Source organism: Burkholderia sola (assembly GCF_905400185.1).
In the GTDB taxonomy this organism is placed as follows: domain Bacteria; phylum Pseudomonadota; class Gammaproteobacteria; order Burkholderiales; family Burkholderiaceae; genus Burkholderia; species Burkholderia sola.
In genome coordinates this window covers 2796684-2909586 of record NZ_FR989675.1, presented here as the reverse complement: position 1 = coordinate 2909586, position 112903 = coordinate 2796684, and the positions used below count along the sequence as shown (strand labels likewise).

Annotated in this window: 109 protein-coding genes and 1 pseudogene (2 of these 110 only partly in view); 55 read left to right on the top strand and 55 right to left on the bottom strand. The window is 67.2% G+C overall.

Annotated features, from left to right (window positions below; translation table 11 throughout):
* The 3 genes from kynA to kynB all read right to left on the bottom strand — a co-directional run.
* On the bottom strand, positions 1 to 418 hold the start of the coding sequence (kynA, locus tag KR541_RS13440; protein WP_050017015.1) for a tryptophan 2,3-dioxygenase. Its footprint begins 518 nt before the window's first position; 418 of the gene's 936 nt are visible here — the first part of the coding sequence; its start codon is at positions 416 to 418; the stop codon falls past the left edge of the window.
* 90 nt (positions 419 to 508) lie between these two features.
* On the bottom strand, positions 509 to 1762 hold the full coding sequence (gene kynU, locus KR541_RS13435) for a kynureninase (protein WP_373452494.1): 1254 nt from the start codon (positions 1760 to 1762) through the stop codon (positions 509 to 511).
* Positions 1763 to 1789: 27 nt separating this feature from the next.
* Positions 1790 to 2431 (bottom strand): arylformamidase, encoded by a 642-nt coding sequence (kynB, locus tag KR541_RS13430; RefSeq protein WP_050017019.1) that lies wholly within the window; start codon positions 2429 to 2431, stop codon positions 1790 to 1792.
* A gap of 129 nt (positions 2432 to 2560) precedes the next feature.
* On the opposite strand from kynB, the gene KR541_RS13425 reads away from it, so the two are divergent.
* Positions 2561 to 3061, top strand: coding sequence for an Lrp/AsnC family transcriptional regulator (locus KR541_RS13425; RefSeq protein ID WP_006477992.1), 501 nt, complete (start codon positions 2561 to 2563; stop codon positions 3059 to 3061).
* On the opposite strand, the gene KR541_RS13420 is transcribed toward KR541_RS13425, so the two are convergent.
* From KR541_RS13420 to KR541_RS13410, 3 genes are all read right to left on the bottom strand, one after another.
* Complete coding sequence (locus KR541_RS13420; protein ID WP_050017021.1) at positions 3048 to 3557, bottom strand: flavin reductase family protein; 510 nt, start codon at positions 3555 to 3557, stop codon at positions 3048 to 3050. The genes KR541_RS13425 and KR541_RS13420 overlap by 14 nt on opposite strands.
* A 279-nt stretch (positions 3558 to 3836) precedes the next feature.
* Positions 3837 to 4502: a hypothetical protein gene (locus KR541_RS13415; RefSeq protein WP_050017023.1), complete on the bottom strand. Its 666-nt coding sequence runs from the start codon at positions 4500 to 4502 to the stop codon at positions 3837 to 3839.
* Positions 4499 to 5905, bottom strand: a complete 1407-nt coding sequence (locus KR541_RS13410) for a selenium-binding protein SBP56-related protein (protein WP_050017025.1) — start codon at positions 5903 to 5905, stop codon at positions 4499 to 4501. Before KR541_RS13410 ends, KR541_RS13415 begins: the two co-directional genes overlap by 4 nt.
* 591 nt (positions 5906 to 6496) lie before the next feature.
* On the opposite strand from KR541_RS13410, the gene msrA reads away from it, so the two are divergent.
* Positions 6497 to 7057, top strand: a complete 561-nt coding sequence (gene msrA, locus KR541_RS13405; protein ID WP_050017027.1) for a peptide-methionine (S)-S-oxide reductase MsrA — start codon at positions 6497 to 6499, stop codon at positions 7055 to 7057.
* A gap of 31 nt (positions 7058 to 7088) precedes the next feature.
* Here msrA and KR541_RS13400 read toward each other — a convergent pair whose 3' ends face one another.
* From KR541_RS13400 to pdxH, 3 genes are all read right to left on the bottom strand, one after another.
* Positions 7089 to 8390: a DUF72 domain-containing protein gene (locus tag KR541_RS13400; RefSeq protein WP_050017029.1), complete on the bottom strand. Its 1302-nt coding sequence runs from the start codon at positions 8388 to 8390 to the stop codon at positions 7089 to 7091.
* Positions 8391 to 8413: 23 nt separating this feature from the next.
* On the bottom strand, positions 8414 to 9634 hold the full coding sequence (locus KR541_RS13395; RefSeq protein ID WP_050017030.1) for an SAM-dependent methyltransferase: 1221 nt from the start codon (positions 9632 to 9634) through the stop codon (positions 8414 to 8416).
* Positions 9635 to 9755: 121 nt separating this feature from the next.
* Complete coding sequence (gene pdxH / locus KR541_RS13390; protein ID WP_050017032.1) at positions 9756 to 10400, bottom strand: pyridoxamine 5'-phosphate oxidase; 645 nt, start codon at positions 10398 to 10400, stop codon at positions 9756 to 9758.
* Positions 10401 to 10528: 128 nt separating this feature from the next.
* Between pdxH and KR541_RS13385 the strand changes: the two genes are divergently transcribed.
* Positions 10529 to 11386: a tRNA threonylcarbamoyladenosine dehydratase gene (locus KR541_RS13385; RefSeq protein WP_050017033.1), complete on the top strand. Its 858-nt coding sequence runs from the start codon at positions 10529 to 10531 to the stop codon at positions 11384 to 11386.
* Positions 11387 to 11494: 108 nt separating this feature from the next.
* Here KR541_RS13385 and trxA read toward each other — a convergent pair whose 3' ends face one another.
* On the bottom strand, positions 11495 to 12343 hold the full coding sequence (gene trxA, locus KR541_RS13380) for a thioredoxin (protein ID WP_050017034.1): 849 nt from the start codon (positions 12341 to 12343) through the stop codon (positions 11495 to 11497).
* A gap of 52 nt (positions 12344 to 12395) precedes the next feature.
* Positions 12396 to 13277, bottom strand: coding sequence for a pirin family protein (locus KR541_RS13375; protein WP_050017036.1), 882 nt, complete (start codon positions 13275 to 13277; stop codon positions 12396 to 12398).
* A 217-nt stretch (positions 13278 to 13494) separates the two neighbouring features.
* Here KR541_RS13375 and KR541_RS13370 point away from each other — a divergent pair, with 217 nt between their 5' ends.
* Positions 13495 to 14373, top strand: a complete 879-nt coding sequence (locus KR541_RS13370) for an EamA family transporter (protein WP_176016142.1) — start codon at positions 13495 to 13497, stop codon at positions 14371 to 14373.
* Positions 14374 to 14418: 45 nt separating this feature from the next.
* Here KR541_RS13370 and KR541_RS13365 read toward each other — a convergent pair whose 3' ends face one another.
* Both KR541_RS13365 and tsaE read right to left on the bottom strand, forming a co-directional pair.
* Positions 14419 to 15951 (bottom strand): N-acetylmuramoyl-L-alanine amidase, encoded by a 1533-nt coding sequence (locus tag KR541_RS13365; RefSeq protein WP_050017039.1) that lies wholly within the window; start codon positions 15949 to 15951, stop codon positions 14419 to 14421.
* Entirely contained in the window at positions 15933 to 16484 is a 552-nt protein-coding gene (gene tsaE / locus KR541_RS13360; RefSeq protein ID WP_050017041.1) for a tRNA (adenosine(37)-N6)-threonylcarbamoyltransferase complex ATPase subunit type 1 TsaE, read from the bottom strand. The genes KR541_RS13365 and tsaE overlap by 19 nt, the downstream gene beginning before the upstream one ends.
* A 17-nt stretch (positions 16485 to 16501) precedes the next feature.
* Between tsaE and queG the strand changes: the two genes are divergently transcribed.
* The 3 genes from queG to xerD all read left to right on the top strand — a co-directional run bounded on the left by queG (position 16502) and on the right by xerD (position 19230).
* Positions 16502 to 17737, top strand: a complete 1236-nt coding sequence (queG, locus tag KR541_RS13355; protein ID WP_050017043.1) for a tRNA epoxyqueuosine(34) reductase QueG — start codon at positions 16502 to 16504, stop codon at positions 17735 to 17737.
* A 63-nt stretch (positions 17738 to 17800) separates the two neighbouring features.
* Positions 17801 to 18271 carry a methylated-DNA--[protein]-cysteine S-methyltransferase gene (locus KR541_RS13350; protein ID WP_050017046.1) on the top strand — a complete coding sequence of 157 codons (471 nt, stop codon included), beginning with the start codon at positions 17801 to 17803 and terminating at the stop codon, positions 18269 to 18271.
* Positions 18268 to 19230, top strand: a complete 963-nt coding sequence (gene xerD, locus KR541_RS13345; protein WP_050017047.1) for a site-specific tyrosine recombinase XerD — start codon at positions 18268 to 18270, stop codon at positions 19228 to 19230. Before KR541_RS13350 ends, xerD begins: the two co-directional genes overlap by 4 nt.
* Before the next feature lie 69 nt (positions 19231 to 19299).
* On the opposite strand, the gene KR541_RS13340 is transcribed toward xerD, so the two are convergent.
* Entirely contained in the window at positions 19300 to 20862 is a 1563-nt protein-coding gene (locus tag KR541_RS13340) for a class I adenylate-forming enzyme family protein (RefSeq protein ID WP_050017049.1), read from the bottom strand.
* Positions 20863 to 21096: 234 nt separating this feature from the next.
* Between KR541_RS13340 and ybaK the strand changes: the two genes are divergently transcribed.
* Positions 21097 to 21588 carry a Cys-tRNA(Pro) deacylase gene (ybaK, locus tag KR541_RS13335; protein ID WP_047898865.1) on the top strand — a complete coding sequence of 164 codons (492 nt, stop codon included), beginning with the start codon at positions 21097 to 21099 and terminating at the stop codon, positions 21586 to 21588.
* Positions 21589 to 21704: 116 nt separating this feature from the next.
* Positions 21705 to 22346 (top strand): glycerol-3-phosphate 1-O-acyltransferase PlsY, encoded by a 642-nt coding sequence (gene plsY / locus KR541_RS13330; RefSeq protein WP_050017052.1) that lies wholly within the window; start codon positions 21705 to 21707, stop codon positions 22344 to 22346.
* A 77-nt stretch (positions 22347 to 22423) separates the two neighbouring features.
* Here the strand turns inward: plsY and KR541_RS13325 are convergent, their stop codons facing one another.
* Positions 22424 to 22909: a YajQ family cyclic di-GMP-binding protein gene (locus KR541_RS13325; RefSeq protein ID WP_006482217.1), complete on the bottom strand. Its 486-nt coding sequence runs from the start codon at positions 22907 to 22909 to the stop codon at positions 22424 to 22426.
* Positions 22910 to 23044: 135 nt separating this feature from the next.
* Between KR541_RS13325 and murB the strand changes: the two genes are divergently transcribed.
* On the top strand, positions 23045 to 24094 hold the full coding sequence (gene murB, locus KR541_RS13320; RefSeq protein ID WP_050017055.1) for a UDP-N-acetylmuramate dehydrogenase: 1050 nt from the start codon (positions 23045 to 23047) through the stop codon (positions 24092 to 24094).
* 85 nt (positions 24095 to 24179) lie between these two features.
* Here the strand turns inward: murB and argF are convergent, their stop codons facing one another.
* Entirely contained in the window at positions 24180 to 25109 is a 930-nt protein-coding gene (argF, locus tag KR541_RS13315; RefSeq protein WP_027785240.1) for an ornithine carbamoyltransferase, read from the bottom strand.
* A gap of 423 nt (positions 25110 to 25532) precedes the next feature.
* On the opposite strand from argF, the gene KR541_RS13310 reads away from it, so the two are divergent.
* Positions 25533 to 25853: a DUF3579 domain-containing protein gene (locus KR541_RS13310; protein ID WP_011546046.1), complete on the top strand. Its 321-nt coding sequence runs from the start codon at positions 25533 to 25535 to the stop codon at positions 25851 to 25853.
* Between the two features lie 159 nt (positions 25854 to 26012).
* On the opposite strand, the gene rpsT is transcribed toward KR541_RS13310, so the two are convergent.
* Positions 26013 to 26285, bottom strand: a complete 273-nt coding sequence (gene rpsT, locus KR541_RS13305; RefSeq protein WP_006482211.1) for a 30S ribosomal protein S20 — start codon at positions 26283 to 26285, stop codon at positions 26013 to 26015.
* Between the two features lie 301 nt (positions 26286 to 26586).
* Here rpsT and murJ point away from each other — a divergent pair, with 301 nt between their 5' ends.
* A complete protein-coding gene (gene murJ, locus KR541_RS13300) occupies positions 26587 to 28137 on the top strand; it encodes a murein biosynthesis integral membrane protein MurJ (protein ID WP_050017059.1) in 1551 nt (516 codons plus the stop codon).
* 8 nt (positions 28138 to 28145) lie between these two features.
* Positions 28146 to 28988, top strand: a complete 843-nt coding sequence (locus tag KR541_RS13295) for a SirB1 family protein (RefSeq protein WP_011546044.1) — start codon at positions 28146 to 28148, stop codon at positions 28986 to 28988.
* Positions 28989 to 29220: 232 nt separating this feature from the next.
* On the opposite strand, the gene adk is transcribed toward KR541_RS13295, so the two are convergent.
* From adk to lpxK, 4 genes are all read right to left on the bottom strand, one after another.
* On the bottom strand, positions 29221 to 29883 hold the full coding sequence (gene adk, locus KR541_RS13290) for an adenylate kinase (RefSeq protein WP_050017061.1): 663 nt from the start codon (positions 29881 to 29883) through the stop codon (positions 29221 to 29223).
* Positions 29884 to 30091: 208 nt separating this feature from the next.
* Complete coding sequence (gene kdsB, locus KR541_RS13285) at positions 30092 to 30883, bottom strand: 3-deoxy-manno-octulosonate cytidylyltransferase (protein WP_050017063.1); 792 nt, start codon at positions 30881 to 30883, stop codon at positions 30092 to 30094.
* A 124-nt stretch (positions 30884 to 31007) separates the two neighbouring features.
* On the bottom strand, positions 31008 to 31202 hold the full coding sequence (locus KR541_RS13280; protein ID WP_006482216.1) for a Trm112 family protein: 195 nt from the start codon (positions 31200 to 31202) through the stop codon (positions 31008 to 31010).
* Entirely contained in the window at positions 31183 to 32211 is a 1029-nt protein-coding gene (gene lpxK / locus KR541_RS13275; protein ID WP_050017065.1) for a tetraacyldisaccharide 4'-kinase, read from the bottom strand. The genes KR541_RS13280 and lpxK overlap by 20 nt, the downstream gene beginning before the upstream one ends.
* Before the next feature lie 449 nt (positions 32212 to 32660).
* Between lpxK and xseA the strand changes: the two genes are divergently transcribed.
* Together xseA and sodB are read left to right on the top strand one after the other, a co-directional pair.
* On the top strand, positions 32661 to 34043 hold the full coding sequence (gene xseA / locus KR541_RS13270) for an exodeoxyribonuclease VII large subunit (protein ID WP_050017067.1): 1383 nt from the start codon (positions 32661 to 32663) through the stop codon (positions 34041 to 34043).
* 227 nt (positions 34044 to 34270) lie between these two features.
* Complete coding sequence (gene sodB, locus KR541_RS13265) at positions 34271 to 34849, top strand: superoxide dismutase [Fe] (protein WP_050017068.1); 579 nt, start codon at positions 34271 to 34273, stop codon at positions 34847 to 34849.
* A gap of 103 nt (positions 34850 to 34952) precedes the next feature.
* On the opposite strand, the gene chrA is transcribed toward sodB, so the two are convergent.
* Both chrA and KR541_RS13255 read right to left on the bottom strand, forming a co-directional pair.
* Positions 34953 to 36164 (bottom strand): chromate efflux transporter, encoded by a 1212-nt coding sequence (gene chrA, locus KR541_RS13260; RefSeq protein ID WP_050017070.1) that lies wholly within the window; start codon positions 36162 to 36164, stop codon positions 34953 to 34955.
* 115 nt (positions 36165 to 36279) lie between these two features.
* On the bottom strand, positions 36280 to 36987 hold the full coding sequence (locus tag KR541_RS13255) for a Crp/Fnr family transcriptional regulator (RefSeq protein ID WP_216089582.1): 708 nt from the start codon (positions 36985 to 36987) through the stop codon (positions 36280 to 36282).
* 81 nt (positions 36988 to 37068) lie between these two features.
* On the opposite strand from KR541_RS13255, the gene KR541_RS13250 reads away from it, so the two are divergent.
* Both KR541_RS13250 and KR541_RS13245 read left to right on the top strand, forming a co-directional pair.
* On the top strand, positions 37069 to 37593 hold the full coding sequence (locus KR541_RS13250; protein WP_050017073.1) for an Mpo1 family 2-hydroxy fatty acid dioxygenase: 525 nt from the start codon (positions 37069 to 37071) through the stop codon (positions 37591 to 37593).
* Positions 37594 to 37830: 237 nt separating this feature from the next.
* Positions 37831 to 38436 carry a class I SAM-dependent methyltransferase gene (locus KR541_RS13245; RefSeq protein WP_050017076.1) on the top strand — a complete coding sequence of 202 codons (606 nt, stop codon included), beginning with the start codon at positions 37831 to 37833 and terminating at the stop codon, positions 38434 to 38436.
* 19 nt (positions 38437 to 38455) lie between these two features.
* Here KR541_RS13245 and KR541_RS13240 read toward each other — a convergent pair whose 3' ends face one another.
* Positions 38456 to 39730, bottom strand: a complete 1275-nt coding sequence (locus KR541_RS13240) for an EAL domain-containing protein (RefSeq protein ID WP_050017078.1) — start codon at positions 39728 to 39730, stop codon at positions 38456 to 38458.
* 168 nt (positions 39731 to 39898) lie between these two features.
* Positions 39899 to 41335, bottom strand: a complete 1437-nt coding sequence (gene mdtD / locus KR541_RS13235) for a multidrug transporter subunit MdtD (protein WP_050017080.1) — start codon at positions 41333 to 41335, stop codon at positions 39899 to 39901.
* A 238-nt stretch (positions 41336 to 41573) separates the two neighbouring features.
* Here mdtD and KR541_RS13230 point away from each other — a divergent pair, with 238 nt between their 5' ends.
* Positions 41574 to 41897, top strand: coding sequence for a DUF2917 domain-containing protein (locus tag KR541_RS13230; protein ID WP_050017082.1), 324 nt, complete (start codon positions 41574 to 41576; stop codon positions 41895 to 41897).
* Here KR541_RS13230 and KR541_RS13225 read toward each other — a convergent pair.
* Positions 41870 to 43108 (bottom strand): citrate/2-methylcitrate synthase, encoded by a 1239-nt coding sequence (locus KR541_RS13225; RefSeq protein ID WP_050017084.1) that lies wholly within the window; start codon positions 43106 to 43108, stop codon positions 41870 to 41872. The two genes, KR541_RS13230 and KR541_RS13225, sit on opposite strands and share 28 nt — an antisense overlap.
* A 140-nt stretch (positions 43109 to 43248) precedes the next feature.
* On the opposite strand from KR541_RS13225, the gene KR541_RS13220 reads away from it, so the two are divergent.
* On the top strand, positions 43249 to 44640 hold the full coding sequence (locus tag KR541_RS13220; RefSeq protein WP_050017086.1) for a CoA transferase: 1392 nt from the start codon (positions 43249 to 43251) through the stop codon (positions 44638 to 44640).
* 21 nt (positions 44641 to 44661) lie between these two features.
* Here the strand turns inward: KR541_RS13220 and KR541_RS13215 are convergent, their stop codons facing one another.
* Entirely contained in the window at positions 44662 to 45408 is a 747-nt protein-coding gene (locus KR541_RS13215) for a GntR family transcriptional regulator (protein ID WP_006489667.1), read from the bottom strand.
* Positions 45409 to 45575: 167 nt separating this feature from the next.
* Here KR541_RS13215 and KR541_RS13210 point away from each other — a divergent pair, with 167 nt between their 5' ends.
* Together KR541_RS13210 and KR541_RS37030 are read left to right on the top strand one after the other, a co-directional pair.
* Entirely contained in the window at positions 45576 to 46421 is an 846-nt protein-coding gene (locus KR541_RS13210; protein WP_216089581.1) for an aldo/keto reductase, read from the top strand.
* 30 nt (positions 46422 to 46451) lie between these two features.
* A complete protein-coding gene (locus KR541_RS37030) occupies positions 46452 to 47516 on the top strand; it encodes a hypothetical protein (protein ID WP_216092355.1) in 1065 nt (354 codons plus the stop codon).
* A 717-nt stretch (positions 47517 to 48233) separates the two neighbouring features.
* Here the strand turns inward: KR541_RS37030 and KR541_RS13200 are convergent.
* The 5 genes from KR541_RS13200 to KR541_RS13180 all read right to left on the bottom strand — a co-directional run bounded on the left by KR541_RS13200 (position 48234) and on the right by KR541_RS13180 (position 53508).
* Entirely contained in the window at positions 48234 to 49244 is a 1011-nt protein-coding gene (locus KR541_RS13200) for a HoxN/HupN/NixA family nickel/cobalt transporter (RefSeq protein ID WP_176016093.1), read from the bottom strand.
* 167 nt (positions 49245 to 49411) lie between these two features.
* Positions 49412 to 51523: an elongation factor G gene (gene fusA / locus KR541_RS13195; RefSeq protein ID WP_023477042.1), complete on the bottom strand. Its 2112-nt coding sequence runs from the start codon at positions 51521 to 51523 to the stop codon at positions 49412 to 49414.
* 248 nt (positions 51524 to 51771) lie between these two features.
* A complete protein-coding gene (locus KR541_RS13190; protein ID WP_089488754.1) occupies positions 51772 to 52272 on the bottom strand; it encodes a DUF192 domain-containing protein in 501 nt (166 codons plus the stop codon).
* Positions 52273 to 52432: 160 nt separating this feature from the next.
* Positions 52433 to 52648 carry a hypothetical protein gene (locus KR541_RS13185; protein WP_011352970.1) on the bottom strand — a complete coding sequence of 72 codons (216 nt, stop codon included), beginning with the start codon at positions 52646 to 52648 and terminating at the stop codon, positions 52433 to 52435.
* A gap of 281 nt (positions 52649 to 52929) precedes the next feature.
* Positions 52930 to 53508 (bottom strand): pseudouridine synthase, encoded by a 579-nt coding sequence (locus KR541_RS13180; RefSeq protein WP_006490892.1) that lies wholly within the window; start codon positions 53506 to 53508, stop codon positions 52930 to 52932.
* Between the two features lie 276 nt (positions 53509 to 53784).
* Between KR541_RS13180 and icd the strand changes: the two genes are divergently transcribed.
* Both icd and KR541_RS13170 read left to right on the top strand, forming a co-directional pair.
* A complete protein-coding gene (gene icd, locus KR541_RS13175) occupies positions 53785 to 55041 on the top strand; it encodes an NADP-dependent isocitrate dehydrogenase (RefSeq protein ID WP_039368210.1) in 1257 nt (418 codons plus the stop codon).
* A gap of 281 nt (positions 55042 to 55322) precedes the next feature.
* Positions 55323 to 57551, top strand: a complete 2229-nt coding sequence (locus KR541_RS13170) for an NADP-dependent isocitrate dehydrogenase (RefSeq protein WP_050017549.1) — start codon at positions 55323 to 55325, stop codon at positions 57549 to 57551.
* A gap of 123 nt (positions 57552 to 57674) precedes the next feature.
* Here KR541_RS13170 and KR541_RS13165 read toward each other — a convergent pair whose 3' ends face one another.
* Positions 57675 to 57899, bottom strand: a complete 225-nt coding sequence (locus tag KR541_RS13165; protein WP_006478028.1) for a hypothetical protein — start codon at positions 57897 to 57899, stop codon at positions 57675 to 57677.
* Between the two features lie 591 nt (positions 57900 to 58490).
* Here KR541_RS13165 and KR541_RS13160 point away from each other — a divergent pair.
* Complete coding sequence (locus tag KR541_RS13160; RefSeq protein WP_216089578.1) at positions 58491 to 60098, top strand: multicopper oxidase family protein; 1608 nt, start codon at positions 58491 to 58493, stop codon at positions 60096 to 60098.
* A gap of 180 nt (positions 60099 to 60278) precedes the next feature.
* On the opposite strand, the gene KR541_RS13155 is transcribed toward KR541_RS13160, so the two are convergent.
* A complete protein-coding gene (locus tag KR541_RS13155; protein ID WP_006488945.1) occupies positions 60279 to 60482 on the bottom strand; it encodes a cold-shock protein in 204 nt (67 codons plus the stop codon).
* A gap of 545 nt (positions 60483 to 61027) precedes the next feature.
* Between KR541_RS13155 and clpS the strand changes: the two genes are divergently transcribed.
* From clpS to KR541_RS13140, 3 genes are all read left to right on the top strand, one after another.
* The gene (gene clpS / locus KR541_RS13150; protein WP_006398529.1) at positions 61028 to 61342 is read left to right on the top strand and encodes an ATP-dependent Clp protease adapter ClpS; all 315 of its coding nucleotides are present in this window, start codon (positions 61028 to 61030) and stop codon (positions 61340 to 61342) included.
* Complete coding sequence (gene clpA / locus KR541_RS13145; RefSeq protein WP_050017548.1) at positions 61339 to 63639, top strand: ATP-dependent Clp protease ATP-binding subunit ClpA; 2301 nt, start codon at positions 61339 to 61341, stop codon at positions 63637 to 63639. The genes clpS and clpA overlap by 4 nt, the downstream gene beginning before the upstream one ends.
* A gap of 103 nt (positions 63640 to 63742) precedes the next feature.
* Positions 63743 to 65122, top strand: a complete 1380-nt coding sequence (locus KR541_RS13140; RefSeq protein ID WP_050017547.1) for an amino acid permease — start codon at positions 63743 to 63745, stop codon at positions 65120 to 65122.
* A 106-nt stretch (positions 65123 to 65228) separates the two neighbouring features.
* On the opposite strand, the gene dut is transcribed toward KR541_RS13140, so the two are convergent.
* From dut to KR541_RS13115, 5 genes are all read right to left on the bottom strand, one after another.
* Entirely contained in the window at positions 65229 to 65675 is a 447-nt protein-coding gene (dut, locus tag KR541_RS13135) for a dUTP diphosphatase (RefSeq protein ID WP_050017546.1), read from the bottom strand.
* 55 nt (positions 65676 to 65730) lie between these two features.
* On the bottom strand, positions 65731 to 66942 hold the full coding sequence (coaBC, locus tag KR541_RS13130) for a bifunctional phosphopantothenoylcysteine decarboxylase/phosphopantothenate--cysteine ligase CoaBC (protein ID WP_050017545.1): 1212 nt from the start codon (positions 66940 to 66942) through the stop codon (positions 65731 to 65733).
* 67 nt (positions 66943 to 67009) lie between these two features.
* On the bottom strand, positions 67010 to 67510 hold the full coding sequence (gene lspA / locus KR541_RS13125) for a signal peptidase II (protein ID WP_050017544.1): 501 nt from the start codon (positions 67508 to 67510) through the stop codon (positions 67010 to 67012).
* Between the two features lie 3 nt (positions 67511 to 67513).
* Positions 67514 to 70351, bottom strand: coding sequence for an isoleucine--tRNA ligase (gene ileS, locus KR541_RS13120; RefSeq protein WP_050017543.1), 2838 nt, complete (start codon positions 70349 to 70351; stop codon positions 67514 to 67516).
* A gap of 101 nt (positions 70352 to 70452) precedes the next feature.
* The gene (locus KR541_RS13115) at positions 70453 to 71445 is read right to left on the bottom strand and encodes a bifunctional riboflavin kinase/FAD synthetase (RefSeq protein ID WP_050017542.1); all 993 of its coding nucleotides are present in this window, start codon (positions 71443 to 71445) and stop codon (positions 70453 to 70455) included.
* Between the two features lie 123 nt (positions 71446 to 71568).
* On the opposite strand from KR541_RS13115, the gene purN reads away from it, so the two are divergent.
* From purN to nadC, 6 genes are all read left to right on the top strand, one after another.
* Positions 71569 to 72231, top strand: coding sequence for a phosphoribosylglycinamide formyltransferase (purN, locus tag KR541_RS13110; RefSeq protein WP_006478038.1), 663 nt, complete (start codon positions 71569 to 71571; stop codon positions 72229 to 72231).
* Positions 72228 to 73493: an RsmB/NOP family class I SAM-dependent RNA methyltransferase gene (locus KR541_RS13105; protein ID WP_050017541.1), complete on the top strand. Its 1266-nt coding sequence runs from the start codon at positions 72228 to 72230 to the stop codon at positions 73491 to 73493. Before purN ends, KR541_RS13105 begins: the two co-directional genes overlap by 4 nt.
* 18 nt (positions 73494 to 73511) lie before the next feature.
* Positions 73512 to 74894, top strand: coding sequence for a mechanosensitive ion channel family protein (locus KR541_RS13100; RefSeq protein ID WP_050017540.1), 1383 nt, complete (start codon positions 73512 to 73514; stop codon positions 74892 to 74894).
* Positions 74895 to 75109: 215 nt separating this feature from the next.
* Positions 75110 to 76306: a DesA family fatty acid desaturase gene (locus tag KR541_RS13095; protein WP_050017539.1), complete on the top strand. Its 1197-nt coding sequence runs from the start codon at positions 75110 to 75112 to the stop codon at positions 76304 to 76306.
* 129 nt (positions 76307 to 76435) lie between these two features.
* The gene (nadA, locus tag KR541_RS13090) at positions 76436 to 77572 is read left to right on the top strand and encodes a quinolinate synthase NadA (protein WP_050017553.1); all 1137 of its coding nucleotides are present in this window, start codon (positions 76436 to 76438) and stop codon (positions 77570 to 77572) included.
* On the top strand, positions 77569 to 78450 hold the full coding sequence (nadC, locus tag KR541_RS13085) for a carboxylating nicotinate-nucleotide diphosphorylase (protein ID WP_050017538.1): 882 nt from the start codon (positions 77569 to 77571) through the stop codon (positions 78448 to 78450). The genes nadA and nadC overlap by 4 nt, the downstream gene beginning before the upstream one ends.
* Positions 78451 to 78546: 96 nt before the next feature.
* Here the strand turns inward: nadC and nadB are convergent, their stop codons facing one another.
* The 4 genes from nadB to radC all read right to left on the bottom strand — a co-directional run bounded on the left by nadB (position 78547) and on the right by radC (position 81724).
* Positions 78547 to 80133: an L-aspartate oxidase gene (gene nadB, locus KR541_RS13080; protein WP_050017536.1), complete on the bottom strand. Its 1587-nt coding sequence runs from the start codon at positions 80131 to 80133 to the stop codon at positions 78547 to 78549.
* A gap of 160 nt (positions 80134 to 80293) precedes the next feature.
* Positions 80294 to 80461 (bottom strand): 50S ribosomal protein L33, encoded by a 168-nt coding sequence (rpmG, locus tag KR541_RS13075; protein ID WP_006478046.1) that lies wholly within the window; start codon positions 80459 to 80461, stop codon positions 80294 to 80296.
* Between the two features lie 17 nt (positions 80462 to 80478).
* Positions 80479 to 80712, bottom strand: a complete 234-nt coding sequence (rpmB, locus tag KR541_RS13070; protein ID WP_004186391.1) for a 50S ribosomal protein L28 — start codon at positions 80710 to 80712, stop codon at positions 80479 to 80481.
* Positions 80713 to 80950: 238 nt separating this feature from the next.
* Positions 80951 to 81724 (bottom strand): RadC family protein, encoded by a 774-nt coding sequence (radC, locus tag KR541_RS13065; RefSeq protein ID WP_050017535.1) that lies wholly within the window; start codon positions 81722 to 81724, stop codon positions 80951 to 80953.
* Positions 81725 to 81859: 135 nt separating this feature from the next.
* On the opposite strand from radC, the gene KR541_RS13060 reads away from it, so the two are divergent.
* The 8 genes from KR541_RS13060 (at position 81860) to KR541_RS13025 (ending at position 88987) form a co-directional block, all read left to right on the top strand.
* Positions 81860 to 82315: an FKBP-type peptidyl-prolyl cis-trans isomerase gene (locus KR541_RS13060; protein WP_069233031.1), complete on the top strand. Its 456-nt coding sequence runs from the start codon at positions 81860 to 81862 to the stop codon at positions 82313 to 82315.
* A 2-nt stretch (positions 82316 to 82317) separates the two neighbouring features.
* A complete protein-coding gene (gene ispH, locus KR541_RS13055; protein ID WP_050017533.1) occupies positions 82318 to 83298 on the top strand; it encodes a 4-hydroxy-3-methylbut-2-enyl diphosphate reductase in 981 nt (326 codons plus the stop codon).
* A gap of 269 nt (positions 83299 to 83567) precedes the next feature.
* Positions 83568 to 84212 (top strand): hypothetical protein, encoded by a 645-nt coding sequence (locus KR541_RS13050; protein WP_050017532.1) that lies wholly within the window; start codon positions 83568 to 83570, stop codon positions 84210 to 84212.
* A 211-nt stretch (positions 84213 to 84423) separates the two neighbouring features.
* Entirely contained in the window at positions 84424 to 85374 is a 951-nt protein-coding gene (locus tag KR541_RS13045; protein WP_021160758.1) for a branched-chain amino acid ABC transporter permease, read from the top strand.
* Between the two features lie 19 nt (positions 85375 to 85393).
* Positions 85394 to 86563 (top strand): ABC transporter permease subunit, encoded by a 1170-nt coding sequence (locus KR541_RS13040; protein ID WP_006488940.1) that lies wholly within the window; start codon positions 85394 to 85396, stop codon positions 86561 to 86563.
* Positions 86564 to 86586: 23 nt separating this feature from the next.
* On the top strand, positions 86587 to 87363 hold the full coding sequence (locus KR541_RS13035; RefSeq protein WP_050017531.1) for an ABC transporter ATP-binding protein: 777 nt from the start codon (positions 86587 to 86589) through the stop codon (positions 87361 to 87363).
* Entirely contained in the window at positions 87363 to 88079 is a 717-nt protein-coding gene (locus KR541_RS13030; RefSeq protein WP_050017530.1) for an ABC transporter ATP-binding protein, read from the top strand. Before KR541_RS13035 ends, KR541_RS13030 begins: the two co-directional genes overlap by 1 nt.
* Before the next feature lie 236 nt (positions 88080 to 88315).
* On the top strand, positions 88316 to 88987 hold the full coding sequence (locus tag KR541_RS13025) for a DUF2278 family protein (RefSeq protein ID WP_050017528.1): 672 nt from the start codon (positions 88316 to 88318) through the stop codon (positions 88985 to 88987).
* Between the two features lie 24 nt (positions 88988 to 89011).
* Here the strand turns inward: KR541_RS13025 and KR541_RS13020 are convergent, their stop codons facing one another.
* From KR541_RS13020 to KR541_RS13010, 3 genes are all read right to left on the bottom strand, one after another.
* Positions 89012 to 89467 carry a GNAT family acetyltransferase gene (locus KR541_RS13020; protein ID WP_216089577.1) on the bottom strand — a complete coding sequence of 152 codons (456 nt, stop codon included), beginning with the start codon at positions 89465 to 89467 and terminating at the stop codon, positions 89012 to 89014.
* 13 nt (positions 89468 to 89480) lie between these two features.
* Positions 89481 to 90665: an acetylornithine transaminase gene (locus KR541_RS13015; protein WP_050017526.1), complete on the bottom strand. Its 1185-nt coding sequence runs from the start codon at positions 90663 to 90665 to the stop codon at positions 89481 to 89483.
* A 292-nt stretch (positions 90666 to 90957) separates the two neighbouring features.
* Positions 90958 to 91989 carry a CDP-6-deoxy-delta-3,4-glucoseen reductase gene (locus tag KR541_RS13010; RefSeq protein ID WP_050017525.1) on the bottom strand — a complete coding sequence of 344 codons (1032 nt, stop codon included), beginning with the start codon at positions 91987 to 91989 and terminating at the stop codon, positions 90958 to 90960.
* A 107-nt stretch (positions 91990 to 92096) separates the two neighbouring features.
* On the opposite strand from KR541_RS13010, the gene KR541_RS13005 reads away from it, so the two are divergent.
* Entirely contained in the window at positions 92097 to 93134 is a 1038-nt protein-coding gene (locus KR541_RS13005) for an NAD-dependent epimerase/dehydratase family protein (protein WP_124637676.1), read from the top strand.
* Here KR541_RS13005 and KR541_RS13000 read toward each other — a convergent pair.
* Together KR541_RS13000 and KR541_RS12995 are read right to left on the bottom strand one after the other, a co-directional pair.
* Positions 93117 to 93305, bottom strand: coding sequence for a hypothetical protein (locus tag KR541_RS13000; protein ID WP_050017523.1), 189 nt, complete (start codon positions 93303 to 93305; stop codon positions 93117 to 93119). The genes KR541_RS13005 and KR541_RS13000 overlap by 18 nt on opposite strands.
* 106 nt (positions 93306 to 93411) lie before the next feature.
* Entirely contained in the window at positions 93412 to 94128 is a 717-nt protein-coding gene (locus tag KR541_RS12995) for a pseudouridine synthase (RefSeq protein WP_050017522.1), read from the bottom strand.
* 112 nt (positions 94129 to 94240) lie between these two features.
* Here KR541_RS12995 and copC point away from each other — a divergent pair, with 112 nt between their 5' ends.
* From copC to KR541_RS12975, 4 genes are all read left to right on the top strand, one after another.
* A complete protein-coding gene (gene copC, locus KR541_RS12990) occupies positions 94241 to 94615 on the top strand; it encodes a copper homeostasis periplasmic binding protein CopC (protein WP_216089576.1) in 375 nt (124 codons plus the stop codon).
* A 66-nt stretch (positions 94616 to 94681) separates the two neighbouring features.
* Positions 94682 to 95182, top strand: a complete 501-nt coding sequence (locus KR541_RS12985; protein ID WP_050017520.1) for a DinB family protein — start codon at positions 94682 to 94684, stop codon at positions 95180 to 95182.
* 182 nt (positions 95183 to 95364) lie between these two features.
* A complete protein-coding gene (locus tag KR541_RS12980) occupies positions 95365 to 96138 on the top strand; it encodes an SDR family oxidoreductase (RefSeq protein WP_027785181.1) in 774 nt (257 codons plus the stop codon).
* A 164-nt stretch (positions 96139 to 96302) separates the two neighbouring features.
* The gene (locus tag KR541_RS12975; protein ID WP_209926354.1) at positions 96303 to 97238 is read left to right on the top strand and encodes a LysR family transcriptional regulator; all 936 of its coding nucleotides are present in this window, start codon (positions 96303 to 96305) and stop codon (positions 97236 to 97238) included.
* 111 nt (positions 97239 to 97349) lie between these two features.
* Here KR541_RS12975 and KR541_RS12970 read toward each other — a convergent pair whose 3' ends face one another.
* The gene (locus KR541_RS12970; RefSeq protein WP_089488746.1) at positions 97350 to 98237 is read right to left on the bottom strand and encodes a LysR substrate-binding domain-containing protein; all 888 of its coding nucleotides are present in this window, start codon (positions 98235 to 98237) and stop codon (positions 97350 to 97352) included.
* 106 nt (positions 98238 to 98343) lie between these two features.
* Here KR541_RS12970 and KR541_RS12965 point away from each other — a divergent pair, with 106 nt between their 5' ends.
* Positions 98344 to 99234, top strand: a complete 891-nt coding sequence (locus tag KR541_RS12965) for an alpha/beta fold hydrolase (RefSeq protein ID WP_050017517.1) — start codon at positions 98344 to 98346, stop codon at positions 99232 to 99234.
* A 30-nt stretch (positions 99235 to 99264) separates the two neighbouring features.
* Here the strand turns inward: KR541_RS12965 and KR541_RS12960 are convergent, their stop codons facing one another.
* A complete protein-coding gene (locus KR541_RS12960) occupies positions 99265 to 100164 on the bottom strand; it encodes an SDR family oxidoreductase (RefSeq protein ID WP_050017516.1) in 900 nt (299 codons plus the stop codon).
* Between the two features lie 44 nt (positions 100165 to 100208).
* Positions 100209 to 100946 carry an SDR family oxidoreductase gene (locus KR541_RS12955; protein WP_050017515.1) on the bottom strand — a complete coding sequence of 246 codons (738 nt, stop codon included), beginning with the start codon at positions 100944 to 100946 and terminating at the stop codon, positions 100209 to 100211.
* Between the two features lie 120 nt (positions 100947 to 101066).
* Here KR541_RS12955 and KR541_RS12950 point away from each other — a divergent pair, with 120 nt between their 5' ends.
* A complete protein-coding gene (locus KR541_RS12950; RefSeq protein WP_050017513.1) occupies positions 101067 to 101969 on the top strand; it encodes a LysR family transcriptional regulator in 903 nt (300 codons plus the stop codon).
* Positions 101970 to 102583: 614 nt separating this feature from the next.
* Here the strand turns inward: KR541_RS12950 and KR541_RS12945 are convergent.
* Positions 102584 to 103186 (bottom strand): TetR/AcrR family transcriptional regulator, encoded by a 603-nt coding sequence (locus tag KR541_RS12945; protein WP_050017512.1) that lies wholly within the window; start codon positions 103184 to 103186, stop codon positions 102584 to 102586.
* A 132-nt stretch (positions 103187 to 103318) separates the two neighbouring features.
* Between KR541_RS12945 and KR541_RS12940 the strand changes: the two genes are divergently transcribed.
* The 4 genes from KR541_RS12940 (at position 103319) to KR541_RS12925 (ending at position 107378) form a co-directional block, all read left to right on the top strand.
* Positions 103319 to 104401 carry an alkene reductase gene (locus tag KR541_RS12940; RefSeq protein WP_050017511.1) on the top strand — a complete coding sequence of 361 codons (1083 nt, stop codon included), beginning with the start codon at positions 103319 to 103321 and terminating at the stop codon, positions 104399 to 104401.
* 49 nt (positions 104402 to 104450) lie between these two features.
* The gene (locus tag KR541_RS12935; protein ID WP_050017510.1) at positions 104451 to 105239 is read left to right on the top strand and encodes an SDR family NAD(P)-dependent oxidoreductase; all 789 of its coding nucleotides are present in this window, start codon (positions 104451 to 104453) and stop codon (positions 105237 to 105239) included.
* A gap of 226 nt (positions 105240 to 105465) precedes the next feature.
* Positions 105466 to 106329 (top strand): alpha/beta fold hydrolase, encoded by an 864-nt coding sequence (locus KR541_RS12930; RefSeq protein WP_050017551.1) that lies wholly within the window; start codon positions 105466 to 105468, stop codon positions 106327 to 106329.
* Between the two features lie 47 nt (positions 106330 to 106376).
* On the top strand, positions 106377 to 107378 hold the full coding sequence (locus KR541_RS12925; protein ID WP_050017509.1) for an NADP-dependent oxidoreductase: 1002 nt from the start codon (positions 106377 to 106379) through the stop codon (positions 107376 to 107378).
* Positions 107379 to 107704: 326 nt separating this feature from the next.
* Here KR541_RS12925 and KR541_RS12920 read toward each other — a convergent pair.
* A pseudogene (locus KR541_RS12920) lies at positions 107705 to 107811 on the bottom strand (IS5/IS1182 family transposase); the annotation flags it as partial.
* Positions 107802 to 108434 carry a TetR/AcrR family transcriptional regulator gene (locus KR541_RS12915; RefSeq protein WP_050018300.1) on the bottom strand — a complete coding sequence of 211 codons (633 nt, stop codon included), beginning with the start codon at positions 108432 to 108434 and terminating at the stop codon, positions 107802 to 107804. The gene KR541_RS12915 and the pseudogene KR541_RS12920, both read right to left, overlap by 10 nt.
* Positions 108435 to 108581: 147 nt before the next feature.
* Here KR541_RS12915 and KR541_RS12910 point away from each other — a divergent pair, with 147 nt between their 5' ends.
* Both KR541_RS12910 and KR541_RS12905 read left to right on the top strand, forming a co-directional pair.
* Entirely contained in the window at positions 108582 to 109475 is an 894-nt protein-coding gene (locus KR541_RS12910; RefSeq protein WP_050018299.1) for an NAD(P)/FAD-dependent oxidoreductase, read from the top strand.
* 95 nt (positions 109476 to 109570) lie between these two features.
* Positions 109571 to 110434: a class I SAM-dependent methyltransferase gene (locus KR541_RS12905; RefSeq protein ID WP_216089575.1), complete on the top strand. Its 864-nt coding sequence runs from the start codon at positions 109571 to 109573 to the stop codon at positions 110432 to 110434.
* A gap of 348 nt (positions 110435 to 110782) precedes the next feature.
* On the opposite strand, the gene KR541_RS12900 is transcribed toward KR541_RS12905, so the two are convergent.
* Complete coding sequence (locus KR541_RS12900; protein ID WP_050018295.1) at positions 110783 to 111358, bottom strand: recombinase family protein; 576 nt, start codon at positions 111356 to 111358, stop codon at positions 110783 to 110785.
* Between the two features lie 366 nt (positions 111359 to 111724).
* On the opposite strand from KR541_RS12900, the gene KR541_RS12895 reads away from it, so the two are divergent.
* Positions 111725 to 112903, top strand: partial view of an ATP-dependent nuclease gene (locus KR541_RS12895; RefSeq protein ID WP_216089574.1) — the 5' portion only. The gene runs 642 nt beyond the window's last position; the window shows 1179 of its 1821 coding nt (coding positions 1-1179); the start codon lies at positions 111725 to 111727; its stop codon lies beyond the right edge, outside the window.

Genomic DNA, 112903 nt, shown 5'->3' with positions numbered 1-112903 from the left:
ACGGCGTCATCGTCGACAGCACGTTCCACGCCTGGACCAGTTGCTCGAGGATGCGCGACACGCGCGCGAGCATCTTGAACGCGGGCGGCAGCGCGTCGGTGCGCACCGCGTCGAGCGCGCCGCGCAGCTCGAACAGCGCGAGCTTCATCCACAGTTCGCTCGTCTGATGCTGGATGATGAACAGCATCTCGTTGTGATCGGGCGACAGCGGATGCTGCGCGTCGAGGATCGAATTCAGCGACAGGTAGTCGCCATAGCTCATCGACTTCGAGAAATCGAGCTGCGCGTCGTGCCAGCCGGCTTGAGCGTTGGCCTCGCCCGGCACGTGCGGGGCCTCGTGCGCGGCTTGCGCCGGTTGTGCGGCGCGTGTGCCCGAGAACGGGCAGCCTGCCGGCGCGTCGCCGCCGGGCGGCTGCATGTGACCAGAATTCACGACTTTCTCCAGATTTGAATGACGAACGCGTGGCGCGCGCTGCGCATGCGGCGGCGGCGCGCCACGCAATACCGCTCAGGTCACCGCGCCGCGTTCGGCGAACTCGGGCGCCTTCCACGCGTCGGTGGCGAGGATGTCGCGCAGCGTCTCGACCGCATCCCATACGTCGGCGAAGCGCGTATAGAGCGGCGTGAAGCCGAAGCGCAGCACGTACGGCTCGCGGTAGTCGCCGATCACGCCGCGCGCGATCAGCGCCTGCATCACTTCGTAGCCGTGCGGATGCTCGAAGCTCGCCTGCGAGCCGCGCTGGTGATGCGCGCGCGGCGTGACGAGCTTCAGCGACAGGCCCGCGCAGCGTTCCTCGACGAGCGCGATGAACGCGTCGGTCAGCGCGAGCGACTTGCGGCGGATCGTCTGCATGTCGGTCTGCAGGAACACGTCGAGCCCGCATTCGACCATCGACATCGACACGATCGGCTGCGTGCCGCACAGGAAGCGCGCGATGCCCGGATCGGGCGCGAAGCCCGGCTGCATCGCGAACGGCGCGCGGTGGCCCCACCAGCCCGACAGCGGCTGCGAGAAATGCGCGAGGTGACGCTGCGGCACCCACACGAATGCGGGCGAGCCGGGGCCGCCGTTCAGGTACTTGTACGTGCAGCCGACCGCGCCGTCCGCGCGCGCGCCGTTCAGATCGACCGGCACCGCGCCGGCCGAGTGCGCGAGATCCCACAACATCAGCGCGCCCGCATCGTGCACCAGTTGCGTGACGGCCGGCATGTCGTGCATGTAGCCGGTGCGGTAGTTCACGTGCGTGATCATCGCGACGGCCGTGTCCGCGCCGAGCGCGCCGGGCAGGTCGGCCGGATCGTCGATCAGGCGCAGTTCGTAGTTGCCGCCGAGCTGCTCGATCAACCCTTGCGCGATATACAGGTCGGTCGGGAAGTTCGAGCGCTCCGACACGATCACGCGACGCTCGGGCGCGCGCTCGGCCTGGTGGCGCAGCATCGCGGACAGCAGCTTGAACAGGTTGATCGAGATGGTGTCGGTGACGACCGTCTCGCCGGGCGCGCCGCCGATCAGCGTCGCGAGCTTGTCGCCGAGGCGGCGCGGCAGCGCGAACCAGCCGGCCGTGTTCCAGCTGCGGATCAGGCCTGCGCCCCATTCGGCGCCGATCACCTGCTGCGCGCGGGCGGCCGACGCGCGCGGCTGCGCGCCGAGCGAGTTGCCGTCGAGGTAGATCACGCCGTCGGGCAGCGAGAACTGGTCGCGCAGCGGGGCCAGCGGGTCGTCGCGGTCGAGCGCGAGCGCATCTTCACGGGTCTTGATCATCATGATGTGAGGTCGTAGGTCGGGTAGTCAGGAAGCCTGCGCGGGCAGCGCGCGCAGCACCGCGCGCACGGGGCTCGCGTCGAGCGTCGCGAATTTCAGCGGCAGCGCGATCAGTTCGTAGTCGCCGGTCGGCACGTCGTCGAGCACGATCCCTTCGAGGATCGCCATCCGGTGCGCGCGTACGCGGTGATGCGCATCCATCGTCTTCGATTCCTGGGGATCGAGCGACGGCGTATCGATGCCGATCAGCTTCACGCCGTGCGCGGCGAGCAGGTCGACGGTGTCGGGCGCGACCGCGCAGAAGTTGCTGTCCCACTGCTCGACCGCGGCGCGCGCATAAGTGCGCAACAGCACGCGCGGCGGCACGCCGTCGAGCGCGGCTTCCACATCGGCCGGCCGCACGACGGGCGATGCGCCGATGCAATGGATCACGCGGCACGGGCCGAGATAGGTGTCGAGCGGCACCGCGCCGATCGGCGCGCCGTCGGCGTCGTAGTGCAGCGGCGCGTCGCAGTGCGCGCCCGTGTGCGGCGACAGCGTCAGCCGCGCGACGTTGACCGGCGAACCGGCCTCCATCCGCCACACGCGTTCGACGGAAACCGGCGTATCGCCCGGCCACACGGGCGTGGCGGGGCTGACTGGCGGCGAAATGTCCCAGAGTGTGTCCATGGCATGACGAAGCGTGAATCGATGCTTCGAATGATAGGTGGACGCTCGCAGAAAGTGCTTGCGAAATAAACATGGACAATCCGCCGGATTGGCAGATAATTCGACTCAGAGGGAAAACGGGGACCAAAAATGCACGCGATCACGCTCGATGCCACCGACTGCCGGATTCTGGCGGTATTGCAGGAGGAGGGCAGAATCAGCAATCTCGACCTGGCCGAACGCATCTCGCTTTCGCCATCCGCCTGCCTGCGCCGCATGCGCCTGCTCGAGGAGCAGGGCGTGATCGAGCACTATCGCGCGTGCCTGAGCCGCGAGAAGCTCGGCTTCGAGCTCGAGGCGTTCGTGCAGGTGTCGATGCGCAACGAAGAAAATCAATGGCACGAGCGCTTCGCGGAAGCGCTGCGCGAATGGCCGGAGGTGGTCGGCGCGTTCGTCGTGACGGGCGAGAGCCACTATCTGCTGCGCGTGCTCGCGCACAACCTCAAGCACTATTCGGATTTCGTGCTGAACCGCCTGTACAAGGCGCCGGGCGTGATGGACATCCGTTCGAACATCGTGCTGCAGACGCTGAAGGACGAAGCGGGCGCGCCGGTCGGGCTGGCGCGCACGGGGGCGATCAAAGCGGTGTGAGGCCGTGGAAGCCGCCGCCGTGGAACACGAGCGGCGGCGCCGTGTCCGATACCGCGCGCACGCCGCAGCGTTCCACTTCGCCGACGAAGATCACGTGGTCGCCTTCGTCGTAGCGGCTGCGGTTGTGGCATTCGAACCACGCGAGCGCGCCGTCGAGCACGGGCATCCCGGAGTTGCCGGCCGCATGCGCGATCCCTTCGAAGCGGTCGCCCTTGTAGGTCGAAAAGCGCTTGCACAGGTCGAGCTGCGACGCCGCGAGCACGTTCACCACGTAGTGGCTGTTGCCGCGGAACACGGGCGTCGACGCCGATTTGTGCGCGAGGCTCCACAGCACGAGCGGCGGATCGAGCGAAACGGAATTGAACGAACTGGCGGTGATGCCGATCAGCTGGCCGGACGGCGCGCGCGTCGTGATCACCGTCACGCCCGTCGCGAACTGGCCGAGCGCTTGCCGGAACGCGGCCGCGTCGAAATCCGGCGGATTGGCCTGGCTCATCGGGCAGCCATCCGGAACGGGACGGGCGGGCGCGACACGACACGGGCGTGACGGGTGCGGCGGACGAAAGACGACAAGGCGGTCGATTGGGAAGGGGGGCGCATGGCCCGATTTTAGCGGAATCGGGGCCGCCGGGCCCGGTCGGGCGGCGCATCGCGACGGCAGGGTGACGTAGCGAACACTGCGGCGCGCGACCGGCAGCGCGGTTCTGTCCCGTTTTTAACGCCGCGGCCATGCCGCGCGGCATGTCGTTGCGCCAGCGAGCGATCGCTACCCGCGCTATCGCGCCGCCGCCAGCCCGAGCGACAACGCCCCCGTGACGATCAGGCTCGACGCCCACACCGTATCGAGATTGAACCAGCTGCGCGACACGAACTTCAGCCCGAGATAGCGGTACACGAGCCACGCGAGCCCGCCGCCGGCGGCGATCATCGCGGCCGCATGCACGGCCGCGACGACGAGCGCCATCCCGAGATGCGCATCGACGAGCGTTGCCGCCGCGCGGTGGCCGGCATCGCGATCCAGCCCGCACAGACCGAGGTAGATCGGCACGAGCATCAGCCCCGCGCCGTGCGCGAGCGCGACCGCGAACGACCACAGGCCGAGCCGCGCCGGCGGAATCCGCGCGAGCGCCCGCGGATGCCGGCGCCGGATCAGCAGCACCGCGCCGAAGCCGATCACCAGCGCGCTCGCGCCGATCCGGATCGCCGACTGCCACGCGAGCAGCGCCGCGAGCAGCCCGAACGGCAGCATCACCGCGAAGACGGCCAGCGCATGACCGACCGCGAGATAGCCGAGCGCCGCGACGAGGGCGCGACCGCGGCGCGTCATCAGCGCGTTCGACACCGCGAGCGGCCAGCCCATCGCCGGGTTGAGCCCGTGATAGACGCCGCTCGCGAGCACGGCCGCCCACAGCGCGAACGGCGCGGGAAGGCCGGCGCTCAACGCTTGACCGACGGATAGCAGAACGAGTCGGTCGAGCAGTCGCCGCCTTCGAGCCGGATCTGGTGCGCGCGATAGCCGTCGGGGAATTCGACCCAGTAGTCGTCGGCGAGCGTCAGCCCGCCGTCCGGCCCCGCGTGCGCGAGCACCTGCGCGGCCGGCACGCCGTCCGGATAGAACTGATCGTCCCACGTCGAATAGAGCGAGTTGGTCCAGTACACGCGCCGGCCGTCGCGGCTGATCTCGACCATCTGCGGGCCGCCCGCGAACGCGCGGCCGTTCGAGTGCGGCGCACGGCGCGCGATGCCGCCGATGCGCACCGACCCGGCGAGCACCGGGTTGTGCGGGTCCGACACGTCGTACTGGCGCATCTCGCCGGTGCCCCAGCACGACACGTACAGGAAGCGGTCGTCGAGCGACAGGTCGATGTCGGTCACGAGCGGCGGCACCGCGCCGAATCCTTGCAGCAGCGGCGGCAGCTCGTCGGCCGTGGCCGGCTCGGCCGGGATCGTCGCGGTCTTCTTCACATGGAACTTGCCGTCTTCGCGCCACCAGGTCCAGATCGAGCCTTCGAGATTGGTCGTGTCTACCACGACGCCGACGAATCCGTATTCGCGCACCGGGTCGTGCGCGGGCCGCACCTCGAGCGCCATCTGGTGCTGCGCGCCGAGATCGATCGTCTGCACGTTGCGCCGCGCGCGCAGGTCCCAGAAATGCAGCCGGTGCCCGTACTTGTTCGCGAGCAGGTCCTCGGGGACGATCCCGTTCTCGAATTGCGGCGGCAGCGCCCATTCGCTCGACACCATGTAGTCGCGCGGCAGGTTCCACCAGAAGTCGTAATGCTTGTCCTGCGGGCCGCGGTCGATCTCCCAGCGGCCGAGCACGTCGAAGGTCTCGCAATCCATGATGAAGATGCCGGGCGCGCCGTCGGTGCCGTCCTTGCCCGCGCCGCCGAGCGTGCTCACGTAGATGCCCTCGGGCCCGCAATGCACGGTGTGCGGCCGCGAATAGCCGGTTTTCGCGAAGATCTCGTCGGGTTCGATGATCTTGTGGATGCGCGCCTGCGTCGGATGCGGCTTCGTGTCGATCACGTAGATGCGCGACGAGCGCAGGCCGGGGATGATCAGGAAGCGGCGCTCGAGGAACGCATGGCCGGTGAGCGGCGACAGCGACGACGAGCACGCATTCCAGCCGAAATGGTGAAACTCGTCGCCGGTATTCGGCATCGTCACCGTATGGACGATCTTGCCGTACGTCGGCGAACCGGGCTTCACGTCGATCACGGCGAGCGCGTCGGGTCTGGAAAAATCGGGGCTCAGCAACAACGTATAGGCAAACGCTTCCGCCGGCGCCTGCATCGCAAGCTCGGGCGAAGCGTGAAACGTCGGGTCGGGCCGCATGCTCATGGTGATGCCTCCTCGATGGGTTGGGATCGTGAACGCACGGCCGTTCGTTGCGGGCGTGCGGGTCGGGATGGCCGCGCGGGGTGCATCGTGCCGGCGGGTGCGATCGACGCACGGACGCACGTGTCGGTGCCACGCGCGGCGCCGTGCATCAGATCGTGAAAGCGGGGAAAGCGGGTGACGGCGACAGGCCGGATCGCCGCACCGGCGGCGGGGCGGACGGGCGGCAACGTGATGAAGCAGCCGAAGCGGCGCCTCGCGACGCGGCAGCGGCCGGGCGGGTGATGCGGGTGAATTCTGTTAAGGCATGCATAGCGATGTTCCGGCAGATGATGTTTGCATCAGGGTCGGGCATGCATCGAACGCTGCGCGCGTGGCGGCGGGTTTGCCGCCGCGCCAGCGCGTGCCTAAGTGTAGACGAGAATCGTGCAGGCGAGTCGGGCGCGGCACCTGGGTGATCTGCCAGTTTCGCGCGCGAGTGAGATACTTGCCGGAGTGCCGCTGCGTGCCGCCCCGCGGGCGGGCGGCGGCGACGCGAAACGACGGCGCCGGTACTGGCGTGCCGGCTGCCTTCATCCACGAGGGACTGATTTCATGGGGAACGAGATGCTTGAAACCGCGACGCTCGGAGGCGGGTGTTTCTGGTGCACGGAGGCCGTGTTTCTCGACGTCGACGGCGTGACGGCCGTGCAGTCGGGTTACGCGGGCGGCCATACGCGCAACCCGGGCTATCGCGACATCTGCGAAGGCGACACCGGCCACGCGGAAGTCGTCAACGTGACGTTCGATCCGGCGCGCATCGGCTATCGCGAGATCCTCGAGATCTTCTTCGCGACGCACGATCCGACCACGCTGAACCGGCAGGGCAACGACGTCGGCACGCAGTACCGGTCGGTTGTGTTCACGCATTCGGATGCGCAGCGCGACACGGCGCTCGACGTGATCCGCGAGCTCGAACGCGAGCAGGTGTTCGGCCAGCCGATCGTCACACAGGTCGTGCCGCTCGACGGCAACTACTGGCCGGCCGAGGACTATCACCAGAACTATTACGCGCGGAACCCGGGGCAGGGCTATTGCTCGGTCGTGATCGGGCCGAAGCTCGCGAAATTCCGGCAGAAGTTCTCGCACCGGCTGAAGTCGCTGCGCGGCGCCTGAGCGTCGGCGGCGCAAGCCGGCGAAACCAGCGTCAAGCCGCCTCGTTGCGCCACTGCGCGCACGCGGCGGCGATTTCGCGGGCGAGCGCGATGCACGACAGCGGCGCGGAGCCTTCCGCCTTGTTGTTGATCGTGATGATCACCGGCTGCCCGGCCAGCGCATAGCGCGCGGCGAGTTCTGCGAGCGCCGAGCGCGTGGCCGGATCTTCGTCGACGAGCTTGTCGAACGGCTCGTATTTCGCTTTCGCCTGCTCGTACTTGAAGCCGCCGTGCAGGCTCCAGCGCACGATCAGCGGGCCCGGCGCATCGCCGTCGAGCAGTGCGAGCGCGGCGGCCTGGCGCAGCGGGTCGGGCATCCGCGCGTGCAGGCCGACGCAGTAGCGCACGCCGAGCGCGGCCAGCGCGCGGATGAAGCGCGGCGTGAGCAGGCTCGCGTCTCGGATCTCGATCGCGTAGCGCGTGCCGTCGGCGTCCGGCGGCAGCGGCGGCAGCGCCGCGAAGAACGCGGCGAGCCGGTCGATCAGCGCGGCCGGCTCCGCGAGCAGCTGATCGGGCAGTGGCGAGAACTGGAACACGAGCACGCCGGCTTTCCGGCCGAGCCCGTCGAGACACGGCTGGACGAATTCGCGGGTCGCGAGCTGGGCATCGAGGAAGGTCGGGTTCGGCCCGGACGGCTCGCCGCGCCGGCCGCGGATCACCGCGTCGGTCACCGCGGCCGGCGCCTTCACGACGAAGCGGAAATCGTCGGGCACCTGCTGCGCGTAGCGCAGGTAGTCGGCCACCGACAGCGGCCCGTAGAACGACCGGTCGAGGCTCACGCTCTTCAGCAGCGGATGCGCGCCGTACGCTTCGAGCCCTTCGCGCGACAGCTTCGTCTGCGCGAAATCGCCGTCGTAGACGATGCCGTTCCAGCCGGGGAAATACCACGACGACGTGCCGAGCCGCACGTTCGGCGGGAGGCCTGCCGCGGCGTCGGCCACGTCCGCCGAGATCGGCGCGGGCAGTACGCCGCGCTTGCGGCGGCCTTTCTTCGGCTCGGCGGCCGGCGGGGGCGGTTCGTCCCACAGCAGGCCGGACGACGGGGCAGGCTCGTCGTCATCGGCGGCGGGGCGGGAGGTCTGTCGGGCAAGCCGCGTCGGTCGCGCGTCCTCCTGCGCGTCCGGCGTCACGTGCTCATCGGCGCTGGCGGGGCGATCGTCGTCCGGCGGCGACGCGCGTGCGGCATCCGTCGGCACGCCGAACAGATCGAACTGTCCGTCGGCGTGCGACTCGTTGGCGTCGTCGCGCGGCTGTCGTTGCGGCGGCGCGTTGCGCCGCGTCCTGCCGTCACCCATGCATGCCCTGCGTGATGCGCCGCCTAGCGCGGCAGCGCGTGTTCGTACATGTAGCGCCGCGACCACGGCAGCGTTTTCGCGCTGCGTCCGGCCTTGCGGCACACGATCTGGAAGATCGACACGTCGTCGTGCTCGAACGCATACGCGCAGCCGGCGAGATACACGCGCCAGATGCGGAATTTTTCGTCGTCGACGAGCTTTCTCGCTTCCTCGGCTTTCGCTTCGAAGTTTTCCGTCCAGATATCGAGCGTGCGCGCATAGTGCCGGCGCAGGCTTTCGACGTCAACCGCCTCGAGGCCGCCGCGCTGCGCCGCTTCGAGCGCGAGGCTGATGTGCGGCAGCTCGCCGTCCGGGAACACGTAGCGATCGATGAATTCGCCACCGCCGAGCGCCGTTTCGCCGCTTTCCGCGTCGGTCGACGTGATCCCGTGATTCATTGCGATGCCGTCGTCGGTGAGCAGCTCGCGCACGCGCGAGAAGTAGAGCGGCAGGTTCTTGCGGCCGACGTGCTCGAACATCCCGACGCTCGTGATCCGGTCGAACTGGCCGTCGATCTCGCGGTAATCCTGCAGACGAATCTCGATCTTGTCCTCGAGCCCCGCGGCCTTCACACGCGCGGTCGCGAGGTCGAACTGGTTCTGCGACAGCGTCACGCCGAGACACGTCGCGCCGAACTTCTGCGCGGCGCGCAGCACGAGCGCGCCCCAGCCGCAGCCGATGTCGAGCAGGCGCTGGCCGGGCTCGAGCTGGATCTTCGTCAGGATGTGGTCGATCTTCTTGATCTGCGCGGTGGCGAGATCCTCGTCGCCGTTCTCGAAGTACGCGCACGAGTACACCATGTTCTCGTCGAGCCACAGCTGGTAGAACGCGTTCGACACGTCGTAGTGGTACTGGATCGCCTTCTTGTCGGTGCTCTTCGTGTGATTGAAGTAGCGTTTCACGCGGGCCAGCTTGCTCGCGCTCGTCACGGTGCTGCGCGCGAGCGAGTAGCCGATGTTGATGATGTCCGACAGCTTGCCTTCGATGTCGATCTTGCCCTTCACGTACGCCTCGCCGAGATTGTCGAGGCTCGGTTCGAGCAGCAGCGGCAACGCCGATGCGCTGTTCACCTTCAGCGTGACCTGCGGCGCGCTGAAGGTGCCGAAATCGAGTTGATCGCCGTTCCACAGCACGAGTCGCGCCGGTATGTTCGCTTTTGCCCGTACTTCATCCGCCCACTGTGCCAGCTTCTTTTCCCAGAACATTTGGATTCTCCGTTTGTTCGTTGAATCGAATACAGCCAAGTATCTTGACCGGCGCCCACCGCTTGCGGCGCAGGCACCCGGATGCAACACGAGACACGACCGGCGCACGCCGGCGCCGCGCTTACGGCGACAGGCGCGAGATCGTCCAGCCCGGCGCCGCCGCGGCGTCGCGCGTATAGAGCAGGCGGTCGTGCAGCCGCGACGGGCGCCCCTGCCAGAATTCGATCGCGTCGGGCACAAGGCGGTAGCCGCCCCAGTGCGGCGGGCGCGGCGGGTTGTCGCCGTAGCGTTCGCTGACGGCCTGCTCGCGCGCTTCGAGCGTCGCGCGGCTGTCGATCACGGTGCTCTGGTCCGACGCCCATGCGCCGATGCGCGAGCCGAGCGGGCGCGATGCGAAATAGCGGTCGCTTTCTTCCGCGCTGGTTTTCTCGATCCGGCCCTCGATGCGCACCTGGCGCTCGAGCTCGATCCAGTAGAACAGCAGCGCGGCTTGCGGATGCACGGCGAGATCGTGGCCCTTGCGGCTGTCGTAATTGGTGAAGAAGACGAACCCGCGTTCGTCGACGCCCTTGATGAGCACGATTCGGGCCGACGGCCGGCCGTCGGCGCCGACGGTCGCGAGCGTCATCGTGTTCGGCTCGGGCAGCTTGGCGGCGAGCGCCTCCTTGAACCAGCGATCGAACTGGGCGAACGGGTCGGGGGCGGCATCGGCTTCGTCGAGCGAAGCACGCGAATAGTTGATGCGAAGATCGGCGAGAGTCGTCATGTTATGCAAACGCTTCAATCTGGGGCCAGTATAGCTAACGCGCGAGAATCGTGCGTGCACAGTGGGGCGGGGGAGCGGGGAGTTCAGGCAAAATAGAGGGCTGCACGACTTACGTTTTCCTTGCTGCCATGTCCTCCGCCGACGCTGCCCCGCCCCGTTCTTCTGATCTTACCCCGACCCCGGAAATCCAGCTTGACGTGGATCGCGCCCGGCGTTTCGGCGGCGTCGCGCGCCTGTACGGCGCGCCGGCGGCCGCCGCGTTCGAGCGGGCGCACGTCGCGGTGATCGGGATCGGCGGCGTCGGGTCGTGGGTGGCCGAGGCGCTCGCGCGCAACGCGGTCGGCACGCTGACGCTGATCGATCTCGACAACGTCGCGGAAAGCAACACGAACCGGCAGGTCCATGCGCTCGACGGCAATTACGGCAAGCCGAAGGTCGACGCGATGGCCGAGCGGATCGCGCTGATCGATCCCGCGTGCCGCGTGAACCGGATCGAGGATTTCGTCGAGCCCGACAACTTCGACGCGCTGCTCGGCGGCGGCTTCGACTACGTGATCGATGCGATCGACAGCGTGCGCACGAAGGTCGCGCTGATCGCATGGTGCGTCGCGAAACGGCAGCCATTGATCGTCGTCGGCGGCGCGGGCGGACAGCTCGACCCGACGCGCATCCGCATCGACGATCTCGCGCTGACGATCCAGGATCCGCTGTTGTCGAAGGTGCGCGCGCAATTGCGCAAGCAGCACGGTTTTCCGCGCGGGCCGAAGGCGCGCTTCAAGGTCAGCGCCGTATATTCGGACGAGCCGCTGATCTATCCGGAAGCGGCGGCCTGCGACATCGAGGACGGCGCGGAGCCGTCCGCTGCCGCGCATGTCGCGGGGCTCAACTGCGCAGGCTTCGGTTCGAGCGTGTGCGTGACCGCGAGCTTCGGTTTCGCGGCGGCCGCGCATGCGCTGCGGGCGATCGCGGCACAGGCGGCCGGCTGAGCGCGCGGCGCGCGGGCAGGGAAGGATGACGCTTCGGCGCGGGGAGCGCGCCGCGGGCGAGACGGCGATGCAGCCGGGCCGTTGCGGTCCGGCCAGTCGCGCGTCAGGTCAGTTGAGCGCCATGCTCAGCTTGCGTCGCCATGCGGCGACGAGGTCGGGGCGATCGCCGGCCAGTTCGAACACCGAGATCATCGTGCGGCGGCCGAGGTCGTCGCCGTATGCGCGATCGCGCGTCACGATTTCCAGCAACTGCTCCAGCGCCCCTTCGTACGCGCGCCGCGCGATCAGGCTCTGCGCGAGGTCGAAGCGCGCGTCGAGATCGGCCGGGTTCGCCGCGATGCGTGCCTCGAGCGCGTCGGTCGGCGGCAGGTCGGCCGTGGCGTCGAGCGCGTCGAAACGGGTCTTGATCGCCTGGTAGCGCGGGTCGCCGTTCTGCACGGTCTGCGGCGACAGGCGCTCGGTCTCCGCGCGCGCGGCGTCGACTTCGTTGCGCGCGAGCAGCAGCTCGATCAGGTCGAGGCGCGCGTCGTCGTAGCCGGGGTTCAGCGCGAGCGCCGCTTCGAGGTGCGTGAGCGCATCGTCGAAGCGCTGTTCGGCCATCGCGTACTGCGCGGCGCGGCGCTCGGCTTCCTCGGCCGCCGGCAGCAGCCGGTCGAGGAACGCGCGCAACTGCCCTTCGGGCAGCACGCCGACGAACTGGTCGACCGGCCGCCCGTCGGCGAACGCGATCACGTGCGGGATGCTGCGCGTCTGGAAGTGCGCGGCGAGTTCCTGGTTCTCGTCGACGTTGACCTTCACGAGCTTCCAGCGGCCGGCGTAATCGGCTTCGAGTTTTTCCAGCAGCGGGCCGAGCGTCTTGCACGGGCCGCACCACGGCGCCCAGAAGTCGACCAGCACGGGCGTGTCCAGCGACGCCTCGATGACGTCTTTCTCGAATGTGGCAAGCGTGGTGTCCATGTCGTTCTCTTCCGTTCGAATATCGTCAGGATGGGGGCGGCGCGCCGCTTTTTCAACGCGGCTTCGATTCGGGCAGCGGAATCCACTCGGTCTCGCCGGGCACCTTGCCCATTTCCTGGCGCGTCCATGCTGCTTTCGCGTGCTCGATCGCGTCGCGGCTGCTCGCGACGAAATTCCATTCGATGAAGCGTTCGCCGTCGATCCGGTCGCCGCCGAGCAGCATCGCGCGCGCACCGCTGCCGCTCGTCAGCGCGACCGTCGCGCCCGGCGCGAGCACGGCCATCCGTTCGGCCGGCACCGGCGTGCCGTCGATCGCGAGATCGCCATCGACCACGTAGACCGCGCGCTCCTCGTGCGACGCATCGAGTTCGAGCCGGCCGCCGACCGCGAATTCGGCCGCGACGTACAGCGTGCGCGAGAACGTCGTCACGGGCGAATGCAGCCCGAACGCGTCGCCGGCGATCACCGTCAGCGCGACGCCGTTTTCATCGCGCTTGGGCAGCGTGTCGGCGGCGTGGTGCTCGAACGACGGCTCGGTCGTCTCGTGCGTTTTCGGCAGTGCGACCCAGGTCTGGATCCCGTGCACGGTGTGGCCGTTCGCGCGCTGCGCGTCGGGCGTACGCTCGGAGTGGACGATCCCGCGGCCGGCCGTCATCCAGTTCACGTCGCCCGGCACGATTTCCTGCAGCGAGCCGAGGCTGTCGCGATGCAGGATCGCGCCGTCGAACAGGTAGGTGACCGTCGCGAGCCCGATGTGCGGATGCGGGCGCACGTCGAGCCCCGTGCCGGCCGGCAGTGCGGCGGGCCCCATGTGATCGAAGAAGATGAACGGGCCGACGAGGCGTGCGGCGAGCGCGGGCAGCGTGCGGCGCACCTGCAGGTTGCCGATGTCGCGCACGTGCGGCTTCAGCAGGGCTTTGATCGAGTCGGTCATGGCGGGCCTCGTGGGGAGCGGCTGGGTTGGCGGTCATTGTACTGGCGGCGCGAGGCGGCCGCGGCAGGCACGCGTCGTGCTGCGTCCGCCGCGCGGCACAAGCCACCGCGTCCGCCGCCGATTCCATATGCGCCGCGCGGGTATCGGGCGCGGCGGCGAAACCCGGTAGACTGACCGGCTTCACAACGACAATTCGACAATCGAGGAGACGCCGATGATGGCCCCGAAGGACTTGCTGCTCGCGCTGGTCGTGATCCTGGCGTGGGGCGTGAACTTCGTCGTGATCAAGGTCGGCCTGCACGGCATGCCGCCGATGCTGCTCGGCGCGCTGCGCTTCACGCTCGCGGCCGTGCCGGCGGCGTTCTTCGTGCGGCGGCCGCAGATTTCGTGGCGGCTGCTGGTGCTGTACGGCGCGACGATCCAGCTCGGCCAGTTCGTGTTCCTGTTCACCGGCATGTACGTCGGGATGCCGGCCGGCCTCGCGTCGCTCGTGCTGCAATCGCAGGCGTTCTTCACGCTGGTGTTCGCGATGCTGTTCCTCGGCGAGCGGCTGCGCGTGCAGAACCTGGTCGGGCTCGCGATCGCCGCGGCCGGGCTCGTCGTGATCGCCGCGCAGGGCGGCCGCGCGATGACGCTCGCGGGCTTCCTGCTGACGATCTGCTCGGCCGCGATGTGGGCCGTCGGCAACATCGTCACGAAGAAGGTCGGGAAGGCCAACCTCGTGTCGCTCGTCGTGTGGGCGAGCCTCGTGCCGCCCGTGCCGTTCTTCCTGCTGTCGCTGTGGTTCGAGGGGCCGCGGCGGATCGCGACCGCGCTCGCCGGGCTCGACGGCGCGTCGATCTTCGCGGTCGTCTATCTCGCGTTCGTCGCGACGCTGCTCGGCTACGGGCTGTGGAGCCGCCTGCTGTCGCGCTACCCGGCCGCGCAGGTCGCGCAGTTCTCGCTGCTGGTGCCGATCGTCGGGCTCGCGTCGTCGGCGCTGCTGCTCGACGAGCATCTGACGCAATCGCAGCTGATCGGCGCCGCGCTCGTGATGGGCGGGCTCGCGGTGAACGTGTTCGGCGGGAAACTGCTGAGCCGCTTCGCGGCATCGTGACGCGCCGGCACGCGCGGCGTGCCGGCGGCAGGGAACGGGTGACGCTCAGGCCATCCGGTTCTTCGCGAGCGGCGGATTCGCGGCGAAATAACGCTTGATGCCGCGGAAGATCGCGTCGGCCATCTCGTCGCGATAGCTGTCGTCGTTGAGGCGGCGCTCTTCGTCCGGGTTGCTGATGAACGCGGTCTCGACGAGGATCGACGGAATGTCGGGCGCCTTCAGCACCGCGAACCCGGCCTGCTCGACCGAGCCCTTGTGCAGCTTGTTGATGCCGCCCACTTCCTTCAGCACGTAGTTGCCGTAGCGCAGCGAGTCGCGGATCTGCGCGGTCGTCGACATGTCGAACAGCGCGCGGTTCACGGCCGCGTCCGCCGTCTTGATGTTGATGCCGCCGATCAGGTCCGACGAATTCTCCTTGTTCGCCATCCAGCGCGCCGCGGCACTCGTCGCGCCGTGGTCGGACAGCGCGAACACCGACGAGCCGCGCGCGGACGGCGTCGTGAACGCATCCGCGTGGATCGACACGAACAGGTCGGCGCCGACGCGGCGCGCCTTCTGCACGCGCACGTTCAGCGGCACGAAGAAGTCGGCGTCGCGCGTCATCATCGCGCGCATGTTCGGGGCGGCGTCGATCTTCGCGCGCAGCTTCTTCGCGATGTCGAGCGCGATGTGCTTCTCGTACGTGCCGCCGCCGCCGATCGCGCCCGGATCCTCGCCGCCGTGGCCCGGGTCGATCGCGACCGTCAGCAGGCGTACCGTGCCGCCCTTGCCGGATTTTGGCGCGGTGAACTTGTAGGTGTCCCCGTCGTCGTCGTTGTCGTCGCGGCGCGCGATGACGGGCGGCGGCTTGACGGCCGGCTTCGCGGGCGTCGACGGCGTGCCGGCGGCCGGCGGCGTATGCGGCGCGGCCGGGGTGTTCTGCGCGAAACGCTGGAAGAATGCGTCGCTGTTGTCGCCCGCGCCCGCGCCGGGCGGCGGGGTGCCCGGGCCGGCCAGCGTGGACGGCGGTTGCATCTGCTGCGCGCGCGCGGTGTCGTTGAGCGCCTGTTCCTTGCGTTCCGTCTGCGCGATCAGGTCGGACAGCGGATCGGGCGCGACGGCCGGATACAGGTCGAACACGAGCCGGTACTTGTACGTGCCGACGGGCGGCAGCGTGAACACCTGCGGCTTCACCGAGCCTTTCAGGTCGAACACCATCCGCACGACGTGCGGCTGATACTGGCCGACGCGCACCGACTGGATCTGCGGATCGTTCGGCGCGATCTTCGATACGAGATCGCGCAGCGCCTGGTCGAGGTCGAGGCCGTTCAGATCGACGACCAGGCGGTCGGGACCCTGCAGCAGCTGTTGGCTATTCTGCAGCGGCTGGTCGGATTCGATCGTGACGCGCGTGTAATCGCGTGCGGGCCACACGCGCACGCCGAGCACCGACGACGCGTGCGCGAGCCGCGGCGCGACGAGACCGAGCACCAGCGTCGACGCCCCCGCGCGCAGGATCTGACGGCGCCGCCAGTTGTGCGTCGCGGTGGCCGCCGATTCGATCGAGCGGAACGGTTTGATCAACATCTTTCGAGACATGCCTTTCCTGAAGCGCTGTACGCCCGGACGGTGAGGGCACGGCCGTCGCCATCCACGTCGAGCGAGAAAACCAGATCGGGCACGCCGAGCAGCGCACCCGCCTGTTGCGGCCATTCGACGAGGCAGATCGCGCTGGAATTGAAATATTCGCGAAAGCCTGCATCGGACCATTCGGCCGGATCGTTGAATCGATACAGATCGAAGTGATAGACCTCGAGTTCCCCGTCGCTGCGCTCGAGCGCGTACGGCTCGACGAGCGTATAGGTCGGGCTGCGCACGCGCCCCGGGTGGCCGAGGCCGCGCAGGATCGCGCGCACGAGGGTCGTCTTGCCCGCGCCGAGATCGCCGACCAGCTGGATCTGCAGCCCGTCGAACGCATGGGCGCGGCCGAGCTCGATGCGCGCCGCGTCGAGCGCGTGCGCGAAGCGGGTGCCGAAGGCCTCGGTTGCAGCTTCGTCGGCGAGCGCGATCACGCGCTCCGCGAGCGGGGCGGGCAACATGGCATGAGGCGGTTGGCTGGACGTGGCTGGCATTCTCGTAAAATAGTGCGATGAACCGACTACCGGAACGCGCCGCATCCGACAGGCCTTCGACTCATGGCGAAGGCGCGGCGCCGTGCGCGCTCGACGATGCGGCGTTGAGTGCGCTCGCCGCTCGCATCAGGGCGTGGGGGCGCGAATTGGGTTTCGGGGCGATCGGCATCAGCGACACCGATCTCTCGGATGCCGAAGCGGGCCTTGCCGCCTGGCTGGAAGCCGGATACCACGGCGAAATGGATTATATGGCCAAACATGGGATGAAACGCGCGCGGCCGGCCGAACTTGTGGCCGGTACGCGACGCGTGATTTCCGTGCGGCTCGCCTATATGCCGGCCGAAACGCTCGCGGCCGACACGCCCGACGACGAGCCCGGCGCGCTCGCGCCGCACGACTGGCGCGCGCGCGAACGGGCGCGGCTCGACGATCCACAGGCGGCCGTCGTGTCGATCTATGCGCGCGGCCGCGACTATCACAAGGTGCTGCGCAACCGGTTGCAGACGCTCGCGGAGCGCATCGAGCACGAGATCGGCGGGTTCGGCTACCGCGTGTTCACCGATTCGGCGCCCGTGCTCGAAGTCGAGCTCGCGCAGAAGGCCGGGGTCGGCTGGCGCGGCAAGCACACGCTGCTGCTGCAGCGCGATGCCGGCTCGCTGTTCTTTCTCGGCGAGATCTACGTCGACCTGCCGCTGCCGACCGACGCGCACACGTCGCCCGACAGCGCGCCCGAGGCGCCCGGCGCGCACTGCGGCAGCTGCACGCGCTGCATCGACGCGTGCCCGACCGGCGCGATCGTCGAGCCGTACCGCGTCGACGCGCGCCGCTGCATCTCGTATCTGACGATCGAACTGAAAGGCAGCATCCCCGAGCCGCTGCGGCCGATGATCGGCAATCGCGTGTACGGTTGCGACGACTGCCAGCTCGTGTGCCCGTGGAACAAATTCGCGCAGGCCGCGCCCGTCGCCGACTTCGACGTGCGGCACGGCCTCGACCGCGCGACGCTCGTCGAGCTGTTCGCGTGGGACGGCGAGACGTTCGATACGCGGATGCAGGGCAGCGCGATCCGGCGCATCGGCTACGAAAGCTGGCTGCGCAATCTCGCGGTCGGGCTCGGCAATGCGCTGCGCACCGGCGCGGACCGGCTCGCGCCGCCGGCGCGCGCCGCGATCGTCGCCGCGCTGCGCGCCCGCGCCGACGATCCGTCGCCGATCGTGCGCGAGCATGTCGAATGGGCGCTGCGAGCCGCGTGAAGGCGGCGTAAAGTGTCGTCGGCGCGCGGGCAGGGCCGCGCGCATTCCGGTCAGGAGAAGTCCATGTTCAACGCAGTCATCGACGCGCCGTTCGGCAAGGTCGGCATCCGCACGGATGCCGCGGTGGTGCGCGAGATCGTCTATCTGCCCGAATCGATGAAGTCGGTCGATCCGGACTCGGCGCTCGCGAAGCGCGCGGTCGAGCAGATCGAACGTTATTTCGAGCGCGCATCGGCGCGCTTCGACCTGCCGCTCGCCGACGTCGGCAGCGCATTCCAGCACCGCGTATGGGACGTGATCAGCGACATCCCGCCCGGTACGGTGCTGACCTACGGCCAGGTCGCGAAGCGAATCGGCAGCGCGCCGCGCGCGGTCGGCCAGGCGTGCGGCGCGAACTACTTCCCGCTCGTGATTCCGTGCCATCGCGTCGTCGCGGCGGGCGGCCTCGGCGGATTCGCGAACCACGACGACAACGGCTATTACCAGAAAGTGAAGCGCTGGCTGCTGGCGCACGAGGGCGTGCCGTACCAATGAGCGAACCGATGATTTCCCCCCGCGCCGACAACGACAGCGAGATCGACGCCGTTGCGGCATCGCCCGCGCTGCTCGCGAGCCGCGCGTCGATCGACGTGTTCTGCGATGCGCTGTGGCTCGAGCACGGGCTCGCGCGCAACACGCTCGATGCGTACCGGCGCGACCTGGTGCTGTTTTCCCACTGGTTGGCCGCGACGCACGGCGCGCCGCTCGACTCGGCCGACGAGGCGATGGTGACCGGCTACATCGCCGCGCGCAGCGACGGCAAGGCGACGTCGTCGAACCGGCGGCTGTCCGTGTTCCGCCGCTATTACGGCTGGGCCGTGCGCGAGCATCGCGCGAGCGCCGACCCGACGCTGCGGATCACGTCCGCGAAACAGGCGGCCCGATTCCCGTCGACGCTGTCCGAGGCGCAGGTCGAGGCGCTGCTCGGCGCGCCCGACATCGGCACGCCGCTCGGCCTGCGCGATCGCACGATGCTCGAGCTGATGTACGCGAGCGGGCTGCGCGTGAGCGAACTCGTGACGCTGAAGACGGTCGAGGTCGGCCTCAACGAAGGCGTCGTGCGCGTGATGGGCAAGGGGTCGAAGGAGCGGCTCGTGCCGTTCGGCGAAGTCGCGCACGGCTGGATCGAACGCTACCTGCGCGATGCGCGGCCGGCGCTGCTCGGCGCACGCGCGGCTGATGCGCTGTTCGTGACCGCGCGCGGGGACGGGATGACGCGCCAGCAGTTCTGGAACATCATCAAGCGTCACGCGCAGCAGGCCGACGTGCGCGCGCACCTGTCGCCGCACACGCTGCGGCACGCGTTCGCGACGCACCTGCTGAACCACGGCGCCGACCTGCGCGTCGTGCAGCTGCTGCTCGGCCACAGCGACATCTCGACCACGCAGATCTATACGCACGTCGCGCGCGAGCGGCTCAGGACGCTGCACGCGCAGCATCACCCGCGCGGCTGACGCGTGCCGCGCGTGCATTCGCGCGGCGCGGACTGCAATGCGGACTCGCGCAGCGCGCCGGCGGCGGCGTCAGACCAGTTCGCGTAGCCGGTGCTTGAGCACCTTGCCGGTCGACGCGGCCGGCAGCGCATCGAGCACGCGGATATGCGCAGGGCGCTTGTAAGCGGTGAGCCGATCCGCGCACCACGCGTGCAATGCCGCCTCGTTCGCCGCCGCGCCGGGCACCAGCTCGACGAACGCGAGCACTTCCTCGTTGCCGTCGATCGCGCGGCCGATCACGGCCGCCTGCACGACGTCCGGATGCGCATTCAGCACCTGTTCGACCTCGACCGGATACACGTTGAAGCCCGAGCGGATGATCAGCTCCTTGCTGCGGCCCACGATCGTCACCGCGCCGTCCGCGTCCTGCCGCGCCAGATCGCCGGTGCTCAGCCAGCCGTCCGGCGACACGGCCGCGCGCGTCGCGTCCGTGTCGCGGTAGTAGCCGAGCATCACGTTCGGCCCGCGCACGCGGATTTCGCCGACTTCGCCCGGCGGCACGTCGGTGCCGTCCGGCGCGACGATCCGCATGTCGACGCCCGGAATCGGCACGCCGACCGAACTGTCCGCGCGCGGCGCGTCGAGCGGCGTCTGCGTGATCGTCGGGCTGCTTTCGGTCATCCCGTAGCCGTTGTGCAGCGGCACGCCGTACAGGCGCTCGACGCGGGCCTTCAGGTTCGCATCGAGCGGCGAGCCGCCCGAATACGCGAAGCGCAGCCGCGGCGCGCGCCACGCGTGGCCGTGCGTGTGCAGGTGTTCGAGCAGCTTCGCGTGCATCGCGGGCACGCCCTGGAAGATCGTCACGCCTTCGTCGGCGAGCGCGACACGCACGGCTTCCGGCGAGAAGCGCGGCGCGAGCCGCAGCGTCGCGCCTGCGTAGAGGCTGCCGACGCATACCGACGCGAGCCCGTACACGTGCGACACGGGCAGCACCGTGTAGACGACGTCGTCAGGAGACACGCGGCGCAGCGTGCTCGATATCGCCGCGATGAACAGCAGGTTGCGGTGCGACAGCATCACGCCTTTCGGCGTACCGGTCGTGCCAGTCGTGTAGATCAGCGCCGCGCATTGCCCGGCGCCGTCGGCGGCCACCGGTTCGGCGGGGGTGCTTGGATCGACGCGATACGACCACGCGCCGATGTCGACCGGCAGCGCGCCGGCGGGCGTCGCGCCGAGCCGCTCGGCGTGGGTGCGCGCGTCGGCCGATGCGTCGGTCGTGAACGCGATCAGCTTCGGACGCGCATGCGCGGCGATCGCGTCGAGCTCGGCGGCCGACAGCCGCGCGTTCGACACGAGCGCCCAGGCGTCGAGGCGCGCGGCCGCGAACAGCAGCACGATCTGCGCGACGCAGTTTTCCGCGACGATCATCACGCGGTCGCCGCCTTGCACGCCGAGGCCCGCGAGCCGCGCGACCGCCGCGTCGACGGCCTGCGCCAGCTCGCCGTACGACAGCCGGCGAGCATCCTCGATCAGCGCCGGATGCGCGGGCGACTGCGCGGCCCGGTGCGCGGGCACGTCGGCGATGCGGCGCGGCAGCGCGGCGAGCAGCGCATCGACGTCGAGCGATTCGGATGAACGGATGGGCGAGGACATGGCGTCTCCAGATGAGGGGCCGGCGGCGCCGACGATATTTGCGAACGATCGTGCCATGAGGGCGCGCGCGCCACAATCAGCCAAACGGGCAATAGCGCTTCGCGATGTTCGCAACGATGATGGGCACACTTGCGACGGCGATGCGGCGGGCCGGCGGAAAACGGGCCGCGAGTATACCGCCGGCGCGGGCACGCCATCGCGCGCTCGCCGATCGTTCGCCATTAAAATGCCGCCATGAGCAAATCCAGACACGTGTCCGAAACCCCCGCGACCCAGTTGCTGCGCCGCCATGGCGTCGCGTTCGGCGAGCATCCGTACGAATACGTCGAGCACGGCGGCACCGGCGAATCGGCGCGCCAGCTCGGCGTCGACGAGCACAGCGTCGTGAAGACGCTCGTGATGGAAGACGAGCACGCGAAGCCGCTGATCGTGCTGATGCACGGCGACCGCACCGTGTCGACGAAGAATCTCGCGCGGCAGATCGGCGCGAAGCGCGTCGAGCCGTGCAAGCCCGACGTCGCGAACCGCCATTCGGGCTATCTCGTCGGCGGCACGTCGCCGTTCGGCACGCGCAAGACGATGCCCGTCTACGTCGAGGCGACGATCCTCGAACTACCGACGATCTACCTGAACGGCGGCCGGCGCGGCTACCTCGTCAGCCTCGCGCCGGCGGTGCTCACGTCGCTGCTCGGCGCGCAGCCGGTGCAGTGTGCGAGCGTCGACTGAGGGTTTCACCTTCGTGGCACCCCGCGCCCGTTCGGTAGAATGGGCGCCGTTTCGGCCTGCCGGCTTGCCGCGCACGGCCGTCCCTTTCCCGATACGTTGAAAGAAGAGTCCTCCGCATGCAGATCCTGCTCGCCGCCCTCGTTGCCTACCTGATCGGTTCGGTGTCGTTCGCCGTCGTCGTCAGTTCCGTGATGGGGCTGGCCGACCCGCGTTCGTACGGATCGAAGAATCCCGGCGCGACCAACGTGCTGCGCAGCGGCAACAAGAAGGCCGCGATCCTGACGCTCGTCGGCGACGCGTTCAAGGGCTGGATCGCCGTCTGGCTCGCCCGGCGCTTCGGCCTGCCCGACGTCGCGATCGCGTGGGTTGCGATCGCCGTGTTCCTCGGCCACCTGTACCCGGTGTTCTTCCGCTTCCAGGGCGGCAAGGGCGTCGCGACCGCGGCCGGCGTGCTGCTCGCCGTGCACCCGGTGCTCGGGCTCGCGACCGCGCTGACCTGGCTGATCGTCGCGTTCTTTTTCCGCTATTCGTCGCTCGCGGCGCTGGTCGCGGCCGTGTTCGCGCCGGTATTCGACGTGTTCCTGTTCGGCATGCCGGGCCACAACCCGGTCGCGTGGGCCGTGCTGGCGATGAGCGTGCTGCTCGTGTGGCGTCACCGCGGCAACATTTCGAAGCTGCTCGCGGGGCAGGAGAGCCGGATCGGCGACAAGAAGAAGGCGGCCGCGGACGGCGGCGCGCAGGACGGCGGGAAAGCCTGAGCACGCGCGGCTGGCCGCGCGCCGGGCGCGCCGCGTGCGCGGGGCCCGGCCGGATGACGCGACGGATCGGCGGCCGGTCAGTCGCGGAAGTTGTTGAAGTCGAGCGGCGTGTCGGTCACGTCCTTGCGCAGCATCGCGATCGTGCTCTGCAGGTCGTCGCGCTTCGTGCCCGAGATGCGCACCGCGTCGCCCTGGATGCTTGCCTGCACCTTGATCTTGCTGTCCTTCACGAGGCGCACGATCTTCTTCGCCAGGTCGCCCGTTACGCCCTTCTTCACGGTGACGATCTGCTTGACCTTGTCGCCGCCGATCTTCTCGACCTTGCCGTAGTCGAGGAAGCGCACGTCGACGTTGCGCTTGGCCAGCTTGCCGATCAGCACGTCCTTGACCTGGCCGAGCTTGAAATCGTCGTCGGCGAACAGCGTCAGCTCGCGTTCCTTCTGCTCGACGCGCGCGTCGGAGCCCTTGAAGTCGAAGCGCGTCGAAATTTCCTTGTTCGACTGCTCGATGGCGTTCTTCACTTCGATCATGTTCGCTTCGGAAACGACGTCGAACGATGGCATGGCATTCTCCCTTGAGATGCGGGCACCCGGCTCGCGCGCGGGCACTCGCTATAATTGCGGACTGTTTGCCATTTTACCGATGCCCCTCCGTTTGCCCAAGGCCGGCCATGCGCCGCCCGGCCGACGTGACCGCGAATGCCGATGCCTCCTGACGATTGCTTCCTGTCGCTGCTTCCCGACCATCCGCTCGCCGCGCACAACACGTTCGGCATCGCCGCGCGCGCGCGCTTCGCCGCGCGCATCACGCAGGCGGCGCAGTTCGAGGCGCTGCATCGCGACCCGCGGGTCGCGAGCCTGCCGCAGCTCGTGCTCGGCGGCGGCAGCAATATCGTGTTCACGCGCGATTTCGACGGCATCGTGCTGCTCGACGAGATCGCGGGCCGCCGCGTCGTGCGCGAGGACGACGACGCGTGGTATGTCGAGGCCGGTGGCGGCGAGAACTGGCACGCGTTCGTCGCGTGGACGCTCGAGCACGGGATGCCGGGCCTCGAGAATCTCGCGCTGATCCCGGGCACCGTCGGCGCCGCGCCGATCCAGAACATCGGCGCGTACGGTCTCGAGATGAAAGCGTATTTTGATTCGCTGGTCGCGGTCGAGCTGGCGACCGGGCGCAGCGAGCGCTTCGACGCCGCGCGCTGCGCGTTCGGCTATCGCGACAGCTTCTTCAAGCGGGAAGGGCGCGGCCGGTTCGCGATCGTCGCGGTGACGTTCCGGCTGCCGAAGCAATGGACGCCGCGGCTCGGCTACGCGGACGTCACGCGCGAGCTCGACGCGCGCGGCATCGCGTCCGATGCGGCGACGCCGCGCGACGTGTTCGATGCGGTCGTCGCGATCCGCCGCGCGAAGCTGCCCGATCCGCTCGTGCTCGGCAATGCGGGCAGTTTCTTCAAGAATCCGGTGATCGACGCCGCGCAGTTCGACACGCTGCGCGCCCGCGTGCCGGAGGTCGTGTCGTATCCGCAGCCGGACGGGCAGGTGAAGCTCGCGGCCGGCTGGCTGATCGACCGCTGCGGCTGGAAGGGGCGCGCACTCGGGGCGGCGGCCGTGCACGACCGCCAGGCGCTCGTGCTCGTCAATCGCGGCGGCGCGACCGGCGCCGACGTGCTGGCGCTGGCGCGGGCGATCCAGGCTGACGTGCGCGCGCAGTTCGGCGTCGAGCTGGAGGCCGAACCGGTCTGCCTGTAACGGCGCGCGCCGGTTTTCGCGCATCCAAACGAAAAGCGCCGGTCGTCGACCGGCGCTTTTTTACGCGGGTGCGTTGGGCGGCGCGTCAGTGCTTGAGGCGGCCGAGCAGCAGGAACTCCATCAGCGCCTTCTGCACGTGCAGGCGGTTTTCCGCTTCGTCCCACACGACGCTCTGCGGGCCGTCGATCACGCCGGCCGTCACTTCCTCGCCGCGGTGCGCGGGCAGGCAGTGCATGAAGAGCGCATCCGGATTCGCGTGGCCCATCATTTCCTCGTCGACGCACCAGTCGGCGAATGCCTGCTTGCGCGCCTCGTTTTCGGCCTCGAAACCCATGCTCGTCCACACGTCGGTGGTGACGAGATCGGCGCCCTTGCACGCTTCGTTCGGATCGTCGAACACCTCGTAGAACGGCGCGCTGTCGGGCGACACGAGCTTCATGTCGAGCGCATAGCCGGGCGGGGTGGACAGGCGCAGCTTGAAGCCGAGGATCTGCGCGGCCTCGATCCACGTGTACAGCATGTTGTTCGCGTCGCCGACCCACGCGACGGTCTTGCCGGCGATCGGCCCGCGGTGCTCGTAGTACGTGAAGATGTCCGCGAGCACCTGGCACGGGTGGTAGTCGTTCGTCAGCCCGTTGATCACCGGCACGCGGGAATTCTGCGCGAAGCGCGTGATCACGTCCTGTTCGAACGTGCGGATCATGATGATGTCGACCATTCGCGAGATGACCTGCGCGGAATCCTCGACGGGTTCGCCGCGGCCGAGCTGCGTGTCGCGCGTGCTCATGAAGACGGCGTGGCCGCCGAGCTGGAAGATCCCGGCCTCGAACGACAGGCGCGTGCGCGTCGAGCTCTTCTCGAAGATCATCGCGAGCGTGCGGTCGTGCAGCGGGTGATAGGTCTCGTAGTTCTTGAACTTGCGCTTCAGGATACCCGTGCGTTCGAGCACGTACTCGTAGTCTTCCAGCGAGAAATCCTTGAACTGCAGGTAGTGACGAATGGTTTTGGCGGTCATGAAACGAAATACGGCGGGTCTCACCCGGCAGCGAGGCCGGACGGCGCCGCCGTCGGGTGTGGATAACTCAAAGCAGCATAAAGGATTTTCTGTGCTTTGACGAGCCGTGAAAAAGCCGTCGAAAGACGCGGGGCAGGATCGCCGCGCGCGACCGGCCGTGCGGGAAGAGGGGTGTCGGGACGACGCGCGATGGCGCGCTGCGGTATAATTCGAAAGTTTTCTCCAGCCCGGCAGGCAAGGCTTTTCGCGCTCTGCCGGACACAAGCCGTGCGCTGCACACATCCGGTGCAGTCCACCGGCGGCGCGCATCGACGCTCCGTTTTCGGGATATCGATCGGCGCGTGCGGCCGACCCTCCAGCTTTGTGTTCGCGTATCCAGGCGCCGTTGCCTGGGCATCGCCGGGCCGTCACTTGGGTAACCACATGGCTGAAACCCCTCCGACCGAATTTTTCATCCAGGGCATCACGAAAGACGGGAAAAAGTTTCGCCCGAGCGACTGGTCGGAACGTCTGGCCGGTGTGATGGCCTGCTTCGGGCCGGGGGCGAGCGGGCCGAACGCGCGTCTCAAGTATTCGCTGTACGTGCGCCCGACGATGCTCGGCGACCTCAAATGCGTGATCCTCGATTCGCGGTTGCGCGACATCGAGCCGATGGCGTTCGATTTCGTGCTGAATTTCGCGAAGGACAACAACCTCGTCGTGACCGAGGCGTGCGAACTGCCGGACTACAACACGAAGAAGTGACTGATGCCGACGGGCGAGGGTGCGTGTCGCACCCGCCCCCAAGGCAAGCACTGCCGCCGCGCACGATGCGCCGGCGGCAGGCAACGAAAAAGCCCGCCTAGGCGGGCTTTTTCGTGATCGCAGGAAACAGGAACGCCCGCGTGAGCGGGCGCACCGGAGTTACGCTGCTGCCTGCAGGCCCTTGACGGCTGCGGCCAGGCGGCTCTTGCTGCGAGCGGCCTTGTTCTTGTGAACGATCTTCTTGTCGGCGATCGTGTCGATCGTCTTCACGGCAGCCTTGAACAGCTCGGCAGCCTTTGCCTGGTCGCCGGCTTCAACAGCCTTGCGAACCGACTTGATCGCGGTACGGAATTTCGAGCGCAGCGCCGAGTTGTGCGAGTTTGCCTTCGCGGCCTGGCGGGCGCGCTTGCGTGCTTGTGCGGAGTTAGCCATGACGGTTCCTTATCCTGTCCTGTTTCCAGAGCTTGGAGCCTGACGGCCAAGCGCTGCTTTTCGATCCGTCCCCTGAGAACGATTGCCCAGGGGCGCATAAAAAAACGGTGATTTTAACCGAGGCCGGGACATGAAAACGGCAGTTGCCGTGCATGTACGAGCCCAGAAACCGGCGATTATAGCAACAAAATCAAGCGAGTGGCAAGTTCGACGTAACGTCCGCCAACTGGAGCGCCGGCGGCCGCGCTTTTCGGCATCGGCCGGTGGCCGGGTCGCGCAACGTCCGTATAATAAGCGCCCCATGAATCTATTCCGAGCCCTGCTGACGGTCAGCGGCTTCACGCTGCTGTCGCGCGTGACCGGACTGGCCCGCGAGACGCTGATCGCCCGTGCGTTCGGCGCCAGTCAATACACCGACGCGTTCTACGTCGCCTTCCGTATCCCGAACCTGCTGCGCCGCCTGTCCGCAGAAGGCGCGTTCTCGCAGGCGTTCGTGCCGATCCTCGCCGAGTTCAAGAACCAGCAGGGGCACGATGCGACGAAGGCGCTCGTCGACGCGATGTCCACCGTGCTCGCTTGGGCGCTGGCCGTGCTGTCGGTCGTCGGCATCGCCGGCGCGTCGTGGGTCGTGTTCGCGGTCGCGTCCGGCCTGCACGCCGACGGCCAGGCGTTCCCGCTCGCGGTCACGATGACGCGGATCATGTTCCCGTACATCGTGTTCATTTCGCTGACCACGCTCGCGTCGGGCGTGCTGAACACGTACAAGAGCTTCTCGCTGCCCGCGTTCGCGCCGGTGCTGCTCAACGTCGCGTTCATCGCCGCGGCCGTGTTCGTCGCGCCGCACCTGAAGGTGCCGGTCTACGCGCTTGCATGGGCGGTCATCGTCGGCGGCGTGCTGCAGTTTCTCGTGCAGTTGCCGGGCCTGAAGAAGATCGACATGGTGCCGCTGATCGGCATCAACCCGCTGCGCGCGCTGCGTCATCCGGGCGTGAAGCGCGTGCTCGCGAAGATGGTGCCCGCGACGTTCGCGGTGTCCGTTGCGCAACTGTCGCTGATCATCAACACCAACATCGCATCGCGGCTCGGGCAGGGCGCCGTGTCGTGGATCAATTACGCCGACCGCCTGATGGAATTCCCGACCGCGCTGCTCGGCGTCGCGCTCGGCACGATCCTGCTGCCGAGCCTGTCGAAGGCGCACGTCGACGCCGACTCGCACGAGTATTCGGCGCTGCTCGACTGGGGGCTGCGCGTCACGTTCCTGCTCGCGGCGCCGAGCGCGCTCGCGCTGTTCTTCTTCGCGACACCGCTCACCGCGACGCTGTTCAATTACGGCAAGTTCGACGCGCATACCGTCACGATGGTCGCGCGCGCGCTGGCCACCTACGGGATCGGCCTCGTCGGCATCATCCTGATCAAGATCCTCGCGCCGGGCTTCTATGCGAAGCAGGACATCAAGACGCCGGTGAAGATCGCGGTCGGCGTGCTGATCGTCACGCAGCTGTCGAACTACGTGTTCGTGCCGCTGATCGGCCACGCGGGCCTTACGCTCAGCATCGGCGTCGGCGCGTGCCTGAATTCGCTGCTGCTGTTCCTCGGGCTGCGCAAGCGCGGCATCTACCAGCCGTCGCCGGGCTGGCTGCGCTTTTTCGTGCAGCTCGTCGGCGCGGCGCTTGTGCTCGCGGGCCTGATGCACTGGTGCGCGATCAATTTCGACTGGACCGGCATGCGCGCGCAGCCGCTCGATCGCATTGCGCTGATGGCCGCGTGCCTCGTGCTGTTTGCTGCACTATATTTCGGTATGTTGTGGGTGATGGGCTTCAAATACGCTTACTTCAGAAGGCGCGCCAAGTGACGACCGCAATGACCCGCGTCCTCGACTACTTCAGCACGCTCGTGGCGGACGACGACAGTCTGCCCGTCACGGAAGCCGCGCTGTCGCTGGCGCAGGACGCGTATCCCGACCTCGACCTGCAGGGCACGCTGGCCGAACTCGACATGCTGGCGGCGCGGCTGCGCCGGCGGCTCGCCGACGATACGGACCTGAAGGGCCGCGTCGCCGCGCTGAACGACTTCTTCTTCCGCGAGCTCGGCTTCGCGTGCAATCACAACGATTACTACGACCCCGATAACAGCCACCTGAACGCCGTGCTGAAACGGCGCCGCGGGATCCCGATCTCGCTGTCGGTGCTGTACCTGGAGCTCGCCGAGCAGATCGGCGTGCCGGCGCGCGGCGTGTCGTTTCCCGGCCATTTCCTGCTGCGCGTGACGCTGCCGGACGGCGACCTGATCATCGATCCGACCAACGGCCATTCGCTGTCCGAAGCCGAGATGGTCGAGATGCTCGAGCCGTACGTCGCGCGCGCGGCCGGCGCCGTCGACAGCGCGTTGCGCGCGCTGCTGCAGCCGGCGACGAGCCGCGAGATCATCGCGCGGATGCTGCGCAACCTGAAGACGATCTATCTGCAGACGGAGCGCTGGCAGCGGCTGCTCGCGGTGCAGCAGCGGCTCGTGATCCTGTTGCCCGAGCAGCTCGACGAGGTGCGCGACCGCGGCTTCGCGTATGCGCGGCTCGATTACCTGCGTCCCGCGCTCGAGGATCTCGAGCAGTATCTCGGCGAGCGGCCGGAGGCGGAAGACGCGACCGTCGTCGAGTCGCAGGTCAGCGAATTGCGGCAGCGGATGCAGCGCGACGGCGAGGATTGAGCGCGCCGGCACGCCCTTGCCCGCACACGGAAAGAACGCCCGCATCGCGGGCGTTTTTCTTGCACGCGTGCCGTTGCTACTTCGGCTGCATCCGGATCGCGCCGCCCACGCGAATCACTTCGCCGTCGAGCCTCGGACGCTTGCGGCGGCGACACGCGCACGCGCGTGCACGTCGCGGCAGGCGAAAAAAAGCCGCCCGGAACGGGCGGCTTGCGGGTGCGCGACGCGCTGCTTACTTCAGTGCGTCAAACGCGCGCTCGCGGATTTCGTCGACGGTTCCGAGGCCCGAGATCTTGCGATACTGCGGCGCCTTCAAACCGTTTTCCTCGCCGCGCTGCGCCCAGTCGCCGTAGTACGTGATCAGCGGCTTGGTCTGCGCTTCGTATACTTCGAGACGCTTTTTGACAGTTTCTTCCTTGTCGTCGTCGCGCTGGATCAGCGGTTCGCCCGTCACGTCGTCGTGCCCTTCGACCTTCGGCGGGTTGAACTTGACGTGGTACGTGCGGCCCGATGCCGGGTGCGTGCGGCGGCCGCTCATGCGCTCGATGATTTCCGAGAACGGGACGTCGATCTCGAGCACGTAGTCGATCGCGACGCCGGCGTCCTTCATCGCGTCAGCCTGCGCGATCGTGCGCGGGAAGCCGTCGAACAGATAGCCGTTCGCGCAGTCGGATTCCTTCAGGCGTTCCTTGACGAGACCGATGATCAGCGCGTCCGGCACGAGCTTGCCGGCATCCATGTAGCCCTTCGCCTCGACGCCGAGCGGCGTGCCGGCCTTGACGGCCGCACGCAGCATGTCGCCGGTCGAGATTTGCGGAATCCCGAATTTTTCCTTGATGAAGTTTGCCTGGGTGCCCTTTCCCGCGCCGGGCGCGCCCAACAGGATCAAACGCATGGTGATATCTCCAAGTATGTAGATTCGTGTGGCGAGACTCAAAGGCGTCGGCGACGGCGGGCGCGGGGCTTGCACGGCGCGTGGCGGACCGGTCTGATGCGGCGCGTCGGTTCGAGTGACGCGCGGCTGCCGGCAGGGCCACGGGCGGGGTCAAGCGAGGACGCGCTGGTCGCGGACGGCTCGCACAATCGCCTGATTATGCCACGGGTTATTTTGAACCCGGCTGAAAAAGGGCCTGCACGCGCGCGAGATCGGCCGGCGTGTCGATGCCGGCTTCGGGCGCGGACTCGGTGATCAGCACTGCGATGCGCTCGCCGTGCCACAGCGCGCGCAGCTGTTCGAGCTGCTCGGCCTGTTCGATCGGCGCCTGCGCGAGCGACGGATAGGTGCGCAGGAAACGCGCGCGATACGCATAGAGGCCGATGTGCCGGTAGACCGGGAAAGCCGGTGCTGGCATGGCTGAGACGTCGGGCCAGTGCGGCTGGTACGCGTCGCGGCTCCACGGAATTGGCGCGCGCGAGAAGTACAGCGCGACGCTCTGCGCGTCGAGCGCGACCTTCACGACGTTCGGGTTGAACACGTCGGCCGCGTCGTGGATCGGATGGGCCGCGGTCGCGATCGCGCACGCCGGATGGGCGGCCAGGTGCGACGCTACGTCGCGGACGAGCGCGGGGTCGATCAGCGGTTCGTCGCCTTGCACGTTGACGACGACGGTGTCGTCGCGCCAGCCGAAGGCCGCCGCGACTTCCGCGAGCCGGTCGGTGCCGGACGGATGATCGGCGCGGGTGAGCACCGCTTCGAAGCCGTGATCGCGCGCCGCGTCGAGCACGCTCTGCGCATCGGATGCGACGAGCACCTGCTGCGCGCCCGCTTCGCGCGCGCGTTCGGCGACACGCACGACCATCGGCTTGCCGCCGAGATCGGCGAGCGGCTTGTTCGGGAGCCGCGTCGACGCGAGCCGGGCGGGAATGACGGCGATGAAGGGTTGCGGCTGAGTCATCGGGGAGCGCTGGGAAGGACGGGGCGGGCGACGCCGGAAGCCGGTCGCCCGGCGGAGGGCGGCGACCCGGCCGGGGCCGGGCCGCCAGTGTCGAATCGGTGCGCCGGGCGAGCGGCGCGGCGGTTCAGCGGCCGGCCGGATCGACCGGCGTGCCTTCGACGGTCTGGCGCGCTTCGTCGACGAGCATCACCGGGATGCCGTCGCGGATCGGGTACGCGAGCTTGTCCGCGTTGCAGATCAGCTCCTGCGCGGCACGGTCGTAGTGGAGCGGGCCTTTGCAGATAGGGCACACAATGATTTCAAGCAGGCGAGCGTCCACGGAGTTTCTCCACAACGAGGGCAATGAGGCGAGGGTCGAGCGCGGCTTCGACGGGGACTACCCACAGTCGGGCGTCGCGCCAGGAAGCGCCCAATTTTACTGCATCCTTCTCGGTGATCAGGATCGCATCGACGGCATCGTCGACGAACGGATTGTCGGCGAACGCGTAATGGTCGGGCAGCGCGCGGGTCGCCGGCGAGAGGCCGGCCGCGCGCAGCGTCGCGAAGAAGCGTTCCGGCGCGCCGATGCCGGCCGCGGCGAGCACGCGTTCGTTCGCGAATTGCGACAGCGGGCGGCGCAGCGCGGGCTGGTCGAGGTGCCATGCGGCGCCCGGCGTCAGCGCGAGCGCGTAGGTGTCGGGCCACGGCGGCAGCGCGCCGCTGTACGGATCGTTGATGAGCGTCGCGTCGCGATGCCGCGACAGCGGCTCGCGCAGCGGGCCGGCCGGCAGCAGGAAGCCGTTGCCGCCGAGCCGGTGGTCGAATACGACGAGCTCGACGGTGCGCGCGAGGCGGTAGTGCTGCAGGCCGTCGTCGCTGACGATCACGTCGACGTCCGGATGCGCGGCGCGCAGCGCCTGCACGGCCGCGACGCGGTCCGGGCACACCCACACGGGCGCGCCGGTGCGGCGCGCGATCAGCAGCGGTTCGTCGCCGGCCGCGCCCGGGCGAGACGCCGGCGTGACGGCCGTCGGCGCCTTCACGTTCGCGCCGTAGCCGCGCGACACGACGCCGGGCGTGAAGCCGGCCGCGCGCAGCGCGTCGACGAGCGCGATCACGGTCGGCGTCTTGCCGGTGCCGCCGACGGTCACGTTGCCGACCACGACGACGGGCACGCCGACGTCGACCGGCTGCTTCCAGCCTTGCGCGTAAGCGGTGCGCCGCAGCGCCGCGCCCAGGCCGAACACGCAGGCGAACGGCGTGAGCGCCCACGCGAGCGCGCCGCGCCGCTGCCATTCGCGCGTCAGGCGCGCTTCGAGTCGCGCGAGCGGGCCGCCGGGCGCGCTCATCGGGCCGGGCGCGGCGCGTCGGGCGCCGCGGCGAGGGACGGATTCGTCAAGGCGGGTTCTCCATTGGGCGGCGCATGCCGCGGGGTCCGTGGAAGGCGGCACTCTAGCGCGCCGCACGCCGGCGCGGCAAGCGCGACCGGCCGCCGCGGCGCGCGGGGCCGGATCGCGACGGCCTGTGGATAACTCTGTGAAAAACTCGCCGGTCGATCGTGTCAAACGCCCGCCCGGCGGGCATCGAATCGGATGAGAATCATTTCGAAAGGTTTAAAAGATTATAAAAATCAACGTGTTGCGAAGAATCGTCTGGCTTTTTTCGCGGTTTCCGGGCGTTTTACGCGGACGAATGCCAGAGTGTGGACACCTTCCGCGCACGGTGGCGAATGCGGCGGCGCTGGACGCCGCGCGCGCGTCGGACTATCGTGACGCCGCCAGCATTCATCCGACCGCCCATGCTTTCCGATTCTCCTTTTTCCGCACCCGGCGCCACGCGCGGCGGCGACGAAGTGATTCCCGTTTCGGCGCTCAATCGTGCGATCTCGACGATGCTCGAGCGTTCGTTTCCGCTGCTGTGGATTGCCGGCGAAGTGTCGAATTTCACGCGCGCCGCGAGCGGCCACTGGTATTTCTCGATCAAGGACCAGCAGGCGCAGATGCGTTGCGTGATGTTCCGCGGCCGCGCGCAGTACGCGGAACTCACGCCGCGCGAAGGCGACCGCATCGAGGTGCGCGCGGTCGTCACGATGTACGAGCCGCGCGGCGAGGTGCAGCTCAACGTCGAAGCCGTGCGGCGCACCGGGCAGGGGCGCCTGTACGAAGCGTTCCTGCGGCTGAAGGCGCAGCTCGAAGGCGAGGGCCTGTTCGCCGCCGAGCGCAAGCGGCCGCTGCCGGCCCATCCGCGCGCGATCGGCATCGTCACGTCGCTGCAGGCCGCCGCATTGCGCGACGTGCTGACCACGCTCGCCCGCCGCGCGCCGCACATTCCGGTGATCGTCTATCCGGCCCCCGTGCAGGGCGCCGGCTCCGCCGAAAAGCTCGTCGCCGCAGTTGCGACCGCGAACGCGCGGCGCGAGGTCGACGTGCTGCTGGTGTGTCGCGGCGGCGGCTCGATCGAGGATCTGTGGTCGTTCAACGACGAGGCGCTGGCGCGCGCGATCGCAGCGAGCGAGCTGCCGGTCGTCAGCGGCGTCGGGCACGAAACCGATTTCACGATCGCGGACTTCGCGGCCGACCTGCGCGCGCCGACGCCCACTGGCGCGGCCGAACTCGCGAGCCCGCAGCGCGCGCTGCTGCTGCGCGAGGTCGACGAGCGCCAGCGCGCGCTCGCGCGCGGCATGGCGCGCCGGCTCGAACAGCGCGCGCAGCAGCTCGACTGGCTTGCGCGGCGGCTCGTGAGCCCGGCCGAGCGGCTGCAGCGGCAGCGCACGCACGTCGAGCAGCTCGCGGTGCGGCTCGCGTCCGCGGCATCGCGGCCGGTGCGCGATGCACGTGCGCGTTTCGCGCTCGCGCAACTGCGCTGGCAGCGCGCGCGGCCCGATCCGTCCCAGGCGCGCCACGCGCTCGCCGGGCTGTCGCAACGTCTCGCGAGCGCGGTGCAGCGCCGTCACGAACGCGACACCGCGCGTGTGTCGGCCTGTGCGGCACGGCTCGAGGTGCTGAGCCCGCAGCGCACGCTCGAGCGCGGCTATGCGGCGCTGATCGATGCGCAGACGGGCCGCGCGGTGCGCGCACCGAACGCGCTGAAGCCGCAGCGGCGCCTGACCGTGCATCTCGCCGAAGGCTCGGCCGACGTGTCGCTCGCCGACGTGCAGCCACGGCTGACGGATACGATCTGACGTAACGGGTGCCAAGCGAAACGCGTGTCGTCGCAACACGCGCATCGCGGCGGGAACGGATGCTGCGCATCGTCGGGCTCGTCCTGCCCGGCGTTGCGCCAGCAGCGCTTTTCCGCATACCGCGGATAAATGGCCCGTGAGTTTGCGGGGTTATTCGTCCTCGCCTACAATCGGACGCTCGGCAGCATCCAACACAGCCTCCCTACATACTCAACGAAGGAATCGCCATGGCTCATTCGCTCCCGCCGCTCCCGTACGCTGAAGACGCACTCGCGCCGACCATCTCGAAAGAGACGATCGAGTACCACTACGGCAAGCACCATCAGGCTTATGTGACGAACCTGAACAATCTGATCCCGGGCACGGAATTCGAAAACCTGCCGCTGGAAGAGATCGTGAAGAAGTCGTCGGGCGGCATCTTCAACAACGCCGCGCAAATCTGGAACCACACGTTCTTCTGGAACAGCCTGTCGCCGAACGGCGGCGGCGCACCGACGGGCGCGCTGGGCGATGCGATCAACGCGAAGTGGGGTTCGTACGACGCATTCAAGGAAGCGTTCACGAAGGCCGCGGTCGGCACGTTCGGTTCGGGCTGGGCATGGCTCGTGAAGAAGGCCGACGGTTCGCTCGACATCGTGTCGACGAGCAACGCCGCCACGCCGCTGACGACCGCCGACAAGGCGCTGCTGACGATCGACGTGTGGGAACACGCGTACTACATCGACTACCGCAACGCGCGTCCGAAGTTCGTCGAAGCGTTCTGGAACATCGTGAACTGGGACTTCGCCGCGAAGAACTTCGCGTAAGTCCGGCGCCTGCGCGCCGCCACGGCGCGCGGCATCGAAGCAAAGCCCTCGTTTCGAGGGCTTTTTGTTTTTTGCGCGGCCCGAACGTGCGGCGTTCGCTGGCTCAGCCGGCCGTGCCGAGCAGCCAGCCGAGCGCCGCGCTCGCGATCACCACGGCCCACGGCGGCACGCGCCAGAACACCAGCGCGACGAACGCGACCAGCGCGGCGGCCAGGTCGCGCGGCGCGACGATCGTGTCGGTCCAGACCGGATGATAGAGCGCGGCGAGCAGCAGCCCGACGACGGCCGCGTTCACGCCGGCGAGCGCGGCCTGCATGTGCGCGCTGCGGCGCAGGCGCTCCCAGAACGGCGCGGTGCCGGCGATGAGCAGGAACGACGGCGCGAAGATCGACACGAGTGCGAGCGTGCCGCCGAGCCAGCCGTTCGGCGCATCGCGCAGCGACGCACCGAGGAATGCCGAGAACGTGAACAGCGGCCCCGGCACGGCCTGTGCGACGCCATACCCGGCGAGAAACGCCGAATCGCCGACCCAGCCGGGTGCGACCACGGCCGCCTGCAGCAGCGGCAGCACCACGTGGCCGCCGCCGAACACAAGCGCACCCGTGCGGAAGAATGCGTCGACGACAGCGAGCGTATCCGAGCGCAGCGCGCGGGCTGCGGACGGCAGCGCGACGAGCAGCGCCGCGAACAGCGCGAGCCACAGCACGCCCGCGTGGCGCGACACGTGCAGCGGCAACGGTTCGTGTGCATCGCGTGCCGGTTGCGGCAGCAGCACGAGACCGGCCGCGCCGGCCACGACGATCACCGCGACCTGCATCCACGCAGCCGGCGCGAGCAGCGCGACGCACGCGGCCGCGGCCATCAGCGTGACGCGCCGCGCATCCGGGCACAGCGTGCGCGCCATGCCCCACACGGCCTGCACGATCACCGCGACCGACACGATGCGCAGCCCGTGCAACGCGCCGGCTTCGATCGGCGCGCCCGTTGCGTGAACGCCGAGCGCGAACAGCATCATCAGCAGCGCCGACGGCAGCGTGAAACCGAGCCACGCGGCGAACATGCCCGCATAGCCGGCACGCGCGAGACCGATCGCCATCCCGACCTGGCTGCTCGCGGGCCCCGGCAGGAACTGGCACAGCCCGACGAGATCGGCATAGGTGCGCTCGGTGAGCCAGCCGCGCCGCGTGACGAATTCCGCGCGAAAGTAGCCGAGATGCGCGACCGGGCCGCCGAACGACGTGAGGCCGAGCCGCAGGAATGCGATGAAGACGGGCCACGGATGGCGGGCGGAGGCGGGGACGGTCGACGTGTTCAAGGCGGTGCGCGCGGCGGACGGAACGAGTCGCCACGATAGCGCAACTCGGCGGCCGCGGGCAGCGCATGGCGCCAATCGCGGCCAATCGCGGCCGATAGATGTCGTTGCGCGTCGTTCAGTACGGGCCGTCGCCGAGCCCGCTCGCGCGGCGCAATGCGTCGATGTCCACGAGTTCGATCTCGCCGACGTGCAGCCGCACGACGCCATCCGCCTGAAGCGCCTTCAGCAACTGGTTGGTGGTCTGCCGCGTCAGCGACAGCATCGACGCGAGCGTTTCCTGCGACAGCCGGATGTGCGTGCGCCCGGCGCTGATGCCGCCGTAGCCTTCGGCGATCATCAGCAGCCGCGCGGCGAGCCGCTGCGCGGCCGGCATCACGCTCATCGATTCGACGGTCAGGAAGCTCAGGCGCAGCTTTTGCGCCATCAGCAGCGCGAACTGCCGCCAGTATTGCGGCGTCGTCTCGAGGATCGCGAGCAGCCCGGCCTGCGGCACGTGCAGCAGCAGCGCGTCGTCGAGCGCGATCGCGTCGTGCGTGCGCGGCTGGCCGTCGAACAACGCGATCTCGCCGAACCACGTGACGGGCTCGGTCACCGTCAGCAGCGTCTCCTTGCCCTGCGGATCGACCGCACCTATCGTGAGTGAACCGGCCAGGACCGCGTACAGTCCGCACGGCGGGTCGCCGCGCCGGAACAGCGCGTGGCCGGACGGCAGCCGGCGCAGCGTCGCGCGGGCGATCAGCTCCGCGCGCAACGCGGGCGGCAGCGCGGCGAACCACGGGTTCGCTTCGAGCTGCTGCAGGTATGGGGCGAGCGAGGCAGGCATGGGCACGCGATGTCGGGTAGCTGACAGAGGTTCTCGGGCGTGACGCGCATCATAGCGCTCAACAACCGATCAGGAGACGCGATGAAGACCCTCGAAGACCATCTTTCCCAGTATGCGGCCTACCATCGCGACGCGCGCAACATCGCGACGCATCTGGTCGGCATCCCGATGATCGTGTTCGCGGTCGAGGTGCTGCTGTCGCGGCCGGCGCTCGGGATGCTGGCCGGCATCGCGCTGTCGCCGGCGCTGCTGCTCGCCGTCGTGTCCGCGCTGTTCTACCTGCGTCTCGACCTGCGGTTCGGGATCGTGATGACCGTGCTGCTCGCGCTCGGCCTGTGGGCCGCGCAGTCGCTGGCGCCGCTGCCGACCGCGCAATGGCTCGCGATCGGCGTCGGCGCGTTCGTCGTCGGCTGGATCGTGCAGTTCGTCGGGCACTGGTTCGAAGGCCGCAAGCCGGCATTCGTCGACGATCTGGTCGGCCTGATCGTCGGGCCGTTGTTCGTCGTCGCCGAGGTCGCGTTTTTCGCGGGACTGCGCGGCGACGTGCGCCGCGAAGTCGAGCGGCGCGCCGGTCCCGTGCATGGCGGTGCGCATTCGCATGTCTGACGGGCCGGCCGGGCCGGTCTGCGTGTTCGGCGCGGGCGCGTCCACGACGCCGAACGCGCGACGGCGCGTCGGGCTTGGCGCGGCGATACGCGGTGGGCCGATCTGACCGCGCAGGCGCCGCGTGCGGGCCACGTGCCGGCCCCGTAGACCGGCGTCGCGCGAACCCGGTCGGCGCGGGCCGCGCGCAGCGACTAAGATGCGGAGTGCGTCATACGACGCCTTTGCGGAGCACTCGCCATGGCGGATCGCCCGACTCTCGATGCCTACGACACCCATGCCGCGCAATACGCGCAGGACTGGCTCGACCCGGCCGCGCCCGACGACATGTACGCGCTGCTCGAACAGTATTTCACGCCGGGACCGACCGCCGACGTCGGCTGCGGGGCGGGGCGCGACACGGCCTGGCTCGCGTCGCGCGGCTTCGACGTGCGCGGCTACGACGCGAGCGCCGCGCTGCTCGACGAGGCGCGGCGTCGCCATCGCGGGCTGACTTTCGAGCTGACCGCGCTGCCGGCGCTGGCCGGCGTACCGTCCGGCGCGTTTCGCAACGTGCTGTGCGAAACGGTCGTCATGCATCTCGAACAGGCGGACGCGGCGGCCGCCGCCGCGCGGCTGGCCGATCTGCTGATGCCGGGCGGCACGTTGTACCTGAGCTGGCGGGTGGCCGGACACGGCGTGTTGCGCGACGAGCGCGGCCGCCTCTATACGCCGCTCGACTCGGCGCGGATGCATGCGGCGCTGGGCGCCGGCGTGCAGGTGATCGACGAACACGAAGTCGTCAGCGCGTCGTCCGGCAAGCGCGTGCACCGGCTGATCGTGCGCAAGGCGGCCGGCGACGCGTGAACGCGGCGCGCCGGCGCGCTTACTCGCGGCTGAGCGCTGCTTCCCAGTTGATGTCGACGCAGAGCACCTGCATGCCGGTCGCGGCCGGCGCGGCGATCGACGCGGTCACGCACAGGTGCGCCTCGTTGATCGACAGGTAGGGCGGCGTCAGGTGCACGCGGCCCGGCGCGCGCATCGCGTCGATGAAATACGGGCGGCGTTCCCAGCTCGCGCCTTCGGAATGCAGCAGCGGCCGGAAGCGCTTCGCGCGTTGCGACACGCTGCCGCGCGCGAGCACGTTGTCGCCGATCTGGCGGCCCGACGCGTCGAGCAGGAAGCAGCGCGCGGTCTCGGGCAGCCCGAGCACGGCGGTGGCCGCATCGGTGAGCGATTCGCCCGCGCCGAGCCGGCGGCTCGCTTCCTCGAGTGCGGCGACGTACGGCGCGAGCCGTTCCGACTGCGTGCGCTCGCGCTGCGCGACGCGCAGCCGCAGCGCGGCCGACAGCGTATCCATGCAGCCCGCGGCGGCCTGCGGCTGCACGGGATCGACGCTCGGCCCCGCGAAGTACTGACCCTGCACGAAATCGACGTCGCATTCGAGCGCGATCAGCGCGTCGCGTTCGGTCGAGAGGCCGCCCATCAGCACGAGCTGGCCGGATTCGTGCAGCAGCGACACGAGCCCCGGCAGCACGCGTTCGAGATGCGAGTGCTCGCTCGCCTGCGCGAGGATGCCGCGGTCGAGCGTGACGATGTCGGGATGCAGATGCCACACGCGATCGACGTTCGAGTGCTTCGCGCCGAACCCGACGAGCGCGATCAGGAAGCCGGCCTTGCGCAGCCCGTCGATGATCGCCGCATAGCGCGGCGTCTCGCCGCCGGCCTGCTCGGGCACCTCGAGCACCACGCGGTGCGGCGGCAGCCCGAGCGCCTTCAGGTTCGCGAGCAGCGCGTCGCCGTAGACGGTGTCCATCAGCGCGGCCGGATGCAGGCTCAGGAAGAGCCATTCGTCGTGGCTGTCGAACGCGTGGAAGTTACCGAGATGCAACGATTCGGCGAGCCGGCCGAGCTCGAGCAGGTCGCCGCGCCGCGCCGCCTGCGTGAATACCTCGTGCGACGCGACCTGGCGGCTTTCCTCGTCGTGCGCGCGCAGCGACGCGTGATAGCCGATCGCGCGCCGGTGCGACACCGAGAAAACGGGCTGGAACACGCTGAACACGGTGTAGCCGCCGTACAGCACGGTGCGCCGGTTCCCGTCGTCGCCGGCGACCGGGCGGGGCGGCTGAAAGCCGGGGGGATCGATTTCGATCATGCTCATGATGTCGGCCGAAGGAAGACTGCCAGTTTACCTACAGAATAGGCGAGCAAGAAGCATGCACGGCAGGGCGCCACGTGCGGCCGCCGGTCGCGGTCGATACGCGCACGCGTGCCGGGCCGCGTTGCACCGCGATGGTGCGCGCGGGCCCGATTCGGCGCGCGCCGCCGGTCACGCGCGCTCGGACGGGTCGGTCTTGCGCGCGGTGCTGCGGATCTCGGGCGCGAGCTGCGCGAAGATCCACGCGGACGCGGCCGTGATGATCCCGACGCAGACGAACGTCGCATGGAACGCCGGCAGCGTGTTGCTCGGCGTCACGGTGCGCAGCATGCCGGTGAACGTCGCGAGCAGCGCGCCGGCGACCGTGACGCCGAGGCTCATCGACAGCATCTGCACGAGCGAGAACAGGCTGTTGCCGCTGCTCGCGCCGCCGGTGCCGAGATCCTTCAGCGTCAGCGTGTTCATCGCGGTGAACTGCATCGAGTTGAAGCCGCCGAACAGCGCGAGATGCACGACCTTCACCCACACCGGCACCGTGTCGCGCATCAGCGCGAAGCTCGCCATCATCACGCCGACCATGATCGTGTTCGCGAGCAGCACCTTGCGGTAGCCGTGCTGCGTGATCAGGCGCGTGATGATCCGCTTCGAGAACATGCCGGCCGCCGCGACCGGCAGCATCATCAGCCCGGCCTCGAACGCCGAGTAGCCGAGGCTCACCTGCAGCAGCAGCGGGATCAGGTACGGCATCGCGCCGCTGCCGATCCGCGCGAACAGGTTGCCGAGCAGCCCGACGCTGAACGTGTGGATCTTGAACAGCTCGAGCGAGAAGATCGGCTGCGGCGCGCGCACCGCATACAGCCCGTACGCGACGAAGCACGCGAGGCTCAGGATCAGCAGCACCAGCACGGCCGCGTGCTGCATGCCGAGATCGGCGAGCCCGTCGAGCGACAGCGAGATCGCGACCATCCCGATCGTCAGCAGCAGATAGCCCTTCAGGTCGAAGCGGCCGGCGGCCGGGTTGCGCGAATCGGGCATCGAATAGAAGGTCGCGATGCAGCCCGCGACGCCGACCGGCACGTTGATCAGGAAGATCCAGTGCCACGACGCGATCTTCACGAGCCAGCCGCCGAGCGTCGGCCCGATCAGCGGGCCGATCAGGCCCGGAATCGCGACGAACGACAGCGCGGGCAGGTAGCGCTCGGCCGGGAACGTGCGCAGCACCGCGAGCCGCCCGACCGGCAGCAGCATCGCGCCGCCGACGCCCTGCACGACGCGGAACGCGACGAGCTGCGTCAGCGTATGGGCGTTCGCGCACAGCAGCGAGCCGAGCGAGAACACCAGGATCGCGCTGAAGAACACGCGCCGCGTGCCGAACGTATCGGCGAGCCAGCCCGACACGGGGATCATCACCGCCATCGTCAGCGAGTACGCGATCACGACCGATTGCATCCGCAGCGGCGATTCGCCGAGGCTCGCGGCCATCGACGGCAGCGCCGTGTTGACGATCGTCGCGTCGAGCGTCTGCATGAAGAAGCCCGTCGCAACGAGCCAGAGCATCACGGTGAGGTTTTTTTCGCCGGGAGCGGCGGCGGGCGGGCTTTGGAACATGACGGCGGGGGCGGTGGCGCGGGACAGCCGACATTGTAGGGAAAGCCGCCGCGCCGTGCAGGTTCTGCGCGGTATGTCGTGCGGTTCCGGCCGGACCGGGCCGGCGCGGCGGCCGGCTGCCTGTCCCCGTCGGGCGGCCAGTACAGTTCAGCCGGAACTGTACGCGGCCGTATCTGTCCGGGTGCGGCCGCTCTCCGAAATACTGGTGTCATCGAACCGGTGCGACCAGGAGGCTGCGATGCGCGAACTGCGACTTTACGTAATGGACGGCGACGAGCCGGCCGGACGGTGGCGGATCGTCGATCGTACGCTGCTCGAAGTGGCCGAAGGCGACGTGTGGGTGACCGTCGAGGGCCGGTCAGACGATCACTGGCTGGGCGCGGGCGAATCGTTGACGTTGCTGCCCGGCACGCGCGCGTGGGTCAGCGCCGGGCCGCGTGGCGCGACGTTCGCGTTCGGGCCATTGGCGGTGCCGGCCGTGCGCACCGCGCCCGCGTGGTGGCGCCCGTTCGCCGCATGGCGTGACGGCCGGCGTCACCCGGCCGCGTCGCTGCCGACGTAGCGTGCGCGCGGCCGGATCAGCTTTCCGTCCGCGTACTGTTCGAGCGCGTGCGCGATCCAGCCGGCCGTGCGGCCGGCCGCGAACAGCGTGAACGCCGCGCCGTCGGGCAGCGCGAGCGTGCGCTCCAGCACCGCGAGCGCGAAATCGATCGTCGGCCGCAGGCCCGTCGCCGCATCGACGCGTGCGGCGAGCGCGCGCGCCGCGCGCAGCGCCGGCCGGTCGGGCGCCGTCGCATGCAGCGCATCGAGCAGCGCCCGTGCGCGCGGGTCGCCGTCGGGGTACAGCGGGTGCGCGAAGCCGGACAGGGCCGTGCGCCCGCCGTCCGCGCGTTCGTCGTGCGCCAGCCGCAGCGCGAGGTAGCGATCGAGATCAGCGGCGCGGGCCGCTTCGTCGAGCAGCGTGCCCGCGCGGAACGTCTCGCCGCCGTGACGCGGCCCCGACAGCGCCGCGAGCCCGCCCGAGATCGCACCGAACAGATGGGTGCCGGTCGATGCGATGCAGCGCACCGCGAAGGTCGACGGATTCAGTTCGTGATCGGCGCACAACACGAGCGCACGCCGCAGCAGGTCGGCTTCGTTGCGCCGCCGCACGCGCCACGCGGCCGCGAGCTGGCGGTGCACGGGCGCGTCGCCCGGCGCGATGCCGGCGAGCGCAGCCGTCGCGATGCGCAGCAGCAGCGCCGCGGCATCGAGCTGCGCATCGCGCCCTTGCGCCCACAGGCGCGGCAGCGATGCGGCCGCGGCCGCGGCCGGCAGCAGCACCAGCGTGCGTTCGAGCGGTGCGAGATGCGCCCAGCGACGCGCACAGTCGTCCCACTGCGCCGCATCGAAACCGCTGGAAGCGAGCGACGCGGCGGCCAGCCGCGCGGGCGGACAGTCCCACAGCCGCGCGGCCGTTTCTTCGAGCGTCGCCGCGTCGGCCAGCGCGAGTGCATCGACGCCGCGGTAGCGCAGGCGGCCGTCGGCGATCTGCGTGATCCGCGATTCCAGGACGGGCACACCCCAGTCGAGCGAACGTTCGGCGACACCGCCCGCGCGTTTCGCGTCGGCGCGGCGGCGCGCGAGCAGGCGCACCTCGTTGGCGTCGTAGCGGCGGCGCTTCGTCGCGCCGTCGGGCAGCGAGCGCAGCAGGCCGCGGCTCACGTACGCGTAGAGCGTGCTCACGCTGACGCCGAGCATGCCCGCGGCTTCCTGCGCACTGACGGATGTCATGCCGGTGGCTCCTGTCGCCGCGCATGAAGCGCGGGCCCGTTACGACTATTCGTTATGTATTGATTCGCGCAATCAAGATTGATCGCGCCTGTCGCCAATTCTAGACTCGATTCCGTCTCCTCAACGGCGTCTCCTCCACCATGACACCCGAATCCGCATTGGCGCATCTTTGGCAACTCGCACGTGGCGAGCGCGACGCGCTGGCCCGCACGACCGTGACGGGGCAGGACCCGACGCTGCCGTCGACGTTTCATGTCGGCACGCTCGCTGCCGCGACGATCGCCGCGGCCGGGCTCGCGGCAGCGGAATGCCATCGGCTGCGAACGGGCGTGGCGCAATCGGTCGACGTATCGGTGCGCGACGCGCTCGTGGCGTTCCGCAGCGAACGCTACCTGCGCGTGGACGACGGGCCGCCGCCGGAGCTGCGCCATCCGGTGACCGGCTTCTTCGAGACGGGTGACGGACGATGGATTCAGCTGCACGCGAATTTCCCGCATCATTTGCACGGCATTCTCGACGTGCTCGGCTGCGGCCCGCGGCCCGCCGACGTCGCCGCCGCGATCCATACGTGGGACGGCGAGGCGCTCGATACCGCGCTGGCCGACGCCGGCCTGTGCGCGGCATTGATCAGAACCCCTGATGAATGGGCGGCGCACGAGCAGGCGCACGCGATCGCGTCGCTGCCGCTGTTCGAGATCGAGCGGATCGGCGACGCACCGGCCGAGCCGATCGGCCGCGGCGAAGCCGGCCAGCCGCTGGCCGGTGTGCGCGTGCTCGATCTCACGCGCATCATCGCGGGGCCGGTCGCGGGCCGCACGCTGGCGTCCCACGGCGCGCAGACGCTGCTCGTCAACGGTCCGCACCTGCCGAACATCGCGCCGCTCGTGATCGACAACGGGCGTGGCAAGCGCTCGACGCGGATCGATCTGCGCGACGCGGCAGGCGTCGATACGCTGCGCGCGCTCGCGCGCGAGGCGGACGTGTTTCTGCAGTCGTACCGGCCCGGCGCGCTCGCGGCGCGCGGTTTCGCGCCGCAGGCATTGGCCGAACGGCGGCCCGGCATCGTCTACGTGTCGGTGTCGGCGTACGGGCATGCAGGGCCATGGGCGAAGCGGCGCGGGTTCGACAGCCTCGTGCAGTCGGCGAGCGGAATCGCATGGCAGGAGCAGCAGGCCGTGCAGGCGCGCGGGCCGCGCCATCTGCCGTGCCAGGCGCTCGATCATGCAACGGGGTATCTCGCGGCGTTCGGCGCGATGATCGCGCTCGCGCGGCGGGCGCGCGAAGGGGGAAGCTGGCACGTGCGGATGTCGCTCGCGCAGACGGGGCGCTGGCTGCAGTCGTTCGGCGCGGTGCCGGACGGGTTGCACGCGCCCGATCTCGCGTTGGCCGACGTGCGCGACCGGATCGACCGCATCGCGTCGCCGTTCGGCGTGCTCGACACCGTGCGGCCGGCCGAGCGACTGTCGGCGACGCCGCCGTCGTTCGCGCGGCCGCCCGTGCCGCTCGGCACCGACGACGCGCGCTGGCTGTGAGCGCCGGCGACGCGCGTCGCGTTACTTGCGCAGTTCGACGACGAAATCGTAGTAGTCGTTGCGGCAGTAGGTATCGGTCAGTTCGATCGCGCGCTGGTCGGACGTATAGCCGATCCGCGTGATCAGCAGCAGCGCGTCGTGCGGGGCGATGCCCATCTGCTCGGCGATCTCGTCGGTCGCGTTGACCGCGCGGAAATGCTGCAGCGCGCGCACGATCGGCGTGCCGCGCGCTTCGAGATAGCTGTACAGCGAGCCGACGATCGCCTGCGGATCGGGAATCAGCGTCGCGGGGAACGTCGAATTCTCGACGGCCATCACGATGCCGTCGGCGAGACGCAGACGTTTCAGGCGTGTTACCGATGCGGCCGGCGACAGCCCGAGCTGGATCACTTCGTCGCGGTTCGCGGGCTGAATTTCGCGCGCTAGCCACTGCGAGCTCGGCTTGAAGCCGCGGCGCTCGAGCATTTCGCTGAAGCTCGACAGCCGCGACAGCGGATCCTCGTAGCGCGGCTGGATGAAGTTGCCGGCGCCCTGCGTGCGACGGATCAGGCCTTGCTCGACGAGCAGCGCGATCGCCTTGCGCGCGGTGATGCGCGACACGCCGAGCGCTTCGGACAACACGCGCTCGGACGGCAGCGCCTCGCCGGCCGTCCAGCGGTTGTCGTGGATCGCATCGCCGAGCTTGCGGGCGAGCTGCAGGTAGAGCGGCGTATCGTTGTCGGGGTCGGGGCGCAGGTCCTGCCAGCGGTCGTCCGTGGGTGCCTTCATACAATGGGTATCGATCAGGTTGCGGCCATTCTAAGTCATCATGCCGCGCCGTTATAGCCGGTTTTTGCCGCGTAATAGGCCGGGGGCGCACCGATTGACTACACTGATGCGTCGTATCCGATGCTTCGGCCGCGGTGTGCGGCCACGAATCCGCCACGAGGAAACGCATGACAGACACGATCGCCACGGTCGTTTTGCCGAACGGCGAGACGATTCCGAAGCTGGGCCTGGGCACCTGGGAAATGGGGGAGCGGCCGGCGCGGCGCGCGGACGAGATCGCCGCGCTGCGCGAGGGCGTCGAGCTCGGAATGACGTTGGTCGATACCGCGGAGATGTACGGCGACGGCGCGACCGAGGAACTGGTCGGTGACGCGCTTGCGGGCCTGCGCGACGACGTGTTCCTCGTCAGCAAGGTCTATCCGCACCATGCGAGCCGGCGCGGCGTCGCCGCCGCGTGCGACGCGAGCCTCAAGCGCCTGCGTACCGATCGCCTCGACCTGTACCTGCTGCACTGGCGCGGTTCGGTGCCGCTCGCGGAAACGGTCGAGGGTTTCAACGCGTTGCAGCGTGCGGGCAAGATCCGGCACTGGGGCGTGAGCAACTTCGATACGGCCGACATGGCCGAACTCGTCGACGACGCGGGCGGCGGGGCGTGCGCCACCAACCAGATTCTCTACAACATCGCGCGACGCGGTCCGGAGTTCGACCTGCTGCCGTGGCTGGCCGATCGTCGGATCCCGACGATGGCGTACAGCCCGGTCGATCACGGGCGGCTGCCGAAACGCTCGCCGCTCGACGACATCGCGCGGCTGCGCGGCGTGTCGGTGACGCGCGTCGCACTGGCATGGGTGCTCGCGCAGCCGGGTGTATTCGCGATTCCGAAGGCGTCGCGGATCGAGCACGTGCGCGACAACCGCGCCGCGCTCGATGTCGTGTTCAGCGATGACGAGCGCGCGCAGCTTGACGCGTATTTCCGTCCGCCGCACAGCAAGCGCGCGCTCGAGATGCTCTGACCGACTTCAGCCGGGCAACGCTTCGGGTCAGTGGCGGCCGCCCGACGATCCGCCGTTGCCGGGACCGCCGCCGTTGCCGTTGCCGGCGCCACGGCCGTTGCCGACGCCGTTGGCCCCGCCGTTGCCGGCGCCGCCACTGCCATTGCCGTTACCGTTGCCGCCGCCATTGCCGTGGCCGCCGGTGCCGTTGGCGCCGCCGCTTCCGCCGCTCCCGCCGTTACCGTTTCCACCGCCATTGCCACCGGCGCCATTGCCGTTACCGCCGCCGTTGCCCGCGCCACCACCGCCGTTTCCGTGGCCACCTCCGCCGTTACCATGGCCGCCGCCGCCGCCGCCGCTGCCGCCGCTGCCGCCGCTGCCGCCGCTGCCGCTGCCGCTGCCGCTGCCGCCGCTGCCGCTGCCGCCGCCGCTGCCGCTGCCGCCGCTGCCGCCGCCGCTGCCGCCGCCGCTGCCGCCGCCGCCGCTGCCGCCGCTGCCGCCGCTGCCGCCGCTGCCACCGCCGCCACCGCCACCGCCACCGCCACCGCCACCGCCACCGCCACCGCCACCGCCACCGCCACCGCCACCGCCACCGCCGTTGCCGTGACCGCCGCCGCCACCATGACCACCGCCGTTGCCGTGACCGCCACCATCGCCATGGCCGCCGCCGTTGCCGTGACCGCCACCATCGCCATGGCCGCCGCCGTTGCCGTGACCGCCACCATCGCCATGGCCGCCGCCGTTGCCGTGACCACCGCCGTCACCATGGCCGCCGCCGTCGCCGTGACCACCGCCGTCACCATGGCCGCCACCGTCGCCGTGACCGCCACCGTCGCCATGACCGCCGCCATGACCGTGACCGCCGCCGTCACCATCGCCACCACCACCGTGGCCACCGCCACCGGAAGTGCCGCCACCGGAAGTGCCGCCACCGGAAGTGCCGCCACCGGAAGTGCCGCCACCGGAAGTGCCGCCACCCGAGGTGCCTCCACCCGAGGTACCGCCACCCGAGGTACCGCCACCCGAAGTGCCGCCACCGGAAGTGCCGCCACCCGAGGTGCCTCCACCCGAAGTCCCACCACCCGAAGTCCCACCACCCGAAGTCCCACCACCTGAACCACCGTTCCCGGACGCATTGCCTCCGCGGCCCGTGCCGTTCGTACTGCCGGAGGTTCCGCCTGTCGTTCCGCCGACACCCGCAGGTCCGACGGCGCCGTTCCCGTTGTTGCCGCCGCTACCGTTCCCATTCCCGGTGCCGCCGCCGTTTCCGTTTCCGCTGCCGCCCGCACCGGCGCCGCCATTACCGACGCCCCGGCCGGCATACACGTGTACCGCGCACGCAGCCGGATTGGCGGCGCACGGCGATGCGTTCTCGACGAGCGTCATGATGGTGTCCGCGCTGGCGTTCGCGTCGGGCGCGGCGTCAGGCGTCGTGTTCTGTGCGACCGCATACGAGCAGCAGCACGCGAACGCGGCCACGGCCAGCAAGGTTGCACGAGGGCGCCGTCCCGCCGCGCGGAACGGTTGTTTCGTTTTATGCATCATGGCCTCCCCATGCGCGCGATGCCTCGTAGCCGCGCGACGATTTACGTGTGGTGCAGGGGGGCGTAAAAGATTCGTAGTCCTATCGTCGGCCGATCGCCTTCTGGCCGACGCTGGACGTCAGCCGCGAACGCGGATCGGCACGCGGGCCCGCCGTGCGAATCTCACTCTGCGAGATTCGTGCCATCGGCCGCTCGGGCCCGTCGGTAAAGGCGGGCGCAGTCGCGTGACCGCGCATGCAACGTCGTAGGGGAGCGTTTTGTTTCCGGAATGAAACGTCGGAGGAGTCGTTCAGCGCGCCGGCGCGTCGGCCGCGCGTTGCCAGCGGTGGAACAGGATCGACGCGATCCAGCAGACGAGGAACAGCGCGACGATGCCGTAGCCGATCGAGCCGAAGCGTTCGCCGAGCGCGTCGAGCGTGTCGCGCACGGGGCCCGTCAGCGACAGCTTGTCGGCCAGCAGGCCGGCTGCCTCGATCCCGCCGATCGCCAGCGCGACGGCCGCCGAGACGAACGTGATGCTCGCGTTGTAGAGCAGCTTGCGCTGCGGATCGTCCATTGCCCAGCCGTATGCCTGAATCATCAGCACGTTGTCGGTCGAGTCGATCAGCGTCATGCCGGCGGTGAAAAGCGCGGGAAACAGCATGACCGTATAGACCGGCAGCCCCTGGCTCGCCTGCGCGGCGGCGATCGCGAGCAGGCCGATTTCGGTTGCAGTATCGAAACCGAGCCCGAACAGCACGCCGACCGGATACATGTGCCAGCTCTTCGACACGAACCGGAACAGCGGGCGCAGCAACCGCGATACGAGTCCGGCGGGACGATGCTCGTGCGCGCCGTCGTGCGTGTGCCCGGACGCGCCGCGATAGCGTCGCCACACGTCGCGCAGGATCATCAGGTTCACGCACGCGAGCACCAGCAGGAAGGTAGCCGATACCGCCGTGCCGATCGTGCCGCCGATCTCGCGGAATGCATCGAACCGGTCGCGCAGCGCGAACGCTGTCAGCGCGATACCGAGCGTCGCCGCGATCACGATCGTCGAATGACCGAGCGAAAAGAACAGGCCGACGCTCACCGGACGCTGGCCGTCCTGCATCAGCTTGCGCGTCGCGACGTCGATCGCGGCGATGTGATCCGCGTCGACCGCATGACGCAGCCCGAGCCCGTATGCGATCGCCGCGGTGCCGAGCAGCAGCGGATGGTCGTGCAGCACCGCGAGCGCCCACAGCCAGACGGCGACGTTCGCGGCGATCAGGCCGGCATAGAGGGTCAGCAGGCGGCGCAGGGCAGGGGTGGGCGGCATCGGGCGGGTTCCATCTGACGAAACGCCATCCATTGTGGCACGCGAAAAAAAGCGCGGCACGCCGATCGACAAGCCGCGAACGCGATGTGCGCCGGACGAAAAAAAGCCCGTCCGGAATGAACCGGACGGGCCTTGTGCGCATGCGCCGAAGCGCGAGCGAGCGGCGCTTACTTCACTTTCGCGTTGATCACGGCTTCCGACACGTTCGCCGGCGTTTCCGCGTAATGCTTGAACTCCATCGTGTATGTCGCGCGGCCCTGCGTGGCCGAACGCAGCGACGTCGAATAGCCGAACATTTCCGCGAGCGGCACCTCGGCGCGCACCAGCTTGCCGCCGCCGCCCGCGATGTCCTCCATCCCCTGCACGATGCCGCGCCGGCTCGACAGGTCGCCCATCACGTTGCCCATGAAGTCCTCGGGCGTCTCGACCTCGACGGCCATCATCGGCTCGAGCAGCACCGGCTTCGCCTTGCGCATCGCTTCCTTGAACGCCATCGAGCCGGCCATCCGGAACGCGTTTTCGTTCGAGTCGACGTCGTGGTACGAACCGAACGTCAGATGCACCTTCACGTCGACGACCGGGTAGCCCGCGAGCACGCCGCTCTTCAGCGTCTCGGTGATGCCCTTGTCGACGGCCGGGATGAACTCGCGCGGAATCACGCCGCCCTTGATCTCGTCGAGGAACTCATAGCCCTTGCCGGGGTTCGGCTCCAGCGTGATCACCGCATGGCCGTACTGGCCGCGCCCGCCCGACTGCTTGACGAACTTGCCTTCGACGTCGGCCGCCGTCGTGCGCACCGTTTCGCGATACGCGACCTGCGGCTTGCCGACCGTCGCCTCGACGCCGAACTCGCGCTTCATCCGGTCGACCAGGATTTCGAGGTGGAGCTCGCCCATCCCCGAAATGATGGTCTGGCCGGACTCTTCGTCGGTCTGCACGCGGAACGACGGATCCTCCTGCGCGAGACGGTTCAGCGCGAGGCCCATCTTTTCCTGGTCGGCCTTCGTTTTCGGCTCGACGGCCTGCGAGATCACCGGCTCCGGGAATTCCATCTTTTCCAGGATGATCGGCTTGGCCGGATCGCACAGCGTGTCGCCGGTGGTCGCTTCCTTCAGGCCGACGGCCGCCGCGATGTCGCCCGCGCGCACTTCCTTGATTTCCTTGCGCTCGTTCGCGTGCATCTGCAGGATCCGGCCGAGCCGTTCCTTCTTGTCCTTCGTCGCGTTGAGCACCGTGTCGCCAGACTCGACGACGCCCGAATACACGCGGAAGAAGATCAGCTGGCCGACGAACGGGTCGGTCATGATCTTGAACGCGAGCGACGAGAACGGCTCGTCGTCGCTCGGATGACGTTCCGCCGGCTTTTCCGGATCGGCGAAATCGTGACCGAGGATCGCGGGCACGTCGACCGGCGACGGCAGGTAGTCGATCACCGCGTCGAGCATCGCCTGCACGCCCTTGTTCTTGAACGCGCTGCCGCACAGCATCGGCACGATCTCGTTCGCGATCGTGCGCTGGCGCAGCGCGGCCTTGATCTCGTCCTCGGTCAGCGATTCATGGTCGTGCAGATACTTCTCGAGCAGTTCCTCGCTCGCTTCGGCCGCGGCCTCGACCATCTTCTCGCGCCACTCGTGCGCGAGCTCGACGAGGTTCGCGGGGATGTCCTCGTACGTGAACTTCACGCCCTGGCTTTCGTCGTCCCACACGATCGCCTTCATCTTCACGAGATCGACGACGCCCTGGAAATGGTCTTCCGCGCCGATCGGAATCTGGATCGGCACGGCGACGCCTTTCAGGCGCTCGCCGATCTGCTTCTGCACGCGGAAGAAGTCGGCGCCGATCCGGTCCATCTTGTTGACGAACGCGATGCGCGGCACCTTGTACTTGTTCGCCTGGCGCCACACGGTCTCGGATTGCGGCTGCACGCCGCCGACCGAGTCGTAGACCATGCACGCGCCGTCGAGCACGCGCATCGAGCGCTCGACTTCGATCGTGAAGTCGACGTGCCCGGGCGTATCGATGATGTTGATCCGGTGTTCCGGATAGTTGCCGGCCATGCCCTTCCAGAAGGCCGTGGTCGCGGCCGACGTGATCGTGATGCCGCGTTCCTGCTCCTGCTCCATCCAGTCCATCGTGGCCGCGCCGTCGTGCACTTCACCGATCTTGTGGCTCACGCCGGTGTAAAACAGGATGCGCTCGGTCGTCGTGGTCTTGCCGGCATCGATGTGAGCGCTGATCCCGATATTTCTATAGCGCTCGATGGGGGTTTTGCGGGGCACGTGAACCTCCTGGTGGTTCGGATCGTAAGCGGGCCGGCTGATTGGGTGCCGGCCCGGGCTGGAACTAGCGAGATTTAAAGGATAGCGCTTGTCCGTGGCTTTTGCAGATGCGGGCAGCGGGTGCCGAATCAAGGCGGGCGCCGCCGGCGGGCGAAAAAAAAGCCGGCGCCCGATAACAAACAAGGGGCGGCCGGCTTTTCGGTCGGAGCGCGGTGCGCGATGCAAGGCCGCCGCGCGGGCCGCTGCGGTTACTGGGCCCTCGGCAGGCCGTCGAGCTTCATGCCGGGCTTGATGCCTTTCGCGGCGAACCAGCCCTTGCTCATTTCCAGCGCATAGACGCCGTTGTTGCGCGGGCAGTGGTTGTCGGTGGTTTCCGCGCGCATCTCGTCGATGTCGGTGATCGTGCCGTCGGCGCGGATGAACGCGATCGACAGCGGAATCAGCGTGTTCTTCATCCAGAAGCAGTGCACGGCGTTCTCGTTGAAGACGAACAGCATGCCTTCGTTCGGCGCGAGCTGCGAACGGTACATCAGCCCCTGTTCGCGGTCGGCGTCGTTCGCGGCGACGGCCGCGTCGATCACGTACATGCCGGCGCGCAGCTTCACGCGTGGGAACTCGCCCGGCTGCTTGGCGCCGGGCGGCACTTGCGCGCCGGCGGCCTGCATGCCGAGCGCGAGGACGGCGAGCGCGGCGGGAAACACGGCGGCACGCGCAAGGCGGCCGAGCGACGGGCGCAGGGAGAAGTGCACAGCATGGCTCCTGTCTGGAAAACGAGACCCGCATGGTACGCGATGCGCGCCGGCGGGCACAAAAAAGAAAAAGGCAGATCGCCTTGCGGTGATCTGCCTTTCAACGCCGTAAGAACGGCAGGACTGCGTGTTCTTGACTGCGTTATTACAGCTTGCTTACTTAGTTCGAAGCAGCTGCCGGTGCTGCTGCGTCGCTTGCTGCAGCCTTCTTCGATGCCTTGTGGTGCTTCTTGGCAGCGTGGTGCTTCTTGGCAGCGTGCTTAGCCGGTGCCGAAGCAGCTTCTGCTGCTGCCGGAGCAGCTTCCGGAGCCGAAGCTTGTGCGAAAGCAGCCGTTGCGAAGAGGCCAGCGACCAGAGCGGCGATCAGTTTGTTCATGTTGTGTTCCTCAGCTTTAGTTAATTAACCAAATGACCCGGCAATAGGAGTCATGTCGTCTAACGGTGCCATCCACCTTTCGGTTGACAGACGCTTCGAGAAATTTCTCTTTGCGCTGCGGGCGCCGAATCGTATTCGAATAAAACGTCGCTTTCGTGACGCAAACACGGGTTCGGCTGCCAATGCCGGATAGCTAAGGTTGGCATCTGCGTGATTTAACGCGCGATCTGCGCGGGTGGTTGACGAAAAAGATGACGAAAAATTCGCGCGTCCCGGATTCGTCATCCGGCCGGCGCGAAACCGTCCCACGGCGCGCGCGGCGGCAGCGCGATTGTTTCGCCCGGCGCAATGCCGAGCGCGAATATATCGAGCGCGCCGATGCCGACGCGCACCAGACGCAACGTCGGGAAGCCGACGGCCGCCGTCATCCGGCGTACCTGCCGGTTCTTGCCCTCGGTGATCGCCAGTTCGATCCACGTGGTCGGGATCGCGGCGCGGTAGCGGATCGGCGGATTGCGCGGCCACAGCGTGTCGGGCGGCTCGATGAATTCGGCGCGGCACGGGCGCGTCACGTAGTCGCCGAGGTCGACGCCGCGTGCGAGCGCCTTCAGGTCGGCCGGCCCCGGCGCGCCGTCGACCTGCGCCCAGTAGCGCTTCACCAGCTTGTGGCGCGGCTCCGCGATGCGGGCCTGCAGCGCGCCGTCGTCGGTGAGCAGCAGCAGCCCCTCGCTGTCCGCGTCGAGCCGGCCGGCCGCATACACGCCGGGCGTTTTTACCCAGTCGCCGAGCGACGGTCGCGTCTCGTGCGCGGAAAACTGGCAAATCGTGCCGAACGGCTTGTTGAGGGCGATCAGGTTCATGGCGGGGCGCCCGCCCGGCGCCCCGCGGGAAGCGGGGGCGGGCGGTCTATGGCAAATGGCGGAATCTTAATGCATAATACGGAACGGCAAGTCCTCTGTCTTATATAAGACATAAGTGAGGTCTTGATACGCAGTGCCGCGGTTCGCGCCGAAGTGCCCGGTTGGGGCGCTAGAATAGCGGCTCGCTGTTGTCGTCACGGGGTGGCCATGCCTCGCCCCGCCGCGCGCGCAGCTTCGACCAGCATCACCTGCTCAGCCACGTCACTGGAGTCGATCATGCCGTATCAGCACATCAAGGTTCCGGAGGGCGGTGACAAGATCACCGTCAACAAGGACTTCTCGCTCAACGTTTCCGATCAGCCGATCATTCCCTATATCGAAGGCGACGGTACGGGCTTCGATATCACGCCGGTCATGATCAAGGTCGTCGACGCGGCGGTCGCGCATGCGTACAAGGGCCAGCGCAAGATCCACTGGATGGAGATCTTCGCGGGCGAGAAGGCGACCAAGGTGTACGGTCCGGACGTGTGGCTGCCGGACGAAACGCTGCAGGTGCTGAAGGAATACGTGGTGTCGATCAAGGGGCCGCTCACGACCCCGGTCGGCGGCGGCATCCGTTCGCTGAACGTCGCGCTGCGCCAGGAGCTCGACCTGTACGTGTGCCTGCGCCCGGTCCAGTACTTCAAGGGCGTGCCGTCGCCGGTGCGCGAACCGCAGAAGATCGACATGGTGATCTTCCGCGAGAATTCGGAAGACATCTACGCGGGCATCGAATGGGCCGCGGGCTCCGAGCAGGCGAAGAAGGTGATCAAGTTCCTGCAGGACGAGATGGGCGTGAAGAAGATCCGCTTCCCGGAAACGTCCGGGATCGGCGTCAAGCCCGTGTCGACCGAAGGCACCGAGCGTCTCGTGCGCAAGGCGATCCAGTATGCGATCGACAACGATCGCAAGTCGGTCACGCTGGTGCACAAGGGCAACATCATGAAGTTCACGGAAGGCCTGTTCCGTGACGCCGGCTACGCGCTCGCGCAGAAGGAATTCGGCGGCGAGTTGATCGACGGCGGCCCGTGGATGCGCGTGAAGAACCCGAAGACGGGCAACGAGATCGTGATCAAGGATTCGATCGCCGACGCGTTCCTGCAGCAGATCCTGCTGCGCCCGGCCGAATACGACGTGATCGCGACGCTGAACCTGAACGGCGACTACATCTCCGACGCGCTGGCCGCGCAGGTCGGCGGCATCGGGATCGCGCCGGGCGCGAACCTGTCGGATTCGGTCGCGATGTTCGAGGCGACGCACGGCACGGCGCCGAAGTACGCGGGCAAGGATTACGTGAACCCGGGTTCCGAGATCCTGTCGGCGGAAATGATGCTGCGCCACCTCGGCTGGACGGAAGCAGCCGACACGATCATCGCCGCGATGGAGAAGTCGATCCTGCAGAAGCGCGTCACGTACGACTTCGCGCGCCTGATGGAAGGCGCGACGCAGGTGTCGTGCTCCGGCTTCGGCGAAGTGCTGATCGAGAACATGTAAGACCCCTTCCGGGGTGGGCCGGCAGGTTGCCGGCCGCCCCGGCGCTGACTGCCGGCGCCGGAGCGTTTCGTGGATGGCAGGTTTGTTGGCAGGGTGGCCCGGCATGCGGGCCGCGGCGCCGCGAGGCGGCCGCATGCCCTGCAAGGTAGAACATGACGGCCCTCGCAACACCACCGCCCGGCTGAGCCGGCGCGCCCCTTTCGCGATCGACCCGGTCGCTTCCCGCCGGTTACCGCCGGCGCTCCTCAGTCCCATCATCACGTAGCAATGCTTTGACCACCATGTCCACTTCGCCCAAGATCATCTACACCCTCACCGACGAAGCGCCGGCGCTCGCGACCTATTCGCTGCTGCCGATCGTCAAGGCCTTCACGCGTTCGTCGGGCGTCGCCGTCGAAACGCGCGACATCTCGCTCGCCGGCCGCATCATCGCGGCATTCGCAGACGTCCTGCCGTCGGAGCAGAAGGGTTCCGACGATCTGGCCGAACTGGGCCAGCTCACGCTGAAGCCGGAAGCGAACATCATCAAGCTGCCGAACATCAGCGCATCGGTGCCGCAGTTGAAGGCCGCGATCGCCGAACTGCAGGCGCAGGGCTACGCGCTGCCGGCCTATCCGGAAGATCCGTCGACGGACGAAGAGAAGGCCGTCAAGGCGCGCTACGACAAGATCAAGGGCAGCGCGGTGAACCCGGTGCTGCGCGAAGGCAACTCCGACCGCCGCGCGCCGCTGTCGGTCAAGAACTACGCACGCAAGCATCCGCACAAGATGGGCGCGTGGAAGGCCACGTCGAAGGCCCATGTCGCGCACATGACCGAAGGCGATTTCTACGGCAGCGAGAAGTCGGCGCTGATCGCCGATGCCGGCAGCGTGAAGATCGAACTGACGACGACCGACGGCGCGAAGAAGGTGCTGAAGGAAAAGACGGCCGTGAAGGCCGGTGAAGTGATCGACGCGTCGGTGATGAGCCGCAACGCGCTGCGCCGCTTCATCGAAGCGCAGATCGCCGACGCGAAGGCGCAGGACGTGCTGTTCTCGGTGCACCTGAAGGCGACCATGATGAAGGTCTCGGACCCGATCCTGTTCGGTCACTTCGTGTCGGTGTTCTACCGCGACGCGCTCGCGAAGCACGCGGACGTGCTGGCGAAGGTCGGCTTCAACCCGAACAACGGGATCGGCGACCTGTACGCGCGCCTGAAGGACCTGCCGGCCGACACGCGCGAAGCGATCGAAGCCGACGTCAAGGCCGAGTACGCGGTGCGCCCGCGCCTCGCGATGGTCAACTCGGACAAGGGCATCACGAACCTGCACGTGCCGAGCGACGTGATCGTCGACGCATCGATGCCGGCGATGATCCGCGATTCGGGCGGCATGTGGGGCCCGGACGGCCAGCTGTACGACGCGAAGGCGGTGATTCCGGACCGCTGCTACGCGGGCGTCTACCAGGCCGTGATCGAGGACTGCAAGCAGCACGGCGCGTTCGATCCGGTCACGATGGGCAGCGTGCCGAACGTCGGCCTGATGGCGCAGGCGGCCGAGGAATACGGTTCGCACGACAAGACGTTCCAGATCCCGGCGGACGGCGTCGTGCGCGTCACCGACGAAGCCGGCAACGTGCTGCTCGAGCACGCGGTCGAGGCGGGCGACATCTGGCGCATGTGCCAGACGAAGGACGCGCCGGTGCAGGACTGGGTCAAGCTCGCGGTCAACCGCGCCCGTGCGACCGGCGCGCCGGCCGTGTTCTGGCTCGATCCGGCGCGCGCGCACGATGCGCAGATCATCGCGAAGGTCGAACGCTACCTGAAGGATCACGACACGAACGGCCTCGACATCCGCATCATGACGCCGGAAGACGCGACCCGCTTCTCGCTCGAGCGCATCCGCGCGGGCAAGGACACGATCTCGGTCACCGGCAACGTGCTGCGCGACTACCTGACCGACCTGTTCCCGATCATGGAACTCGGCACCAGCGCGAAGATGCTGTCGATCGTGCCGCTGATGGCCGGCGGCGGGATGTTCGAAACGGGTGCGGGCGGCTCCGCGCCGAAGCACGTGCAGCAGTTCGTCGAGGAAGGCTTCCTGCGCTGGGATTCGCTCGGCGAATTCCTCGCACTGGCCGCGTCGCTCGAGCACCTCGGCAACGCGTACCAGAACCCGAAGGCGCTCGTGCTCGCGAAGACGCTCGACCAGGCGACCGGCAAGTTCCTGGACGAGAACAAGTCGCCGGCGCGCAAGGTCGGCGGCCTCGACAACCGCGGCAGCCACTTCTACCTGTGCCTGTACTGGGCGCAGGCGCTGGCCGAGCAGACCGAGGACGCCGCGCTGAAGGCACAGTTCGAGGGCGTGGCGAAGGCGCTGTCCGACAGCGAAGCGCGCATCCTGGAGGAACTGGCGGCCGCGCAAGGCAAGCCGCAGGCGATCGGCGGCTACTACCGTCCGAACGTCGATCTGACGAGCCAGGCCATGCGCCCGAGCGCGACGCTGAACGGCATCGTCGACGCGGTCGCCTGACCCCGGGCGCGCACTCGCGCGAGCCGATGTGTGTGTCGACGCGGCGCGGTGAGCCGTTCGCCGCCCGACACCCAATAAAAACGCCCCGGTCGCCCGGGGCGTTTTTCGTTGCAGGCGTGCCATTCAGACGTGAACGATTTCCCATTCGGCGATTTCGTCCGGCACTTCGAGCGTGGCCGTGTCCAGTTCGGACGGCTGCGCGCAGTCGCCGCGGGAGATGCGGTCGGCTGCGACTTCGGGGCACGAGAACGCACCGAGCGAAGCGTTGCCGAACGTCGCTTCCCAGCCGCCGTTTGCCGGCAGGATGTAGAACGACCCGAGCGCTGAACCAAAGCGAAATCCCTTCATTTCCGTTCTCCCTTTCTGATCACAAGCGATTCTGTTGTGCCGCCTGCCGGATCGACCGGCCGTGGCCCGACTGACTGCTTTGCGCCGGGTTCCGTGTCGAACGTCGTGGCGTAGCGTCAGTGCATGGAACAAAGTCTACGTCCGCGACTCGCCCGGATGGTGCATGTAGAACGGCTTCTCGAAACAAAAATTCTCTTTTAAAAACAAATAATTATTGAAATCGTTTTGTATGGCGGAACGTTTTTCGGCATCGCGAAACGGGAAATTTGTGCCCTGCACCACGAATTTTTATAACGCAGGGACTTGTTCCGCATCGTGAAAAATTGACGGGTTGACGGATCGTCGATGCAGCGGATGGGGGGGACGTGGGGGCGGGCGCAACGCGCAAAGGGACGGCAGATGAGCAGCGATGGCTGCCGAAGCGTCGTTTGGCGATGCTGATCGTCGCGCCGCATCCGGCGCGGTAGCGATGCTTGCTGCGGCGTATCGCCGCCCGCCCGGCGGCAGCGCTTTTCGATCCGGCCCTGCGGTTATGATGACGTGACCGCCGCGGCTGTCGCGCGGCGCTGTATGAACGACGAGGATCGATTGATGAGACGGAGAACCTTCCTGTCGCGCACCATCGGTGTCGCGGCCGCATCGCTGTTCGCGCGCACCGCATGGGCGCAGCATGCCGGTCACGCGGGCATGGCCGGCATGGATTCGATGGACGACATGCCGGGCATGTCGGGTATGTCAGGGATGTCGGCGCACGCGCAGCACGGCAAGCTCGCACCGGGCGCGCTCGCGGCCGCCGACGCGCTGCCGGCCGGCGCGCCGCTCGCGACGTTGCGCACGCTCGCCAACGAAAGCCGCGAGCCCGGCACGTTCCGGGCCACGCTGGTTGCTCAACCGGTGGCGCGACCGCTGCTGCGCGGCGCGCGGCCGACCGCGTTCTGGCAGTTCGGCGTGGGCACGCAAGGGCCCGTTGTCGGCCCGCTGATCGACGTGCGCGAGGGCGATACGGTCGAGATCAGGTTCGTCAACAAGCTGCCGCAGCCGTCGACGATCCACTGGCACGGCCTGCCGGTGCCGCCCGACCAGGACGGCAACCCGTCCGATCCCGTCGCGCCCGGCGCGTCGCGCGTGTATCGCTTCACGCTGCCGAAGGGCAGCGCCGGCACCTACTGGTACCACCCGCATCCGCACATGATGACCGCCGAGCAGGTGTTCCGCGGGCTGGCCGGCCCGTTCGTCGTGCGCGCCGCGGACGATCCGCTCGCCGGCTGGCCCGAGCGCCACCTGTTCGTGTCGGACCTGAAGCTTGCACGCGACGGCACGATTGCGCCGAACGACATGATGGACTGGATGAACGGCCGTGAAGGCCAGTTCGTGCTGGTCAATGGCGCGCGCCGGCCGCGCATCGATGTCGCGGGCGACGAACGCTGGCGGGTCTGGAACGCGTGCAGCGCACGCTACCTGCGCATCGCGTTCGACGACGGCCGCGCGTTCGAGCACGTGGGCACCGACGGCGGATTGTTCGATGCGCCGCGGCGCGTGACGTCGCTGCTGATTGCGCCGGGCGAGCGCGCGGAGCTGCTGGTCCGCGCCGGCGACCGTGCGTCGCGCGCGGTGCTGCAGGCGGCCGAGTACGACCGCCGCAAGATGGCGATGTCGCACGACGACGGTCACGGCAGCCTGCCGCCCGACCCGGCGCTGGCGCTGGCCGACGTCGCGTTCGCGCCCGCCGCGGCCCGCGCGCTGCCTGCCACGCTGCGCGCGGTGCGGCCGCTGGGCGAACCGGCCGCGCACAAGACGGTTGCGTTCGGCGAGGAAATGGACATGGACGCGATGATGAAGGGCGGCGCGCACGGCCGCCCGGCGGGCATGCGCTTCACGATCAACGGCGACACCTACGCGCCGCACCGCGCGACGCTGACGAGCCGCCGCGGCGACGTCGAGCGCTGGGAGATCCGCAATACGACGGACATGGATCACCCGTTCCATTTGCACGGCACGCAGTTCCAGGTGATCGAGCGGGCGTCGGGTGGTTCACGCACGAGCGAGCCGTTCCGCGCATGGCGCGATACGGTGAACGTGCGCAGCGGCGAAACCGTGTCGATTCTCGTCACGCAAGACATGCCGGGCGAGCGCATGTTTCACTGCCATATTCTCGAACACGAGGATCTCGGCATGATGGGTACGCTGAAGGTCGTGTAACTAAGCCGCGAATGTGTTTCACGCGCGGATTCGTTATCCGATCTGCATGCGCGACGAGACAATATGCGTTCAACGGTCGGGATTGAACGAAAAGGCCGGCCAATCGATTATCGACGGGCCGGCCTCAAAAAAAGAAACCCGGCGCAATGCGCCGGGTTTCTTCGTCAGATATCCGATGCCTTATACGGCCTGGATGTTCGACGCTTGCTTGCCCTTCGGCCCTTGGACGACGTCAAAGCTCACCTTCTGGCCTTCCTTCAGCGTCTTGAAGCCATTCATGGTGATAGCCGAGAAGTGCGCAAACAGATCCTCACCGCCCTCGTCGGGAGTGATGAAACCGAAGCCCTTCGCGTCGTTGAACCATTTAACGATACCAGTTGCCATTTCCTACTTCCCCTGTCACACAGTCGCTGCTACTTACCACGAGCACGCTCGAAAAGCTAAACGACCGGAAAATGCAGCCGTTCCCCCCTCACAAGCTCACCTCGGCCCCTTTCGTTTCGCCAACCGGCGAATTGAAAAAAGTGCCAGCTTGATTGTTGGCGCTCTTTATTGGAGTGTCAAGTGGAATTTTTAGACGTTTAGAGGGTCGTTGTAAAGAACCCATTTTCAGGGTTTTTCCGGCTTTGCCTGGCTGCATGCGGCCAAGCGCGAGGGCTTGAAAAGCCGCATAATCGGCTCATATACCAGGCTCGAGTGACACGCGTTCGAGTCGTCCCGGCTTGTGGGATACTGGATGCGGACACGACGTTCCGGTGCGATTCCCCCTGACGGTTCGTGTTCCGCGCCACGCGTGAAAGCCGGCACCGCAGCCGGCTTTCGTATGGCGCGAAGGCGATCGCGTGTTCCGGGATACCGGGGAGGGCGCCGGCCGGTCGGTCGGGTAATGGCAGGATTGCGGGCCTGTCCGAGTTGTTTAGAATGGGTGTATGGCGATTATCCCGGACAAGCAGGACAGTACCGTCCTGGAACGCAAGCAGCAGAAGCTGAAGCCGCCTTCGATGTACAAGGTGGTGCTGCTGAACGACGACTTCACCCCGATGGAGTTCGTCGTGATGGTGGTCCAGGAGTATTTCAAGAAGGATCGCGAGACGGCCACGCAGATCATGCTGAAGGTCCATCGCGAAGGACGAGGGGTATGTGGGGTCTATACGCGGGACATCGCGTCGACCAAGGTTGAGCAAGTCGTTACCCATGCGCGGCAGGCAGGGCATCCGCTGCAGTGCGTGATGGAGGAAGCATGATTGCCCAGGAATTGGAAGTCAGCCTGCACATGGCGTTCATGGAAGCACGCCAGGCGCGCCATGAGTTCATTACGGTCGAGCATCTGCTGCTGGCCCTGCTGGATAATCCGACGGCGGCCGAGGTGTTGCGCGCGTGCGCGGCAAACATCGAGGACCTGCGTCAGAACCTGCGCAATTTCATCCACGACAACACACCTACCGTCCCGGGCACCGACGATGTCGATACCCAGCCGACGCTCGGTTTCCAGCGCGTGATCCAGCGCGCGATCATGCACGTCCAGTCGACGTCGAACGGCAAGAAGGAAGTGACGGGCGCGAACGTGCTGGTCGCGATCTTCGGCGAGAAGGATTCGCATGCCGTGTACTACCTGCAGCAGCAGGGCGTCACGCGCCTCGACGTGGTGAACTTCATTTCGCACGGCATCGCGAAGACGAACAGCGGCGAAGCCGCGAAGTCGACCGACGCGAACGCGGAAAGCGAAGACGCGAACGCGCAGAAGGAAACGCCGCTCGCGCAGTTCACGCAGAACCTGAACCAGATGGCGAAGGACGGCCGCATCGATCCGCTGATCGGCCGCGAGCCCGAGGTCGAGCGCGTCGTGCAGGTGCTGTGCCGCCGCCGCAAGAACAATCCGCTGCTCGTCGGCGAAGCCGGTGTCGGCAAGACCGCGATCGCCGAAGGGCTCGCGTATCGGATCACGCGCGGCGAAGTGCCGGACATCCTCGCGAACGCGCAGGTGTACTCGCTCGACATGGGCGCGCTGCTGGCGGGCACCAAGTACCGCGGCGATTTCGAGCAGCGTCTGAAGACGGTGCTGAAGGAGCTCAAGGAGCGTCCGCACGCGATCCTGTTCATCGACGAAATCCATACGCTGATCGGCGCGGGCGCCGCGTCGGGCGGCACGCTCGATGCGTCGAACCTGCTGAAGCCGGCGTTGTCGTCGGGCACGCTCAAGTGCATCGGCGCAACCACGTTCACCGAGTATCGCGGCATCTTCGAGAAGGATGCGGCGCTGTCGCGGCGCTTCCAGAAGGTCGACGTGACGGAGCCGAGCGTCGAGCAGACGGTCGCGATCCTGCGCGGGCTGAAGTCGCGCTTCGAGGAGCACCACGGCGTCAAGTATTCGTCGGGTGCGCTGTCGGCCGCGGCCGAGCTGTCGGCGCGCTTCATCACCGACCGTCACCTGCCGGACAAGGCGATCGACGTGATCGACGAGGCGGGCGCCGCGCAGCGCATCCTGCCGAAGTCGAAGCAGAAGAAGACGATCGGCAAGGGCGAGATCGAGGAAATCATCTCGAAGATCGCGCGCGTGCCGGCGCAAAGCGTTTCGCAGGACGATCGCAGCAAGCTGCAGACGCTCGACCGCGACCTGAAGAGCGTCGTGTTCGGCCAGGATCCGGCGATCGACGCGCTCGCGGCGTCGATCAAGATGGCGCGCGCGGGCCTCGGCAAGATGGACAAGCCGATCGGCGCGTTCCTGTTCTCCGGCCCGACGGGCGTCGGCAAGACCGAAGTGGCGCGCCAGCTGGCGTTCACGCTCGGCATCGAGCTGATCCGCTTCGACATGTCGGAATACATGGAACGTCACGCGGTGAGCCGGTTGATCGGCGCGCCGCCGGGCTACGTCGGGTTCGACCAGGGCGGCCTGCTGACCGAAGCCGTCACGAAGAAGCCGCATTGCGTGCTGCTGCTCGACGAAATCGAGAAGGCGCATCCGGACATCTTCAACGTGCTGCTGCAGGTGATGGACCACGGCACGCTGACGGACAACAACGGCCGCAAGGCGGATTTCCGCAACGTCATCATCATCATGACGACGAACGCGGGCGCCGAGTCGATGCAGAAGGCGACGATCGGCTTCACGACGCGCCGCGAAACCGGCGACGAGATGACCGACATCAAGCGCCTGTTCACGCCGGAGTTCCGCAACCGGCTGGATGCGATCATCAGCTTCCGCTCGCTCGATGAGGAAATCATCATGCGCGTGGTCGACAAGTTCCTGATCCAGCTCGAGGAACAGCTGCACGAGAAGAAGGTCGACGCGCTCTTCACCGACGCGTTGCGCAAGCATCTCGCGAAGCACGGCTTCGACCCGCTGATGGGCGCGCGGCCGATGCAGCGGCTGATCCAGGACACGATCCGGCGTGCACTGGCCGACGAGCTGCTGTTCGGCAAGCTTCTCAACGGCGGTCATGTGACGGTCGACGTCGACGAAAACGACAAGGTGCAGTTGTCGTTCGACAAGCTGGCGAATCCGCCGCACAAGCCGAACGAAGAGACGGTCGAAGTCGAGTAAGCGATAATTCGTTGTTCATGCGAACGGCGCGGGAAGTTCTCCGCGCCGTTTCGTTTTATCCGGCGCCGGCGGCGCGATGGTGGGGCAGGGGAGTGGTAACGCAGTGACACGACAACAACGGTCGTTCGACGCTATCGTCGCGCGCGAACAAGGGCTGCGCCACGCGCTGACGTCGGGGCAGATGGCGATGATCGCGATCGGTGGCGCGATCGGCACGGGGCTGTTCCTCGGCAGCGGATTCGCGATCGGGCTCGCGGGCCCGAGCGTGCTGGTTTCGTATGCGATCGGTGCGCTGATTGCGCTGCTGCTGATGGGCGCGCTTGCGGAAATGACGGTCGCGCATCCGACGGCCGGCTCGTTCGGCGCCTATGCCGAGCATTACGTCGGCCCGCTCGCGGGCTTCCTGGTGCGCTATGCGTACTGGTTCGCGGTCGTGTTCGCGATCGGTACCGAGATCAGCGCGATCGCCGTGTTCATGAAGTACTGGTTCCCGGCCGTGCCCGGCTGGTACTGGGTGATCGGATTTTCCGCGCTGCTGATCGCCGTGAACCTCGCGAGCGTCACGCTGTACGGGACGGTCGAATACGCGTTCTCGCTGCTGAAGATCGCGGCGATCGTCGTGTTCATCGTGCTCGGCGCGTTTCTCGTGTGGTCGGCGCCGCCCGCATCGGGCATCGGTTTCGCGAACTACACCGCGCACGGCGGCTTCATGCCGAAGGGGCCGTGGGGCACCTGGGTCGCCGTGATCGTCGCGATCTTCAGCTACATGAGCATCGAGGCCGTCGCGATCGCGGCCGGCGAGGCGCGCGATCCGCAGCACGCGGTCACGCGCGCATTCCGCTCGACGGTGCTCCGGCTCGTGCTGTTCTACCTGCTGACGCTCGCGCTGATGCTCGCGATCGTGCCGTGGACGCAGGCCGGCACCGACGAAAGCCCGTTCGTGAAGGTGATGGCCGCGACGCACGTGCCGTATGCGGCGGGCGTGATCAACTTCGTGCTGCTGATCGCGGCGCTGTCGGCGATGAACAGCCAGCTCTACGTGACGACGCGGATGATGTTCAGCCTGTCGCGCGCGCAACTCGCGCCGGCGGTGTTCGGCCGGCTCGGCGCGAACGGCGTGCCGCGCGCCGCGCTGTGGATCTCGACGAGCGGCGTCGCGGTGGCGGCCGTGCTGGTCGCGCTCGCGCCCGATACCGCGTTCACGGTGATGATGGCGATCGCGATGTTCGGCGCGCTGTTCACGTGGCTGATGATCTTCGTCACGCACCTGCGGTTCCGTTCGCAGTATCGCGGCCCCGCGCTCGCGTTCCGGATGTGGGGGCACCCGTTCGGCAGCCTGGCCGGTGCGGGGCTCGTCGCGGCGATCCTGCTGACGACCCCTTTCACGCGCGAATTCCGGATGACGATGGTGGTCGGTGTCGTGTTCGTCGTGCTGCTGACGCTCGCCTACGCGTTGCACTACCGCCACCAGCACGCGCGCTGACCGCGGCGTCGCGAACCCGCGCCTGCGCGAATCGCGCAACCGGGCTGCACGTGGCGGTGCGCAAAAAGAAAAAGGGGCCGTGGCCCCTTTTTTCGTGCTGTGTGGCTCAGTGGCGGCCGGTGCTGCCGAACCCGCCTTCGCCGCGATCGCTCTCGGTGAATTCGTCGACGATGTTGAATTGCGCCTGCACGACCGGCACGATCACGAGCTGCGCGAGGCGTTCGAACGGGTTCAGCACGAATTCGGTCTGGCCGCGATTCCACGTCGACACCATCAACTGGCCCTGGTAGTCGGAGTCGATCAGGCCGACGAGGTTGCCGAGCACGATTCCGTGCTTGTGGCCGAGGCCCGAGCGCGGCAGGATCAGCGCCGCATAGCCGGGATCGGCGAGGTGGATCGCGAGGCCGGTCGGCACCAGCGTGGTTTCGCCCGGCTGCAGCGTGACCGGCGCGTCGAGGCATGCGCGCAGGTCGAGGCCGGCGCTGCCGGGGGTCGCGTAGGCGGGCAGGTAATCGCGCATGCGCGCGTCGAGAATCTTCAGGTCGAGTTTCATGCGGTCGTCGAATCGGTCGGGAAGGGCGCGGCGGCGTCTGCCGCCACGCAAGGGATCAGATCAGGCGGTTGTCCGGCAGGCGCTTCGCGATTTCGGCCACGAGCGTATGCGCGAGTTCGTCCTTGGGCGCGCGCGGCAGGCGCGTGAGGCCGGCCGCTTCGAACAACACGACTTCGTTGTCGTCGCGCCCGAACGTCAGCGGGCCGAGGTTGCCGACGAGCAGCGGCACGTTCTTGCGCTTGCGCTTCTCGTCGCCATGCACGTCGAGGTCGCCGCTTTCGGCCGCGAAGCCGACGCAGAACGGCGCATCGGGCAGCGCCGCGACCGATGCGAGGATGTCGGGGTTCTCGACGAACGCGAGCGCCGGCATCTTGCGGTCGGCCGTCTTCTTCATCTTGTGCTCGGCCGGCTGGTCGACGCGCCAGTCGGCGACTGCGGCCACCGCGATGAAGATGTCGGCATCGTTCACGGCATGCATCACCGCGTCATACATCTGCTGCGCGGTCTGCACGTCCTGGCGGGTCACGCCCCACGGCGTGTCGAGCGCGACCGGCCCGGCGACGAGATGCACGTCGGCGCCGGCCTGTTGCGCGGCGCGCGCGAGCGCGAACCCCATCTTGCCGCTGGAGCGGTTCGTCAGGCCGCGCACCGGGTCGAGCGGTTCGAATGTGGGCCCGGCCGTGATCAGCACGCGGCGGTGCGCGAGCACCTTCGGCGCGAAGTGCGCGACGATCGCTTCATAGATCGCCTCGGGTTCGAGCATGCGGCCGTCGCCGACTTCGCCGCAGGCCTGCGCGCCCGAATCCGGGCCGAGCACCGACACGCCGTCCGCGCGCAATTGCGCGGCGTTGCGTTGCGTGGCCGGGTTCTGCCACATCTGGCGGTTCATTGCGGGCACGACGAGCAGCGGACAGTCGCGCGCGACGCACAGCGTCGACAACAGATCGTCGGCGAACCCGTGCGCGAGCTTCGCGAGGAAATCCGTCGAGGCGGGCGCGATCACGATCGCGTCGGCTTCGCGCGACAGGTCGATGTGCGCCATGTTGTTGTCGATGCGCGCGTCCCACTGGCTCGTATAGACGGGCCGGCCCGACAGCGCCTGCATCGTGACGGGCGTGATGAACTGGGTGGCGGCGTCGGTCATCGCGACCTGCACGGTCGCGCCGGCCTTCACGAGCAGCCGCGTGAGTTCGGCGATCTTGTAGCAGGCGATGCCGCCCGTCAGGCCGAGAACGAGGTGTTTTCCTGCGAGTTCTGCGTGTGCCAACTCAGGCCTCCTGGGGTCAAACGGAACGGCCGGCGCGAAGCCGGCCGTCGACACGGAGTATGCGCGCTCAGCGCGCGCCGCGCACGCGCCGGAGCTCGTCGTAGATCAGCAGCACCGCGCCGACCGTGATCGCCGAATCGGCGAGGTTGAACGCCGGGAAGTGCCACGCGCCGACGTGAAAATCGAGGAAGTCGATCACGTGGCCGTAGACGAGCCGGTCGATCACGTTGCCGAGCGCGCCGCCGAGGATCAGCGCGAGCGACACGCTGAACAGCCGCTGGTGGCCGTGGCGCTTCAGCAGGAAGCAGATCACGAGCGTCGCGCCGACGCCGAGCGCGGTGAACGCCCAGCGCTGCCAGCCGCTCGCGGTCGACAGGAAGCCGAACGCAGCGCCGCGGTTGTACACCAGCACGAGGTTGAAGAACGACGTCAGCGCATGCTGCGCGCCGTACGCGAATGTCTTGAGGATCGCGATCTTCGACAGCTGGTCGAACAGGATCACGATCAGCGAAATGCCGAGCCAGGGCGCGAGCGCGCCGCTGGCCGGTTTCGACAGGGTCTTCGCCATAATTTAAGCAGCGCTCCGGATTTCGCCGTTTTCAAACAGGTTCGAGAAGCAGCGGCCGCACAGCGTCGGATGATCGGCGTGTGCGCCGACATCTTCACGGTAGTGCCAGCAGCGCTCGCACTTCTGGTACTTCGACGCGGCCACGTCGACGCTTTCCTGCGCTTCGTCGTCGACCTTCACGACGGTCGCCGCCGACGTGATCAGCACGAACTTGAGATCGTCGCCGAGGCTCGTCAGCGCGTCGTAGCGCGCGCCGCTCGCATGCACGGCCACTTCGGCCTGCAGCGACGAACCGATGCGGTTCGCGGTGCGCGCTTCCTCGAGCGCCTTCGTCACGTTGCCGCGCACGTCGCGCAGCAGCGCCCACTTGTCGATCAGCGCGGCCGAGCCGGCGACTTCCGGATACGCATAGTAGGTTTCCGTGAAAATCGTGTCGCTCGCCGGCTGGAACACCTTCCACGCTTCTTCCGCCGTGAACGACAGGAACGGCGCGAGCACGCGCAGCAGGCCGTGCGTCAGGTGATACAGCGCGGTTTGCGCGGAGCGGCGCGCGCGCGAATCGGCGGCGCTCGTGTACAGGCGATCCTTCAGCACGTCGAGGTAGAAGCCGCCGAGGTCTTCCGAGCAGTACGTCTGCAGCTTCGCGACGACCGGGTGGAATTCGTACTTCTCGTAGTGGCCGAGCAGTTCGGTCTGCAGTTGCTGCGAGAACGCGACCGCATAGCGGTCGATCTCGAGCCATTCGTCGGCCGGCACCGCGTGCTGCGCGAAATCGAAATCCGACAGGTTCGCGAGCAGGAAGCGCAGCGTGTTGCGGATGCGGCGATAGCCTTCCGTTACGCGCTTCAGGATTTCCTCGGAGATCGCGAGTTCGCCCGAGTAGTCGGTCGATGCGATCCACAGGCGGATGATTTCCGCGCCGAGACGGTTCGCGACTTCATGCGGGTCGATGCCGTTGCCGAGCGACTTGCTCATCTTGCGGCCTTCGCCGTCGACCGTGAAGCCGTGCGTGAGCAGGCCCTTGTACGGCGCGTGACCGTCGATCATCGATGCCGTCAGGAGCGACGAGTGGAACCAGCCGCGATGCTGGTCCGAGCCTTCGAGGTACAGGTCGGCCGGGAACTGCAGCTGATCCTTGTGCGAGCCGCGCAGCACGTGCCAGTGCGTCGTGCCCGAATCGAACCACACGTCGAGCGTGTCGCGGTTCTTTTCGTACAGGTTCGCGTCGTCGCCGATCAGCTCGCGCGGGTCGAGCGATTGCCACGCCTCGATGCCCGACTGCTCGACGCGCTTCGCGACTTCCTCGAGCAGCTCGAGCGTGCGCGGGTGCAGCTCGCCGGTTTCCTTGTGCACGAAGAACGCCATCGGCACGCCCCACTGGCGCTGGCGCGACAGCGTCCAGTCGGGACGGTTCGCGATCATGCTGAACAGGCGCTGCTTGCCCCACGACGGGTAGAACGCGGTCGCGTCGACGCCTTCGAGCGCCGTCTCGCGCAGCGTCTTGCCGCCGTCGCGCGGCGTCACGTCCATGCCGGCAAACCACTGCGACGTCGCGCGGTAGATGATCGGCGTCTTGTGGCGCCAGCAGTGCATGTAGCTGTGCGTGTACTTCTCGCTGCGCAGCAGCGAGCCGGCCGCGTTCAGCGCGTCGACGATCTTCGGGTTCGCGTCCCAGATCGACAGGCCGCCGAACAGCGGCAGCGATTCGATATAGCGGCCGTCGCCCATCACCGGGTTGATGAAGTCGGAATCGGTCATCCCGTGCGCCTTGCACGACTGGAAGTCCTCGATACCGTACGCGGGCGACGAGTGCACGACGCCGGTACCCGTGTCGGTCGTCACGTAGTCGCCGAGATAGACGGGCGCGGTGCGCTGGTAGCCGGGGTGGGCCGAGGCGAGCGGGTGGTGGAAGCGCAGGTTCGCGAGCTTCACGCCGGGCGCGGTCGCGACGACGCGGCCGGTCAGCTTGAAGTCGGCCATGCAGGCTTCGACGCGCTCTTGCGCAATGATCAGCAGCCCGCGCTCGGTGTCGACCAGCGCGTAGACGATTTCCGGATGGAGGTTCAGCGCCTGGTTGGCGGGAATCGTCCACGGCGTGGTGGTCCAGATCACGATGCCGCCGTCGGCGCGCGGCAGCGCCGGCAGGCCGAACGCGTGCGCGGTCTTTTCCGGTTCCGCGAACGCGAACATCACGTCGATCGTCGGGTCGGTGCGGTCCTTGTACTCGACTTCCGCTTCCGCGAGCGCCGAGCCGCAGTCGAAGCACCAGTTGACCGGCTTCAGCCCGCGGTACACGTAGCCCTTCTCGATGATCTTGCCGAGCGCGCGGATTTCTTCCGCCTCGTTCACGAAGTTCATCGTCTTGTACGGATTCGCCCAGTCGCCGAGCACGCCCAGGCGCTTGAAGCCGACCTTCTGCTTCTCGATCTGCTCGGTCGCGTACGCGCGCGCCTTGCTCATCACCTCGGCCGCCGGCAGCGACTTGCCGAACTGCTTCTCGATCTGGATCTCGATCGGCATCCCGTGGCAATCCCAGCCCGGCACGTACGGTGCGTCGAAGCCGGCCATGTTGCGCGACTTGACGACGATGTCCTTCAGGATCTTGTTGACGGCGTGGCCGAGGTGGATGTCGCCGTTCGCATACGGCGGGCCGTCGTGCAGGATGAACTTCGGCCGGCCCTGGCTGGCCGCGCGGATCTTCTCGTAGATGCCGCGCTCCTCCCACTCCTTGACCCACTGCGGCTCGCGCTTGGGCAGGTCGCCGCGCATCGGGAACGGCGTGTCGAGCAGGTTGACCGGATACTTGGCCTGCGGTTTCGAATCGGCTTTCTTGTTGCTCATGATGGGATCGCTATCTAAATCGGGGGACGCTCGGCGTCGTGAATCGGGTAGGCGCGCGACGGGGCGGCGCGAGGGTGCGGCGCGAGGCGCCGCCGTCCGGATCAGCTAATTCGGTCGGTAGCCGACGTCGCGAAGCCCGTCGCGCGGCTGCCCGGCGCACGGTCGCGTTCGACGAAATAAGCGCGTGCATTCGCGACGTCCAGCGCGATCGCGCGCGACAGCGCCTCGAGATCGTCGAACTTCGCCTCGTCGCGCAGCTTCTTCAGGAATTCGACACGGATCAGCTTGCCGTACGCATCGCCGTGCCAGTCGAGCAGGTGGACTTCAAGCAGCACGCGGCCCGAATCGTCGACGGTCGGGCGCAGCCCGAGGCTTGCGACGCCGGGCAGCGGCTCGGGGCCGAGGCCGTGCACCTGCACGACGAAGATGCCCGCGAGCGCCGGCCGCTTGTGCGCGATCGGCAGGTTCAGCGTCGGGAAGCCGAGGTCGCGGCCGAGCTTGAGGCCGTGCGCGACGTGGCCGCTGATCGCGTAGCCGTGGCCGAGCGCCTGCGCGGCCGCGTCGAGATCACCCGCGGCGAGCGCCGCGCGCACGCCGGAGCTGGAAATGCGCGTGCCGTCGCTGCCGGACACCGTGCCCATCTGTTCGACCTCGAAGCCGTGCAGCTCGCCGGCCGCCTTCAGCGTGTCGAAGGTGCCCGCGCGCTTCGCGCCGTAGCAGAAATCGTCACCGACCATCATCCAGCGCGCGTGCAGCCCGTTCACCAGCGTGCGCTCGACGAACGCCTGCGGCGACTGGCTCGCGAAGGTGTGGTTGAAGTGCTCGACGACGACGCGGTCGACCCCGTGGTCGCGCAATGCTTCCAGCTTGTCGCGCAGCATCGCGATGCGCGGCGGCGCGCCGGCCGGGTTGAAGAATTCGCGCGGGTGCGGCTCGAACGTCATCACGCACACGGGCAGGCCGCGTGCGTCCGCTGCCGCGCGCACGCGCGCGAGCAGGGCCTGGTGCCCGCGATGGACACCGTCGAAGTTGCCGATCGTCAACGCGCACGGGGCGCGGCTCTCGGCGTTGGGCAGGCCGCGGAAGACTTTCACGATAGCGGATGCAGCGTCGGGGGAATGGGCGGTGGGATGCCGCAAAGCAGAAGATTATAAACGTTCGGGCGGCCCGACGGCCGAGAAGGCGGGAAACGCGAAGGCGAATGGTAAAATTCGCGGATGAAAAAACTCGTGATCCTGATTTCCGGTCGCGGCAGCAACATGGAGGCCATCGTCCGCGCGTGCGCGCAGGAACGCTGGCCGGCCGAGATTGCCGCCGTGATCGCCAACCGGCCCGATGCGGCCGGGCTGGCTTTTGCCGCGTCGCACGGGGTGGCGACCGCGGTGGTCGACCACCGGTCGTTCGACGGCCGCGACAGCTTCGACGCGGCGCTCGCCGCCGAGATCGACCGTTTCGCGCCCGATCTCGTCGTCCTCGCCGGCTTCATGCGCATCCTCACGCCCGCATTCGTCAGACGATACGAAGGCCGGCTGCTGAACATTCATCCGTCGCTGCTGCCGAGCTTCAAGGGCATCCACACGCATCAGCAGGCGCTGGATGCCGGCGTCGCGCTGCATGGCGCGAGCGTGCATTTCGTCATTCCCGAGCTCGACAGCGGCGCGATCGTCGCGCAGGGCGCGGTGCCCGTGCGCGCCGGCGACGACGCGGCCGCGCTCGCGCGGCGCGTGCTGACGGTCGAGCACGTGCTGTATCCGCGCGCGGTGCGCTGGTTCGTCGAGGGGCGTTTGCGCCTCGAGGACGGCCGTGCAGTGGTCGCGCCCGAAGAGGCGCGCTGGATTTTCGCGGATCAACCGCAAACCGAAACGAGTGAGGGCGTATGAAGCTGCACGGATTCCTGATTGGCCAGACCGAAACCCTGCTCGCCGAGGTGCTGAAGTTCGCCGGCCCCGCCGACGCGACGACGAGCCGGTTCTTCCGCGCGCACCCGAAGCTCGGGCATGCCGAGCGCGGCGTGATCGCCGAGGCCGTGTTCGCGGTGCTGCGCCGGAAGATGGAGTTTTCGCATCTGGCCGAGAGCGGCACCGGCACGCCCGCGCGGCGCCTGACGCTGCTCGGCCTGATGCAGACGATGGGGCGCAATGCGCTGAAGCCGTTCCTGTCCGACACCGAGTCCGCATGGCTCGAGCACGTGTCGAAGATCGATCCGGCGAGCCTGCCCGTGCGCATTCGCACGAACCTGCCCGACTGGATTCACCAGGCGCTGTCGGCCCGCTTCGACGCGGACGAGCTTGCGCAGCTCGCCGCCGCGCTGAACTACCCGGCGCCGCTCGACCTGCGCGCCAACGCGCAGAAGGCGAGCCGCGACCAGGTGATCGAAGCGCTGCGCGTGAGCGGCATCGACGCGGGCGCGACGCCGTTCGCGCCGTTCGGCGTGCGCGTGGTCGGCAAGCCGGCGCTGACGCGCCTGAAGCTGTTCGAGGAAGGCGCGATCGAGGTGCAGGACGAAGGCAGCCAGCTGCTGTGCTCGCTGGTCGCGCCGCGGCGCGGCGAGATGGTCGTCGATTTCTGCGCGGGCGCGGGCGGCAAGACGCTCGCGCTCGGCGCGATGATGCGCTCGACCGGGCGCCTCTATGCGTTCGACATCTCGGAGAAGCGCCTCGCGAAGCTGAAGCCGCGCCTCGCGCGCAGCGGGCTGTCGAACGTGAACCCGGTGCTGATCGACAGCGAGCACGACGCGAAGATCAAGCGGCTCGCCGGCAAGATCGACCGCGTGCTGGTCGACGCGCCGTGCAGCGGCCTCGGCACGCTGCGCCGCAATCCGGACCTGAAGTGGCGCCAGACGCGCACCGCGATCGACGAGCTGACGCCGAAACAGGCGTCGATCCTCGCGAGCGCCGCGCGGCTCGTGAAGAAGGGCGGCCGGCTCGTCTACGCGACCTGCAGCGTGCTCGACGCCGAGAACGAGCGCATCGTCGAGCAGTTCCTCGCCGATCACCCCGAGTTCGTGCTGGTGCCGGCGCAGCAGGTGCTGGCCGACCAGCGCATCGAGCTCGAGACGGGCGACTACCTGTCGCTGTGGCCGCACCGTCATGCGACCGACGGCTTCTTCGCCGCGGTGCTCGAACGCCGCGCCGCGCAGTAACGACCGGCCGGACGGACGATGGAGAATCTGCAGAGCCGCCTGCTGTCGCACCGGCTGGAATCGGTGATTCGCGATTTCCACCAGCCGGTGATGATCTGGCAGGCGGCGATCCTCGTCGGTGCGCTGTGTTTTGCATGGGTGGCCGCGCGTTTCGTGCACGGCCGGATCGATGCGCGGCGGCGGGCGGCCGGGCGCGCGCCCGGCGCGGGTGCGCAGAGCCTGAAGCGTGCGCTGTTTCCGCTGTTCGGCAGCGTGTTCGTCGGCGGCGCGCAGCTCGCGTTCGAGCCGTTCATGTCGACGTCGCTGCTGTCGCTCGCGCTCGTGCCGCTGTTCGGCATCGGGCTGATCTACGTGCTGTTCTTCTTCGCGCGGCGCGTGTTCGCACGCGACGGCCACACGCACGCGTGGCTGTCGATCGTCGAGAAGATTGTGTCGACCGTCGTGTGGGCCGCGATGGTGATGACCGTGCTCGGCATCCAGCGCGACGTGCTCGGCTGGCTCGACAGCGTGCAGTTCCGGGTCGCGACCGCGCACCTCACGCTGCTGTCGGTGATCTCCGGCGCGCTGTGGGTGTGCGTGACGCTGATGGTCGCGATGTGGCTCGGCTCGGTGCTCGAGGATCGCCTGTCGCGCGCGAGCACGCTCGACGCCAACCTGAAGGTCGTGCTGTCGCGGGTCGGCCGCGCGCTGCTCGTGTTCGCGGCGATCCTGATCGGGCTGTCGCTCGTCGGCATCGACGTGACGGTGCTCGGCGTATTCGGCGGCGCGGTGGGCGTCGGCCTCGGCTTCGGGCTGCAAAAGATCGCGAGCAACTACGTGTCGGGTTTCATCATCCTGCTCGACCGCTCGTTGCGGCTCGGCGATGCGATCAGCGTCGGCGGGCTGCAGGGCGTCGTCACGCAGATCCGCACGCGCTACACGGTCGTGCGCGGCCTCGACGGCAACGAGACGCTGATCCCGAACGAGAAGCTGATCACCGACGTCGTGCAGAACCAGTCGTCGTACCTGACGCGCGGCTATGCGAAGGTCGCGGTGCAGGTCGCGTATACGAGCGACGTCGAGCAGGCACTCGCGTTGCTCGCTGACGCGGCGAAGGACGTGCCGCGCGTGCTGGCCGAGCCGGCGCCGACCCCGTACCTCGTGAGTTTCGGCGCGGACGGGATCGATCTGGAGCTCGGTTTCTGGATCGAGGATTCGGCGAAAGGCACGTCGGGCGTGCGCTCGAGCGTGAACCGCAACATCTGGCGGCTGTTCGGCGAGCACGGGATCTCGATTCCGTTTCCGCAGCGCGAAGTGCGCGTGGTCGGGCTGCCGGACGGCTTTCTCGCGGCGGGCGCGGCGGCCGGGCGCCCGCCGGCGGCGGCCAACGGTGCGCTGGACGGGCACGCGCCGCCGGCGTAGCGGGCGCGGGCGGTCAATCGTACCGATTCCGCGGCCGAAACCGGATCGCGGGGCTTTCCGAGTCCGCGCATGGACCGCGCGGATTGCGTCAGGGCAAGAAAATATTCATTTTTTACAAAGACTTGGAGCGGTTGAAGTAAAATTCTGGTCTACACGCGGTATGCTTTCATTCTTCTGACGCCAGCGTGGCGTCGCTCTCATCACGGGTAACTGCCTTGTTGAATTCTGTGCTCGATTTTCTTTCCCACGGGCTCCTGCATTTTTCGTGGTGGCAAGTCGCGTTGTTCGCGCTCGCCGTCACGCACGTCACGATCATCGGCGTGACCGTCTACCTGCACCGCTGCCAGGCGCACCGCGCGCTGGAGCTGCATCCGATCGCGAGCCACTTCTTCCGGTTCTGGCTCTGGATGACCACCGGCATGCTGACCGGCCAGTGGGCCGCGATTCACCGCAAGCACCACGCGAAGTGCGAGACCGAGGAAGATCCGCACAGCCCGCAGACGCGCGGCATCTGGAAGGTGTTCCTCGAGGGCGCCGAGTTGTACCGCGCGGAAGCGAAGAACGAAGAGACGATGCGCAAGTTCAGCCACGGCACGCCGAACGACTGGCTCGAGCGCAATGTGTACTCGAAGTACCCGATTCTCGGCATCAGCATGATGATGGTGACCGACGTCGCGCTGTTCGGCGTGCTCGGCCTGACCGTGTGGGCCGTGCAGATGGTCTGGATTCCGTTCTGGGCCGCTGGCGTCGTGAACGGCTTCGGTCACTTCTGGGGCTATCGCAACTTCAACTCGGCTGACGCGAGCACGAACCTGTTCCCGTGGGGCATCGTGATCGGCGGCGAGGAACTGCACAACAACCACCACACGTTCGCGACGTCGGCGAAGCTGTCGAACAAGTGGTACGAGTTCGACATCGGCTGGATGTACATTCGCATCATGTCGGCCTTCGGTCTCGCGAAGGTGAAGAAGGTCGCGCCGACGCCGCGCCTGAACAAGCCGAAGACGGTGCTCGATCAGGAAACGCTGCAGGCCGTGCTGTCGAACCGCTACGAAGTGATGGCGCGCTACGGCAAGGCCGTGAAGCGTGCGTACCGTCAGGAGCTCGCGCATCTGAAGGAACTCGGTTCGAGCGAGAAGTACCAGCTGATGCGCGGCGCGCGCAAATGGTTCCACAAGGACGCCGACGGCCTCGACGAGCCGCAGAAGAAGCTGCTGCCGGAAATCTTCGCGAACAGCCAGAAGCTGCATACGTACTTCCAGCTGCGCCAGGATCTCGCCGCGATCTGGGATCGTTCGACCGCATCGCGCGAACAGCTTCTCGCGCAATTGCAGGATTGGTGCCATCGCGCAGAACAAAGCGGCATCAAGGCGCTGCAGGAATTCGCGACACGCCTGCGTCGCTACGCCTGATTCGAAATCGATTAGAATCTCAGGACGTCACAAACCCCGCGTTGGCGGGGTTTTTTCATTTGGGCCGCTGGTTTTTGACGGATCGGCGGCGCCGGGATTGGTATGAGGTTTGGGGCAGGAGATATGGAGATGCAATCGACGATCAAACCCGTCGAGTACGACCGGCCCATCGCAACGGGGACCGTGTGTGGCGTCGGACAGGCATGGGCCAAGGTGCCCGACGCACCGTCCGCCGAGGAGCGCGCTGCGCTGAAGGCGCGCATCAAGGCGTTGCTCGCCCGTGAAAAGGCCGTGCTGGTCGCCCACTACTACGTGGATGCCGAACTGCAGGAGCTGGCCGACGAAACGGGCGGCTGCGTCGCGGATTCGCTCGAAATGGCCCGCTTCGGCCGCGATCACGACGCGCAGACGCTGGTCGTCGCCGGCGTGCGCTTCATGGGCGAAACCGCGAAGATCCTGAGCCCGAACAAGCGGATTCTGATGCCCGACCTCGACGCGACCTGTTCGCTCGACCTCGGCTGCCCGGTCGACGAATTCTCGGCGTTCTGCGATGCGCATCCGGACCGTACCGTCGTCGTCTACGCGAACACCAGCGCGGCCGTGAAGGCGCGCGCGGACTGGATGGTCACGTCGTCGATCGGTCTCGAGATCGTTGCCGACCTGCATGCGCGCGGCGAAAAGATCATCTGGGCGCCGGACCGCCATCTGGGCAGCTATATCCAGAAGAAAACCGGTGCCGACATGCTGCTGTGGCAGGGCTCGTGCCTCGTCCACGACGAGTTCAAGGGCATCGAGCTCGACCTGCTGCGCGCCGAATATCCGGACGCGAAGGTGCTCGTACATCCCGAGTCGCCGGAAAACGTCGTGGCGCAGGCCGATGTCGTCGGTTCGACCACGCAACTGATCGACGCGGCCGTCAAGTTCGACGCGAAACGCTTCATCGTCGCGACCGATCTCGGCATCCTGCACAAGATGCAGCTTGCCGCGCCCGGCAAGACCTTCATCGCCGCGCCGACGGCCGGCAACAGCGCGACCTGCAAGAGCTGCGCGCACTGCCCGTGGATGGCGATGAACGGACTCGCGAACCTCGCCGACGTGCTCGAACGCGGTCACAACGAGATCTTCGTCGATCCGGCGATCGGCGAGCGCGCGCGTTTGCCGATCGACCGGATGCTCGAATTCGCGGCTGCACACAAGAAGCGCGTGCAGGCGAGCGGCGACCTGCAGCGCGACCAGCAACTGTTCGCGAACGTGGGGCCCGCATGAGCAACGCCGTCTCCCCGCTGTTCGACGCCGTCCGCGCCCAATACGGCGCGGCATTCGACGAAGCGATCGCGCGCAACGTGGCCGATGCGATCGCCGAAGACGTCGGCCCCGGCGACCAGACCGGGCGCCTCGTGCCGGCCGGCGAGCGCCGCCGTGCGCGGATCATCGTGCGCGAGGAAGCCGTGCTGTGCGGCGTGCCGTGGTTCGAGGGCGTGATCGCCCGGATCGATCCGTCGATCGTCGTGCAATGGCGCTATCGCGAAGGCGACCGGATGACGCCGGATTCGACCGTGTGCGAACTCGAAGGGCCGGCGCGCGCGCTGCTGACGGCCGAGCGCAACGGGCTGAACTTCCTGCAGTTGCTGTCGGGTGTCGCGACCGCGACGCGCCGTTACGTCGATCGCGTCGAAGGCACGCGCGCGAAGATCCTCGACACGCGCAAGACGCTGCCGGGGCTGCGGCTCGCACAGAAGTACGCGGTGCGCGTGGGCGGCGGTGAGAACCAGCGTCTCGCGCTGTACGACGGCATCCTGATCAAGGAGAACCACATCGCGGCGGCAGGCGGTGTCGGCGAGGCGCTCGACGCGGCGTTCGCGCTGGAGTCGGGCGTGCCGGTGCAGGTCGAAGTCGAGACGCTCGCGCAGCTCGACACGGCGCTCGCGCATCGCGCGCAGTCGGTGCTGCTCGACAACTTCACGCTCGACATGATGCGCGAAGCGGTGCGCGTGACGGCGGCCAGGGCCGTGCTCGAAGTGTCGGGCGGCGTCAATTTCGATACGGTGCGTGCGTTCGCGGAGACGGGCGTCGATCGTATCTCGATCGGCGCGCTGACGAAGGACGTGCGGGCGACCGACTATTCGATGCGGATCGTCGACTGACCGAAACGCGTTCGTCAGACAAAAAGCCGTTGGCGCGCACACGCCAACGGCTTTTTTCTTGGGCTGCGGTCGCCGCCGGGAAGGGCAGCGCGCCGCTCAGCGGCGCGAGCGCGGCGTGAGCACGCTCGGCAGCGCCTTCGGCAGCGTATGCGGCCAGTCGCGGCTGTAGTGCAGCCCGCGGCTTTCGCGGCGCGAGTACGCGCTTTTCACGATCAGCGTGGCCACGTCGACGAGGTTGCGCAGTTCGAGCAGATCGCGCGTCACGCGGAAATTCGCGTAGTACTCGTGGATCTCGTCGCGCAGCAGCGACAGCCGGTGCTTCGCGCGCTCGAGGCGCTTGTCGGTGCGCACGATGCCGACGTAGTTCCACATCAGGCGGCGCAGTTCGTCCCAGTTGTGGGCCACGACGACTTCCTCGTCCGCATCCGACACGCGGCTTTCGTCCCATGCGGGCAGTGCGGTGGGCGTTTGGGCGTCGAAGCCGGCCGCTTCGATCGCCTCGGCCGCCGCGCGGCCGATCACGAGGCATTCGAGCAGCGAGTTGCTCGCGAGCCGGTTCGCGCCGTGCAGCCCCGTATACGACGTTTCGCCGACCGCATACAGGCCGGCGAGATCGGTGCGCCCCGCGAGATCGGTGACGACGCCGCCGCACGTATAGTGCGCGGCCGGCACGACGGGGATCGGTTGTTTCGCGATGTCGATGCCGAATTCGAGGCAGCGCGCATGAATCGTCGGGAAATGTTCGCGCAGGAACGCTTCCGGCTGATGGCTGATGTCGAGATACACGCAGTCGATCCCGCGCTTCTTGATCTCGAAGTCGATCGCGCGTGCGACGATGTCGCGCGGCGCGAGCTCGGCGCGCGGATCGTGTGCGGGCATGAAGCGCGTGCCGTCGGGCAGCTTCAGCAGGCCGCCTTCGCCGCGCACGGCTTCCGAAATCAGGAACGACTTCGCGTACGGATGGAACAGGCAGGTCGGGTGGAACTGGATGAATTCCATGTTCGACACGCGGCAGCCTGCCCGCCATGCCATCGCGATGCCGTCGCCGGTCGCGGTGTCGGGGTTCGTCGTGTACAGGTAGACCTTGCCCGCGCCGCCGGTGGCGAGCACCGTATGCGGCGCCTCGATCGTGATCGTGCGGTCGTGGTCGACGTCGAGCGCATACAGGCCATGACAGCGGCGGCCGGGCAGGCCGAGCCGGTCCGACGTGATCAGGTCGATCGCGTGGTGGTTTTCGAAGAACGTGATGTTCGGATGCTGGCGCGCGCGCGCCGACAGCGTCGCGAGCACCGCATGGCCGGTCGCATCGGCCGCATGGATGATCCGGCGGTGACTGTGGCCGCCTTCGCGCGTAAGGTGAAAGCCGAGTTCGGCCGCGTCGTCCTTCGTGAACGGCACGCCTTGCGAGATCAGCCATTCGATCGCTTCGCGGCCGTGCTCGACGATGTAGCGCGTCGCGCCTTCGTCGCACAGCCCGCCACCGGCGACCAGCGTGTCGTCGACGTGGTTCTCGATGCTGTCCGCCGAGTCGAGGACCGCCGCGATGCCGCCCTGCGCGTGATCGCTTGCCCCCTCCATCATCGAACGTTTCGCGATCAGCGCGACACGTCGCGTGCTGGCCAGGTTGAGTGCGACCGACAGCCCTGCCAGGCCGCTGCCGACGATCGCCACGTCGAATTTCATGCTGCATCTCCATCGTTACGCTTTTTGATCTTGCGTTCCGTCGGTCGTCGCCGCGGAAAGGGGAGAGCATACCGCGTCGGGCGCGAGCGCGCGCGCCAAAACAAAAAGCCCCGCAGGGGCGGGGCTTTTCGGTCGCCGTCAGGCTGGCAGAAACCGGAGATTACTTGATCTTGGTTTCTTTGTATTCCACATGCTTGCGGACGACGGGATCGAACTTCTTGATCGCCATCTTTTCCGGCATGTTGCGCTTGTTCTTCGTGGTCGTGTAGAAGTGACCCGTACCAGCGGTCGACTCAAGCTTGATCTTGTCGCGGGCGCCTTTTGCCATGATTCTGCTCCTTGGGCTTAGGCTTCGCCGCGTGCGCGCAGGTCAGCGAGCACGGAATCGATGCCGTTCTTGTCGATCAGGCGCAGACCGGCGTTCGAGACGCGCAGACGCACCCAGCGGTTTTCGCTCTCAACCCAGAACCGGCGGTTTTGCAGGTTCGGGAGGAAGCGGCGCTTCGTCTTGTTGTTGGCGTGGGAAACGTTGTTGCCGCTCATCGGCGCTTTCCCAGTTACTTGGCATACGCGTGCCATGAGAGCACTCCTAATACGCTAAATTCGGGGTTCGATCGCCGGTGAAGGTTCCATCGCACCGCCACGTGATCCATGGCTGCACTCAGAACGCCGTAGCCCTTACAGACAAGGCCCTTCGATGGCTAGAACTGGTTGGAAAAAAGACAGACGGCGATTCTAGCAGAAAAAGTTCAGAAAAATCAAACCTAATTTCGCTTCGCCGTTGCGGCGCCCTGGGGAAGGGCCGCCGCGCCACAGTCTACAGCCAACCGGCCCGTGCGAACGAAAAAGTATCGCTGACGCCGACGACGACGTGATCGAGCAGCCGCACGTCGACGAGCTCGAGCGCGTCCTTCAGCACGCGGGTCAGGCGGCGGTCTTCCGCGCTCGGCTGCACCGCGCCCGACGGATGGTTGTGCGCGACGATCAGCGCGGCGGCGTTCTGTTTCATCGCCTGCCGCACGATCTCGCGCGGGTAGACGGCCATGCGCGTGAGCGAGCCGCGCGCGATTTCCTCGATGTCGATCATGCGGTTGCGGGCGTCCAGGTAGACCGCGACGAACACTTCGTGCGGGAGCGTGCCGATCTTCATGCGCAGGCAATCCTCGACGGCGCCGGGCGAATCGATCTGCATGCCGTCCCGTGCTTTTTCCTCCAGCATGCGCCGGGCGATCTCGGTGACCGCGACCAGCCGCGCGGAGCGCGCGGGGCCGATGCCGGGGTGCGCCTCGAAATCGTCGGCGCCCGCTTCGAGCAATCCGCGCAGCGACTTGTATTGATCGATCAGTTCGCGGGCGATGACGAAGACGTCGTGACCGGGCTTGCCGGTGCCGAGCAGCAGCGCGATCAGCTCGTCGTCGGTCAGCGCGGCCGGCCCGCGCTCCAGCAGTCGTTCGCGCGGCCGCTCGGGCCGCCAGTCGGCCGGGCGGCGCTTGCGCCGGTTGATCGGGATGACGCGGGCCGGCGAATCGGCCGGCGCGTCGGCGGTGTCGCGGCATTCGGCCGACGGCAGGATGAGGCAGGGTGATGGCATGGTCTGAACTCCATTGGCGGCGGGCGGCATGCGCGACGTCGTCGCACTTTCCGCCTTGCACGCTCAGGTGACTTACAATATTGGCTTTGCGCCGGGCCATTCGGCCGTAGCGGGCGCCGACCGAACGAGTAATTCATGAGCCTCATCGATCTATCCGAAGTGAAGCCCGGTTCCCACGTCACGTTGCATTACCGGCTCGCACTGGCCGACGGCGCCGACATCGTCAACACCTTCTCGGACAAGCCGGCCACGCTGTTGCTGGGAGCGGGGCAACTGGCGCCGTCGCTGGAACAGATTCTGCTCGGGCTCCGGGTCGGCGACCACTCGACTTTTCAGCTAGCGCCCGAGCAGGGGTTCGGTCCCCGCAATCCCGACATGCTCCAGCGCGTGACGCTGTCGACGCTGCGCGAGAACGGGATGGTCGGCGACGACTTCACGCCGGGCGAACTCATCGAGTTCAACGCACCGGATGGCGGTCGCTACGCGGGGGTGCTGAAGGAAGTCAGCGAGACCTCGGCGCTGTTCGACTTCAACCATCCGCTCGCGGGCCAGGCGCTCACGTTCGAAGTGAAAATCATCGGAATCCTGTAATCATGAGTACCACCGATACGCTGTCCGGGCAGACCGTCGCCGCCGACGCCGAAATCCTGCTGGCCCAGCCGCGCGGTTTCTGCGCGGGCGTCGACCGCGCGATCGAGATCGTCGAGCGCGCCATCGCGATGCACGGCGCGCCGATCTACGTGCGTCACGAAATCGTCCACAACAAGTACGTGGTCGAGGATCTGAGGAAGAAGGGCGCGATCTTCGTCGAGGAGCTCGAGGAAGTGCCGGCCGGCAATACCGTGATCTTCAGTGCGCACGGTGTGTCGAAAGCCGTGCGCGACGAGGCCGACGTGCGCGGCCTGCGCATTTACGACGCAACCTGCCCGCTCGTCACGAAGGTGCACGTCGAAGTGGCGAAGATGCGCCAGGATGGCGTCGACATCGTCATGATCGGGCACAAGGGCCATCCGGAAGTCGAAGGCACGATGGGCCAGGTCGAGCGCGGCATGCACCTCGTCGAAAGCGTCGAGGACGTACAGAAGCTCGAGCTCGCCGATCCCGAACGCATCGCGCTCGTCACGCAGACGACGCTGTCCGTCGACGACGCGGCCGAGATCATCGGCGCGCTGAAGGCGAAGTATCCGAAGATCCGCGAGCCGAAGAAGCAGGACATCTGCTACGCGACGCAGAACCGCCAGGACGCGGTGAAGTTCATGGCGCCGCAATGCGATGTCGTGATCGTGGTCGGCAGCCCGAACAGCTCGAACTCGAGCCGGCTGCGCGAAGTGGCCGAAAAGCGCGGCGTGGCCGCGTACATGGTCGATGCACCGGACCAGATCGATCCGGCGTGGGTCGCCGGCAAGCGCCGCATCGGCGTGACGGCCGGCGCGTCGGCGCCCGAGGTGCTCGCCCAGGCCGTGATCGCGCGGCTGCGCGAACTCGGCGTGCGCAACGTCCGCGCACTCGACGGCATCGAGGAAAACGTGTCGTTTCCGCTGCCGCGCGGGTTGAACCTGCCGCCCGCCGCCTGATTGCCGCATCGCACCCCGCGGAACACCGAAGCGCGCCTTCCCGGCGCGCTTTTTTTGTGCCTCGAAATTCATATCGCAACCATTATTCCCAGCGATGGTGCAACCCGGTTGCTCTCGGCTCGCGCAATCGTGTCTCAAAATTGGTTGCAATGCAGGAAAACCCCATCGAATCAGGAATATTGGCGGCCTATAAATGGAGTTACAATGCGGCCGTTTTCAAGCCGGAATGGCTTTGAAACGGGTTTTGGCAAGGCGCGGGAGACCATTCAATGCATGTGAAGTTGGCTTACGCCGTGTCCGTCGCCGCACCGGTTGCAATGCTTGCCGGTTGCAGCAAAAAGAGCGACGACGGGGCGGGCAGGAAGGCTGCGGGGTTCGCGGCACCATCGGCCAGCGGCGTGCGCGCCGCCGGAACCGGACGGGCGGCGCCATCGGCGCGCCGTCTCGTGCAACAGGGCAGGGACAAGGAAAACGGGGCACGTTTGACGATCGAGGAAATCAACGCGCTTGGACCGGCGACCGGTCCGGCAGCGGGCATGCCGGCTGCATCGCGGCAAGCCGCCGGTCGACGGAAGCCGGACGATCGCGGCGTTGCCGGCAGCGTGCAGACGCCTCTGTTCCCCCTTCAATTCGATTCGACGAAACAGCGCGCCGCCGCGACCGACCGTGTCGTGGCGCGCCGTCTGGTTCGTACGATGGATTCCGATGCAGTCCTGACGAACGTCGGGCGCGGCCGTCGCAACGCCTTGTCGGGCGACGTGGCGCGGAATCCGATCCGTCCTGGCGCGATGCTTGCATGGCACCGGACGGACCAAGGCACGGATGCCGGGAAACCGGACGACGGCCGTCTCGGCATGCTGCCCCACGACTTCAAGGAGGCCACGAACACCGTCCTCGATGTCGTGACGATTTAGCGACGGGACTCATGACGGCACCGGATCAGTGCGGTGCCGTTTTTGTATCCGCTCCGGCGGCAGGTCCGGCCGTACAGGCCGGGCGGCGCGCGCCGGGACGATCCACCCTTACCGGTATCGACTAGTACCCGCAGTGTCGCCGAGAAGGCGCGATTCCTCGCTTACCCGCGGGGCGCAACGTCCTCCGGCAGCACGGGCCAAGGAGCTTTAAATGGATATTTTCGTCCAGCAGGTTCTCAACGGGCTGGTGCTCGGCAGTGTGTACGCCATCATCGCGTTGGGATACACGATGGTGTACGGCATTCTCGGCATCATCAACTTCGCGCACGGCGACGTGCTGATGATCGGCGCGATGGTCGCGCTGTCGGCCATCACCGTGCTGCAGAATCACTTTCCCGGACTCGGCAACGTCGCGACGCTGACGATCGGCCTGGGCATCGCCGCGGTCGTCTGTGCGTTCGTCGGCTTCACGATCGAGCGCGTCGCGTACCGGCCGCTGCGCCGCGCGCCGCGCCTCGCGCCGCTGATCACCGCGATCGGCGTGTCGATCCTGCTGCAGACGGCTGCGATGATCATCTGGTCGCGCAACCCGCTGCCGTTCCCGCAATTGCTGCCGACCGACCCGATCAACGTGATCAAGGCCACCGACACGACGCCCGGCGCCGTGATCTCGGTCACCGAAATCGTGATCATCGCGGTCGCGTTCCTCGTGATGGGCGGCCTGCTGCTGCTCGTGCACAAGACCAAGCTCGGCCGCGCGATGCGCGCGATCGCCGAAAGCCCGAATACGGCGAGCCTGATGGGCGTGAACCCGAACTTCGTGATCTCCGCGACGTTCATGATCGGCTCCGCGCTCGCCGCGCTGGCCGGCGTGATGATCGCGTCCGAATACGGCAACGTGCACTTCTACATGGGCTTCATCCCCGGCATGAAGGCGTTCACGGCCGCGGTGCTCGGCGGGATCGGCAACCTCGGCGGCGCGATGGTCGGCGGCGTGCTGCTCGGCCTGATCGAGCAGCTCGGGGCCGGCTACATCGGCAACCTCACGGGCGGCGTATTCGGCAGTAACTACCAGGACGTGTTCGCCTTCGTCGTGCTGATCATCGTGCTGGTGTTCCGTCCGTCCGGCCTGCTGGGCGAACGGGTCGCGGACCGCGCGTAACGGAAGGGGAGCAAACAACATGACATCCATTCAACCGATCGAATCGTCGACGTCGCTCGTCGAAGAGCGCAACACCGCCAAGACCGTCGTCATCGGCCTCCTCACTGCGGTCCTCGTGATCGCCGCGCCGATCGTGATCGGCTCGGCCGGCGGCAACTACTGGGTCCGCGTGCTCGACTTCGCGATGCTGTACGTGATGCTCGCGCTGGGCCTGAACGTGGTGGTCGGCTTCGCCGGCCTGCTCGACCTCGGCTACATCGCGTTCTACGCGGTGGGCGCGTACACGGCGGCGCTCCTGAGCTCGCCGCACCTGACCTCGCAGTTCGAGTGGATCGCGGCGCTCGCGCCGAACGGCCTGCACGTGCCGTTCCTGCTGATCGTGCCGATCGCGATGGCGCTCGCGGCGACCTTCGGGATCCTGCTCGGCGCGCCAACGCTGCGCCTGCGCGGCGACTACCTGGCGATCGTCACGCTCGGCTTCGGTGAAATCGTCCGGATCTTCATGAACAACCTCGACCGTCCGGTGAACATCACCAACGGCCCGAAGGGGATCACGGGCATCGATCCGGTGCACGTCGGCGGCTTCAACCTGTCGCAGACGCATACGCTGTTCGGCTTCCAGCTGCCGTCGGTGTACATGTACTACTACCTGTTCGTGCTCTGCTCGCTGCTGGTGATCTGGGTGTGTACGCGTCTGCAGCACTCGCGTATCGGCCGCGCGTGGGCCGCGATCCGCGAAGACGAGATCGCCGCGAAGGCAATGGGCATCAACACCCGTAACGTGAAGCTGCTCGCGTTCGCGATGGGCGCGTCGTTCGGCGGCCTGTCGGGCTCGATGTTCGGCGCGTTCCAGGGCTTCGTGTCGCCCGAGTCGTTCACGTTCTGGGAATCGATCGTCGTGCTCGCGTGCGTGGTGCTCGGCGGCATGGGCCACATCCCGGGCGTGATCCTGGGTGCGGTGCTGCTCGCGATCTTCCCGGAATTCCTGCGTTCGACGATGAGCCCGCTGCAGCATGCGCTGTTCGGTCATGACATCGTCGATACGGAAGTGATCCGTCAGGCGCTGTACGGCCTCGCGATGGTGATCATCATGCTGTATCGCTCGGAAGGCCTGTGGCCCGCGCCGAAGCATGAGGACAAGATCGCGAAACTGGCGAAGCGCAACAGCAAGAAGCCGGTGCGCGCGTAACCTACGGACAAGGGGATAAACACATGAGCGACAAGCAAATCCGACTGTCCGTCTCGGGCGTGAACAAGCGCTTCGGCGGGCTGCAGGCGCTGTCCGACGTCGGCCTGCAGATCAAGGAAGGCGAGATCTACGGGCTGATCGGCCCGAACGGCGCCGGCAAGACCACGTTCTTCAACGTGATCACGGGCCTTTACACGCCGGACTCCGGCGACTTCAAGCTGGACGGCACGAACTACACGCCGACGGCCGTGCACCAGGTGGCCAAGGCCGGCATCGCGCGCACGTTCCAGAACATCCGCCTGTTCGGCGGGATGACGGCGCTCGAGAACGTGATGGTGGGCCGCCACGTGCGCACCAAGCACGGGCTGCTCGGCGCGGTGTTCCAGACGCCGGCCGAACGTCAGGAAGAGCGCGAGATCAAGGAACGCGCGATCGAGTTGCTCGACTACGTCGGCGTGCTGCAGTACGCGGACTACACGTCGCGCAACCTGTCGTACGGTCACCAGCGCCGGCTGGAAATCGCCCGTGCATTGGCGACCGACCCGAAGCTGCTCGCGCTCGACGAGCCGGCAGCCGGGATGAACGCGACCGAGAAGGTCGAACTCACGCGCCTGCTCGACAAGATCCGTTCGGACGGCCGCACGATCCTGCTGATCGAGCACGACGTGAAGCTCGTGATGGGGCTGTGCAACCGGATGACGGTGCTCGATTACGGCAAGGTGATCGCCGAGGGTCTGCCGCAGGACGTGCAGAAGAATCCGAAGGTGATTGAGGCATATCTCGGCGCAGGGGTGCACTGATGGCAGCGGCAATGTTGAAAATCAAGGGCTTGCAGGTCAACTACGGCGGCATCCAGGCCGTCAAGGGCGTTGACATGGAAGTCCGCCAGGGCGAGCTCGTGACGCTGATCGGCGCGAACGGCGCCGGCAAGACCACGACGATGAAGGCGATCACCGGCCTGAAGCCGTACTCGGCGGGCGACATCGAGTACGACGGCAAGTCGATCAAGGGCGTGCCGTCGCACGAGCTGCTCAAGCGCGGCCTCGCGATGGTGCCGGAAGGCCGCGGGATCTTCGCGCGGATGTCGATCATCGAGAACATGCAGATGGGCGCGTACCTGCGCAACGACAACGACCAGATCAAGAAGGACGTCGACCGGATGTTCGGCTTCTTCCCGCGCCTGAAGGAACGGGCGACGCAGCTCGCGGGCACGCTGTCGGGCGGCGAGCAGCAGATGCTGGCGATGTCGCGCGCGATTCTGAGCAAGCCGAAGCTGCTGCTGCTCGACGAGCCGTCGATGGGGTTGTCGCCGATCATGGTCGAGAAGATCTTCGAAGTGGTGCGCGAGATCTCGAAGGAAGGCATCACGGTGCTGCTGGTCGAGCAGAACGCACGCCTCGCGCTGCAGGCAGCCGATCGCGGCTACGTGATGGACTCGGGCACGGTCACGATGGAAGGCGACGCGAAGCAGATGCTCGACGATCCGAAGGTGCGCGCCGCGTATCTGGGCGAGTAAGCGATCGAACGAACGAGTCCGGTTGCGCGCGTCGCACCCGGGCTGTCGAAAGCCGTTACGGGAAACCGTGACGGCTTTTTTTCGTATGGGGCGATTCGCGTCGAACTGTGCGCACGAAGGCGACTCCATTCGACTATTGGATCGTGCATGCGGCTGGCGCGCCGGCCGCCCGCAGCCCGCAAACCGACACACGGGCCGCGTAGCATCGATTACCCATCGGCACACGGAGAACGCGCATGAGTCTGGACTACGGTTTCGTGAAGGCGAAGGTGAAGTCGATCGCGAAGCTGAAGGGTTCGCCGCACGGCAGCGAGATCCAGTATCACGTTCACCTGACGCTGGCGCTGCCGGCAGGTGACTGGGACGTCGCGATCAACGTCGGTACCAACGACGCGGACGACCTGCTGAACTACAAGCTCGTCTACGATTTCCATCATCCGGTCACGCAGACGCTCGCGGCCGCGGCCGAAGGCTACACGGACCTGACCGGGCAAACGGCGTTGCCCGCGCTCGACTATCTGCGCAGCGACATCCTGGGCGACACGGGCGCGTGGCGCGCGAGTGCGGTGATGGACGGCACCGAGCATCCGGAGCCGATCCCGTCGCTGCTGCGGCTCGTGAACGCCGCGCAGTCGCAGGGGCTCGACGTCGTCGTGTTCGGCCGCACCTATGCGCAAGGCAACGGGATCCACGACACGCACATGAACCAGGGCTCGACGGGTCCGAACTACCTGCATCGCGCGGGCGACGACCACAACGATCACAACGACGTGTGGCAGGACGGCGCGCTGCTCGTGCGCGTGAGCGACACGCAGTGGGCCGCGTATTTCGCGGCGTTCGAGCAGCAGGCCGTGCCGACCGACGCGCTCGGCAATCCGCTGCCGGGCGCGGGGCCGATCACGCGCTGAGCCGCGCGGCGGCCGGCGGCGGTTTTACGCGACCGGCAGCGTCTTGCCGAACGAGATGCGTTCCTCGACGCGATAGCCGAGCGCTGCGTAGAAGCGGCATGCATCGTCGTTGCCGGGCAGCACCTGCAGGTTGATCTTCATGCAGCCGCGCGCGGCGAGCGCGCGTTCCGCATGCGCGATCAGCGCGCGGCCGACGCCGAGCCGGCGCGCGTCGTTCGCGACGCCGAACGAGTAGAGCCAGCCGCGATGTCCGTCGAAACCGGCCATCAGCGTGCCGACGACGCGCGCGCCGCTGATCGCGACGAAGAACAGTTCCGGCTGCGTCGCGAGCTTCAGCTCGATCGATCGCAGCGGATCGCGGTGCGGCGGCGCACCGGCTTCGTCGTACTGCGGGAACGCGTCGCGCCATACCGCGAGCACGGCATCGGTGTCGGCGCGTTCGAACGGGCGGATCGCGACAGCATCGGCGGCGGCATTCATCGCGGCGGTCTCCTTACAGCGTGTCGAGGATCGACCGCAGCATCGCCATCATCTGGTCGATTTCCTCGGTCGTCACGTTCAGCGCGGGCATGAAGCGCAGCAGGTTCGGCCGTGCGGCGTTCAGCAGCAGGCCGTCCGGTTGCATGTCGCGCGCCTTCTCGACGATCTGCGGGCCGATGTCCTTGCCGAGCAGCAGCGCGCGCAGCAGGCCTTCGCCGCGCTCGCCCTCGAAGCCGCGTTCCTCCGACAGCTCGAGCAGCTTGCGCTTCAGATACTCGCTGCGCGCGCGCACCCCTTCGAGGAAGCCGGGCGCGACGAGCTGCGAGATCACCGAATAGCCGACCGCCGTCATCAGCGGGTTGCCGTTGTACGTGCCGCCCTGGTCGCCGGCCTCGAACACCGCGACATCGGCCTTCGACAGCAGCGCGCCGAGCGGTACGCCGCCGCCGATGCCCTTCGCGAGCGTCATGACGTCCGGCTCGATGCCGGACAGCTCGTACGCGAACAGCGTGCCCGCGCGGCCGCAGCCGCTCTGCACTTCGTCGACGATCAGCAGCAGGTTGTGCTGCTTCGTCAGCGCGCGCAGCGCCTGCATGAATTCACGCGTGGCCGGGATCACGCCGCCTTCGCCCTGGATCGGCTCGAGCATCACGGCGACGGTCTTGTCGGTGATCAGCTTCTCGACCGACTCGATGTTGTTCAGCTCGGCCTTCGGGAAGCCCGGCACCTGCGGCGCGTAGATCGTGTCCCAGCCCGGCTTGCCGCTGGCCGACATCGTCGCGAGCGTGCGGCCGTGGAAGCTGTGGTCGAACGTGATGATCTCGTACGCGCCGTTCCTGAACTTGCGGCCCCACTTGCGCGCGAGCTTGATCGCGCCTTCATTAGCCTCGGCGCCGCTGTTCGTGAAGAACACCTTGTCGAACACGCTGTGCTGCGTGAGCAGACCCGCGAGCTTCGCCATCGGCTCGTTGTAGAACGCCGGCGACGGATTCAGCAGCTTGTCGGCCTGTGTCTTCAGCGCTTCGACGATGCCGTCGTTGCAGTGGCCGAGGCTGTTGACGGCCCAGCCCTGGATGAAGTCCAGATAGCGCTTGCCCGTGTGATCGTAGAGCCACGAACCCTTGCCGTGCGTAAACACGATGTCGGGGCGGTTCGTGATGTACATCAGCGAGTCGATTGGATAATCGTTCAGGGGCATGGCAGCAGACTCCAGCGGGCGTTGAAAGGGAAACGGGCAATAAAAAAGCCACGGAAGGCCGTGGCTGGTGGGTCGAACAGCTTGTGCGTAACCGGTGAAGCGGAGGAGGGTTACGCGCGAGTCCGTGACGAGCCGGCGGCATCCGGGCGGAGCGGCGAGCGGCGACGTCGGAGAGCGGACAGGAAGCGGTTCATGTGCGCAAGCATAAGGCATCCCGCGCCCCACTGTAAACCGCCGCGATGCCACGGATGTGACACGGCGGCGCGCAGCGGGGCGCGGGCGCGCCCGCCGCTCAGACCGGATGCGCGAGGTCGGCGGCGCTCGTGAACGAGTCCGCGTAGAACTCGTCGGCCGGCAGCGCGTGGTGCTGCGTGAAGTCGCGCTGCGCGGATTCGACCATCACCGGCGCGCCGCACGCATAGACCTGGTGGCCGGACAGATCGGGCAGGTCCTCGATCACCGCCCGGTGGACGAAGCCCGTGCGGCCCGTCCATCGGTCGGCGTCGTCCGGCTCGGAGAGCACCGGCACGTACTTGAAGTTCGGGATCTCGCGCGCCCACTGCTCGGCGAGTTCGGCGAGATAGATGTCCTTCTTGCGGCGCGCGCCCCAGTAGAGCGTCATCGGACGCGTGATGCCCGAGTGCTTCACGTGCTCGATGATCGCCTTGATCGGCGCGAAGCCGGTGCCCGACGCGAGCAGCACGATCGGCTTGTCGGAATCCTCGCGCAGGAAGAACGTGCCGAGCGGGCCTTCGAAGCGCAGGATGTCGCGCTCCTTCATCGCGCCGAATACGTGGTCGGTGAACTTGCCGCCCGGCATGTGGCGGATGTGCAGCTCGATCGGGCCTTCCTCGTGCGGCGCGTTCGCCATCGAGTAGCTGCGGCGCGAGCCGTCCTTCAGGATGAATTCGACGTACTGGCCCGCGAGGTACTGCAGGCGTTCGTTGGCCGGCAACTGCAGCTTCACGACCATCACGTCGTCCGCCTTGCGTTCGAGCGCGGCGATCCGGCACGGCAGCTTCTTCACCTGCACGCCGTCGACGCCGGCGATTTCGCGCACGTCGATCTCGAGATCGCATTGCGCCTTCGAGCAGCACAGCAGCGCGAGGCCGCGCGTGCGTTCGTCGTTGGACAGCGCCGACGCGGCGTGCGGGCCCTGTTCGATCTGGCCCGACACGATCTGGCCCTTGCAGGAGCCGCACGCGCCGTTCTTGCAGCCGTACGGCAGATGGACGTTCTGGCGCAGCGCGGCCGCCAGCACGGTTTCATCCGACTCGACCTGGAATTGCCGGCCGCTTTGCTTGAGAGTGACGTTGAATGCCATAGAACCAAACTAGAACAAAATGGGGGGACCGTGCATGTCGCGCACGGCAGCTACAATGCAAAACCGTTGCGCGTCGCGCAACGGCGGCTACTGATCTCGCAACCAACATGATCGCGACACGAATCCTGCGCCGGCCGCGCGTACTGATCGTCGGCTGCGGCGACGTCGGCATGCGCTGCGTCGCGCAATGGCGTGACGCGCGCCCCGACCTGCGCATCCTCGCGCTGACGAGCCACCCGGCTCGCCGCGACGAACTGCGCGCCGCGGGCGCGACGCCGATCGTCGGCGACCTCGATCGCCGGGCGACGCTCGGCCGCCTCGCGGGCCTTGCCCGCACGATCCTGCATCTCGCGCCGCCGCCATCCGGCGGCCGCGACGACCGGCGCACGCGTGCACTGATCGCCGCAACGTCCATGCCCGCGCGTCGGCCGGCGGTACCGCCGGCATCGGCAGTCGGCCGGCTCCGAACGCTGCGCGGCGCGGCGCGACAGGCCGGCGCGTCCGTGCGGGCAGCGCGTATTGTACCCGAGGGTCTTCGCGCGCCGAGGCTGGTCTACGCCAGCACGACGGGCGTCTACGGCGACTGCGGCGGCGCGCGCATCGACGAAACGCACCCGCTGCGCCCCGCGAACCCGCGCGCATTCCGGCGCGTGTCGGCCGAGCGGCAACTGCGTGCGGCGACGGTGCGCGGCGTGCTGTCCGCGCGCATCGTGCGCATTCCCGGCATCTATGCGGCGAACCGTCTGCCGGTCGCGCGGCTCGAGCGCGGTACGCCGGCGCTCGAGCCGGCCGACGACGTGTACACGAATCACATCCACGCGGACGATCTTGCGGCGATCCTGCGTCGTGCGGCCGAGCGCGGCAAGCCGGCGCGCGCCGTGCACGCGTCGGACGATACCGAACTGCGGATGGGAGAGTATTTCGACCGGGTCGCGCAGGTGCTCGGCCTGCCGAAGCCGCCGCGTGTCAGCCGCGCGGACGCGGAGCGCGTGCTCGAGCCGACGCTGCTGTCGTTCATGCGCGAGTCGCGGCGCCTGTCCAACGCACGGCTCAAGGCCGAATTGTGCGTGACGTTGCGCTATCCGACCGTAGACGATTTCCTTCAAACGCTCGCGCCGGGCGGTGCGTCAGGTGAGCGCCGGTAACGCCTCGATCAGCAGGAAGCACAGCAGCGCACCGATCAGCGCGCCGATCAGGTTCGGATGATATTTGTGCTTCAGATGCATCGCGGCCAGCAGGCCGCCGATCACGATGACGCCGATGACCGCGAACGCGATCATCACGGACGACAGTTCGAAAGAATGGTTGATGTTCATGGTGTCTCCCCCTGCATCACTGCTCTTGCAGCTTGTGATTTCAGTATAGCGGGGGAACCTGCAGCCGAGAGGCCGCCAGGCACCGAACGGTCGTGCGGATTTTCCCTTACAGGGTTTGGACGGGATTGCGCAGCATGGAAAGGTCGGCTTCGTCGAGCCACCGCCATGCGCCCGGCGCGAGATCGGCCGGCAGCGTGAACCCGCCGATGCTTTCGCGGTGCAGCAATTCGACGCGGTTGCTCGCCGCCGCGACCATCCGCTTGACCTGGTGGTATTTGCCTTCGAGCACGGTCAGCGCGAGCGTGTGCGGGGCGCGGGCGTCGGCGGCGACGGCCGCGATCGGCTTCGGCTCGCCATGTAGTTGCACGCCGGTGCGCAGCGCGTGCAATTGCGCATCGTCGAGCGGGTGGCGCACGGTCGCGACGTAGGTCTTCGGCACCTTGCGCTTCGGCGACGTGTACGCGTGCACGAACTGGCCGTCGTCGGACAACAGCAACAGGCCGGTCGTGTCCTGGTCGAGCCGGCCGACGCACTGCACGCCGCGCGCGACGAGCGGCGCGGGCAACAGGCTGAACACGCTCGCATGGTGCTGCGGATCGCGCGAGCATTCGTAGCCGGCCGGCTTGTTGAGCGCGAGATACGCGCGTGCGTGGAACGGCCAGGCCGTATCGTCGACCGTGAACACGAGGCCGTCGGTATCGAAGGTGGCGTCCGGGTCGGGCGCGACGGCGCCCGCGACGGCGACGCGGCCTGCTTCGATCAGGCCGCGGCACTGGCGGCGCGAGCCGAAGCCCTGGGTGTAGAGAATGCTTTCGAGATCCATGGCGCGCGCATTCTATCAAGCGCGGGCGCCCGACCGGCATGAACGCGTCTGCGCTGGTAAGCTGCCGGAACTGCGCCGCGCGCGGCGCCCGTTCATTCTTCACGGACAGTCCATGCGTTTCGATTCATTCCCGTTCGGCCGACACGTTGCCACCGTCATCGTGGCCGCGACCGTTTCGTCGGCCGCGTTCGCGCACGCGCATCTCGCAACGAGTGACCCGGCGGCGGGTGCGACGCTGGCCACCGCACCGGCCGCCGTCACGATCGACTTCACCGAGCCGCTGGAGCCGGCATTCAGCTCGATCGTCGTCGTCGATGGCGCCGGCAAGACTGTGTCGGACGGCCGCGCGCGCATCGACGCGTCGAACCGCAAGCGGATGACGGTGCCGCTCGCGGCGCCCGGCACGGGCGCGTACACGGTGAAGTGGGTGGCCGTCGCGACCGACGGGCATCGCCCGCAGGGCGCGTACGGCTTCAGCGTGAAGTGACGCAACGGCGGCGGCAGGCCCGTGCCAGGATTGCCGCTCGCCTTCATCCGACAGGGAGGCTCCCGCATGAATCCGACGACGCTCGACGCACTCGCCGATTTTCCCCGTCAGCTCGAAGCGCATTTCGCGGCCGTGCCCGACGGCTATGCGCGCTGGACCCCCGACGACTGGGCCGGCATGCCGAGCGAGCATTTCTCGCCGCTCGGGCAGCTCTGCCACGTGCGTGACATCGAGATCGACGGCTATCACGTGCGGCTGCGTCGCATGCTCGACGAAGACCACCCGCTGCTCGTGTCGATCGATGGCGACGCGCTCGCGATCGAACGGCGCTACGACGACGCGTATGCGTCCGACGTGCTCGCGGCGATTCGCGACGCACGGCGCGAGACGCTGGCGCTGCTGTCACGCCTAACGCCCGAACAGTTCGAGCGTACCGGCGAATTCGACGGCTACGGTTCGCTGACCGTGCGCGGGCTGGTCCATTACCTGTGCAGCCACGACCAGCAGCACCTGGCCGGCATGCAGTGGCTGCTCGGCAAGATCGACGCGGCGCGGTACGCGCGCTGAGCCGGCCGGCGGCGGCGCCGCAATCGGTCGCGGAATCCGGCGCCGCCGTCGGTGCGGCAGATCACCTTGCGCGGCTTCGATTGGATCGGTTTTCTGGATAATCCATCCAGCGTCGACCGGCTGATCGGCGCGTCGCGTATGCCTACACTCCTAGCTTCGTTCAACGAAAAAAGGAGTCAACCGTGGCAACTCATACGCTCGCAGACAAGGTCGTCCTGATCGCAGGCGGCGCAAAGAATCTCGGCGGCCTGATCGCGCGGGACCTGGCGGGCCACGGCGCGAAGGCGGTGGCGATTCACTACAACAGCGCGGCGTCGCAGGCGCAGGCCGAGGAGACGGCCGCGGCGGTGCGCGCGGCTGGCGCGCAAGCCGCGACGTTCCAGGCGGACCTGACGACGGCCGCCGCGGTCGAGAAGCTGTTTGACGACGCGAAGCAGCGCTTCGGCAAGATCGACATCGCGATCAACACGGTCGGCAAGGTGCTGAAGAAGCCGTTTACGGAGATCAGCGAGGCCGAGTACGACGAGATGTTCGCGGTCAACAGCAAGTCGGCGTTCTTCTTCATCAAGGAAGCCGGGCGGCATCTCGAGGATCACGGCAAGCTCGTCACGCTCGTGACGTCGCTGCTCGGCGCGTTCACGCCGTTCTACGCGGCGTACGAAGGATCGAAGGCGCCGGTCGAGCATTTCACGCGCGCGGCGTCGAAGGAGTACGGCGCACGCGGGATCTCGGTGACGGCCGTCGGGCCGGGCCCGATGGACACGCCGTTCTTCTATCCGGCCGAAGGCGCCGATGCGGTCGCGTATCACAAGACGGCCGCCGCGCTGTCGCCGTTCAGCAAGACCGGGCTGACCGACATCGAGGACGTCGTGCCGTTCATCCGCCATCTCGTGACCGACGGCTGGTGGATCACGGGCCAGACGATCCTGATCAACGGCGGCTATACGACCAAGTAACCGGGCCGCTTGCGGCCGCGCGGCGCGCCGCAATGGCGCGTTTGCGTGGACAATGGACGGGCGCGCAGCCACGAGGCCGCGCGCCCGTTTTCTCTTGTCGCCGAAGCCAGCCGCGCTGCGTGGCGGCCGGCGCCGACCGTCGTTCGAACTCGGGTTTCCCGTCGATGGACAAACTGGATCAGGTCAGGATCTTCCTGCAGGTTGCCGAGATGGGCAGCTTCATCAAGGCCGCGCATGCGCTCGACGTGCCGCGCGCGACCGTGTCGGCGGCCGTCCAGCAACTCGAGACGGCGCTCGGCACGCGGCTGCTGCACCGCACGACGCGCCAGGTGCAACTGACCGCCGACGGCGCGCTGCTGCTCGAACGCGGCCGGCGCCTGCTCGCGGAGGCCGACGAACTCGACCGCCTGTTCCGGCGCCGCGACCGCGACGTGGTCGGGCGGCTGAACGTCGACGTGCCGAGCCGGATCGCCCGCCGCGTCGTGGCGCCCGCGCTGCCGTCGCTGTTTCGCCGCCACCCGAAGCTGCAACTGTCGCTCGGGTCCACCGACCGCGCGATCGACCTCGTGCAGGAGGGCGTCGATTGCGCGATCCGCGTCGGGCGGCTCGCGGACAGCAGCCTCGTCGTTCGGCCGCTTGGGCAGTTCACGCTGATCAACTGCGCGAGCCCCGACTACCTGCGCGAATGCGGCGTGCCCGAGCATCCGGATGCGCTCGCGCACGGGCACCGGGCGATCGGCTATGCGTCGCCGACGACGGGGCGCGAACTCGGCTGGGAATATTGCGCGGACGGGCAGCGGCACATGCTGACGCTGCCGAGCCGCGTGATCGTCAACAACGCCGAAACCTACATCGCCAGCTGCGTCGCGGGAATGGGGCTGATCCAGATTCCGCGCTTCGACGTCGAGCATCTGCTGGCAAGCGGCGCACTCGTCGACGTGATGCCCGGCCACCGCGCCGAGCCGATGGACGTGTCGGCCGTGTATCCGCACCGCCGGCATCGCTCGAGGCGGCTCAACGCGTTCATCGAGTGGTTCGGCGCGTTGATGGTGGAGGCATTGAACGACGCGGGCGCGAGCGACAGCGACAGCGGCGACTGAAAGCGGCATCGTGCCGGTATCCGCGGCCGTCCGCCGATCACCGACTCGTGACGCCGCTCGATCGGCGCCGGCGCGAGACGGCGGCCCGTGCGGCGAGCGCGCCGCGCGTGCTCAGTCGGCGAACTGCCGCGTGCGCCCGGTGGCCCGCACCGCGTCGATCAGCGCGGCGCCGACGCCGGCGGGTTTCGACGCAAATGCGTAAAAGCGGGCGGCCGGCAGCGCCGGCAGGCCGTCGTGCGGCCCGCACGCGCGCAGGCCGTCGCGCAACTGGCTGCGCGCGAGCGCCGTGACCGCGAAGCCGGCGAGCGCGGCCGACATGCAGCCGGCCATGCTCGCGCTTTCGAACAGCACGCGAAACGGCCGCAGCGCCGCTGCGAGCGCGGACACCGCGGCTTCCCGATACACGCACGGTTCCGGAAACAGCGCGAGCGGCACGCGTTCCTCGGCGTCGAGCGCCGTATCGGCCGCGAATGCCCACACGAGCGGCTCCTCCCACAGCAGTTCGCCGGGCGTGTCGACCTGTCGGCACTGCTTGCCGAACACGACGTCGAGCCGGCCCAGCGATTGCTCCCGTAGCAGCGACGCGGTGATGCCGACTTTCAGTTCGATCGATGTGCGCGGATGGCCGTCGCGGAACGTGCGCAGCACCTGCGGCAGCCATGTGCCCGCGAAATCCTCCGACGCGCCGACTCGCAGCGGCCCGTGCGCCGGTGCGCCGCGCAGCCGCGCGCGCACCTCGCGCTCCATGTCGACGATGTTGCGCGCGTACGCGTACAGCGTGTCGCCGGCCGGCGTCAGCGCGATCCGGCGGGTCGTGCGCGCCAGCAGCACGGTGCCGGCCGCCTGTTCGAGCCGCTTGATGTGGCCGCTTACGGCGGACGGCGTCAGCGCGAGGCGTTCCGCGGCCGGCGCGAACCCGCGGCTGTCGACGACTTCGAGAAAGGTGCGCAGCAGCGCGATGTCGAGCGCGGTCGACGCGGGATCGGTCGGCGGTTCCATGGATCGATTCAACGCGATATTCGAAGAGTGAATCATGATACTCCGCGAATCGTGATGAAAGGCCGACCTACCATCGGAAGCTCATGCTGACCTGACGGAGTACACGATGACGACCTATACGCATGCGACGACCGCGTCGCTGGACGTTGCCTATCTCGAATGGAACCCGCGCGGCGAGCGCGTGGCCGTGCTGCTGCACGGCTGGCCGGACAGCCCGGTCGGCTGGGAGGCGGTGGCCGCGGGGCTGGCCGCACGCGGCTACCGCGTGCTCGCGCCCGCGTTGCGCGGCTTCGCGCCGACGCGCTTTCGCGACGCATCCGTGCCGCGCAGCGGCCAGCTCGCGGCGCTCGGGCGCGACCTGCTCGAATTCGTCGACGTGCTCGGCATCGAGCGGCCCGTGCTGGTCGGGCACGACTGGGGCGCCCGCGCGGCCGCGAACGCGTGCGGGCTGCGCGACGGTGCCGCATCGCAGCTGGTGATGCTGTCGGTCGGGTACGGCACCAACGATCCCGCCCAGCCGCTGTCGCTGCAGCAGGCGCGCAACTACTGGTATCACTGGTTCATGGCGACGCCGCGCGGCGAACAGGCGCTGCGCCACGACCGCCGCGCGTTCGCGCGCCTGATGTGGGATACGTGGTCGCCGCCGGGCTGGTATCGCGACAGCGATTTCGACGCGGCAGCCGTCGCGTTCGACGGACCCGACTGGATCGACGTCGTACTGCATTCGTACCGGCAGCGCTGGGGCTTCGCGCCGGGCGCGCCGGCCTATGCCGACGACGACGCGCGGCTGAACCCGGCGCCCGTGCTGGCGGTGCCGACGCTCGTGCTGCATGGCGGCGCGGACACTTGCAACCATCCCGACAGCTCGGCGGGGCGCGAGCGGTTCTTCGCCGGGCGCTACGAGCGGCAGGTGCTCGACGGAATCGGGCACTTCCCGCAGCGCGAATCCGCGGCGGCGGTCGCGGACGCGATTCTCCGGTTCTGCGAGCGGGATTGACGCGCGCCGGCCGGCCCGGCGCGCGAACGATCAGCCGTCGATGCGCGGCGCGAGCAGGTCGCCCAGGCCGATGTTCCTGAACATCTCGCGGCGGATGCGATCGCCGACGCGGAACACTTCCTCGGCGCCGTCCTGCGACGGGTCGACGAACACGCGGTACGGGCGCTTGCCGGCCGGCGCCGCGACGAGTTCGGCAATCGCCGTGGCGACGGCGCCCGCGTCGGCGTCCGCCGGTTCAAGCGCGGCGAGGCCCTTCAACGCCTGATCGGCGACGCCCGCGTACGGCCCGCCGTCGTAGGCGGCTTGCACGGCGGTATCGGCCGGCTTGCCCGCATGGAGGAAGTGATTCGTGCCCCGCGTGAACGCGCCCGGCACGACGATCGACGTTTCGATGCCCCAGCGCGCGAGCTCGGCCGCGTAGGACACGGCGAGCGAGTCCATCGCGGCTTTCGCGGCGAAGTAGGGCGCGAGGAACGGCGGCGTGCCGCCGCGCGCCGACGAGGACGACACCCACACGAGCAGGCCGCGGCCCTGGCGGCGCAGATGCGGCAGCGCCGCGCGGTTCACGCGCTGGGTCGACACGACGTTGACGTCGTAGAGCTGCGCAAGCTGCTCGGGCGTGAACGCTTCGGCCGGCCCGAACACCATATGGCCGGCGTTGTGGACGACGACGTCCAGACGCCCATTGTCGGCGATCACGCGATCGATGGCGGCGTCGACGGAGGCGTCGTCGCCGACGTCGAGTTCGACGCTGCGCAAGTCGACGCCGTGTTGTTGCGCATAGGCGGCGATGGCGGCGACGCGCGGCGCATTGCGCCCGGCGCTCTCGCGCATCGATGCGTAGACCGTGTGACCGGCGCGGGCGAGCGCCTGGGCCGTCAGCAAGCCGAAGCCGCTGGACGCGCCGGTGACGAGGACGACTTGGTTCATGAGCATTCTCCTGGCGGAAAGATGAGGCGGCGGTGAGCGGTCCGTCAGCACATGCCGCCGTTGGCGCGCAGGATCTGGCCGTTGATCCACGCGCCGTCCGGGCCGGCGAGGAACGCGACGACGCGCGCGATGTCGTCGGGCTGGCCGAGCCGCTCGAGCGGGTTCAGCTTCGCGAGCCGATCGATGAGTTCGGGGCTCTTGCCCTGCAGGAACAGCTCGGTCGCGACCGGTCCCGGCGCGACGGCGTTCACGCGGACGCCGCGCCCGCGCATTTCCTGCGCGAGCACCTGCGTGAGGCTTTCGACCGCGGCCTTGCTGGCGACGTACACGCCGTACGTCGGCATGCGCATGCCGATCACGCTGGTCGACAGGTTGATGATGCGCCCGCCGTCGCGCACCCGCCTGGCCGCTTCGCGGCAGACGTTGAACGTGCCTTTCACGTTGATCGCGAACGTTTCGTCGAACAGCGCGTCGTCGCAGTCGGCGATGGCCGACAGCTTCATCACGCCTGCGGAATTGACCACCACATCCAGACCGCCGAATGCGTCGCGGGTGGCGTCGAACAGCGCGGCCACGGCCGCTGGATCGGCGACGTTCGCCTGCACCGCGACCGCATGGCCGCCGTCGGCGACGATCGCGTCGACCACTTCGCGGGCCGGGCCGGCGCTGCCGGCATAGTTGACGACGACCCGGAAGCCGTCCCGGGCGAGCTGGCGTGCGATTTCCGCGCCGATGCCGCGCGACGAACCCGTGACGAGGGCGACTTGTTCCGATGTGCTCATGTCCTGCTCCTGATGAAGGTTGAATGCCGTTCGATCCGGCGACAGGACTTACTGTAGGCTTCCTCGATCAATAAAAATAATGAATAATCATCAGTCAATGAATGACTGAAAGTATGTCTCATGGGATTCGACAGCAGATTGCTCAGCGGTATCGGCGTGCTCTCGGCGGTGATCGAGGCCGGCACCTTCGCGCGGGCGGGCGAGGCGATGGGGCTGACTCAACCGGCGGTGAGTCGCGCCGTCGCCCGGCTGGAAGAGCGGGTCGGCATCCGGATCTTCAACCGGACGGCGCGCGCGATCACGTTGACCGACGAAGGGCGACGCTTTTACGAGGCGGTCGCGCCGCTGCTGGCCGGCATCGAGGAGGCGGCGCTCGACGCCGGCCAGTCGAAGGCGCGCGTGAGGGGGCGGCTGCGGGTCAACGTGGACGGCACGTTCGGCCACTACGTGCTGGCGCCGCGGATGGCGGAATTTCTCGACCGCTTTCCCGACCTGTCGGTCGAAATCAGCGTGCGGGACCGGATGGGCGACCTCGTCGCCGACGGCTTCGACGTGGCGGTGCGCTTCGGCATCCCGGAGCCGTCGTCATATCGCGCGCGGCTGCTGCTCGAGACGCGCGTGCTGACCTGCGCGTCGGCGGCCTACGTCGCGCGTCATGGCGAACCGCGGCACCCTCGGGATCTCGCGGACGCTCACCGGTGCGTGCTGATCCGCGATCCGGTGACGGGGCGGCCGTACGAATGGGAGTTTCATCGCGGCAAGGAAGTCGTGCCGGTCGACGCCGCCGGCAGGCTGACGGTCAACGATACGGGCGGGCTGCTCGGCGCGTGCCTGGGCGGTGTCGGCATTGCGCAATTGCTCGAGCTCTATGCGCGGGACGTGCTGGCCGACGGGCGGTTGGTGCAGTTGTTGCCCGAGTGGGCGGACGAGACGTTCCCGCTTTATGCGTATCACCACGCGTCGAATCTCGTTTCGGCGAAGGTGAGGGTGTTTCTGGATTTCGTCCGCGAGTTGATGGCCTGAGCGTACCGGGCGGCAGGCCGCCGTCGATCACTGGGTGCGGTGCGGAACGCGCGCCATAAACAAAAAACCCGCGAAGCGGCGAGCTTGCGCGGGTTTCGACAAAGGCAGCGCATGACGCTGCGAAAGACTGGTGCCAGGGCCGGAATGAAATAATTCTATGTGAGGCCCGTAGTATAAGGATATTGCTTGTGTGGTGTTGCTGAGTTGCCCCCAGAGTTGCCCCCCGCGCTTCTGGCAGCCGCAGAATTCATATCGCTCTGCTGCGTGTGCCGTTCGGGCGAGGTCGTTCAGAGGATATCAACAGGCGTATCGGCGTAGGCTCGATCAGTCGAAGGCCGGTGCCGTGCGGAACGTTGCTGTGCCGCCGGAAGCAAAAATATCTGGAGATTTGGAGATAGACGGTTGTATCGGCCTGTAAGCCTTGTCTGGCAAGGCTGTGGTTATCTCCAAGTCTATCTCCAAAGTACACATTATCTTGGAGATAAAGTTGGAGACAGACTGCTTGAGCTATGGCGTCCGCACGACGACGTTGAGAGTTGCCCTGCCTTCTGGAACGCTGCGCGCAAAGAACGCCCCGCGCGCCCACACCCTCGAGCCGCCGTTACGCTAGAAAGTTACTTTGCAACCGTCGCATCGCCCACGGTCACCGACGGGCTCATTGACGCGAGAATCGCGTCGCGGCAAACGGCAAGGATTTCATCAGCCAGCGGCGAATCGTCTGGGCAGGCGCGCGACATGACAATGGCACCGACCGCGTGCGCCAGTATGTCAAGTGACCTGGCTCGCGCCTGGCCTGCGTCCACACCGTCTAACGCACTGCCTTCAGGGCATAGCGCAGCCAGCAGGCTCTCAATGCCGGCCGCAAACGTGGCCCGAACCGCTTCCGGCTGACGGACGGCATCCCCGCCCAGTGCGGCCATCGTGCAACCGGTCGCGCGGGTGTCGCGGTGCTCGCGGGAAAGGTAATAGCGCACAAACTCAGGCGCGCGTACGCCTGCGCTCAGCGCCACAGTTTGCGCGATGCCGCAGGCCGCCGATTCCGCCATCAGGTCGGCCTTGGAGCGGAACTGCTTGTAGAAGCCGCCGTGGGTAAAGCCGGCGGCGGCCATCAGATCGGCAACGCCAACCCCGTCGTAGCCACGCTCCCGAAACAGCTTCGACGCCGTCTCGACGACGTGTTCCCGGTTGGCCTGCGCCTGTGCCTTGGTGATCTTCATTTCCTGACCACTGTGAATGCATGTCTGCGAAGGCTTCATTATACATTGATGTCGACCATCATCAAAAACCTTGACAGCTTAGATTATGAGCATCATTATTGATCTCACTCCTAACCCCGAAGCTGACGCAACATGACCGACAAGACGCTTTTCGAGCCCTACACCCTTGGCCGCATGACACTCTCAAATCGCTTTGTCATGGCACCGCTGACCCGGAATCGCGCAGGCGCGGGGCTGGTACCCAGCGAACTGGCAGCGACCTACTACGCCCAGCGCGCCTCGGCCGGCCTCATCATCACGGAGGCCACCCAGGTGTCGGCCCAGGCCCAGGGCTATCAGGACACTCCGGGCCTGTATACGCCCGAGCAGATCGCCGGCTGGCGCAAGGTCACAGAGGCTGTGCACGCCAAGGGTGGGCGCATCTTCGCGCAGCTCTGGCACGTCGGCCGTGTTTCGCACGTCGATGTCCAGCCAGGCGGCGCTGCGCCTGTCGCGCCTTCGGCCATTCGCGCGGAGACGAAAACCTTCGTCAACAACGGATTTGTAGACGTGTCCCAGCCGCGTGCGCTGGCGCTTGTTGAGTTGCCGGGCATCGTGAACGATTTCCGCCAGGCTGCGGCCAACGCTATTGCGGCCGGCTTCGACGGCGTGGAGATCCACGGTGCCAACGGCTATTTGCTGGAGCAGTTCATCAAGGACGGGGCCAACCAGCGCACTGACGCCTACGGCGGCTCAATCGAGAACCGTGCGCGCCTGTTGCTCGAAGTCGTCGCTGCGGTGGTGGAAGAAATCGGCGCCGACCGCACCGGTGTGCGCATCTCGCCCGTGTCGCCGGCTAACGGCATCTGGAGTAGCGATCCGCAGTCGCAATACAACTACATCGCCGGGCAGCTCAGCGCGCTGGGCATCGTCTACCTTCACGTGGTCGAGGGTGCGACCGGCGGTCCGCGCGACGTCGCACCGTTCGACTACGACGCACTCCGCAGCCTGTTCAGACAAACCTACCTGGCCAACAACGGCTACGACCTGGAACTCGCTACTGCCAGGCTCAACGAGGGCAAGGCGGACCTGTTCGCCTTCGGCCGTGCATTCATCAGCAACCCCGATCTGGTCGAACGCCTGAAGACCGGCGCACCGCTGGCGCAGCCCAACTTCGCCACGCTCTATGGTGGCGGTGCTGCGGGTTACACCGACTACCCGACCGTCGCCGTCTGAGGCGCTGCTTGCGCCTGCGCCCAAACCGCTCTTTCAAAGGAATTAACACATGACCACGCTCCCGACTGTTCTCATCACCGGCGCCTCCTCAGGCATCGGTTCCATCTACGCCGAACGCTTCGCCGGCCGCGGCCACGATCTCGTTCTGGTCGCTCGCGACAAGGTACGCCTCGATACGCTGGCCGCGCGCCTGCGTGAGGAAAGCGGTGTGGCCGTCGACGTGCTGCAAGCCGACCTGACCCAGCCTGGGGATCTGGCCGCGGTCGAGACTCGCCTGCGCGACGATTCTCGCATAGGCATCCTGATTAATAACGCCGGCATGGGTCAGGCGGGTAGCTTCGTGCAGCAGACCGCTGAGGGCATCGAACGACTGATCACGCTGAACACCACGGCGCTGACGCGGCTCGCAGCCGCGGTCGCTCCGCGCTTCGTGCAGTCGGGGACTGGCGCGATCGTCAACATCGGCTCAGTGGTGGGTTTCGCGCCTGAGCTCGGCATGTCGATCTATGGTGCCACCAAGGCCTTCGTGCTGTTCCTGTCGCAGGGATTGAACCTGGAGTTGTCGCCCAGCGGCGTCTACGTGCAGGCAGTACTGCCGGCGGCGACCCGTACGGAAATCTGGGAGCGGACCGGCATCGACGTCAACGCGCTTAACGAGGTGATGGAGGTCGGCGAACTGGTTGATGCTGCGCTGGTCGGCTTCGATCGCCGCGAACTCGTCACCATCCCGCCGCTGCACGTGGCCGGGCGCTGGGACGCACTGGATGGCGCGCGTCAAGGGCTCATGTCGGACCTTCGACAAGCGCATGCGGCCGATCGCTATCGGCCAGAAGCCTGAGCACTGCGGCTTCTGTCTTACCCCAAAGCCAGCAATGCCTCATCGTGCGGCTGGAAGCGTGAGCACGTCCGGGCCGCCGACCTGCACCCCGGAAAGCTTGCACGAGCTATCCGGGCAGTCGGCCTCGCCGAAGTGCATGGCGTTGCATATGCGGTACTCCAGGGCCTGGCGCGCGGCGCACCGTCGAGGACGTCAACGCGTTAAGGCCACCACCAGGGAAGCGATGATGAACAGTTTCAACCCGGATAGCCACTCGGCAACGGCCTATGCGCATGCTCGGAACAAGCAGGTCAGCGCTGGTGGAATCACGTTCGCGTACCGCGAACTGGGCCGGCACGGCGGCATTCCGCTGATCCTGCTTAACCACTGGGGTGCCGTGCTGGACAACTTCGATCCGCGCATCGTCGATGGCCTGGCCCGCAAGCATCGCGTAATTGCGATCGACTATCGGGGAATCGGTTCGTCTGGCGGCATTGCGCCCGTGACCGTAGACGGGATGGCGCGCGACACTATCGCGTTGATCCGTGCAATGGGTTTCGAACAGGTCGATCTGCTCGGCTTTTCGCTCGGCGGCTTCGTGGCGCAGGACGTGGCGCTCAAGGCGCCCGACTTGGTGCGCAGGCTCATCCTCACAGGCACGGGGCCCGCGGGCGGCCAGGGCATCGATCGCGTGGGGGCGATGTCCTGGCCTCTGATGTTCAAGGGCTTGGTGACATTGCGCGATCCCAAAACCTATATGTTCTTCACCTCCACCGCCAACGGCCGGCAGGCAGCAAGCGCATTCTTGAAGAGGCTCAAGGAACGCAAGGCGGGGCGCGACAAGGGGCCGACACCTCGCGCCTTGCTTCGCCAGCTCAAGGCGATCAAGGCGTGGGGCCAGCAAGCGCCGCAGGATCTCACCCGCCTGCACATGCCTGTCCTGATCGCCAATGGAGACAACGACATCATGGTGCCCACCGTATTGAGCCATGAAATGGCGCGCCGCATTCCCAACGCGCAGCTCGTGATTTACCAGGACGCCGGGCACGGAGGCATCTTTCAGTATCACACCGACTTCGTGATCAAAGCACTGGAGTTTCTGGCGCAATGAATCCTTCGCGGACGGCGACAGGTACCCAACATCGAATTTAGAACACCATGAAAGCACTCACCTTCAAACGCTATGGCAAGTCACCCGAGATCGCGTTCGCCGAAGTGCCTCGCCCCACGCTAAAGCCTGACGAACTGTTGGTCCAGGTCCACGCGGCGGGGTTGAACCCAATCGACAACATGATTCCGGCAGGAACTTTCAAGCCCGTCCTCAAATTCGAGTTGCCGGCCACGCTCGGCAGCGATATTTCTGGTGTGGTGACCGAGGTCGGCAGCAGTGTGACGCGTTTCAAGCCGGGTGATGCCGTCTTTGCCAGCCTCTTCGATCTAGGTAGGGGCTCGATCGCCGAATTCGCGGCGGTGCCGGAGCGCGTTGCGGCGTCGAAGCCGGTCAATCTGGACTTCGTGCAGGCTGCCGCCGTTCCGATGGTCGCGCTTACCTCCTGGCAGGCGTTGAAGGAGCGCGCCAATATTCGAGCTGGCCAGAAGGTGTTCATTCCTGCCGGGTCCGGCGGTATCGGCACGTTTGCGATCCAGTTGGCAAAGCACTTCGGCGCCAGGGTTGGAACAACCACCAGTACGCGCAACATCCAACTGGTAACCAGTCTGGGCGCCGACGAGATCGTCGACTACAAAAAGCAGGAATTCGAAAAAGTGCTGCGTGACTACGACGTAGTGCTTGGCACTATTAGAGGTGATGCGATTGAAAAATCCGTTGGCATCCTCAAACCGGGGAGCAAGATTGTGTCTCTCATCGGGCCGCTGGACGCGGCGTTCGCCCGTGCTCGCAGGCTGAACTTTATCCTGAGGTTGATATTCGGACTAATGAGCCGCAAGATCATGCGGCTTGCGAAAACGCGGGATGTGGCGTATTCATTTCTCTTCGTACGTCCCGATGGAAACCAGCTCGCCGAAATTGGCGAACTCCTCAAGTCGGAACAGGTTCGCCCAGTGATTGACAAGGTGTTTCCGTTCGACCAGGCGAAAGACGCGCTGGAATATCTGGCCCAGGGACGCGCCAAGGGCAAGGTCGTCGTGAGGATGAAGTGAGGTTGACGGCTGACAGTGGTTCTTGCCCTTGCTTTTGAAGAGGCCGAGCGGCGCCTAGGTCCAGACTCAATAGAGAACCGGATGGCCGCTCAGGAATGTTCATCCGACACTCCGATGTCAGAGCGAGAAAGCGAGCGAATGACGCTTGTTGGCCGGCTAGCGCCCGACGACCAAGCGTGCCGATCGCCGCGGGCGAGGCCATTAATGCAAAGGGCATAAAACGACCCTTCTCTGTCGTTCCCCTCAGGTCGCAGTAGCGACCGCTATCGTGTGTAAAGCGGCCTCTGCCTGCCCGCGCGGGCGGCTTTTGCGCTCATGTAATGAGCCTAGCCCATCAGTCGTCCACGCATCATCCATAGGTTGCTCGGGGCGAACAGCGTATGCAATTGCTGCGTGTTCTTCATCGGCCGCGATAGCGCACCTTCAGATGCCACCGTGCGCGGCGATGAACATGGCGACGGCCGACCGGCAATAGGATGCGATTTCGTTGTCGTCCTCTGCTCTCGCCTCATCGAAGCGTGCGATCAGCAGGAAATCCGATCCTTTGAAAAGCGCGGCAAACAAGCGGGCGGACCGGAGAGCGTCGGGCACGTTGAGCATCCCTTTCGCGTGCAACTGACGCAACACGGCCTCAATGTGGGCGATGACACGGGCAGGCCCGGCTTCGTAATGAAGCTTGCTTAACGATTTTTGATTCGTCTTGTCGGCCAAAACCATCGCTTCGACACTGCGAACGTCCGGGCTCAACAGCGTGCGAAGCAGGGACGATCCCACCGCCATGAGCTGATCTTCGGCCGACCCGTCGACGCCGTCAGAAAGGGCCTCCGGTGCGAACTGATCGCAGCGGGCTACCATGGCCGCGCTGAACAGCGCCTCCTTGTTCTCGAAGTGCCGATAGATGCTCAGCTTGGATATCTTCGCCCGCTGCGCGACCTTGTCCATGGTCGTCGCTTGAAAACCCAATTCCACAAAGAGTTCGCAGGCAGCGTCGACGATCGTTTGGCGAAGCGCCTCGTTGGCGGGCCGGCCGCGCCGGCCCTGGCTATTTTCGGTCACGACAATTCCAGTACTTGACAGTATTCAAATTCCAATATTACGATACCATCCAGTATCCAAATACGCAAGTCAAGGGCAGGATCCAACCGGTTGTGCAGATCAGGTTTCCCCGGCCCACCCTTCATCCACAACACGGAGCCCATCACCATGAATGACGTCGTCATCATCGGCGGCAGCTTTGCTGGCCTCGCCGCCGCCCTGCAACTCGGCCGTGCCCGCCGCAAGGTCGTCGTTCTCGATACCGGCCGGCCGCGCAACCGCTTTGCCGGTCACTCGCATGGCCTGCTCGGCCACGATCACAAGCCGCCGCTGGACATCCTGGTCGAGGCACGGCAGCAGCTGTCGCGCTATCCAACCATCAGGCTCGTCGATGCCCGGGCAGAGAGCGTGACGGGCGCCATCGACGATTTCTGCGTTGTCACTGACGATCACGAAAGCCTGAGGGCACGCCGCCTGATCTTGAGCTACGGCGTCGCCGACCAGATGCCGGACGTTCCGGGCTTTGCTGAAAGCTGGGGCACGTCCATCGTGCCCTGCCCCTATTGCGACGGCTTTGAAGTCGCCGGCCAGCATTGGGGCCTGGTCTGGTCCGGCCCGCAGTCGTACCAGTCTGCCAGACTGTTCCGCGATTGGACCGACAACTTGACTGTCTTCGCCGATGGTCATGACATCGCGCCCGATATCCAGGCCGACCTGGCGGGCCGCAACATACCTGCCGTCGATGGCCGGATCGTCGAGATCGCCCATCACCAGGGCCGTATCGCCACCGTCAATCTCGATACCGGCCGCAATGTCGCGGTCGACGTCCTGTTCGCCCAGCCGCGCAACAAGCCGTCCGCAAGCCTGCATGAATCGCTGGGCCTGGCCACGGTCGATACGCCCACCGGCATCGTCCTTAAGGTCGACGAGCGCCGCCAAACCAGCATGCCCGGCATCTACGCCGCTGGCGACCTCGCCACGCCCTTCTTGCCCTCGGTCACCCAGGCTTCATCGCAGGGCGCGATGGCGGGTATCTTCGCCCAGCAGTCGATGGTGGTCTAAGAGCACAGATCCCTGCTCTCGTTGGGTCGTCGCCTTCGAAAAGGTTGGCGTAGATCGACGCGGCGAAAGGTGGATCGTCGAGTCAAGGAGATGGTATGGCAAAGCAAAGTGCTGATCAGGTGGGTGACTGGAATGGTCAAAGCGGGGAGCGCTGGGTCGCCAACCAAGCCCGACTCGACGCTCTGGTAGCGGTGTTCGGCCTGGCCGCGATAGAAGCCGCCGCGCCCGCGACGGGCGAGCGCGTGCTGGACATCGGCTGCGGCGCGGGGGCGTCGACTCTGGCTCTGGCAGCCCACGTCGGCGCGGGGGGGCAAGTGCTGGGCGTGGACATATCCGAACCGCTGATCGACCGAGCGCGCGCGCTTGCGCCAAAGGATTCGCGTGCTCTGTTTCAGATGGCCGACGCCAGCAGCGCAGAGCTGCCCGAAGGCGCGTTCGACATTCTGTTCTCGCGTTTCGGCGTGATGTTTTTCCCCGATCCGACAGCGGCGTTCGCCCATATGCGACGCGCGCTCCGGCCGGGCGGCCGGGTCGCTTTCGTCTGCTGGCGCGGTGCAGCCGAGAACGATTGGATGCGACTGCCGGTGGGCGCGCTCAAGGACATCATCCCGCCGAGCGCGCTGCCCGATCCCGAAGCGCCCGGCCCGTTTTCGTTCGGCGACCGGGCGCGCGTGGCACGCATCCTGACGGCGGCCGGTTTCACCGAAATCGTTATCTCGCCCTTCGACGCGGCCGTCCCATTCGGCGAGGGCGAAACGCGGGACGCTGCGATCGACGACGCGGTGAAGATGACGCTCGAGGTCGGCCCGCTGTCGCGTACGCTCGCTGGTCAGCCCGACGACATCCGCGCCCGTGCCTCCGCCGCAGTTCGTGCCGCCTTCGAGGGCCTCCCCGGCGACCGGTCGGTGATGATCAACGGCGCGGCGTGGATCGTCATGGCACGCAATCCGGCAAGCTGACAGGTTACGTCGACCAATGTGTCAGAACCGGCAACTCCTCGTGTCTCGGGGAGGGTCTACCTTGAGCGCCGAACGGCCGGAACGCGGCGCTGATTGGCCATTGAGAGCGAAAAGAGCAGTGGCTCTTGATGGCCGAACTGAGCCAGACAACCTGACACTGTCTGCTTGGTCTGGTTCAGTCTTATACAGATGAGAGACATGACGCACTTTTGAGTGCTGCCATTTGGGCAATGCGGACCGATATCCAACCCGGAGCCGTGCATGCGCCGCCTCGCGCCTTTGATCTGCTCGCTCCACCACCCAGCGAGCCGGGCTCCAGCAGGGCGTGAGTTGAACGGCGCGCGTCGCTTAGACTGCGTCGCGTACCCGCATGATCGTCTGGCGGCTCGTGCCAAATCGCCGGGCAAGCGCGGCCACGCTTGCCCCCGCGTCCAACTCGCGCAGCACGTCCGCCCGCTGCTCGTCCGACAGGGCGGACGGCCGCCCCATCGCCTTGCCTTCCGCCTTCGCGCGAGCGATACCAGCGTGCGTGCGCTCAATCAACAGATCCCGCTCGAATTCGGCCACCGCGTTCAACACCTGCATCGTCATCCGGCCGGCAGCGCTCGTCAGATCTACGCCGCCCAGGGCGAGACAATGAACCCGGATACCGCGTTCGGCCAATCCCTCGACCGTGGCCCGCACGTCCATCGCATTGCGGCCGAGTCGGTCGAGCTTCGTCACGATCAGCAAGTCGCCTTCTTCCATCTTGACGAGCAACTGCGCAAACCCCGGCCGCTGATCCGCACTCACGCTTCCCGAAATGCTTTCCGACACAACGCGGCGCTTGTCGACCGAGAAGCCGGCCGCCTCGATCTCTCGTAACTGGTTCGCGGTGGTCTGGTCGGACGTACTGACGCGGGCATAGGCAAAGGTTCGGGACATATCGGGCACTCAATCTGTACGAAATAGACGTCCGAATGTAAGGCGGTGTCCAAAACATTTCAACCCTTATTTACGGACAGGGCAAAATGCCCCTGTCCGCAAGGGATCGGTTTTGGACAGGCGCACTTGACTGGAGGCCGATTACCTTCTGGTCGGTCGCTGAGACAGACAGGAAGGTGCCACTATTCGAACGACAACAAGCGACCCGCCTGGGTCATTCGACTTCCAGGAATCCAGCGACGGCTTCCGATTGGCTAACGGTCCTTCTGACGCCGACAAACCATATCAGTTACCTACCCGAAAATTCGGCCCAATTTCACGGGTTCGATCTATCATCTCTAGCATTGCCTTCGAGAGAGAGACGTTGTGAGAATCAGCCGTGTCGTAATTCGCAACTTTCGAGCCTTCCAGCACCTCGATATATCCTTGGGCAACAATATCAGTTGCGTCATCGGGGAGAACAACACCGGTAAGTCTGCATTTCTCCATGCGATTCGGCTTTGCATAGACGCAAATCTCTCATCGACGTATCGTAGTTTGTCGATGCGCGATATATCAACCGCCATTGATATTGGCAAGCCTGCCGAGGTATTAATTGGCCTCGAAATAACTGACTATGCGGGGAAGGTGAACGAGGAAGCTCTCGCTGGAGCGTGGAGTGTTGAACAGAACCGAGCTCGTCTGATTTATCGTTTTCGGCCTCGGCCGAGCATCCGCGAACGACTGGCGGCCGCGGACCCCACCCTCGGGAAGCTAGTACTTTCTGACTATCAGTGGGAACTGCAAGGGGGAGGTGACGCCGAGATAGACCTCGCAAAAATTGATTGGGACGAAGACGTTGGGTTCGGGATCCGGTTCTCTGACCTCCAGGCATTCCAGGTTGTATTTCTCCCAGCACTCCGTGATGTGGAGAGCGATCTCCGGCAACCTCGGTCGTCGCCCTTCGTGAAACTCATTGAGGCGTCTGCTATCACGGATGCAGAGAAGCAGAAGCTTGTTACCGCACTGGAAAAGGCGAACGGTACAATATCGTCGTCGGACACTATCACGAAGCTCGCCCGCGCCGTTGATAAGTCGTTCAATGAGGTCGCCGGCCCTGCGTTCGAAATGACCATTGATGTCGGCTTGGCAGAGCCTACATTTCAGTCAGTGGTGCGGGCGCTCCGGCTTCTGCTCTCCAATGACGCAGTCACTGATGCAGATCCAAGCTCGAATGGCCTTGGCGTGAACAATGTTCTCTACATCGCCATCCTCATCGAGTACTTTAAGCGACGACTCCAGCAAGAAAATTCAGCAGGGCAACTCATACTGTTCGAAGAACCGGAAGCCCATCTGCACCCTCAATTGCAACTCTCCCTCTACGCCGCGCTGGAAGGGCTGCCATTCCAGACTATTCTGACCACACACAGCACTCATATCACGGCACAGGCTGGGTTAAACAAATTCGTCGCGTTAACGAATGTTGGAACTGGATGCTCACACTCTTCGGTACCGTCTGCCTGCGACAACCTCTCCGACGATGATGTTGCCGACTTAGAACGCTAT

Coding starts and splice junctions, on each gene's coding strand:
- kynU (WP_373452494.1), bottom strand. CDS start 1,762: ATGATCAAGACCCGTGAAGATGCGCTCGCGCTCGACCGCGACGACCCG.
- kynB (WP_050017019.1), bottom strand. CDS start 2,431: ATGGACACACTCTGGGACATTTCGCCGCCAGTCAGCCCCGCCACGCCC.
- KR541_RS13425 (WP_006477992.1), top strand. CDS start 2,561: ATGCACGCGATCACGCTCGATGCCACCGACTGCCGGATTCTGGCGGTA.
- KR541_RS13420 (WP_050017021.1), bottom strand. CDS start 3,557: ATGAGCCAGGCCAATCCGCCGGATTTCGACGCGGCCGCGTTCCGGCAA.
- KR541_RS13410 (WP_050017025.1), bottom strand. CDS start 5,905: ATGAGCATGCGGCCCGACCCGACGTTTCACGCTTCGCCCGAGCTTGCG.
- msrA (WP_050017027.1), top strand. CDS start 6,497: ATGGGGAACGAGATGCTTGAAACCGCGACGCTCGGAGGCGGGTGTTTC.
- KR541_RS13400 (WP_050017029.1), bottom strand. CDS start 8,390: ATGGGTGACGGCAGGACGCGGCGCAACGCGCCGCCGCAACGACAGCCG.
- KR541_RS13395 (WP_050017030.1), bottom strand. CDS start 9,634: ATGTTCTGGGAAAAGAAGCTGGCACAGTGGGCGGATGAAGTACGGGCA.
- pdxH (WP_050017032.1), bottom strand. CDS start 10,400: ATGACGACTCTCGCCGATCTTCGCATCAACTATTCGCGTGCTTCGCTC.
- KR541_RS13385 (WP_050017033.1), top strand. CDS start 10,529: ATGTCCTCCGCCGACGCTGCCCCGCCCCGTTCTTCTGATCTTACCCCG.
- trxA (WP_050017034.1), bottom strand. CDS start 12,343: ATGGACACCACGCTTGCCACATTCGAGAAAGACGTCATCGAGGCGTCG.
- KR541_RS13375 (WP_050017036.1), bottom strand. CDS start 13,277: ATGACCGACTCGATCAAAGCCCTGCTGAAGCCGCACGTGCGCGACATC.
- KR541_RS13370 (WP_176016142.1), top strand. CDS start 13,495: ATGGCCCCGAAGGACTTGCTGCTCGCGCTGGTCGTGATCCTGGCGTGG.
- KR541_RS13365 (WP_050017039.1), bottom strand. CDS start 15,951: ATGTCTCGAAAGATGTTGATCAAACCGTTCCGCTCGATCGAATCGGCG.
- tsaE (WP_050017041.1), bottom strand. CDS start 16,484: ATGCCAGCCACGTCCAGCCAACCGCCTCATGCCATGTTGCCCGCCCCG.
- queG (WP_050017043.1), top strand. CDS start 16,502: ATGAACCGACTACCGGAACGCGCCGCATCCGACAGGCCTTCGACTCAT.
- KR541_RS13350 (WP_050017046.1), top strand. CDS start 17,801: ATGTTCAACGCAGTCATCGACGCGCCGTTCGGCAAGGTCGGCATCCGC.
- xerD (WP_050017047.1), top strand. CDS start 18,268: ATGAGCGAACCGATGATTTCCCCCCGCGCCGACAACGACAGCGAGATC.
- KR541_RS13340 (WP_050017049.1), bottom strand. CDS start 20,862: ATGTCCTCGCCCATCCGTTCATCCGAATCGCTCGACGTCGATGCGCTG.
- ybaK (WP_047898865.1), top strand. CDS start 21,097: ATGAGCAAATCCAGACACGTGTCCGAAACCCCCGCGACCCAGTTGCTG.
- plsY (WP_050017052.1), top strand. CDS start 21,705: ATGCAGATCCTGCTCGCCGCCCTCGTTGCCTACCTGATCGGTTCGGTG.
- KR541_RS13325 (WP_006482217.1), bottom strand. CDS start 22,909: ATGCCATCGTTCGACGTCGTTTCCGAAGCGAACATGATCGAAGTGAAG.
- murB (WP_050017055.1), top strand. CDS start 23,045: ATGCCGATGCCTCCTGACGATTGCTTCCTGTCGCTGCTTCCCGACCAT.
- argF (WP_027785240.1), bottom strand. CDS start 25,109: ATGACCGCCAAAACCATTCGTCACTACCTGCAGTTCAAGGATTTCTCG.
- KR541_RS13310 (WP_011546046.1), top strand. CDS start 25,533: ATGGCTGAAACCCCTCCGACCGAATTTTTCATCCAGGGCATCACGAAA.
- rpsT (WP_006482211.1), bottom strand. CDS start 26,285: ATGGCTAACTCCGCACAAGCACGCAAGCGCGCCCGCCAGGCCGCGAAG.
- murJ (WP_050017059.1), top strand. CDS start 26,587: ATGAATCTATTCCGAGCCCTGCTGACGGTCAGCGGCTTCACGCTGCTG.
- KR541_RS13295 (WP_011546044.1), top strand. CDS start 28,146: ATGACCCGCGTCCTCGACTACTTCAGCACGCTCGTGGCGGACGACGAC.
- adk (WP_050017061.1), bottom strand. CDS start 29,883: ATGCGTTTGATCCTGTTGGGCGCGCCCGGCGCGGGAAAGGGCACCCAG.
- kdsB (WP_050017063.1), bottom strand. CDS start 30,883: ATGACTCAGCCGCAACCCTTCATCGCCGTCATTCCCGCCCGGCTCGCG.
- lpxK (WP_050017065.1), bottom strand. CDS start 32,211: ATGAGCGCGCCCGGCGGCCCGCTCGCGCGACTCGAAGCGCGCCTGACG.
- xseA (WP_050017067.1), top strand. CDS start 32,661: ATGCTTTCCGATTCTCCTTTTTCCGCACCCGGCGCCACGCGCGGCGGC.
- sodB (WP_050017068.1), top strand. CDS start 34,271: ATGGCTCATTCGCTCCCGCCGCTCCCGTACGCTGAAGACGCACTCGCG.
- KR541_RS13255 (WP_216089582.1), bottom strand. CDS start 36,987: ATGCCTGCCTCGCTCGCCCCATACCTGCAGCAGCTCGAAGCGAACCCG.
- KR541_RS13250 (WP_050017073.1), top strand. CDS start 37,069: ATGAAGACCCTCGAAGACCATCTTTCCCAGTATGCGGCCTACCATCGC.
- KR541_RS13245 (WP_050017076.1), top strand. CDS start 37,831: ATGGCGGATCGCCCGACTCTCGATGCCTACGACACCCATGCCGCGCAA.
- KR541_RS13240 (WP_050017078.1), bottom strand. CDS start 39,730: ATGAGCATGATCGAAATCGATCCCCCCGGCTTTCAGCCGCCCCGCCCG.
- mdtD (WP_050017080.1), bottom strand. CDS start 41,335: ATGTTCCAAAGCCCGCCCGCCGCCGCTCCCGGCGAAAAAAACCTCACC.
- KR541_RS13230 (WP_050017082.1), top strand. CDS start 41,574: ATGCGCGAACTGCGACTTTACGTAATGGACGGCGACGAGCCGGCCGGA.
- KR541_RS13225 (WP_050017084.1), bottom strand. CDS start 43,108: ATGACATCCGTCAGTGCGCAGGAAGCCGCGGGCATGCTCGGCGTCAGC.
- KR541_RS13220 (WP_050017086.1), top strand. CDS start 43,249: ATGACACCCGAATCCGCATTGGCGCATCTTTGGCAACTCGCACGTGGC.
- KR541_RS13215 (WP_006489667.1), bottom strand. CDS start 45,408: ATGAAGGCACCCACGGACGACCGCTGGCAGGACCTGCGCCCCGACCCC.
- KR541_RS13210 (WP_216089581.1), top strand. CDS start 45,576: ATGACAGACACGATCGCCACGGTCGTTTTGCCGAACGGCGAGACGATT.
- KR541_RS13200 (WP_176016093.1), bottom strand. CDS start 49,244: ATGCCGCCCACCCCTGCCCTGCGCCGCCTGCTGACCCTCTATGCCGGC.
- KR541_RS13185 (WP_011352970.1), bottom strand. CDS start 52,648: ATGAACAAACTGATCGCCGCTCTGGTCGCTGGCCTCTTCGCAACGGCT.
- KR541_RS13180 (WP_006490892.1), bottom strand. CDS start 53,508: ATGAACCTGATCGCCCTCAACAAGCCGTTCGGCACGATTTGCCAGTTT.
- icd (WP_039368210.1), top strand. CDS start 53,785: ATGCCGTATCAGCACATCAAGGTTCCGGAGGGCGGTGACAAGATCACC.
- KR541_RS13170 (WP_050017549.1), top strand. CDS start 55,323: ATGTCCACTTCGCCCAAGATCATCTACACCCTCACCGACGAAGCGCCG.
- KR541_RS13165 (WP_006478028.1), bottom strand. CDS start 57,899: ATGAAGGGATTTCGCTTTGGTTCAGCGCTCGGGTCGTTCTACATCCTG.
- KR541_RS13160 (WP_216089578.1), top strand. CDS start 58,491: ATGAGACGGAGAACCTTCCTGTCGCGCACCATCGGTGTCGCGGCCGCA.
- KR541_RS13155 (WP_006488945.1), bottom strand. CDS start 60,482: ATGGCAACTGGTATCGTTAAATGGTTCAACGACGCGAAGGGCTTCGGT.
- clpS (WP_006398529.1), top strand. CDS start 61,028: ATGGCGATTATCCCGGACAAGCAGGACAGTACCGTCCTGGAACGCAAG.
- clpA (WP_050017548.1), top strand. CDS start 61,339: ATGATTGCCCAGGAATTGGAAGTCAGCCTGCACATGGCGTTCATGGAA.
- dut (WP_050017546.1), bottom strand. CDS start 65,675: ATGAAACTCGACCTGAAGATTCTCGACGCGCGCATGCGCGATTACCTG.
- lspA (WP_050017544.1), bottom strand. CDS start 67,510: ATGGCGAAGACCCTGTCGAAACCGGCCAGCGGCGCGCTCGCGCCCTGG.
- ileS (WP_050017543.1), bottom strand. CDS start 70,351: ATGAGCAACAAGAAAGCCGATTCGAAACCGCAGGCCAAGTATCCGGTC.
- purN (WP_006478038.1), top strand. CDS start 71,569: ATGAAAAAACTCGTGATCCTGATTTCCGGTCGCGGCAGCAACATGGAG.
- KR541_RS13105 (WP_050017541.1), top strand. CDS start 72,228: ATGAAGCTGCACGGATTCCTGATTGGCCAGACCGAAACCCTGCTCGCC.
- KR541_RS13100 (WP_050017540.1), top strand. CDS start 73,512: ATGGAGAATCTGCAGAGCCGCCTGCTGTCGCACCGGCTGGAATCGGTG.
- nadA (WP_050017553.1), top strand. CDS start 76,436: ATGCAATCGACGATCAAACCCGTCGAGTACGACCGGCCCATCGCAACG.
- nadC (WP_050017538.1), top strand. CDS start 77,569: ATGAGCAACGCCGTCTCCCCGCTGTTCGACGCCGTCCGCGCCCAATAC.
- nadB (WP_050017536.1), bottom strand. CDS start 80,133: ATGAAATTCGACGTGGCGATCGTCGGCAGCGGCCTGGCAGGGCTGTCG.
- rpmG (WP_006478046.1), bottom strand. CDS start 80,461: ATGGCAAAAGGCGCCCGCGACAAGATCAAGCTTGAGTCGACCGCTGGT.
- rpmB (WP_004186391.1), bottom strand. CDS start 80,712: ATGGCACGCGTATGCCAAGTAACTGGGAAAGCGCCGATGAGCGGCAAC.
- radC (WP_050017535.1), bottom strand. CDS start 81,724: ATGCCATCACCCTGCCTCATCCTGCCGTCGGCCGAATGCCGCGACACC.
- KR541_RS13060 (WP_069233031.1), top strand. CDS start 81,860: ATGAGCCTCATCGATCTATCCGAAGTGAAGCCCGGTTCCCACGTCACG.
- ispH (WP_050017533.1), top strand. CDS start 82,318: ATGAGTACCACCGATACGCTGTCCGGGCAGACCGTCGCCGCCGACGCC.
- KR541_RS13050 (WP_050017532.1), top strand. CDS start 83,568: ATGCATGTGAAGTTGGCTTACGCCGTGTCCGTCGCCGCACCGGTTGCA.
- KR541_RS13045 (WP_021160758.1), top strand. CDS start 84,424: ATGGATATTTTCGTCCAGCAGGTTCTCAACGGGCTGGTGCTCGGCAGT.
- KR541_RS13040 (WP_006488940.1), top strand. CDS start 85,394: ATGACATCCATTCAACCGATCGAATCGTCGACGTCGCTCGTCGAAGAG.
- KR541_RS13035 (WP_050017531.1), top strand. CDS start 86,587: ATGAGCGACAAGCAAATCCGACTGTCCGTCTCGGGCGTGAACAAGCGC.
- KR541_RS13030 (WP_050017530.1), top strand. CDS start 87,363: ATGGCAGCGGCAATGTTGAAAATCAAGGGCTTGCAGGTCAACTACGGC.
- KR541_RS13025 (WP_050017528.1), top strand. CDS start 88,316: ATGAGTCTGGACTACGGTTTCGTGAAGGCGAAGGTGAAGTCGATCGCG.
- KR541_RS13020 (WP_216089577.1), bottom strand. CDS start 89,467: ATGAATGCCGCCGCCGATGCTGTCGCGATCCGCCCGTTCGAACGCGCC.
- KR541_RS13015 (WP_050017526.1), bottom strand. CDS start 90,665: ATGCCCCTGAACGATTATCCAATCGACTCGCTGATGTACATCACGAAC.
- KR541_RS13010 (WP_050017525.1), bottom strand. CDS start 91,989: ATGGCATTCAACGTCACTCTCAAGCAAAGCGGCCGGCAATTCCAGGTC.
- KR541_RS13005 (WP_124637676.1), top strand. CDS start 92,097: ATGATCGCGACACGAATCCTGCGCCGGCCGCGCGTACTGATCGTCGGC.
- KR541_RS13000 (WP_050017523.1), bottom strand. CDS start 93,305: ATGAACATCAACCATTCTTTCGAACTGTCGTCCGTGATGATCGCGTTC.
- KR541_RS12995 (WP_050017522.1), bottom strand. CDS start 94,128: ATGGATCTCGAAAGCATTCTCTACACCCAGGGCTTCGGCTCGCGCCGC.
- copC (WP_216089576.1), top strand. CDS start 94,241: ATGCGTTTCGATTCATTCCCGTTCGGCCGACACGTTGCCACCGTCATC.
- KR541_RS12985 (WP_050017520.1), top strand. CDS start 94,682: ATGAATCCGACGACGCTCGACGCACTCGCCGATTTTCCCCGTCAGCTC.
- KR541_RS12975 (WP_209926354.1), top strand. CDS start 96,303: ATGGACAAACTGGATCAGGTCAGGATCTTCCTGCAGGTTGCCGAGATG.
- KR541_RS12970 (WP_089488746.1), bottom strand. CDS start 98,237: ATGGAACCGCCGACCGATCCCGCGTCGACCGCGCTCGACATCGCGCTG.
- KR541_RS12965 (WP_050017517.1), top strand. CDS start 98,344: ATGACGACCTATACGCATGCGACGACCGCGTCGCTGGACGTTGCCTAT.
- KR541_RS12960 (WP_050017516.1), bottom strand. CDS start 100,164: ATGAACCAAGTCGTCCTCGTCACCGGCGCGTCCAGCGGCTTCGGCTTG.
- KR541_RS12955 (WP_050017515.1), bottom strand. CDS start 100,946: ATGAGCACATCGGAACAAGTCGCCCTCGTCACGGGTTCGTCGCGCGGC.
- KR541_RS12950 (WP_050017513.1), top strand. CDS start 101,067: ATGGGATTCGACAGCAGATTGCTCAGCGGTATCGGCGTGCTCTCGGCG.
- KR541_RS12945 (WP_050017512.1), bottom strand. CDS start 103,186: ATGAAGATCACCAAGGCACAGGCGCAGGCCAACCGGGAACACGTCGTC.
- KR541_RS12940 (WP_050017511.1), top strand. CDS start 103,319: ATGACCGACAAGACGCTTTTCGAGCCCTACACCCTTGGCCGCATGACA.
- KR541_RS12935 (WP_050017510.1), top strand. CDS start 104,451: ATGACCACGCTCCCGACTGTTCTCATCACCGGCGCCTCCTCAGGCATC.
- KR541_RS12930 (WP_050017551.1), top strand. CDS start 105,466: ATGAACAGTTTCAACCCGGATAGCCACTCGGCAACGGCCTATGCGCAT.
- KR541_RS12925 (WP_050017509.1), top strand. CDS start 106,377: ATGAAAGCACTCACCTTCAAACGCTATGGCAAGTCACCCGAGATCGCG.
- KR541_RS12910 (WP_050018299.1), top strand. CDS start 108,582: ATGAATGACGTCGTCATCATCGGCGGCAGCTTTGCTGGCCTCGCCGCC.
- KR541_RS12905 (WP_216089575.1), top strand. CDS start 109,571: ATGGCAAAGCAAAGTGCTGATCAGGTGGGTGACTGGAATGGTCAAAGC.
- KR541_RS12900 (WP_050018295.1), bottom strand. CDS start 111,358: ATGTCCCGAACCTTTGCCTATGCCCGCGTCAGTACGTCCGACCAGACC.